Genomic DNA, 90,733 nt, shown 5'->3' with positions numbered 1-90,733 from the left:
CCCGCAACTAGCATAACGCCCCATTGGTCATTGGTCATTGGTCATTGCCTCATTTCTCAAGGAGAGTCCACGTGGCTCGTTTGATTGAAAGTCCCGCTCGCATTGAAGCGGCCGGGAACAAGCCGAAGATCATCCTTGAACACATTGGCCGCCTGAACACCGGCACGGATGTGGTCAGCATTGCCCACATGCGCAGCCCGGTCGGCTGGATCGAACCGGGGCAGACGCCGGAATTTGATGAGTACACGCTCGTTTTGAAGGGCATGTTGCGGGTGACCACCAAGACGGGCGTGTTGGAGGTGCGGGCCGGGCAGTCTGTGCATGTGGCTCCCGGCGAATGGGTCCGCTATGACAGCCCGGAGGAAGACGGCGCCGAGTATGTGGCTGTTTGCCTGCCCGCCTTCTCCCCGGCCACCGTTCACCGGGATGAGTGAGCCGGGAGACGCCGATTACTCCTTCGGCGTCCGCAATCCCACCAGGAGCAGGAGCAACATCAATCCCCCGAAGATTAAAAGACTTGGCCACTCTTTTTGTGGTTTGGTCAACTCTGCCTCCGGCGGCAGGGTTTTGGGCAATTCCAACACCGTCTCATTTGTCTTGAACAGTTGCGGGGCCATGCGCTCCCGGCCGAGCAATTGGCCGGCCAACACGGGCAGGGGGGTGTCGGTTTCGACTTTATGCCTCTTCGGAATTTTGATTTCCGTGTCCGCCGGGATGGCAATGGTTAGCGGATCGGTTCCTTCTTTCACGCCGAGTTTCAGGGTGTTCAATTCGGCGATTTGCTTTGCCGTGTCCGGTTTGTCGTCGTTGTAAAGATCCTTTGTGATTGCCCCGATGGTGCTCGGGGCATCGACCGCCAGCGGATCGACTCCCAAAATCTTCAACACCGTGCCCGCTTTGACGATTACCCAACGATAAGGCTCGTTTTCACTGAGTTTCGCCACTTCATCCCGGAGTTTGTTCAACTCCGCCAGTTTTTTCTCCGGCGCCGAGAGTTCTGGTTTCTTCTCGACGGTCTTCGGCAATGGCTTCCCTTCTTTGTCCTTGGCCTCCGGTTTCGGAGCCTCCTTCGGTTTCGGCGGCAGCGAGGCGATTTCCTTCTCCAGAGCCGCCCGGTCATACCCGAGTTTTTGCTGGGCGAACTCATCGGCCGCCTGTTCCAAGGTGGCCGTCTTGGCGAACGGCGCCTTGCCGTACTGGAATGCCGTCAAGTCATCCGGCCAATTGTCTTTGAAGGCGACGAAAGCGATCAACATGCCCGCGATGGAACCCCCGGCGATATAGCCGGAGGCCAACAACACACCGGAGCTTGTCTCCGTTTTTCGCATCGCTTCGATCTCGGCCAGCGCCCGTTTCTCCGGGTCGTTGCCGGCGGCCTTGATGGCGGCTTCTCCTTCCTTTGCAAATTTTCGATCCACGAAAAAGCGAAGAATGCCGCCCATGAAGATCGGCGTGGAGAATTGGATCGGCACATACAACCCCACGGCGAACGCAAGGGCCGACACGCCGCACAACTCCAGCATCAGGGCGATCATTGCTCCAAGGCCGACCATGCTCCAGTTTAATTCCTGCTTCAACACTCCGTTGATGATGATGGACATCACTTGTGTTTTCGGGGCGTCGAATTCGCGGGTCACCGGGGTGCCGTCGTCCCGTGTGTCCAGCTTGCCCATGATGGTGCTGTCCTTGAGGAAGCGAATCCGGCCGGTTTCCCGGTCCACCAGATAGCGGCCTTCGCGGGTGTCCGCGACTTCAGGCCGGGGGACATATTCATCGGCCGGTTTCGTCAACTCTTCGTTTCGCGTGTCGAAGATCGCGTATTCCTGCCCCTCATGTTTCTCAGATTGTTTCAATCGTCCCACCTCGGCTTGCGTCAGCACGACGCCCGGCAACAAATCGGGGCGCTGGCTGTAAATCACCTTGGATTCGTTGAACAAGATCAGCGTTCCGCCAATGACCAGCGCCGAGACCAATGCCCCGACGAGGATGGCGTATTGTCCGGCCTTTGGCGTGCCGCCGACGAGAAAGCCGGTTTTGAGAGATTGAGCCGTCGTTCCGCCGTTGGATGACGCAACGCACACCACCGCCGCGATACAGAGAGCCAAGACACGTTCTTCCACGCTGGTCATGCCAAGGGCCACGAAGATCAGGCAGGTTAGCATCAGTGTGGCGACAGTCATCCCGGAGATGGGGTTGGAGGACGAGCCGATTTCTCCGGTGAGGCGGCTGGACACCGTCACAAACAGAAACCCAAACATCACCACCAATCCCGCCCCGAGAACCGCCTTCACCGGGTTCACCTGTTGCGCAAGGAAAATCGTCAGCAGGCCGACCAGTCCGAGACTGCCGAACAACACCACCTTCAACGACATGTCATTGTCTGTCCGTTTCACCGGCCCTTCGGCGGTTGCTTTTCCGCTTCTACCGCCAATGCTGGCCAGCAACCCGCGAACGATCATTGGCAGGGTCTTCAACATGCTGATGATGCCCGCCGTCGCCACGCAACCGGCTCCGACGAACAACAGATAGCCGTCCCGGATTTCTTTCACGTTCATGTCCCGAATCAACTTCTTGCCGGGGGGCAGGATTGTGTCGGAATGTTCACCGATGAAGTAGATCAGCGGGATGATGACGAGATAGCCCAGAACGGCCCCGCCCATCATCATGGCGCTGGTTCGCAGTCCGATGATGTAGCCGACGCCGAGCAGTTCCGAGGCCATTTCTTGGGCAAAAACCGCTGATTTGTTGATGAATGTCAGAGGGAATTTGAACGTCCCCGCCAGGAGTGCCATTCCCTCGACGATGAACTTGTGGAGGAAGGCGATGCCGAAGCCGAAGAACACCGTCTGACCGGTGGCCCCGCCTTTTTCGCCGGAGATCAGCACTTGGGCGCAGGCCGTCCCTTCGGGGAATAGCAATGTGCCCGGTTGGCCGGGTTTGCCGTGCATGTGAACAATGAAGGCCCGGCGCAACGGAATCATTGCCAAAATACCCAACAAGCCGCCGAGGACGGAAACAACCATTACCCGGCCGAGGTCCATCCCGAAACCGAGCATCATCAGGGCCGGCATGGTGACGCCGACGCCGAAGGCGATGGATTCCCCGGCCGAACCGGCGGTCTGCGTGATGTTGTTTTCGAGGATGGTCGCCTGTCGCAATCCGAATGCTTTGGAGAACGCCTTGAACAGTGTGATCGCCAGCACCGCCACGGGGATGGAGGCCGAGACCGTCATGCCGATCTTCAGCACCAAGTAAAGCGACGAGGCGGCGAAAACCAACCCGAGGGCCGCCCCGGTAATCAAGGCCGGAAAGGTGAATTCCGGCATCGAGGTTTCGGGAGGGACAAACGGTTTGAACGCAGTTGGTTGATCGGGTTGGCTCATGGTGTCCGAAAGTAACGGTGAACAGGGATCTGAGAGGCCCCGTCTAGTTTCCCGTTTCCGTCGGCCGGATCAATTGGCAAATCGAAAAAACTTGGCGGGGATTGATGCACTTGCAGCCGAAGGGAGAGTTCCGGCGGACCAAATTGGGGGCGTTTTCAGGCGGAGAACAGCCTCGCCCTCACCCGATTCGGCGACGATCATACAATCAGGGCATCCAATCGCTTCCGATCCCACCGGTGTCCGCATGTCCTCCGATTTGAATTTGCTCTTTGGGGCCTTGGCCGTTCAGATGAACTTGGTCCCCCAAGACGCCCTTGATCGGGCGACGAATGTCTGGATGCAAAACAAACACCGCTTGATCGCGGACATTCTGATGGAGCAACGGCAACTCACTCCGCAACAAGTCGGACAAATCAATGCCTTGGTTCGGGAAAAGCTCCGGGAGAATGACAACGACTCGCAGGAATCGATGGCGTTGATGACCGCCACCGGCGCGGTCCCGCACGCGAGGGGCGATGGCGGGGGGGGAGCGTCGCAGACAAAGGAAGACGCCACCGGCTCATTCCCTCATGCACAGAGCGACGCCACCAGTTCCACCCCTCAGACAATGGGGGACGCCGGGGGAGTGGCTCCGCACACAATGGGCGAGGCCGGGCACGATGATTTCCAGCACACCATGACACAGGCGGGCGGCTCTCCTCCGGCAACCGGGTGGAAGCCGCAATCCGGCACCGTCGGGGAGGGGGGCACTGGCAGCATCCCGACGCCTTATCACGCATCGGGCCATGCCACGATGCACGCAGGCGGTTCGAGAAAATCAGCCGTTCAGCATGAGGGGACGCGATTCCGCGTGCTGCGCCCCCACGCCCGAGGGGGGCTTGGCGAGGTGTTCGTCGCCCAAGATCAGGAAATCAACCGCGAGGTGGCCCTCAAGGAAATCTTGTCCAAGCATGCCGTGGACGCCGACAGTCGTGGCCGGTTTCTCATGGAGGCCGAGATCACCGGCGGGTTGGAACATCCCGGCATCGTCCCGGTTTACGGGCTGGGAACCTATTCCGATGGCCGGCCCTATTACGCGATGCGCTTCATCCACGGCGACTCGCTGAAAGAGGCCATCAACCACTTTTATGAAAAGCCCATCAGCGACGAGAGTGAACGAAATGTGGCTTTCCGCAATTTGCTGAAGCGGTTCGTCGATGTGTGCAATGCCATCGGGTATGCCCATAGCCGGGGCGTGCTGCACCGGGATTTGAAGCCGGGCAACATCATGATCGGCAAGTACGGCGAAACGCTGGTTGTGGACTGGGGACTGGCGAAGACCATCGGCGACACGTCGCCGGAACAGGGAGGGACGTTAACCGGGGCCGAGAAATCCATCCAGCCATCCAATGCCGCCAGTGTTGAGGCGACCGTGGCGGGAACGGCCATCGGCACCCCCGCGTTCATGAGTCCCGAGCAAGCCGAGGGGCGGCTCGACATTCTTGGAAAGTCGACGGACATTTACAGTCTGGGGGCGACCCTGTATTCCTTGGTCACGGGGCAAGTTCCCTTCAACGGCAAAAAGATCGACGAATTGCTGTCGCGGGTCAAACGAGGGGAATACACACCGCCGATCAAGGCGAAGCCCGGAGTTCCGTCGGCGCTCAACGCCATTGTGGTGAAGGCGATGGCCCTCAAACCCGAGGATCGTTACGTGACGGCGATGGCCTTGGGCGAGGACATCGAACACTTTCTGGCGGACGAGCCTGTTCAAGCTTATCCCGAACCGCTGATTGATCGCCTCCGGCGCTGGGGCCGCAAACATCGCTCGTTCATGACGGCGGCGACGGTGATGCTCGTCACCTCCGTGCTGGCCCTTGGCGTGGGATTGCTTTTCGTGAACGCGGAGAAAAACCGCACGATCCGTGAGCGGAACGAGAAAGAGGCCGCCCGCGCCGCCGAGCAAGAACAACGGGAAAAAGCGGAGACCGCCCGCAATTCAGCGCTCGATGCCCTCGACGCGATGACCTCGAATTTTACCCGCGACTCTCTCATCGCCCAACAGGAGATCACCCCGGAACAGAAGAAGTTCTTGGAGGAAGCCCACAATCACTATCTCGGTTTGATGAAAGAGGCCGGAAACGGCGAGAACGAGCGAAAACGCCGGGCGCAAGCGGCGTTCCGTGTCGGAACCATCGAACGCCGGCTGGGCCGCAATGCCGAGGCCGAAACCTCTTTTGAAACGGCCGCCGGGTTGTTCAAAGAACTGGCGGCCGACTACCCGGCGCAACCGGAGTATCGATTTGAACAAGCGAGGTCCTTCACCAACACCGGGCTTGTCCGGCATCAGGCGGCCCGTTATCGGGAAGCGACCGTCTCATACACCAACGCCGTCAACATTCAGGAAGCTCTGGCGGGCGAGTTCCCGCAGAAACCGGAATATGCCCAGCAATGGGCGCGCACTCTCACCAACCTTGGCGACACCTGGCGGGTGCAGGGCGAGACGGAGGAAGCCAACCGGGTTCTGAAACAGGCCATCGCCATCCAGACAAAACTGGCGGCCGATCATCCCAAGGTTCCCGATTACCGCAACCAACTGGCGGGGAGCCTGAGCAATCTGGCGATCACCATGCTTGAGCGAGGCCGGGCTGCCGATGCGGAGCCGTTGTTGCAGCGCACGCTGGAAATTCGCGAAAAACTCCGCACGGAATCCCCGGCCGAGGCGACGTATCAGGAAGACCTGGCGAAGACCCGCATCAATCTGGCGAACACCGCGAACGCCTTGGGCAACACGGCCGATGCTGTCGGGGAATTGCGCAAGGCGGTCGAGATTTACGAAACGCTGCAACAAACTTATCCGAGCATGCCGCAGTATCAGCAATATTTGTCGTCCGCGAATTACCTTCTCGCCGAAACACTGAACCGACTCAAAACGGTCCCGCCGCAAGAGCCGCTTGACACTCTGCGAAAGGCCCTCGATTCCCAAAAGCAACTCGCCGGTCGCTTCCCCAAAAATCCGGTGTATCGGTCCCTGCTGGCTCGCAGTCATAATTTCTTGGGGAACATGCTGCTGGCTCGCAAGCAACAAGCCGAGGCCGGGAATGAATACGCGGAGGCCATCAACATCCAGGCCAAACTCGTCTCGGATTTTCCCAAAAACCGGGAATACCAAGCCGAACTGGCGTTGAGCCACAACAACCGGGGTGTTTTCCACCGCGACGGCAACCAAGCGATCGACGCCGAAAAGGATTTCCAAGCCGCTTATGCGATTCAACAAAAACTCATTGAAGAATTCCCCGCTCAAGTGGCGTACCAACTCAATCAGGCGATGACGTGCCGGAATTTGGGCGAGTTGAAACGAGGTGACACACAATTGGCCGAGGCGCTGCCGTGGTACGACAAGGCGGTCGCCTTCTCGGATGCCGTGTATGCGAAAACCCCGGATGACATTGAGACGTTGAAGCAATTGAAAGCGTCGTTGACGGCCCGGCAAAAGATCCTCGAACAGCAAAAGGAAGCTCCCAAAGCGGCTGCCGACGCCACGCGGATCGTCGAGTTGGACACCTCAATTCGGCTGAAGAACGCCGTCAATCTGATCGTGGGCGGGCGCGTGGCCGACGTGATGCCCGCCGTTGAGGCGCTGGCCAAACGGCCGGATCTAAAAGTTCGGCACCATGTCGAACTCGCCCGGATTTACGCGCTGGCGGCTGTGCGCGACAAAGCCAACGACCGGAAACTGGCGGACGAGGCCATCGGGTGGTTGAAGAAAGCCGTCGCAGGTGGTTTCACCAATGTTCAGCTTCTTGACAAAGATCCGGACTTTGCCATGCTCCGGGAGCGGGACGAGTTCAAACAAGTGTTTGCGGGGAAAAATTAAACACTTCGGGCGGCCATCGCTCATCGCCCGTACTGCAACGCACTTGGGTTCGCGGCGGTCGCTCCGAAGAACCAGCTTACCCGGAAGCCCAATTGATAATCGAAGAACTTGTCCGGGCCGCTCTTCAATGGCACCACCAAGGAAGTGGACACCAACAGGTTGTTTTCCAGATACATCGCCAGACCGGTTGAGAGATTCAACTCGTCGTATCGGTTGTCCGACGACGCAATACCGAAACCGCCGGACTGGACCACCGGGCTGTTCGTCACCGTCGAGTTGTAATGCAATTCCAAGAACGGCGTCAGCCCTCTGACGAAGCCCTCGCCCGTGCCAGGGACAATCAGCCAATAGCCAATCTGCGTGTCGAGGGCCATCACCGATTGATCCCGGAGGCGGCCGATTGGCCGCAATCCGTTCCCGTCGAGATTGGCCAGCACCGGGCTTCCCGTGGTGTCGAAAGACATCGACAGCCAGTTTTGCCAGAAGAACCGTGAATTGGGCGTGTAGATGCCCGCCAGAAACGGCACCACATCCAGGGATTCGTTCTTGATCCGCAAGAGATCACCGCCGCCGCCGGGCAACTTCAACACCGTGTCCGGGGATGTCGGAAGCGCCAGCCCCAAGCCGGTGGCCGCATGAAATGTTTGAGAGGAATAAAACAGTCCTTTGAGCGTCACAAACATGTTGCCAAACACCGTGTCGCGGTTGGAGACACCGCCATCCGTCGCACTGACCGGGTTTAACGTCGCGGCAAACGGCAGTTGCACCTGAATCGACGCTTGCTGGTCAAGGAAGGTGGTTTCAAAGCCCGGCGAAAATCGCTGGACATTGAAGCCATCCGTGGTCAGCCGGGTGTTGTTAAAAAAATCGTACCCGAAGATAATCCGGTCCCGCGGCAGGGGGTTGTTTTCCTCGGAGATCTTGGTCCGGCCCACCACCCCGCCGGAAGCGGGTGTCGCCACATCGATCTGCGAATAGGCGTCATACTTGTAAAAGATGTCCGCCACGCCCGGAGAAAAGGACGCTCCCTCATTCAAAACGGGCGTCGTGTAAACGACTTTTGAGCCTTGGGAGACAAAAGCCGTCGAGCCTGGGCCGTAAAGCTTGTTAAAAATCCCATCGGCCGCGCTATGATAAGCGGCGTTGTCAGTGATCGCGAAGGTGGCTTTTCCTCCTCCATTCTGCACTTGCTGAGCCAAAATCCTCGTTTGAATTGCCTTATAGTTTTCCACGCTGGTGAATTGCGGGGAAGCGTTTGGGTAGGAGGCCAGTTGGTATGTCTTGACTCCCGGAGTTGTTGACAATCCCAGCATTTTGGCTTGGGTGGCGTTTCCCACCACCACGATTCCGTTACCGGCGCCGGGGCCATAATTGACCGACAAGGGGCGGTTTGGGCTGCTGGGCACGTCGGAAAGTGTGTTGTCAATCACCCGCGATTGCGCCTGCAAACTGCCAAGAAACACATTAAATCGGGTGCGACCGCCGCCAAACGCATCCCCGTACATGTTCGGGGCATACGTGATGCTTTGCCCGGTGCGTGACGGGTCGGCCGTCGTTCCGTTGCCCCCTTCGGCCAGCAGATCGACGATGGGCGGATTGGTGGTTGGTGGAGGAGTTTTCGGATCGACTTTCGGAGTCTTGGGATCAACCTTCGGCGTCTTCGGATCGACGAGAGGCTGTTTTGGATCAACGATTTCCTTCTTCGGTTCTTGGGCGGCGCTCAGCAAATTCGTAACCGGCAACTGAGTGATCGGTTCTTGGGCGTGCGACAATGCCGCTAACACGGCTGAGAGGCCGATTACGGGAACGAATCTGTTAAACATCTCCGCCATCTTGGGCCGTCCCGGTTAAACCCCGTGGAACGAATCAGACGGTTATATCGTCCTTGCGGCCGCCCCGGTCTCGCCGAAACCCGGAAACGTCGGCAAACAATCTGGTAGTTTGGAGAAACAAAACGCCTTGGGGAATGGGAAGACAACGCGAGTTGGGAAATCGCAAGACGCTTGATTATTGCGGAAGCAGGCCTTGCAAACTGCTTGACCCCTGTTTGCGGCGGCGTTAGACTGCAACAAGTTGATGCCACATTCTCTGGATTCCTCATCCGGAACAGACCGGCTTTGGCTCTCCCACAACATTGATGAGCCGCCATTCGGGAGCGTTGCCAATGAAGCCGTGTTTCGCCAGATTGGTTGTTTTGTGTGTCTCTACCATCCTCCCGCTAATCTTTGCTTTCCCTGCCATTGCTTCCGAAACCGAGGGACTTGCGTTCTTTGAATCGAAAATACGTCCCATTCTTGTTGAGCATTGTCAGCAATGCCACAGCAAGGACAAGCAAAAGGGAAGCCTTCGGCTTGACTCTCGGCCCGCTCTGCTCAAGGGGGGCGATTCCGGCCCGGCCGTTGTTGTCGGCAAACCGGAGGAGAGCATTCTTGTGCGGGCGGTTCGGCATCTCAAAGACGATCTGAAGATGCCGCCGGACAAGAAACTGAAGCCCGAACAAATCGCGGCGTTGGAACAGTGGGTCAAGATGGGTCTGCCGGACCCGCGAACGACCGTCCCCGCCGGTGAAGCGGCGGCTCCCGATTGGGAGACTGTTTTCCGCGAACGCAAGACATGGTGGAGTCTTCAACCCGTTGGCCGGCATGTGCCCCCGAACATTGCCGACGCGGAATGGGCGGCCAACCCGGTTGACCGCTTCATCCGGTCGAAACTCGATTCGGCCGGGCTGACTCCCGCTCCGGTTGCGGATCGCACCACATTGGCAAGGCGTTTGAGTTTCCTGCTCACTGGATTGCCGCCGACGCCCGAGGATGTGCGGGCCTTTGAGGCGGATTCGATGCCGGGCGCCGAGGCACGCTATGTGGACCGATTGCTCGGTTCGCCGCATTACGGGGAAAAGTGGGCAAGGCACTGGATGGATGTGGTTCGCTACGGCGACACCTACGGTTACGAATGGGATGTCCCCGCCAAAGGGGCGTGGCGATACCGCGATTATCTCATCCGGGCATTCAACTCGGATGTGCCGTTCGACCAACTCACGCGCGAACATCTCGCGGGGGATTTGTTGCCGAATCCGCGCATCAAGGCCGACGAAGGCTTGAATGAATCGTTGTTTGGCCCGATGTTTTTTCAACTCGGCGAAAAGCGACACGGCGACAGCGCCATGTTCAACGGCATCCACCAAGAGATGCTGCACAACAAGATTGATGCGTTCTCGAAGGCATTCCAAGCGATGACTGTTGGATGCGCCCAATGCCACGACCATAAGCTCGATGCCGTCTCGCAAAAGGATTATTACGCCCTCGCCGGGATGTTCATGAGTCCCCGCTGGGTGAGCGTCACCACCGACACCCCGGATCGCAACCGGGAGGCAATCGCCAAACTCCGGGCCATGAAACCGCGACTCCGGGCCGAGATCGGCCAATGGTGGCTGGAGTCGGCCAATAAGTTTGCCGAGGAAATGCGGAAGACGGCGGAACCGAAAACGCCGTTGCCGTTGGAGCATCTGTTGCGACCGTGGTTTTTGTTGATGAAGGCCGAAAGCGACAAGAAACCAATCGCTGACGTTTGGTCGGCGATGGAGAAGGAGTATGCCACGGCCGCCCGTGATCGGACAGTTGCCAACGCCCGTGATTTTCGCGTGGTCGCGGATTGTCGGGAGAAGTTACCGCCCGGATGGTCCGTGGACGGCGTCGGCCTACGGGATGGTCCGGTGCGTTCTGGTGATTTCACCTTGAGCCTGACCGGCAAACAAGTGATCGGCCGGGTGTTGCCGGGCGGGTTGTTCTCTGATGCGATTTCCCCGCGACTCAACGGAGCGGTGCGGACGCCGTTCTTGAAGGGATACGACCAACCGAGCATCAGTCTGGCGGTGGCCGGGGGCGACTTCGCCGCCGAGCGGACCATTGTGGACAACGCCTTTCTCGCCGAACGGCAATCGTATCTCGCCAACGCCGATCCGGCGTTTCGGCATTACTCGACCTTCCCGGAAATGAAGGATCGCCGGGTCTTTGTCGAATTCGCCACCAAGACGAGCAACCCGTATTTCCCCCCGCGTGTCGGTTTGGGCGGTGCGTGTTCGGAAGCCCAAGCCGCCGATCCGAAGAGTTGGTTGGGAGTCACTCGAGCCGTCACCCACAGCGTCCCCGGTTCTCCGGCCGATGAACTGGGGCGGTTCACCGGGTTGTTTCAAGGCGGGCCGCCCAAAACAATGGCCGAGGTTTCCGAACGATACGCTGTCTGGCTTCGCAAGGCGGTTGATTCATGGGCGCATGACAAAGCAACAGACGAGGACGTGGTTCTCCTGAACTGGCTGCTTCAGAACAAGTTTCTCCCCAACGGGGAACAGGCGGTTCCAAAGAGTGTCACCGACTTGCTGGACGAATACCGCAAACTGGAACTGGAATTGAAAGAGCCGCAGACCGTGAATGGGATGGCCGAGGCCGACCCGGCCGAGGATTATCGGCTCAACATTCGTGGCGACTACGACCGGCCGACGACGGCTGTTCCCCGCGGCTACCTCAGTGTGTTCCCGAAAACCGCCCCGGCAGGGCCGGGAAGCGGCCGCCGGGAATTGGCCGAGTTTGTGGCCAGTGATCGCAATCCGCTCACTGCCCGCGTCTATGTCAATCGCGTCTGGCATTGGGTGTTCGGCGCCGGGTTGGTGGCCTCGCCGGACGACTTCGGGCATCTGGGGGAAAAACCCTCCCATCCGGAATTGCTTGATTGGCTGGCCGGATGGTTCGTTGAAAACGGCTGGTCCACGAAGAAACTGGTTCGACTGCTTGTCACCAGCCGGACGTTTCGACAATCCGGTCAGACCGACGCGAAGGCCGTGCAAAACGATCCCCGCAATCGTCTGTTGCATCATCTTTCATTGCGGCGGCTCGAAGCGGAGGAAGTCCGCGATGCGATGCTGGCGGCATCCGGCCGGTTGGATCGCACGGTGTTCGGCCCGCCGGTGAATCCCTTCCGCACCCACGAAGACCCCGAGAAGCGACTCTTCTCGGGCCCGCTCGACGGCAATGGCCGACGGTCGATTTATACCAAGGTCACGCTGATGGAACCGCCGGCGTTTTTAGCCGTGTTCAACCAACCGCCGCCGAAAATCCCCACCGGAAGACGGGACGTGACCAACGGCCCCGCCCAAGCCCTCGCCATGCTGAACGATCCGTTCGTGCTGGGGCAGGCCGAATATTGGGGGGCGATGGTCGCCAAGGCTTCGCACAAGACGATGGAAGAACGGCTGGAGGCGATGTTCCGCGTCGCCCTCGGCCGACCAGCGACAACCGGAGAACTGGAGCGATGGAAAGTGGCCGTGCGGGACTTCGCCAGTGCCCACGGCATCGCCGACGGGCAGGTGATGGCTTCGCCGGTCGTCTGGAAGGACATCGCCCACGCGATGTTCAACGTCAAAGAATTCATCTACGTCCGCTAGGAGAATCATCTTGTTCCGCACCCCGTTCTCCTCCCGCCGCGACTGGCTCCGCAATACCTCGACCGGGTTCGGCCTGCTCGCCCTCAAGGGTCTTCTTACCGACCCCGCTTACGCCGCCGGTCCCGGCATGCACCATCCGGCGAAGGCCAAATGCGTGATCTTCTGTTTCATGGACGGCGGGCCGAGCCATGTGGACACCTTCGACCCGAAACCGGCCCTCGCCAAATTTGCCGGCAAACCCATCGGTGAATCGGCCGTTTCCAAGCGGTCCCAGAGCAGCGCCGGGCGGGTATGGATGCCAAGCCCCTGGGAGTTCAAACAACGTGGCAAAAGCGGCTTGTGGGTAAGTGATCTTCTGCCGCACATCGCCGGGGTCGCGGATGAATTGTGCGTGGTGCGCTCGGTCGTCGGCGAACAACCGTTGCACGGCCAACAAAACCTGCTGACGCACACGGGGCGCGTCACCGGCGGCGCGCCAAGCTTCGGTTCGTGGGTGTCCTACGGCCTCGGCAGCGGTTCCAAGGAATTGCCGGGATATGTCGTGCTGAACAACGACTGGGTTCCCAACGGCGGCATGGAAAACTTCGCCAGTGCTTATCTCCCGGCCGAGCATCAGGCCACCGTATTGCGTGCGAAGGGCACGCCGCTTGACAACATCAAGCCGACCGACCGCGAGGCCGTCCAACGGCGAAAGCTCGATCTCTTGCGGGATCAAGACGCCGGGTTCGCGGCCGGTTCCTCCGAACGGGATGCCGTCGAATCGGCGGTGCGAAATTACGAGACCGCCTTCCGCATGCAGACGGCCATTCCCAACGTCGCCGATGTGAGCAAAGAGACGGCTGAAACCCGCACCCTCTATGGCGTGGACACGGGAACCGATTTCCAGAAATACTACTCGCTACAATGCCTGCGCGCCCGGCGATTGGTCGAGGCCGGCGTGCGCTTCATCGAGATCACCTGTCCGTTGACGCATGCCAACAACTCACCTTGGGACCAGCACGGCGAGTTGAAAAAGTATCATGAGGAAAATGCCAAAATCACCGACCGGCCCGTCGCGGCTCTCATCACAGACTTGAAGCGTCGCGGCTTGTTGGATTCCACGGTTGTGTTGTGGGCCGGTGAAATGGGCCGGACGCCGCACACCCCCGGTCTCTCGCCAAATGCCGGGCGGGATCACCATGTCAACGGCTATTCGCTGTTCATGGCGGGCGGCGGTTTCAAGGGCGGGACGACTTTCGGCACCACGGACGAGTTCGGCAACGCGGTGGCCGAGCGTCCGGTGGCCATCCACGATATCCACGCGACGATCCTGCATCAACTCGGGATCGAACACACCAAACTCACTTTCCGTTACGGCGGTCGCGACCAACGCCTTACTGACGTTCACGGCAACCCGCTGCGGGATTTGATTGGCTGACACCAGTTCGCCCGGTTGACTCTCCGAATCGGAAGGAACGATTTTCATGCTGCGATCATTGGGATTGTTGGCCCTATTGTTAATCTCCGACGGATGGTCGTCGGCTGCGGATGTGCCGCCGGAGAAATCGCTTTACGATTTCGAGAACGAAGCCGATCTGAAGACTTGGGCCAACCTTGAGCTTCCGGACGCCAAGGACAAGGAACCGCCGGTCAAGTTCGAGCTTTCCGGCGACCATGCCACCTCGGGCAAACATTCCCTGAAACTCACTTTTGCGGGCGGCCTCTGGCCGACGATCACCACCACCCAAGTGACCCAGGATTGGCTGGCCTACAAGACCTTCAAAGCCGACGTGTTCGCCGACCGTCACTGCGTGATCGGTTTCACGCTCCATCAGGAAAAGAGCATCCGGGGCGAAGGCTGGGACCCGGTCATCAGCCGATGGACAAAAACGGTGTTTCTGAAACCCGGCAAGAATGAAATCATCGCCACCCTTGCGGGGGCCAATGATTACGCCGTCCACGCCAAATGGGGCAAGGCGGTTCGCTTTGAAATCTTCATGTACAGCCCCCGCGAAGGGGAATCGGTGCATGTGGACAATATCCGCTTGGGCAACGACAAACCGGCGCCGGAAACGCCGACCAAGATTACGATTGCCGGAACCGACTGGACCGTCTCCGCTGTCCGCTCCTCCTCGGACGGTTGCCGGGAGTTGGGCAGGAACGTCGCCCACTTCTGGAACAAACCGCCGGTGGTAACCGTCGAGCAAATCGAAGAGTCGTTTCAAACCAAACTGGCCGAGGTGAAAAAGCGATTCCCCAAGGCAGTCTTGGCCGTTCTCCGCGATGGTGAAAAAGGCTTTGACCCAACGAAACCCGAACAAGCCTACGCCGGTTGGAAGGATGCCTATTGGAACAGCCACGGCCCCGATACGGCGTTTGCCGAACGGGCAAGAAATCGGGGCAAAAGCGCTTCGCAGGAGATCTTCATGCGGCATCGCAGCCCGCTCATGCGAGTGGATTTCTCCAGCATCCCGGCGGGATCAAATATTCTGGCCGCCCAACTGATTGTCACCCGAGTGAGCGAGCGAACGGGCGACGAGAACAACCCCGAGAAGCGGGCAAACATGTGGGTGGTCGAACCGTGCAACCGTCCGTGGGAAGAGTATGAAGTGAATGCTTTTGAATACGCCAAGGACAAATTCTGGAAGGACATCGGCGGGTTTCAAATGGGCGAAGACCCTGATTTTCTGCCGATCTTCCTCGCCTGGGGACCGGGCCGGCCGGGGAAGGTGAACGCTTGGGACTTCACGCAAGCCGTGAAATACTGGACCGACGGCAAGCACGCCAACCACGGCTTCATGCTCCACGGCGACTCCGGCGATTACATGACCGCCCACACGCGGGAAGCCGCCGAGATCAAAAACCGCCCGGCGGTGCTTGTGATTTATGTGCCGAAGTGAGTGAGCGGAAATGAGGTCACCAAGTCCCGTCAAAGGATGTCCGCAATGAGGTTTCCCGTTTTGAACCGCCGGACGTTTCTTCGGTCTTCAGGCGTCTGCATCGGATTGCCGTTGCTGGATGCCATGCTCCCCGTCGGTCTTGGGGCCGAGAAGAAAGCCGAGGCGATGCGGGCAAAGCGCATGCTCCTTATCAGTCGGCCGCTTGGGTATCACGCCCCGTATTTCTTCCCCGAGAAAGCCGGGATGGATTACGAGGCAACCCGATATCTGAAGCCGCTTCAGGATCACCGCAAGGATTTCACCGTCTTCTCCGGCATGTCCCACCGGGGTTATCCGGGGGGACATCATGCCGAGGTGGCGCTGTTCACGGGAGTGGCGGCCGAGGGCGTGCGGGACATGGGGGACATTCGGAACACCATCTCGCTCGATCAGGAGGCCGCTCAACATCTCGGCGGCGAAACACGCTTCCCGTATCTCTCGTTGGGGGGCGGGGGAACCGGGGCGTTGTCGTGGAATCGCAAAGGGGTCAAGGTCCCGGCCGAGGGGCAGGCCACGCAGGTCTTTCGGCAACTCTTCATCGACGGAACCCCGGCCGAAATCGCCCGCGAGGTCCAACGAATCCAGACGGGCCGAAGCATTCTCGATGGTGTCCGCGATCAGGCGAATTCGCTGGCGAAAACCCTTGGCCCCGGCGACCGGCAACGCCTCGACATGATGCTCAATGCCATCCGGGAGGCCGAGCAACGATTGCAACAGGATCATGAGTGGGTGCGGAAACCGAAGCCGAAGGTGGCCGTCAAACCATTCATGGATGATTATCTCGCGGATCAGCGAAAGCTGGACCGCGACCAGCAATGGCTTGATCTGGCGCATCTTGCCCTGCAAACAGATTCGACCCGCGTGATAGCGCTCTGGCTGTGGTCTTATGGTCCGGTGAATCTGCAAGGCGTGGCCATCGGCCACCACGACGCAACCCACCACGGACAGGACGAAGCGAAGATCCGGCAACTGGCGGCCATTGAGGAAGCCGAGATGAAGTTGTTCGGCGACTTCCTCGGGAAGATGAAAGCCACCGACGACGGCGGCCGCCCGCTGCTCGACCGGACGGCGATTTTCTACGGCAGCAACATGGGCAACGCCTCGGCCCACTCCTGTGACAACCTTCCGGTGATTCTGGCCGGCGGCGGCTTCAAACATGCCGGACATGTGGCTTTCGACCGCAGGAACAACAAGCCGCTTTCCAATTTGTTCGTCCGGATGCTGCAACAATCCGGCGTCGATATGGATCGTTTCGGCAGCAGCACCGGTGTGTTGTCGGAGGTGTGAAACGGCCGGTTGATGAGTGATTGATGAGCGTCAAGTTGATTCTTCATGATTGCCTCGTCCTTCACATACGGACTCGCTGTCGGAACGAACGTCCGGTCAAATCATCAATTCAGAGAGAGTCATGAACTCAATTCGTTGGGCGATGGTACTCGCGGCCGGAGCTTGGGGATTGGCGGCGAAAGCAGAAGACAAGCCGGCCAAGAAGGCGGGCGCCGACTTTTTTGACACCGCCAAGGTTTGGGAGGCCCGGCTTGTCCTCACCCAAGCCGAATATCAGAAGATGCAGCCTCCCGCCCCTGTTGGCGGGTTCCAGTTCAACCCCGTGCCGGTGAATCCCCCCAAGGCCGATCCGAAGCGGGACAGCGACCGGAGTGTGTTCGGCACCGAGTTCCCGTGGGTGAAAGCATCTTTCTCCATTGGCGATGAAACAGTCGAAGGGGTGGGATTGCGTTATAAGGGAAACTCTACTTATCTAGCCGCCGCTCGGGGCTTGAAGCGATCATTCAAGGTTGAGTTTGACCATTACGATGACGCCCTTCGGTTCCGGGGATTGAAAACGCTCAACCTGCATTGCGGCGTTCATGACACGAGCAAATTGCGGGAAGCCTTCGCCTACAAGATCTTCCGGGAATGCGGGGTTCCCGCCCCGCGAACGGCTTTTGCCGAGGTTTCGTTGACGGTGACCGGCCGGCACGACCGCGAACTATTGGGGCTGTACACGGTGACAGAGCAAGTGAACAAGCCGTTTCTGAAGGCGCACTATGGAACGGACAAAGGTTTGCTGATGAAGCCCGAGCGTGTCGGCGGGTTGGATTACTTGGGAGACGACTGGGCGAAGTATCAAACCACCTATCAACCAAAACGAGATGCGACCAACGAGGAACAAACTCGGGTGATCGCGTTCACCAAATTGGTCAACCGGGGCGAAGACGCCGACTTCGTCAAACAGATCGGCTCATTCTTGGACGTGGATGCTTTCTTGCGCTTCCAGGCGGCGACGGCCTTGGTGGCGAACCTCGACAGCTTTTTCACCAATGGGCACAACTATTACCTCTATCTCCACCCGGAGACCCGCCAATTTCATTTCATCCCGTGGGACACGGACCTCGCCTTGGGGAATTTCGCGTTTTTCGGGACGGCCGATCAGCAAATGGATCTCAGTTTGAACAAGCCATACCCCCGCAACCGGCTGGCCGACCGACTGATGGCTGTCGAGGGGATGAAGGAGAAATATCGGGTCATCCTGAAAGAACTGACGGCCGCTGTCTTCACCAAGGAACGCTTGCTGAAAGAACTGGAGGTTCTGGAGGCGGCCACCAAGGAGGCATTGGTGAAGGAATCCAAGGCAGCGACCGCCCGCAAAGAACCGGGGGCTTTCCCCGGCCCGTTTGGAGGGGCCAAGCCGCCGGAGTTGCGAACCTTTGTTGAAAAGCGAACGGCCTCCGTAACCGCCCAACTCGCGGACAAATCAACCGGGTATGCCCCGCAAATGGCCGGATTCGGCCCGCCCGGCGGCGGGTTTGGCGGGTTCGGCCAACGACCGCCCCGGCCGGGTGAACTGTTGGCCGCTCCGGTTCAGGGAGTGTTGCGACTGACGGATGAGCAGAAGAAAAAACTGGCCGATTTGCAAAAAGAAACGGACGCGAAAGTCGACGAGTTGCTCACGCCGGAACAGCGAAAACAATTGAAGCAGATGCGGGAAGGCGGCCCGCCACGATGAGGCGGCGACGGCGCGGGGCTTGATGTTTCAAGTGGTTGCGGGACTTCGTCACGACTAGAATGTCAGTTGAATATGCTCCCCACTGTTTCCGGGGGCGCATTCTTGGCCTCGCAAGCCGTGACAAAGAACGTCCGCACATGATGATCCCGACCGAGTCGATCAGCAGCCTCCCCAGATCCCTCCGGCTGCTCGAAGCAATCACGAAGAGCAACGTTAAGGATCCGGCGCCGGATCCTCTTTGCGTTGACATGATCCGTGAAAAATCGACCTGCGGCACCGGAGTCGAACGTAATGGCGCTGCTTCTGGCCGGAGGATTTTCATCAGTGCCTTGGCGTCCCGTGTGTCTGGTCCCGCAATGGCGGTGAAGATTCTGGGAGGCCGGTGATGGGCAAGGATGCGCCGCAGGAAGATTTGCCGAGGCCGGTTGTCCCGCCAAATGCACGGAGCATCATTGTCGATGATCCGGGGGCCAATCAGGATGCCCTCGATGCTCGGGAGGAGTTGCGAAGGCAATCGGAACTGCTGCGGATTACTCTCTCCAGCATCGGCGATGCCGTCATCGCCACCGACGCCAATGGCGGCGTGACGTTCATGAACCCCGTGGCCGAAGCTCTGACCGGCTGGACGCTGGCCGAGGCGAGCGGGCACCCGTTGCCCGAAATATTCCACATCGTGAATGAATATTCACGCGCCGAGGTTGAAAATCCCGCCCTGCGTGCCTTGCGGGAAGGGAACATCGTGGGGTTGGCGAATCACACAATCCTGATCGCCAAAGACGGAAGCGAGAGGCCAATTGACGATAGTGCCTCTCCCATCCGGGCCGATTCCGGTGATCTGGCGGGAGCGGTGCTTGTTTTCCGGGATGTCTCGGAACAAAAGCAGGCGGAGAAGGACCGGGCACGGCTGGCGGCCATCGTGGAATCGTCCGAAGATGCCATTCTCAGCAAGTCGCTTAACGGCATCGTTCTGTCTTGGAATACAGGAGCCGAACGTCTCTTCGGTTATCGGTCTGACGAAGCCGTGGGGCGGCACATCACCCTGATTATCCCGCCGGAGCGGTTGGACGAGGAGGCGGATATCATCCGGCGAATCTGCCGGGGAGAGCGGGTCGAGCATTTCGAGACCGTGCGGGTGACCAAGGACGGCCGCCGCCGTGACATTTCCCTGACAATCTCTCCGCTCCGCGACGCCGAGGGACACGTCGTCGGGGCGTCGAAAGTCGCTCGCGATGTCACGGAACGCAAGTTAGCCGAGGCTGAGAACCACCGCCTCAATCAAGAGGTGGAGGCGGAGCGTCGGCGTCTTGCGGATGTGTTCCAAAGCGCCCCGTCGTTTATGTGTGTTCTGAACGGGCCGGAACACGTTTTTGAGCGGGCGAACGATCGTTATTATGAGCTGTTGGGCCGAGGGGGCATCATCGGCCGGCCGATTCGAGAGGCCATTCCGGAGATCGCCGGCCAGGGCTTTTACGAGATTCTCGACCGTGTCTACCAGACGGGAGAGCCGTTCACGGGCCGGGACATGCGGGTCACGTTACGGCGAGACGGCCGCTTGGAGGAAAGGATTCTTGAGTTTGTCTACCAGCCGATCTTCTCGCCGGACGGAACCGTGTCGGGCATTCTTGTCCAAGGCATTGACCTGACCGACCGTTATCGCGCGGAGGAGACTCTTGTCCGGGTGACCGCCGAGTCCGAGCGTCGCCGACGTCTTTACGAAACGATTCTGTCGGCCACTCCCGACTTTGTCTACGTTTTCAGTCTCGACCATCGCGTTCTGTATGCCAACGATTCTTTGATTGCCATGTGGGGATGCGGTCCCGATGGCCACCTTGGCAAAACCTTCCTGGAGATCGGCTACGAACCCTGGCACGCGGAAATGCACGACCGGGAGATTGACCAAGTCCGGGAGACGAAGCAGCCCATCCGGGGCGAAGTGCCTTTCACCGGCACGAACGGCCGACGGATTTATGACTATATCTTCGTGCCGGTGTTCGGGACGGAGGGCGAAGTGGAGGCGGTTGCGGGCACCACAAGAGATGTCACCGAACGCCGGGAAATGGAGGATTCGCTGCGCGAGGCCGACCGCAAGAAGGACGACTTCATCGCCTTGCTGGCCCACGAACTGCGAAACCCCCTGGCCCCGGTTCGCAACGGTCTTCAAGTGATGCGGCTCGCGGGGGACAACCCGGCCCTCGTCGAACAAACCCGTTCGATGATGGACAGACAACTCTCTCACATGGTGCGGTTGGTCGACGACCTGCTTGATGTGTCCCGCATTAGCCGCAACAAGATGGAACTACGGCGGTCGCGTGTGTTGCTGGCAGATGTGGTGAACACCGCCGTGGAGGCGACCCGGCCGATCATTGACGCCAGAGGGCATCAACTGACGATCTCGCTTCCTCCGGACCCGGTCAGCCTTGACGCTGACCTGACCCGGCTGGCCCAGGTGTTCGGCAACTTGCTGTCCAACAGCGCCAAATACACCGAACATGGCGGCCACATCTGGCTGTCCGCGGAACGGATCGCCGGGGTGGTGGTGGTGGTGAGAGTGCGGGACACCGGGATTGGCATCCCCCGTGATTCGCTTGCCAAAATCTTTGACATGTTTTCCCAAGTGGACCGCGAGACCGAACGAAACACGGGAGGGCTTGGCATCGGGCTGGCGCTTGTCCGTGGTTTGGCGGAGATGCACGGAGGAACAGTGACGGCCGAGAGCGAAGGGCCGGGGCGGGGCAGCACGTTCATCATCCGGCTGCCGGAGTTGATCCTCTCTCCGGACTCCACCGACAAGCCGACGCCAAACGACGAACCGGCCGCCTCGGGATTGAAGAGACGCATTCTCGTCGTGGACGACAGCCGGGATGGCGCCGACAGCCTTTCCATGATGTTGGGACTGATGGGCAACGAAGTCCGGACGGCCTACAACGGCGAAGAGGCGTTGGAAGCCGCCGGACAATTCCGGCCGGAGGTCGTGCTGATGGACGTGGGGATGCCACGAATGAACGGGCTTGACGCGACCCGGCGAATTCGGGATCAGTCTTGGGGCCGTGACATGACGATCATCGCGTTAACCGGTTGGGGACAGGACGGCGACCGGGAACGGTCGCGCGAGGCGGGCTGCGATGGTCACTTGGTCAAGCCGGTCAGCCTGCCGGACTTGGAGAGGTTGCTGGACGATTTACAGGGCGATGGCCGTTGATCGTCAAGGATCTTCGACTGTTGGAACCAACCCCGACAGGCATTTGGATGAGTGACCGAGCGCCCGGTAAAGCCGGAATTGGGATCGGTTATAATCGGCGACGGCCGCGAAGTAATCCGAGTTCGACTGGCCAAGGGCCTGCACGGCGGCCACCACTTCCTGCGGCCGGACGACGAGTGTGATGATGTTGCCCACCCGGCGGGTTTGGGTCATCGCTTCCATGCTTTTCTTCACGAGGTCGGTCGCGTCCTTGAAGGCGGGTTCGGCCTCCTTCATTCGCTCCGCCGCGGCGTTCACCTCGGCAAACGCCTTCGCCACCTCGGCGGCCACGCGATCTTGGGTGCGGAACTGTTCCAGAATCGCAATCTCATGCTCGGCTTTTCGCTCGGCCGATCTCGCCCGGTTTCCCAGACCGAGGTTTTGAAACTCCCATACCAGTTGAATGTCGTAATCCAACCGCGAACTGGCGCTTCCCACGCGGTTGCCCGAACCCCCGGCGAAAACTCCGTAGCCAAGCGTGCCGCTCGGGTTGGTGGAAATACTGCGGATCAGCACACTGGGAACCAACGGGCGAAGGCGTTCCTGTTCCAATCGTCTCAATGTTGCCAGCACGAAAGCCTGATTGGCGGCGAGTTCCGGCCGCGTGGTCAGGGCGACGGGGATCAAGTCGTCGATGGTGTAGGTTTTGTCGATCAATGTCACCGGCATGTTCGCCGGTTCGATGGGTTCGATGACCACTCCGGCATCGAGTCGCAGCAACCGGGCGAGTTCGGCGCTGGCGGTCATCAATCGTTCACGCGAAGCGGCGACCGCCTGTTTTCGCCGGGCCAGTTCGACGCGGGCGCGGGTCGCTTCCAACGGCGGCGCCAGTCCCTCGGCCAGTTGCTCGGTCCGGCGAACCAGTTCGATGGCGTCGGTCACGATTTGGAGGGCCACGGTAAGTTCGCCGCGAGCCTGTTGCACGCTGAAATAAGCCTCGGCCACGCTCAGGGAGATATCATTGGCGACGGCGAGTTGCATGGTCTCGCGGGCCTTGAGATCCTGCCGGGCGGCCAGCGGCGCGAAGATCCCGTCGGAGACGCTGAAAACAGCATTGGCCCCGAAGCCGCCCATCAGGCTGTTGCGGTTCGCATTGAGAATCTGGCCCTGAAAGTTCTGCACCGCGCCGTCGTGTCGCAAATAATCCGCGCCGACGTAGACACTTGGCAGCCAGGAATATTTGGCGCGGTCAAAAACGGCGGCGGCGGCTTCCGCCTGCCGGGCGGCCACTTGCACGTCGATGGGGCGGGCATGGGCGAGTTGCAACGCCGTGGCCAGATTGATCGGATGGACGCGAGGTTCCCCATCCACAGGCGGCTTGGGTTCCGGTGTCTGGGCGTCAGCAGAGATGGCAATCAGCCAGCAAACGAACGCCAGCACTGGTGATCGCATGACAACCCCTGAACGATTCCGAGCGAGAATCCGTCTTCCTATCGTCTCGTGGAGGCATGTAAGATTAGGAAAACCGGATCGGTTGCCGTGGTTGTGTGGCCTGCGCCGGTTGTATCGGCCGCTCAAAATGATTGATGAACTCGCCTTTCTGGAAGTGATCCGGCAAAGCCCGGCCGACGACGGCCCAAGGCTGATCTACGCCGATTTCCTTGAGGAAAAGGGAGACCCCGCGAGTGTGGCCCGCGCGGAATTCATCCGTTTGCAATGCCTGCTGGCGCGCGGGGCCGACCGGCCTGACGACTTTTTGCCCGCCCTCGAACGCGAGCGGGAACTGCAAAATCTCCATTGGCGAATCTGGATGCGACCCGTCTGTCAGGCTCTCGGCGAACCGGTGCCGATGGGGCCAATCGCGCCGGAGGGCAAGAAACTCGAACGGCTGGGGAGAGACAGCCACGAAGAAATTTCGCGGCGAGAACGCTATTTTTTGAAGCGGGTGATGGAACAGGGGCCGTGTTCACATGTGGTGGAACAGCATTGGGGGCGCGGTCGTGATATCCCTTACCTGCACTCGGCCCAGTTCCGCCGGGGATTCGTGTCGCATGTCACGCTCGCCGCCAAAAGCTACCGCACGGCGATGCACGTGGTCCGGTTGTTGGAACGCACCCCCGTGGAAGGCCTGGCCTTCGTCGGTTGCACTCCGGAACTGTTTGCGGAAGTTCTCAACACCAACGACCTCACGCAATTGCGAACACTGGAGCTGATTTTCACGGACCCAGAGGTTATTCGGATGGCGGCCCGGTGCCCCGGCCTTGCCCGACTGGAACGACTCATCATCCGGCATACACACGGCAATGATGACATCGGCCGGGTGTTGGCTGCCGGTCAGGAACTGGTTGGGCTGAGACATCTGCAAGTTCGGGCCTGCGCGGTTTCCCGAGTCGGCATGGAGGAGTTTTTGGGGCTGCCGTATCTTCCGAATTTGGAAACCCTCGGCTTCCCGGACTGCGCCAACCTGAACGATCACTCTCTGATGGTCATCACCGAGGCGGGCGATTGGCCCAAATTGCGAAACTTCGACGTGAGCGGAGCGAGAGCCTCTCTGGTGATGCGGGAAATTCTGGGAAGCATGTTCGCCGGTCGGCTGACCACGGACAATGATGAGACGGAGTGGCCGGAACTCTACCGCTTTTAGTGAGAGGGTTCATCATTCATTTTTGACAAACACGATGGCTGCCGCGTCTTCGTAAGCCACTTGCCATGTCTTGCGGAGTTCCGTCACCAAAGGGAGTTCCTTTCCGTTGGTCATGACGGGGAGGATCACCAAACGGGAGTTTTGGAACACGGAATCGGTTTGCCAGCCATCGGGGGTCGTCAATGTGCGGACATGCTGTGATAGCTGCTCGTCCCCGTAAAGATTGGAGCGGCCGTCCATGCTGACGGGGTATTCGGGAAGTTCCCAAATCAGATAACCGCCCCAATCAAATGTGTTAAACAGCGGCCCCGGCGGCCGGTTTGCCTTCACCCAAGTGACCGCTTCCACCGGGTATTCTCGTCGCACGATGTCGTCGATTGGTTGATGGGCCGCCAAGCCGGACGCCCACAGCAATCGCACCAACACAAAGCCAAGGGCTGGCCAGACAATCGGCGTCCACGGTTGCGGGATGGCCCCGCCGGGGCGCAACAACGTCCGAGCGGCGAGGAGGGTGCCGAACCAAGCGTCCCGTTGCATTCGCAGGGCGAAGAAAAGCCCGATTGCCAACAGGGTCGTTTCCCACAACGGAAACCCGTCCCGCAGCAGTTTCAACGCAGCCAGAAACCCGAGGAAGATGAGAGGCCAAGTCCACCAATCACGGAGGCGGGGGGGCGCCAATTCGTCGATCAGGCTCAACGCGCCGGTTTGCGTCGCGTATTCCCATACCACTCGATAAAGATTCACATGGTATGGGTTGGCCAGCGTGGCCAGCGCGCACAACGGCCAAAGGATCAACAGCGTGCCGACCGACGACACCGCCGGTTGGCGACGATGACGAACCAGCGCCACCCCAAGGCCCGCGCCGAGCAATCCCAAGCCCAGCACGAATTGAATGTGGATGTTCGCCCACAAGGCATACACCGGGACCAGCCAGATGACCCGGCGAAGCGATGTCGGCCGGGTGAGAAGTTGATCTAACACTCTAAGGGTCGCCACCACGCCGATAATCGTCATGTGCCAGGGGCGTTCGGTGAACAACGGCCAGAATGCCGGCATCACAATGGCCGCGAGAACCGGGCCGGTCCAAAATCCGCGAGTCCGGTTTCCCAGATACGCACACACGGAAACGGCGCTGGCGGCGCTCAACAAGAATCGGAGCATCAGCGCCCCATCAAGGCCGAACCGTTGGAAGACCTGAAACAGCAATGTTTCAAATAGCCAGCTATAGGCCCGCCAAGGGATGTTTTCGGTCTGGCCCCTCAACGAGAATGGATCTGTTTCCGGAATCGTTCCGTGATCGGCGATCCAACGGCCCACGGCAAGATGCCACCAGGTGTCCTCGGCAATCCGGGGTTGGACGGCCACGCCCGCCGCGAGCAGGCCGACGCCAAGCCAGACGACCTTCCTCCACATGTTGCGGGAATCAGAATTCATGTGAGTGATGTACGACTTAATTTTGCGGACGGGCCGCTTGCCTCTTTACCCGGCCCGTTCCTGTCTGGTACACTTGAGTAAGTTGAATCGTACCCGCCATGAGGTTGCCGATCCCTTTCCGGCAGCCATCCGATGCCTCATACCTTTCCCGTTTGTGGGTGTTTGCATGAAATATTTCGTTCTGTTGCTTGGGATCGCGTTCGTTGCCGTCGGATCGGCGACGGCCCAAGAACAACTCCCGGCCGGTCGCACGATCACCAAGCTGGAGGCCCGCCCGGCGAGCATCACGCTTAAGAATCCTTTTGATTACACCCAACTGCTCCTCTCGGCCACGCTGGACAACGGGGACGTGATTGATGTCACCCGGCTGGCGAAGGCCGAACTTCCCGCCATTGCGAAGATGTCCCCGGCCGGCTTGGTGCGTCCCGTCGCGGACGGCTCGGCCAGCATCAAAGCCGCCGTTGGTGGCAAGACGCTCGATGTGCCGGTGACCGTGAGCGGGCAGAAAACGGCTTATGCCGTCAATTTCATCCGGGATGTGAACCCGGTGTTCGGCAAATTGGGCTGCAATCAGGGAACCTGTCACGGATCGGCCGAGGGGAAGAACGGTTTCAAACTTTCCCTACGCGGCTACGACCCGATCTACGATCACCGCTCGCTGACGGACGATCTGGAAGGCCGGCGGTTTAACCGGGCCGCCCCGGATCGCAGCCTGATGGTCATGAAGCCGGGCGGGGCGGTCGCCCATTCCGGCGGGGTGCTGTGGTCGCCCGGCGACCCGAATTATGAACTCACGAAACTCTGGATCGCCCAGGGGGCCAAGCTCGATTTGACCACCCCGAAGGTGGCCTCCATTGAAGTATTGCCGAAAGACCCGGTGATCGCCGCTCTTGGCTCGAAACAACAATTCGCCATCGTGGCCACCTACACCGACGGGGCCAAACGGGATGTGACCGCCGAGGCGTTTATCGACAGCAGCAATGCCGAAGTGGCGACCGTGGACAAAACCGGCATTGTGACGACCGTTCGCCGGGGTGAGGCCACCATGCTCGCCCGCTACGAAGGGGCTTATTCGGCCAGCACCATCGTTTCGATGGGAGACCGTTCCGGCTTCGCGTGGAGCAACCCGGAGGTCTTCAACAAGATCGACGAGCTTGTTTACGACAAGCTGAAGCGGGTGAAGATCCTGCCGAGCGACCTCTGCACCGACGCCGACTTTATGCGTCGCGTTTACATCGACGTGACCGGCATCCCCCCGGAACCGGAAGTCGTGCGGGCGTTCCTGCTGGACAGCCGGCCGACCAAGATCAAGCGGGACGAGTTGATTGACAAACTCGTCGGTTCGCCGGAATACGTCGAATACTGGACCAATCGATGGGCCGACTTGTTGCAGGTGAACCGCAAGTTCCTCGGCGACGCCGGAGCCAAGGCCCTGCGGGATTACATCCGCAAGGCGGTGAATGACAATACACCCTACAACGAATTCGCTTATCAAATTCTCACGGGAAGCGGTTCCAATGTGGAACACCCGGAGGCCGCTTATTACAAGGTGCTTCGCACCCCGGATGCGGCGATGGAGAACACGACCCACCTGTTCCTGGCGATCCGCTTCAACTGCAACAAATGCCACGACCACCCGTTTGAGAAATGGACGCAAGATCAATACTACGCCCTCACTTCTTACTTTGCCCAAGTGCAACGTGGCGAAGACCCGAAGTACAAAGGCCAAAAGATCGGTGGCTCGGCCGTTGACGGGGCCGTGCCGCTGGTGGAAGTGATTTCCGATGCGGGCGGCGGCGAAGTGAAGCACGAGCGCACCGGCGAAACTGCCAAGCCGAAGTTCCCGTTTGACCACAAGGATCTCGCGGCCGCCAATCTCCCCCGCCGGACGCAACTGGCGAAGTGGATCACCTCCACCGAGAACCCGTACTTTGCGAAGAGCTATGCCAACCGCGTGTGGAGTTATCTCACGGGCGTCGGCATCATCGAACCCGTGGACGACATCCGGGCCGGGAACCCGGCGTCCAATCCGGCCTTGCTTGATTATCTCACTCAAGAATTTGTGAGCCACAAGCATGATGCCCGGCACCTCATCAAGCTGATTTGCAAAAGCCGGACGTATCAACTGTCCGTCTCGACCAACCAATGGAATGCCGGGGATGACCTTAACTATTCACACGCGATGGCCCGCCGACTGTCGGCCGAATCGCTGTATGACGCGATTCACCGAGTGACCGGTTCCACGACCAAGTTGCCGGGCCTGCCGCCGGGATCGCGGGCCGCCCAAGTGCTGGATGGTTCGGTTGATCTGCCGAGCGGCTTTCTTGACCTGTTCGGCAAGCCTGTGCGGGAAAGCGCTTGCGAGTGTGAACGATCCAGCAGCATGATGCTGGGGCCGATTCTGAATCTGGTCAACGGCCCCATCGTTGGCGATGCCTTGAAAGATCCGGGCAACCGACTGGCGAAACTGTCGGCGACGGTCAAAGACGACAAGCAGTTCGTGGAAGAATTGTATCTGGCGGTGTTGAATCGATTCCCGACGCCGAAAGAGATGGAAACGGGGTTGAAGGCTCTCAAGGCGGGCGAGGCCGATCATGCCACCCAGATGGCCGAGTATCAGGCGAAAGTGAAGACGTTCAAGGATTACGAAACCTCCTTGGACGGAAAGCAGGAGGGTTGGGAAAAATCGCTTGGTTCGTCCCCTGTTTGGGAACCGCTGGCGGCTTCCAAAGCGGTCAGCGAACAGAAGGCCAAATTGGATATCAACAAGGCCGATCAGTCGATCACTGTCAGCGGTCCCAACCCGGTGACCGAGACTTATACGGTGACCTTCACCACCAAGATGAAGAACATCACCGCTTTGCGGTTGGAAGCATTGGCCGATGATAAGTTGCCCGCGAAAGGCCCCGGCCGTGCCCAGAATGGTAACTTTGTGCTGAACCAAATCTTGGTGAAGGCCGCCCCGGCTGACAAGCCGATGGAAGCCAAGCCGGTGACTTTGCACACACCGCTGGCGACGTTCTCCCAAGATCAGTTCCCGATTGGCAATGCCTTGCTCGGCACCCCCACCACCGGGTGGGCCGTTTCGCCGCAGTTTGGGAAGAACCAGTCGGCTTTGTTCCGGGTGAAGGATTTGGCGGCTTACGAAAAGGGTACGACGTTCACAGTCACCCTCGTGATGAAATTTGGCACGTCGCACACCATCGGCAAGTTCCGCGTCTCCACGACGACGGACTCGGAACCCCGATTGGCCGATGGGGTTCCCGAGAATGTTCGCCTCTTGCTGGCAGTTCCCGCCGCCCAGCGAACTCCCGCCCAAAAAGACGAACTGACTCGCTTGCACCGCTCGCGGGACGGCGAATACCTTCGGCTTGCCGGAACGGTTGGCAGTCCGCCTGCCGCTGACAAGCGAGTGACCGGCGCGCAAGACCTCGTCTGGGCGCTCATCAACAGCCCGGCGTTTTTGTTTAATCACTGACGAACGGATAACCCCGGCAACCATGTTGCCGGGGTTTGGAGTCTGGCGTTGCCGCCAGACTCCAAACCTGAAACGAAGAAAGCCGACTCATTTGAGTCGGCTTTCTTCGTTGATCGGCATGTCAGTGCCGAATTAACGGGTCTTCTTCCCCAAATCCTTTATTACCTTGAGGTTCGCGGTCGAGTTATCCAGGCTGGAATTTGTCCGGGGCTGGCCGTCGGCGGCTTGGTGTGAGACCAACCAGCACCCCCCGAGGAGCAACGCCACCGAAGCGGCCAACGCCAGCCGGCTGGTGGAGAGATTGTCCGTCGCCGGTTCTGTTAGTCGTTTGGCGGGCCGGATGGCCCCGGTTTTCGGGGCGGCCGGCCAATGTTTAGGCATCTGAGCCTTGAAATAGTCCCCCAAGAGATGGTCGAGACCATCTTGTGGGAGATTCGGAACGGGGTTTTGATTCATCATTGGTTTATCTGCCCTTGGGCGGTCAGGCGATCAGCGAGGCGTTGTCTGGCCCGGCTGAGTCGCATATGTACGGCGGTTGTGTTAATCCCCAACATCTCGGCAATCTCGGCCGCGTCGTGATCGAGCGCGTACCGGAGTGTCAGAATATGTCGGTCATCCGGGGGAAGCTCCTCCAGTGTCGCCCGGATTTGGGCGAAAGCTTCCTGCCGTTCCATCATCTCCAACGGTTGCGGATCGCGTGACCGGACTCCCCCCATTTGTTGGGGAGCCATTGTCCCGTTGCGGCGGAACGCGCTTTTGGCGTAATCCTCCGCGAGATTGCGGGCCACCCGGAGCAGCCACGCCCGGATGTTCTGAATCTCCTCGTCGCCCGCCTCCCAGTGTTTCCAAAGCCTCATGAAGGCTTCTTGGGCGATATCCATCGCCAAGTCCGCGTCCAGCCAGCGGGCGTAGGCCATGGCCCAAACTTCCCGGCCGTGCCGGTCATAAAGGGCCTCGAACTCCGCCCGGCGATCATCCGCCGAGGGTGGCTTGGACTTCATGCCGGCTATTATACCATGCCGCCTCGTGGCTGGCCGTATCTGTCAGTACATATGAAGACGATACACGGGTGTTACACTAACACCGAAAGCAAGACCCGTCAAACAGGGCGCCCGCATCCCCTCGTTCGCCCGTCCGACTCTGGTTTCTTGGGTCAAATTCCCGAGGCATGTCCCCGAATACCCCTAGAATATCGCCCATCCAATCCCAATAACCGGGAGCATTCGTGTCCGTGATTGAAACACGCGACCTGCGCAAGGACTATCGCGGGGTGGCGGCTCTGCGGGGCGTGTCCCTGAAGGTCGAAAAGGGTGAGATTTTCGGGTTGCTCGGCCAGAACGGCGCCGGAAAAACCACCCTCATCAAAATTCTTCTTGGAATCGTCAAACATGGCGAGGGGGAAGCCTCCCTGTTTGGCCAGCCCGCCGGGACGGCCGAGGTTCGCAAGCGGGTCGGTTACCTGCCCGAAGATCACCGCTTTCCGGAATATCACTCGGCCTTCAGCCTGATGGACTATTACGGCGCCCTTTACGGGATGTCGAAAGACGCCCGCCGCAAACGCATCCCCGAACTGCTCGAACAAGTCGGCCTCGGGACCAGGATGCACTCCAAGATCCGCACTTATTCCAAGGGGATGAAGCAGCGGGTCGGCATTGCCCAAGCGATCTTTCATGATCCCGAACTGATTTTTCTCGACGAGCCGACGGATGGCGTGGACCCTGTGGGTCGGCGGGAAATCCGGCAGATTCTTGAAGATTTGAAGAGAGACGGCGCGACCATCTTCGTGAACTCGCACCTGTTGGGTGAAATCGAGTTGATGTGCGACCGCGTGGCCGTGATGCAAAAGGGGGAACTGATCCGCGAAGGGCGGGTTCAGGACATCACCTCGCAACGCGGCACCTACATCGTCTCCGTGGCCGAGTCGAATTTCCCGGCCGACGAACTGACCGCGATGGGCTACAAAGTCCGGCCGGTGGGCGAGCGTTGGGAACTGACGCTGCCCGAGGGAAAGGACATCGACACGGTGCTCGACTTCCTGCGGGAGAAGGGCTTCCGCATCCGGGACTTGGTGGAAAAGCGACAGACCTTGGAAGAAGCCTTCGTGTCCATGGTGGACGCGGCCGAGCCGGGCGTGGACCGTCCGAGCCGGAAAAAAAACCGAGACTCCGAAGACCGACGCCCGAGCCGGCCCCGCCGGGAGGATGACCGATGAAACCCCTGGCGATTCTCAAGGATTCCATCCGCGAGGCATGGGACAGCAAAATTCTGCTGGTGATGATTATTTTCGCGATCTTGTTGCTCGGCCTGATCGGCAGTTTCAGTTACATCCCGGCCCCGCCGGACGAGGCAATTCGCCGAAATATCGGGCAATTTCTTGCGGTCCGGGCCGACCACGGCCGGGCCGAAATGCCCATCCCGCCGCTGCCGATCGATTACACGTTGGAGAATTTCACCGTCCTGAAAGAGGCCTCCAACCCGGCCCAGGGGGAGTATCGGTTCACCCTCAAAGCATCCGGCTATAGCCTCTCCGAACTTGAGGATGCAAACGCCAACGCAAACCGGCGCCCCGGCGCCCGGAACAAAAACGCCCCCGCCAAGGTCAACAAGGACAAGGAAGAACCCAAGGATGATCTCGTTCCGAAGGAACGCGACCCCAAGGACGACACACTGGTGCTTGTGGCGGCTGTGTGGAACACCGACTCTCAGGATGCCGCCGCGCTGACGCGGGTGATTTTCAAACTTGACGATCCGAAGAAATTGGAAACCATCGCGACGCAAATGAGCGACCGGGTGCTGGAGGATTTCATTCGTGAGAAGATCGAGTTTCACATGAACATGAAGGTGGCCGTGTGCGCCCGCAAGCCCGGACCGTTGACGGGCCCGCAGGAGTTCGAGGTCATCACCGCCCCCAGCGACCCGCGAAGCTGGCCGCACGATGTCCAGCCATTCTTCGGTTCGTTCTCCCTGAAAGCGGTGATCGGTTACAACCCGCTGGGTGTCATCGTCTGGTGGATCGAGGACAAACTAATCAACGGATACGGGGCGGCGGTCGCCATCCTGTTCGGGATCATCGTCACGTCGTTCTTCATTCCCAACATGCTCCGCAAGGGCAATGTGGACCTGCTTCTCGCCAAGCCGATCAGCCGGACATCGCTGTTGCTTTACAAGTACCTTGGCGGCCTGAGTTTCATGCTCATCCTGTCGGCCGTGACCGTGATCGGGGCTTGGTTGATTATCGGTGTGCGCACGGGCATCTGGAACCCCAAGTTCCTGCTTGTGATCCCGGCGCTGACGTTTAGTTTTGCCATCTTCTATGCCCTGTCCACCATGATCGGTGTGTGGACCCGGAGCATCATCGCGTGCATCCTGCTGACATGCTTTGCCTCCGTGGCGCTCTATGTGATCGCCTTCGGATATAGCATTTACGAACACGTGAAGAAGTTCCCCGGCATGAAGGATGAAATGCCGGCGTGGCTGGAATTCACCGCCGAGGCTTCGCACACCGTCCTTCCCCGGACGGACGATCTGGACCGCATCACCACGAAGCTGATCTCCGAGACAATGACGCAGCAGGACCAGACCCGAAACGGCCTGCATGTGAAGACTTACCCCTCTTGGGCCGGGACAATTGGCGTGTCGCTGGCGTGGATCGCGGCGATGCTGGGACTATCGTGCTGGCGGTTCACGAAGAAGGATTACTGACGCTTGGAAGAGTGAGCAAAGCCGGGGAAAGCCCCGGCTGATGTGATTTCAGACCATGCCGGTTGGGAGATGCGGGGTTTCGGGGGTGGCGTCCGGCGGGGTGATGACATACTCTTGGCGTCGGTGTCCGCGGGCCATTTCTTCCCATTTCGGCCAATTTTCCTGCCGTTGCCACCATGTTCGTCGTTTGAGCCAGGTGATGATCCGGGCGACGGCCACCCCGATTCCGGCTCCCGTCAGACTGCCGTACAGAAAGCCCAAACCGCTTGTCGGCCATCGAATCAACAAATGGCAGCAACCAAAGAACATTAATCCAAGCATATATCCGAAGAAGGCGATGAAAAACGCCCAGAGCAGGCAGATGCAGAGGGAAATCAAGGGTTGCTGGCGATCCCGCTCACTGATCCCCGCCAGCAAGCCAAACAGGCCCCCGATCATCGCAATATAAATGCTCCAGTGAGCCATCGCCCTCACGGCATCGTGCAAGGTAATCGCAGGTTCGTTGCCGTAATACATCCCGCAGAGCAGACCCGATATTCCGAAAAAGATGGCCAATCCCCGGCCGCACGGCGGGTGCGTGCGGTCATGGAGCCTTGCCCAATAGGGATGGCTGGCGGGAGGTCGTTTTCGGCGAACATACTCGGCCATCGCTTTGCCCGTTCGGTCAATGCGCTTAAACTAATTCTAACTGCCCTGGCTCGAATCCCCAAATCAAGTTGGGCCGTCCATGCGCGTCGTTATCGTGTTTCTAGCCGGATTGACGGCCTTTTCCACCGGATGCGCCAACAAGGCTCCGGGTTCGGCCTCGCCGGGTGAAAACGGCCCCGTCATAGTCACTGTGGCTCCTCCCAAGCAACAATCGCTGAAATGGATGGTGGAGCAACCGGGCACGCTTCAGGCGTTCGAGACGACGCCCCTGATGGCCAAACTCCCCGGCTACGTGACCCGCGTTCTCGTTGATATCGACGATCCACTGGACGGACCTTCACCGGATGGGCAAAAACCGGGCACATTATTGGCGGAAATTTCCATGCCCGAGGTTCGGGAGGAGGCAAAGCAGAAGGAAGCCGAGGCCGCCCATGCCCGCTCTGGCGTGGAACTGGCCCGCAAGAACCAAGCGGCCTCCGAGGCCGCCGTCAACTCGGCACGGGCGACGGTGTTGGAATCGAAGGCTCGCGAAAAGACAGCCGTTTCCAATTACGAACGGTGGAAGTCCGAATCGGCCCGTGTGGATGACTTGGTGGCCCGCAAGGTGATCGACAAGCAAACGGCCGACGAAACACTGAACCAATTTCGCTCGGCCGAGGGCGCTTGGGATGAGGCCAAAGCCCGCACCACGTCGGCAGACGCCTTATTGAAGGAAAGCGAGGCAAAGCGGGACAGCATGGCCGCCCAAGTGACATCGTCACTCGCCAAGGCGGCCGCCACCGAGGCCGAGGCCCGCCGGTTGGTGGCGCTGTTGCAGTATGCCGAGATCCGGGCGCCCTATCCGGGCGTGGTGACGGGGCGGTTTGTCCACACCGGGCACTTTCTGCAACCGAGCGCCGGCCGGAGCGAGCCGATTTTCACCGTCGCCCGGACGGACAAAGTTCGCATTGCCGTGGAGGTCCCCGAGGCGGCCGCCGGGTTTGTGACGAAGGGGACAAAGGCGAAAATCCGCTTTCCCGGTTTGGGCAACTCCGAAATCGAATGTGCCGTTTCCCGCACTTCATGGGCGCTGAACACCGACTCCCGGACCCTTCGGGCGGAATTCGACCTGGACAACCCGAACCGCAAATACCGCCCCGGCTTGTATGCCTTCGCCACCATCGGCATCATCCAACCGGACACATGGGTCGTCCCCCGGTCAGCCATTCAATATCTGGACGATCAAGCTTATATATTCCTGATGGTTGACGGCAAAGCCGTGCGGTACCAGACGCAAACGGGCCATGCCGAGGGGGACATGCTGGAAGTGATTCGCCGAAAGAAAGCAGGCAGCCGGGATGCCTCGGAACCTTGGAATGGCACGGAACAAGTGATCGTGACCCATCAAGGCCCGCTGACGGACGGCGGCCCGGTGTCGGTCAAGTGACACGCCTTGTCGGTTGGTCATTGGTCATTGGTCATTGGTCATTGGTCATTATGATGGATCACATTGAACTCGTAAAAATGGTGTCTCACATCAAGGGTGGCGTGATGCGTGCGATTTGTGTTTGTCTTCTGATGTTTGCGGGGTTCGCCCAAGCCGAGGAAAAAACTCCGGAGGATGATCTGTATCCGCTGGAAATTGGCAACACATGGACTTACAAGGTCAGCGGACAGGAAGATCGCTTCATCATCCGGGTGGCGGCGATGGAGAAGGTCGGCGATTACGATTGCTATCGGCTGGAAGCAATGCTTCGGGACAAACCCGTCGGCACGGAGCATCTGCTGGTGGCCAAGAACGGAATCTTCCGCGCCCGCACGGACAAGGACGACGTGACCCCGCCAGTGTGCATCCTTCAGTTCCCCACGAAGAAGGGGACCACTTGGAAGGGGGAATATAAACTGGGCGGCAAAGCCGCCAACGCGAGTTTCGTCGGCGACACCGAAACCGTGACGGTGCCGGCCGGGAAGTTTGCCACGGTCAGCGTGCAGGCCGATTTGGCGGAAATGGGAGGAAAGGTCCGCACGACGTTATGGTTTGCCCCGAACGTTGGCGTGGTGAAGCAGACCTTGGAAGAGGGGAAACGAACCCTTACTTTGGAACTCGAAAAATTCCAAAAAGCCGAGAAGAAGTAAAACACCATCAAGATCGACAAGGCCCGCCGGTATCACCGGCGGGCCTTGTCGATTGACACTTTTACGGCTTACTCGTCCTTCGCCGGCGGTCCCTTCTTGTCGAAATCTCTCTTTCCTTCCGGGCCGAAATCTTTCTTCGACGGCGGGCCGACCGATTCGGCCTTCTTGATCTGCTCCGGCGTGAGAATCTTTTCCAAGGCGGCCCGCACTTTGGCCTCCAATTCTTCGATCTGCTTCACTTGGGCATCGGTGAGATTCAGTTCGTCCTTGACATGCGGCGGCATCACTTTGCCGATGGCAAATCGCGGCGGCGGGCCATCCTTTTTCCCTTCCTTTTTGCCGTCCGGCCCGAAATCCTTCTTTCCTTCGGGGGGTTGGGAGGTGGCGGTCATCGCGAACATGGCTGACGCGAGAAACGCGAAAGCGCCGATCCAAAGGCGTCCCATGAAAAATACTCCTGTTTGCGGGGGATTTGTATGTTCTGATGGCATCTTACACTGGCTTGCTGAAGCCAGCATGAAGCCATTGGATATGATGTTAATCTTCCCGCCCGCACAATTTCGAGAACGGTGAAATGAGAATCCTCTCCCTGTTATTGCTGGCGGTCACCTTCAATCCCCTTTGGGCCGAAGAGGGACCGGACAAGCGGTTTGCGTTGTTCGCCGCGTTGACGGACAAAACCCCGCCGCGACTGGTGACCTTTGCCCCTTCGCAACTCGATCCCCGGTCGGATGCCAATCAGCGACGATTGAAGACCAGTTCCATCCGCGACGACCTGACCGCCCTCCGGGGGGCGTTCGATGGCTTGGTGCTGTACGGGTATCACGAGGCTGTCTCGCCGCGTCTGCTGGCCGTCGCCAAAGAATTGAAGTTCCGTGTCGTGTTGCTGGCCGTCTGGGACATCAAGTCAGCGGTGGAACTGGACGGCGTTGCCGATTTGGCCAACGCCCATCAAAACGATTTTGCCCTCGGGGTGCTGGTCGGCAACGAGGGAATCACTTTTAACCGCTACGAGGCGGCTGATCTCGCCTTCGCGGAAGCCCGCCTACGGCGAAAATTGCCGAAAGGCATTCCTTTGGGCACCAGCGAACCACTGGTGGGATACAAACACGAGTTCATCCGGAATTTCGGCGACTTTCTCGCCCCGAACATCCACCCGTTCTTCGACCGTCCGAAACTGACTGCCGAACCCGCCGCCGCTTGGGCGCGCGAAGAGGCCGCGAATCTGGCGAAACTGACCCAAAAGCCGGTGATCCTCAAGGAGACGGGTTTCCCGCATGATGGCAAACCGGGCTATACCCCCGAGACGCAAAAGGAATTCTGGGCTGCCTACGTGAAACCCGGCTTGCTCGCCCGGCCGACCGACTCGGCCAATGCCTGGGTGTTTCACGGCGTCGCCTTCGAGGCTTATGATCTGCCGTGGAAGAGCGAGGAATCCAAGCTCCCCGTCGAGAAATCATGGGGCATGCTCAACCCGGCCCGCAAACCTTATCCGGCGTTCGCGGTATGGGAGGGAATCGGGAAGTAATTTTGGAATAGCATTAAGAGGGACCTGTGAAGCCGCGACGCGGAGTCTTCGCAGCGGAGCGAGGGCTTCCCGCATTATGTGATTGCCGTCGTGGTCGGCGATTGCGTGGCCGGAATTCTCGCTCCGCTGCGAAGACTCCGCGTCGCGGCTTCACAGATCCTTTTGTGTGTATCCAGAATTTGAATAGTTCAAAACAGTGACAGAACAATCCGGAGTCTCAACTCGATGTGTCAGTTTTCATCCGTTCGAGTCTTTGCCCTACTGGCTGGTTTCGGGGGCGTTGCCATCGCCGCGCCGCCGGAGAAATCGGTGGTGGCCTCCGTCGAATCGACGCTGGCCACCGGGGGCGGCAACATTCGGCAGTTCGCCTTTGACGGCAATCCGGACACCGTCTTCCAGTCGGAGAAGAATGCGACGGCGAAAGACCACCTCACGCTGATCCTTGATCCGGCGGTGACGGTCAAATCAATCCGCGTCTCGACCGGCCGGGGGAAGGAAGACAAGAACCTTCTCGGGGCCGGCATGCTGGAGATTTCCGAGGACGGCAAGACTTTTGAAAAGGCCGCGACCTTTGAAAAAGGGGCGGCGGTTGCAAAACCGGAAGGAAAAAAAGTTCGGGCCATCCGTGTGAAGCCAACGGAAGACCTCGATTATCCGCTGGTCGTCCGGGAGTTCGCCATCGAAGGAGAACCGGCGGTGAAGCCGTTCAAGTTCCCCGTCGAGGTGGCGGTGAATGTTGACGATGCGCCGGAGATGAAAGAGTGGACCGAACGGGTCGCCCGCGTGTGCGAGCGGCAATATCCGATGCTTTGCGAAGAACTTTGGAGCGACGGCTTTAAACCGCGAACCGTGCTTCGGTTGAAAATGGACAAGAACTACCGGGGGGTCGCCGAGGCAGGCGGCGGGAACATGCGGGGATCGGTGACTTATTTCAAAGATCACCCGGACGACATCGGGGCGTTTGTCCATGAGACCGCCCATTGCGTGCAAGGTTATCCCGGCGCCCGCAATCCGGGCTGGCTGGTCGAGGGGGTGGCGGATTACGTGCGGTTCTTCAAATATGAGGCGAACAAGCCGCGAAAACTGAAGCCGGAACAGGCCAAGTACAATGGCAGCTACCGAACCACGGCGGCGTTTCTGGCATACGTCGCCGAGAAGCATGACAAGGATGTGGTGAAGAAGCTGAACGCCAAAATGCGGGCCGGCGAATATGGGGAGCAGGTTTGGAAAGACATCACCGGCAAGACCGTCGCGGAACTCGGGGATGACTGGAAAGAGTCCCTGACAGAGTCCCCGAAAACAGCTCCGAAAGAGACCCCGAAGGCAGCCCCGAAATAAGCCCGTCACGGGACTCGTCGCTTAAACGTCCATGTGTTCAGGGTGGCAGTTGCGCTGCCGCCCTGATGTTCGACCAACTCCCAGCCTTCGCCGCCAATGAAGTTCAACACGTGAATCTTCTGCGACGTCGCACTGGCGTCTTTCTTCATGGCCGGTGCCTTCAGTTTCTCGGCCATTTCCTGCCAGTTTTTTGCCTCGATTTCCCCGTCGCTGGTAGTCCAGCGAACGGCGGTCGGCGTTGTTGCCGGAGCGGGAGGTTGCTCGGCTCCGTCCTCTCCCTTTGCGGGAATGCGACCCGGAAAACCGCCCGCGCGGGGGTTGCGGAATTGTAGCTCGGCATACTCCCAGCGGGCCGGCTTGTCCGGCAACGTCGGGGCGGCGGGACAATTGATGGCGGCCAGTCCCAAGATGACGAGCGCGCCGAATGAAACAGGGGACCTCATGCGAAACTCCGGAGAGGGGAAAGAAACAACGGCCGTCATTCTAACCGATTCACCGGGCCACGCATGAGAACCCGGTGAGAGATGGAAATCTCACTGCGACAACGTGGTGCCGCCCTCGACTTCGAACGTCTTGGTGCGGGTGTAGTATTTGATCCGTTCGCCTTGAATCGTTTCGTCGCGGATGCCCTGGCCCTTTTGCTTGTTAATCACGGCCGGGCTGTCCTTGGTGCCGTAGAAGATCAGCACGCCCTTGAGTTCGCTATAGCTCACCCAGTCCGCGTCGCCAAAGAATTCGCCTTGCTTGCGGACCCGCACATTCCCGCGCGCGATCATCTCCTGATAGGAAACATCCGCTTCTTTGCCGGCGGCGTTTTTCTCCCGCTGGACGGTCGTGAACACTTCCAGTTGATCGCGGGCCTCCAAATAAACGGCCCCCTTCGGGATGCTTCCCTGACGGAGATCCACCGGAAGAGTCGGCGTGTCGGCCGGAAGGTTGACCACCTTGACATTGGTGAAGAACACCGCCCGCTTGCGAAGGTCGTTGGCCTGCATCTTGCCGCCGAACTGCACGACGGTGAGTTTCATCTCCTCGTCCTCCCCGAGTTCCCCCTTCTTGCGGGGCGGCCCCTTGGGCGCCGGTTTGGGTTCGGACTTGTCGCTCAGGCCGCCGTCCTTCGATCCCGGCTGCCACATGCGCACGAGGCCGGGCATCGTTTCCGAAGAGGTGACGGTGATTTGATGGGACGTCTTGTCCGGTCCGACCGGTGTGTTGACGCTCATCACATCGGGGCCGTGGATGCTCTGATAACGGATCACCTTGCCGTCAAGTTTCGTTTCCTCGATCACAACCACGGGTTGCTGGGTCTTCGGTTTGGGGATGTCCTCGTCCTTCGGGGCGTGGTAACACATCACGGTGTCGATCTTCGGGGCGTCGCTTTCCTCATTCCCCTTCTTCTTGGGAACCTTTAGTTTGTCCCGAGCCTCCTGGCTCAGCAGCACGGGCTTGTCAAGGATGACTTGCATCCACTCGCACTTGAGCTTGGATGGATCTTGATAAGCCTGAACGGCTCCGTGGAAAAACACAAGTTTGTCCGCCCCGAAGAAGTCCATCCGCTGCTTCCAATAGATCGTCACCAGCGAGGGTTTTTCGAGTTTTTTCCCCTCCATGTCGGTGGCGGTCAGCATTTCCATGCTGCCGTCCCCCTTGATGAGGGCCGTGTGCGTCCGCTGGTCGATGGCGATGTCAAAGCCAAACATTGTCAACTTGTCGAACCGCACCACTCCCCACTTGGGTTTGGTCTTGTCGGCGGGGTCGCCGGTCACCAGAAGGTGGTTTCCTTCGAGATAGGCCTTCATGTCCACGGTTTTGCCGTTGATGTCCACCCCTTGGTCGTTCTCGTTGGACGGGTCTTGGTGGATGTCCACATCACCTTCGGCAAACACATGGTCAAGTTCCGTCTGCCCTTGCGGATCGCGGTTCACCCACGTTTTGATGTCCTTGGCCACGACGATCAACGGTTGCTTCTTTTCGGGGGGCGCATCTTTCTTTGCGGGCGGCGGGGCATCCTTCTTCACCGGGGGAACCACCGGCGGGATTTCGCCCGGCAGCGGCGGCACGTCGATTTTTACCATCGGAGCCGTCTTCGGGGCTTCTTTTTTCGGCTCCGGCTTTTTGGGCGGCTTGATGAGGGCCGGCACGTCCTTGAACCAGACGTTCAGATAATCCGCATGCTTGACAACCACGTCCGGCGAAGTGCTGCGGACTTCGCCGGTGGCCTCCATCCGGTGCGGCTTCATCCCCTTGGCGAGATCCTGTTTCGGTTCGGGTTTGCCGGGTTCCTTCTTGGCTACTTCCTTTTTGACCGGTTCCTTCTTTGGGGGATCTTTGGGATCAACCTTGGGGGCGGGAATCAGCCATACTTTCAATTGATTGGCTTGAATGAGCTGGGTTTGCCCCTCGGCATTCTTGTCGCTGAACACGGCCGGACCGCCGGGGTTCTTGCCGATGAATGTCAGCACATCGTAGGGTTTGCCGTTCTCGATGGTCTTGGAATAGACAAGCCGGTCGCCCCATGTCGCCAGTTTCAGGTATTCCCCGGTTTTCGGGTCCACGTCCCCCATCCCGGCGGAACCGGGGCCGAAGACATGGGCTTGGGTCAGTTCCTTGCCGTCGGAGAAAATGTGCAATTCGCTCCCCTGCAACAGATTGCCGTCTTTCACGGCCTGCACCCGTTGTGTGGCGTTGCCCTTGAGAATGGTCATCTTGGCGTTGGCGTCGTGGATCATCTCGGTGCCGGTGGCGTTCAGGTTTTCGGCATCCGAGGTGATGACCACCGTTTCGCCCCACGCGCGGATGAGCTTTATCTCCATGCTCCCTTCGGAGGAATTGTCCTCCGTCGTTTTCTTCGGCGGAGGCAGAGGTTTGCCGTCCTTGCCGACCGGGGGTGTCGGGGCTTTTCGTTGGAAGAAGATGTCCAGAAACTCACAGACGAGCAGATCTTGCCCCGTGGTGCGGCTTGACCGGATGACGGTCACGTTTTCGACGATGCCGGGCTTCTGGATGGCGGGCTTCTCAAAGTGGGCCAATTCCTTCTTCATGTCGTAACTGAACGGCCCGTTTGTCTTGATTTGAAGCAGTTTCTTCTCGACTGGCGGAGGTGTTGGCCCCTTCTTGTCTCCCTCTTTCGATTTCGGGGGAGTATCTTTCTTGTCTCCGTCTTTCGGTTTCGGCGGGCCATCTTTTTTCTCACCGGGCTGGCCGCCGAGTTCGTTGCTGTCGTCTGTCCAGAGATTCATTTCCACGTTGGTTTCGATGGTCACCAACTCCACCCCGGAGACTGGCGGCTTGGGTTCTTTCTTGGCGGGCGTCTTCGGATCGACCTTCTTCGGCGGCGGCGTTGGCCCCTTGGACGGCGGCGGATCGTTCGCCAAGAAGAGTTTCAAGCCGAGGCCGGTGGCCGTCGGGACACGGGGGGTCTTGCGGTCGGGTTTTGGCAGGCTGGTGTTCTGGTGATCCGTGAGTTGCACGGCGTTATGCGTCATAATGTGCGGCAAGCCGGGCTTCGGATCTTCCACGTAGTACACCGGCCCGAGCGTCTGGAATTCAAGGTCGTCGTTTTCGTCCAGCGTTTTCCGGTTGTTGTTGATCGTGATCCGCCCTTTGCGGGGATCGTTGGATTTGGCCTCGGGGTCCGCGTGGAGTTCGGCGGTCACGACCTTGCGCCCCTCCATTTCGGAAATGGATTTCACGGGGCGGTCGAACTGCACATAGGCCACGTCGCTGTAGAGGGTGTTGATTTCGGGGATGCCGTCCGGCCCGCGATTCTTGCCAAAGATGGCCACGCTAACGGGCGTCACCTCGGCCCAACCAGTGCGAGGGCCGGAGCGAATGATTTCAAATTTGTCGCCCGCGAACACAATCCCCTTGGGTTTGATTTCAACCTTGAGGGCAAACTTGATTTCCCGACAGCCGACTCCAAACGCCATCTCCAATTTCCGGTCCAGCCCGGTTACCGGGAGCGCGCGGCTGGGGACACTGGTGGTCTCGCCGCCGGGGGCCACTCGATAACTGTCGGGCAACGGGGGCAACCCGTCAAATCCGCCCAGAATGGCCACATAGCCGAAATGGATGGCTAGGAAGGCGACGAGACCCACGAAACCGAGCATCATCCGACGGGGAGTCCACATCTCAGCACCTCTGGCGAGTCGTTCGCGCGCATTAACCGGCTGCCAGCCGGGAGAGCAACGTCTGCCAGCTCCCCTGATGGCCCATCAGCCATTCTATCGTCTCCCGGACCGCTCCGCATCCTCCGGGAGCACTTGTGACATATCGGGCGACAGATTTTAGTTCCCGGCACGCATCCGCGACGGCCACGCCGATTCCGCAGGTTTGCAGCACCGGATAATCGGCCAAATCGTCGCCAATGGCGCAAGCCTGCCCGGGATCGAGTTGAAAGTGTTTCAAAACATCCCGGAGGGCGGGCATTTTATTGCGCGCCCCTTGCACCACAACGGTGATGCCCAGTTCACGCGCCCGCCGTTCCACCGCCGGGGAGGAACGGCCCGAAATGATGGCGACCTGTTTGCCGCTTTCCATCCAGAATTTGAGGGCGGAGCCGTCCCGCACATGAAAAGATTTGATCTCATGCCCGGCGTCTGTGTAGACGATTTTGCCGTCCGTCAGCACGCCATCGACGTCCAAGACCAGAAGTTGGACGGCCCGGATGGCCTCAATGGTTTCCGGGTCGGGCTTGGCGGCGATCACGCGGCGGGCTTGTTCCACGAGGGGACCTGACTGTCGGAGGAAACGTCCTTGGGGTCGGCCTCGGCCCCGATGATGTCCGTGATGTCCAGCAGGCCGACGGGTCGGCCCCCGGCGTCGATCACGGGAAGTTCGCTGATCTTGCGATCCTTCATCAATTGAATGGCGTCCTGCATCTTCCGCCGGGGGGAGATTGTCAAGGGCATTTTGGTCATCACGCCATCAATGGGCTCGTCGAAGCAAGTGTCGGCCCGGCGCTCAAAGAGCTTGGCCAGGTCGCTGTCCGTGAACAAACCGACCAGTTTGCCGTCCTCGTCCACCAGCATGACCGCCCCGGTGCGACGGCCGGTGTGGGAGGCTTGGGAAAACACCTCCCGCACGCTGGCGGTTGCCCTCGCCAAGCGAAGATCGCCCCCCCGGCGCATGTGTTTTTCCACAAGGGAGAGCTTGAACCCCAAGCTTCCGGCGGGGTGGTAGCGGGCGAACTCGTCGTCCGTGAATTCCCGCTGATCGCACAGGGCAAAGGCCAGCGAATGCCCGATGGCCATCGCCACCGTGGCGCTCGTGCTGGGCGCCAGTCCGAACGGGCTCGACTCGACGATGGGACCGTAGATGATGGCCGCGTCCGCCGAGAGGGCAAGCGTGCCGGCTTTGTTTCCGGTGATGGCGATCACCGAATCCCCCATTTCCCGCAGGGGTTTGAGGAGCCGGACGATCTCCTCGCTTTCCCCGGAATTGGACAGGACGATCATGACATCGTTTGAGTGAATCATCCCAAGGTCGCCGTGCAAGGCACGGGTTGCGTCAAGCAAGTAAGCCCGTGTGCCGGTGGAGTTGAGGGTGCCGACGATCTTCTGAGCCACATCGGCGGACTTGCCGACGCCGGTGACGCCGACCCGGCCGTCAGCCTGACAGCAACGCCACAGGATTTCAGTTGCTTGGTTGAAGGATTCTCCGAGCCGGTCAGCCACTTCCAGAAGGGCCTCCGCCTCGTCACGCAAGACTTGTCGGGCTCGGTCGAGGGGGGTGATTTCGGAGATGTTTTCGGTTTCCGATGATAGTGTCATGGGACCACATCCTTGCGGCATCTGGGGAAGTAACTGCCCAGTATATCGACATGATATGATGGCGGGGTTCGGTAAAAAGAACAATGTCAGGGATACGCCTGACAGACTTGGTCTCTGGGCGGTCTGGCAAAACTGGGCAAACCAAGGAAAATACAGATGGCTGTTTCACTGGAATCGCTCGGGATCGACCGGATGAGTCTTGATGATAAAATCGAGTTGGTTCATGCCATTTGGGACCAGATCTCCTTGGAAGCAGAACACGTTCCCATCACTGACTCGCAGCGATTTGACTTGGAACGCCGACTGAGGGAACATAGGCAAAATCCGACAGTTGGTTCGTCGTGGGAAGAAGTCAAAATTCGGCTCGTTTGAACATATTCTGATTGGGTGAATCATCAAAAGCGGTCGAGGGATGCCAAGATTGGCATCCCTCGACCGCTTTTGATGATTTTGTCAAAACGAAAGTGCTGAGCGAAGTTGTCAGTGCGGCAACGCGGCCGTGCTTGTCTCGCCTGCTCCATGTTTCGGCGGATGGAAAAACAACAACAGCAACATCGCCCCGCCGAGGGCCACGAGGGACGGATACTTGAAGTAACCGTTCCAATCGACGATGGTGCTGCCGTCGGCCATCTTGGTTGTGAACGTCGCCAAGAGCTTCGGCCAGACGTAATTGGCCACCACCACGCCGAACCCGAGGATCAGGAAGTTGAACAATCCTTGGGCACTGGCGCTGATTTCCTTGGGGAAGTAAGCATCGATGAAGATGTACACCGTAGCGAAGAAGAAGGCGTAACAGATGCCGTGTAATGTGTTCACCAGAATGGCCGGGGCGGGTTCCGGAAAATAGGCGAACACGGCAAACCGGGCGGCATGTCCAAGAATGCCGATAATCATGGTGGTCCGCCAACCCAATTTCTTGAGCACCCAGCCGAGACAGGCCATTGTGACAATCTCAGCCACTTGCCCGATGCTGGTGACCGCCTGAATCAACCCCGCCGGCAAACCGACGCCGTTCGCTTCCTTCGGGGAACCCAAAAAGCTTCCGATCACCAAAAAGTATCCCTGATGGATCATCGCATCAATGAACGTGACAATGAACAGCACCAGAATGAACGGGTTCTTCAACAGCGAGATGGCTTGAATGGTGGCATTCGAGGAATTGCCGGGCCGGGCCGGTTTCGGCGGCGTATGCGGCAGCATGAGGCTGATAGCCGAGAGCAACAGTGAGGCTATTCCGGCGGCGACGTACACATAAACCACGCTTCCCAGCCAGGCATCGCCAGATTTGCCATTATTCGCGTCAAAGATCGCATTGAGTTTGGCCCCGAGACCGAGATCGCCGAGGGCGTTGACTTTCGTCCAGTCCGTGAGCAGGTAAATGAACGGCAACCCGGCGGCGATCCAGCCGATTGTCCCCCAAAGCCGGACGCGGCCGAACTGTGCCCCGTCGGTCATGTGGGTGAAGGCGATGGAGTTCGCCACGGAAATCGTCGGCACATAGGCCAGACAGTGAAGGTACATCAACGCCGCGAAGACCGGGAACAGCAGGTTCGCCGGCACGAATTCGCGGGCAAATCCGAGGCCGATCATCGCCAGCCCGCCGATGAAGTGGGCGAAGGCCAAGTATTTCTCGGCCGAGAATTTGCGGTCCACCAAGGCCGTCAGGCCAAACAGGGCCGCCAGGGCCGCGAAGGGGAAGCCGCTGTTGATGATGAATTGCTGGTCCTCGTCAAAGCCGATCTTGCCGAGATAACTGAAGTTCTGGACAAACCACGATCCCCAGATGTAGATCTCCAGAAACATCATGAGCGACAACAACCAGAAGACGCCCTTGGAGGAGGACGGACGGCTCGGCGAAGATTCGGACGCCATATGGCGAAGCTCCCTTGAATACGAACGGCGGGTGAGGCGGGATGCTCCGAAGTCTAAACCCCGGACCGACAAGCGGCAATGGAATTCCGGCGGGGAGAGGTGTGTTTGTCCGATTCAGGCCGGCCGGATCATCGCCCCTTCGATGGCTCGCAGAAGATTGTCCGGCGAGAAGGGCTTTTGCAGGAAACCATCGAAGCCGCATTCCGCGTAATGGTCCCGCATCTCGGTTTCGCCGTGGCTGCTCATCAGGATCACGCGAACATCGGCTTTCATGGCTCTCAGGGCGGTCAGCGTCTCCAATCCGCTCAGTTTCGGCATCGTGAGATCAGTCAGCACGACCGGGAATTTCCCCCCGGCCTCCCGGAAGGCCACCACCCCGGCATTGCCATCTCCGGTCACCATGACCGCCATACCTGCTTTTTCCAAGGTCATTCGGGCGAGGTTTCGCACCGATTCCACATCGGCGATCACCAACACCGGCCCGATCCCCGGCCGCGGCAAACGTTGACCGGCCGGAGGCGTTTCCAATCCTGACGCCGCGGCGACGACGGGCAGCACGATTCGGAAGGTCGATCCCCGCCCCGGTTCGCTCGTCACGCGCACCGCCCCGCGATGGCTCCGCACGATGCCGATCAGGGCCGACAGCCCAAGGCCGCGACCGCTGAATTTGGTGGTGAAGAACGGCTCAAAAATCCGGCTCTGCGTTTCCGCCGTCATGCCGTGGCCGGTGTCCGTGACCTCCAGATAGGCGTATGTCCCCGTGGGGAGGTCTTCCCGCATGATGGTCGAGCGGAAGAATCCCGAGTCTGCTTTCATCAATCCCGTCCGAACAATGATGAGGCCCGGTTTCTCCTCCAGCGACTCCGAGGCGTTGGTAACCAGATTCATCACCACCTGACGGAGTTGTGTGGCGTCTCCCTCAACCGGCGGAAGTTCTTCGTCCAGGTTCAGTTGCAATTCGCTCTTTCGGGAAATGGCCGCCCGCAGCAATCGGGTCATGTCCCGCACCAGGGCGGTCAAATCCGTTGGTTCCCGCGTCAGGCGGCTTTTCCCGGCATAGGCGAGCATCTGCTTGCACAATTCCGCCGCTCGCCGTGCGGCCGTGCCGATTTCCGTCAGATATTCATGCGTCGGATGGTCCGTCGGGGTCTCGGCGGCCGCCAGCTCCGAGAAGCCAAGCACTCCGGTGAGGAGGTTGTTGAAGTCGTGGGCGATCCCGCCCGCCAACACGCTGACGCTCTGGAATTTTTGGGCCTGCCGCATTTGGGTTTCCAGTTTGCGACGGTCGGTCACGTCCAAAATCACGCCATCCCAGACAATCGAATTGTCCGGCCGACGTCGGATGGCCGAGCGGATATGCCAGATCCGCTCCCGGCCGGACGGCAGCCGGGCGCTCACTTCCGTGTCGGAGATGGTGGATTGATCGGTCGCCTGTTCGCCGGCCCGGAGGATTCGCTCGTGGTCTTCCGGCGCCGGGATCAGATCGCGCAGCCGGACACGTCCCGCCAGCAGATCCTCCGCTTTCAATTCGCTGATTTGCTCGACTCCGGCGCTCACGTGGGTGTACCGGCCCTTGCCGTCCGGTTCGCTGATGTACTGGTAAATCGCCCCGGCCGGGAGGTTGTCTCCGAGAGCCTCCAGCATCGTGGTCCGCTCTTGGAGAGCGCGCTCGGCCAGTATCCGGTCGGTCACGTCAAACGAAAGGACCAGTCTCGCCGGTCGGTTTCCAAATTGGATCGGGGTGGCGAACACCTCGGCCACAAAGTTCGAGCCATCCTTGCACTGGTGAATCCAGCGAGTGGCGGGATAGGGGACGGACGTGATATCGGTCATGGCCGAGAGAAGTTTGGGGATTTCCTCCGGCGGCCGAATGTCCTTGGTGGTTAGTTGAAGGAATTCTTCCCGCGTATGCCCGTATCGGTTCAAGCAGGCCCGGTTCACGTTCAGAAATCGCAGGCTCTCGATGTCGAAGACCCACATGGGAATCGGGCTTTTGTCAAACAGAGCCTGGGCCACGTCCAACGAAGGTTCCGAAACGGGTTTGGGATTGATGACACCGACGGCCTGGCCGAACACCATAACGGCCGTCAGATTTCCCCCGTCGTCCCGAATCGGGGCAATCCGGTAACGTATTCGCTGATGGGCGGCCGAGGGGGGCGGCAGGCGGACTTCCACCCCGGCCGTGTCACACTCACGGGCCGCCAGTCGTCGCAGTTCCTCCTGAAGAGCCGCTTGATCCTCCGAATCAATGATCCCAAAAATCGTCTGGCCGATCAGTTGGCCGGCCGGTTGTTCGTGCAGAGCCAAAAACGCGGGATTGACATAAGTGATTTCCCCGGTCGGCCATATGAGCGAGGTCGGGGCGGGTGACTGATCCGCCAAGACCCGGAAAAGGGCGGGATCGGCGACGGTACTCAGTCGAGACTCGGACACGCCCGCTCCGGCGCAGGGGATAAAAAAATTGGCAACAGACACCGGCAATCGCAAAATGCGCTCACCACTTTCAATTATTCATCATGGGCCAAAAATCAGTCGTTTTCTTAATGGCTTTTCGGCTGCCCCAGAAATTCCATTGAGGCGATGGCTCAAAATGTATCCATAACTGAAAAAATGAAGTGCCACTTCAGCCAAAAGCAGTTGTTGAGAGACATGCCCGCCTGAAAATCGAAAACCAATTCTGGCGAAGTAAGTTCCGTCCGTCCGGAATCAATCTTCGGCCATTGAAGAATCTCCGGGGGAGTGTCAGGATTTGCCGGTTGTGATGATTGGGCGGTCGCTTGCCACCTATAATCCGCTTACAGATCTTTCGTCTCGTCAAAGGAATTTTCCATGCGTCCCACAGGTTTGAAGGCCGTTTTCTGGCTCCTGATGATCGGCACGATCACGCAGGCGGCCCCCGGCGCCAAAGACACGCCGACGCCCGTGGATGAGAGTTTCAATCTCATCCCGGCCGGTTCCTCCGTCGTCTTGCAGTTGAACGGCGTCGAGCGGCTCAAGCAGCGCGTCAACAAGATGGTTGAAAACGCCCTGCCGGATCAATCGAAGAAGATCGCCGCCCAACTCGACACGCTCATCGCCGACGCCCTTGATGGCCGCGATCTCAAAGCCATCCGGGGGGATGCCCGGATCTATCTCGCCGTCACCGATCTGCCGAAAATTTTGGAGGCTCCCAATGTCATCGTGTTGCTTCCGATCAAGGATTATGACGACTTCAAGAAAACCTTCCTCCGCGACGACGAACGCAAGACCCTTCAAAAAGAAAAGGGCTTAGATGCCGTCTCCATCGAGAACATGACCTTTTTCTTGGCCCCGCTGAAGGGCTATGTCGCCCTCTCCACCGACCCGGAGAATGTCAAAAAGATTGTGGACGGCAAGGCGGGCGGCCTGTCGGCCGTGATGTCCAAGGACACGCTGCAAGCCTTCATGAATTCGGATGTGTCTTTGTTTGTGAATCTCAAGGACATCAATGAAAAATTCGGCGAACAGATCAAAAACTACAAGATGCTCGCCGGAACGATCTTCAACAATGGCGGCGGTCTCGGGGTTCAGGGAATCAGCAAGTCCCAGATGGACATGATGAAGGCCATGATCGAAACCGTCTTCCAGATGGTTGAGGACGGCGTGGGTTTCGTGCTGGCCATCGAAGCCCGGCCCGAGGGGGTCAACCTGCGGTTGTTGGAACAATTTGGCGAAAAGACCCCGACAAACGAAGTTCTCAAGACCTCGAAGCCGGACAAGTTGCCGGAACTCGCCACCCTCCCCGGCGGGCAGATGGGCTATTCGGCCTCCCGATTGAACCTGAAGGGATCGTCGGCCGCCTCCATGTTGGCCAGCTTGGTCACCGCTGATGATGAAGACGAAAAAGTGAAGGAAGCCCTTGGCAAGATCACCAAGGAAATCGCGGGTTACGACCAATCCCTGAGCCTGTCGGCCAACACGGCCCTGACCAGCGGCACGTTTGCGATTGTTGAATCCAAGGATGATGCCAAGATGCTCGCCGCTCAAGTGAAACTGATGAACACACTGAAGGCTGGTTCGAGTTTTGCGAATGTGAGCCTCAAGGACAAGCCGAAGGTGGAAGAAAAAGCCCTCAAGGCCGGACCGTTTGAACTCACCAAAGTGGTGACCAAGTACGACATCGACAAATCAGTGGCCGGCTTGCCCGAGGAGGCCCGCGAGACGGCCAAGGCCTCGATGAAGCGGGCCTTGGGGGGCGAAGAACTGACCACTTGGATGGGGGCGGCCGACGGCAAGTTCATCACCCTGAATGCGAAGGAACCGGCCGACGCGAAGGCATTGGTGGAGAAATACCTTGACTCCGGCAAGAGCGTCGGCAAGGATGAAGCCTTCCAAACCACGCGCAATCAGATGCCGGCCGAGGCCTCTTGGTTGATGCTTCTGGACGGCGCCCAAACAGCCTTTGGCGTGTTTGGAATGTTGAAGGACACGGCCGGGGCCGTCCCCGGTTTCCCGCTGGCCATGCCGGAACTCAAAGCCCCGACCGGCAAGCCCGCCTACGTGGGAATCGCCCTCACGTTGAAACCGGAACACGGCAGCATTGACGTGTTCATCCCGGTGAAGGCCGTCAACGAGATCCGAAAGTTCCTCGGACCGATCTTCAACATGGATAATTGAAGAGAAGAAAGAGAAGACGAACCACAAAGACACAAAGATCACACAAAGTTTCACAGAGGGAATGCAAGAAGAGATTTTGTTGATTTCTTGGTGAGTCTTTGTGTGATCTTTGTGCCTTTGTGGTTAATCTTCTCTTTGCTTTGCATGTCTTCTCTTCCTTTCAGTTTGAAACACATCAACACGGGGCATTCGGATTGTGCGTCCGGTGCCATACCGGCTGGCTGAGGCCAGTCGGCATCACAAATGCACTCCTTTCTGCGGAGTATTCACATCTGACACATTTCTGAAGGAACATGCCATGAGACCGTCGTTTTACGGGCAAGACAAAATTCGGTATGCTGTCGTGGGCGCGGGTTGGTTTGGGCAGGTTGCGGTCCTTCCGGCGTTCGAGAATGCCGAGAACAGTGAGTTGGTCGCCATCGTTTCCGGCGATGTGGAAAAGCGGGCCATCCTTTCGCAGGAATATGATGTTCCCGCCTATCCCTACGAGGAACTTGAAGACCTGATGGAGTCCGGAACCATCGACGCGGTGTATCTGGTGACGCCGAACAGCAAACACCGGGAACACACCTTGATGGCCGCCCGGCACGGCATCCATGTGCTGTGCGAAAAGCCTCTCGCGGACACGGTTCACGCCGCCCGCGAAATGAAGATGGCTTGCGAAGACGCAGACGTGAAACTGATGACCGCCTATCGGCTCCACTTCGAGCCGATGAACCTGCTGGCCATCGAACTGACCAACGACGGAACCATCGGCGAACCCCGGCTGTTCTCCTCAATCAACACCCAAGTCATCGACGAAGGAAATGCCCGGTTGATCCGTTCCCTTGGCGGCCATCCCCTTCTGGACATCGGCATCTACTGTGTGAATGCCGCGCGGTATCTCTTCCGTGATGAACCGGAGGAAGTCTCGGCTTATGCCGCCACCAGCGCCGACCCGAGGTTCCGGCAGGTTCCCGAGATGGTGTCGGCGGTCATGCGCTTCCCCGGCGAACGGCTGGCGATGATCTCCTGTGGTTTTGGCGAATCGAAGGTGTCCCATGCCCAACTGATCGGCACCAAGGGGGACATTCGCATGAATCCGGCTTTCAGCTTTGCCGCCAAACGCCGACTGACCCTGACGGTGGGAAAAGACACAAAGAAGCAGGACTTCCCGGCCCAGGACCAAGTCGCTCCGCAGATCGTCTATTTTTCCGAGTGCATCCTGAACGACCGCCAGCCGGAACCGGATGCGGACGAGGCCATCGCCGATTTGCTGGTGATCGAGGCGATGATCCTGTCAATTGAGCGGGGCATCGCCATCCCGCTGCAACCGACCATCGGCATGACCCGGCCAAACTTCCGGCAGTTGATTACCCGCCCGGCCGTGCGGGAACCAGAACTGGTGAATGCCGCCGCCCCGTCGGATGATTGATTTTGTCTTGGGACGGCGGGCGAACCTGTCAGCCGGGAAAAGAGTCGTTGGCGGTGACCACTCACCATCGCCGAGACCCTTTGATGGCTGAAACCACCCGCCGTCCGAAACGGGATGTGCCGTTCGCATCCGATGCGGAAGTTGCCGACATGGTCGGGCAGTTTGAGCAATGTCGCTGGCCCTATGAACGCTGGACCCACCGGGCGCATCTGGCGGTTGCCCTCATCTATCTGCAACGCTTCCCCGCCATCGAAGCGGAGGAACGGACCCGTCATCACATCCAGTTGTACAACCGCACCGTCGGCGATGCCTCGGGCTATCACGAAACCATCACCCTGTTGTTCCTGCGAAAGGTGGCGAGCTATCGGCTCACACATGACAAGCAAGCGACAGTGGCAGAGGCTGTCGAGGAACTGGCTCGCGAATGCCACATGCAATGGCCGCTCCGGTATTACTCTCCCGAGCGGTTATGGTCCGATGAAGCGAGGGCCAAATGGGTGGAGCCGGACTTGCAACCTCTCGATTTTTAACGAAACAACCCCGCACATGATAACCGTTACATCATGAGCGGGGTTGTTTCGTTAAAAATCCACCGAATCAATTACCGCATAAACGGCGGGCGGGTCAGCGGGATGACGGGCTTCGAGGTCTTGTCCACTTCGACTTCCACGCGGACCTCGCCCCGGCTGCCGGCTCCGGCATCGGGCTTGGCCGAGGCCACCCGGTAAAGGCCGGGCAACAAGTGTTCAAAGGTGAACTCGCCTTTGGCGTTCGTCTTCGTCGCTCCTTTTTCCTCGCCCTTGGCATCACGAAGCAGAACAGACACATCGGGTTGCGGGCGTCCGCCGCGTTCCACCCGGCCGACGATCTTGCCGTGAATCTTCTTTTCTTTCTCGTACAACTCGATCCGCACCGTCTTCATTGTTTCCAAGCCGACTGCGTTTTGGACAACGGCCGTCACATCCATCGTTTCGGGCTTCTTCTCAGGCGGGGGAAGTTCCGTCGGCTTCTTCTCGGCGGCCACGGGCAACGGCAGTTGGGCGACCCATTTGTCGTCCTTCAACGTGCCTTCCACCCGCACGGCTTCCGGGGGCAGCTTGCCATCCGGACCGGGCTTGGCGAGGACGAATTCCACCCGAGTGATTGGCGTCGTTTCCACGTCGCTGGCCACCAGACTCACCGGCAGCGGTGTGCCTTTGAGGTGCTTCTTCTCGAACACGCCGAATTGCACATCGCCCACTTCGGGGGGCGTGTCGTCCACCACGATGATGGCGACAAATTCCCGCGGCGACTTCTCGCCGATGGAGGCCCGCATTTCGTAACGTCCGCGAATGCTGGAGGTGTCGAGGCTCACCACGCGATCCCGCACGGTGTCCGCGATTTCCAAGAGGCCCGGCGCTGGTCCGGCGAGATTTAGCCACACCCGCACCTCACGCGGCATCCCGTAGCTGACGATTTCATCCGACTGTTGGAATTTGCCGGTCCGGCTGCGGTCGAGTTTCAAAATCAGGGAGTCTCTCGGAGATTCGTTTTCGACTTCCGCGAGGAACTTCGTGGCCTTCGACGGCCGGACATAGAACTCTGGCGTGAAAACCTTGGCCGACCCGAATTCGTGCGACCGGATTTCCCGAGTCAATTGCAGCGAATACTTGGAGCCATCGACCGGCAACAAGCGAACCGCCGAGGCATCGATGCGGGTGGCGGTGGCGGTCACCCCTTGGCGAACTTGCGGGGCGTAAGTGAAGGCCCGCGAGACACCGTCAACATCCAGGTGGAACCGGACGAAACCGTCGGCCAGCGGGGCGAGGTTGATTTCAGAAGCATACAGCGAAACATCGGTGGCGCCCGGCTTCAGTTCCCGTTCATAAGTGCCTGATCGCAGAGGATTGGCCGCGAGAGACAATTGTGGCGGGAACACCAGCGACACACGAACCGGATCGGCTTCCGTGACGAGCGAATTTTTCCTGGCATCCATCGTGATCTTCAAATCACGGATGCCCTTGGACCCGTTCAGTTCGATTTTGGGTTCGGTGATGAGATTGTTCGGCAGGGTGATTTCCACCTTGAAGGTCCGCGTGGCCAGTTCTTTGCCGTTCGTGTCGGTCACGCGGACGCGGAAGGCGAAGCCCGTCGTCTCACTGAGGATGACGGACTTCAACTCAACGCCGGGGGGCGGTTCCGGCGTTTCTTCCTTTTTGGCCTCGGCCTTGGGAGCCGGGATATCCTTCTTGGGTTCGACTTTCGGGGCCGGGGGCGGTTGGAACTCGACGGTCTTCGTCTCGTCGTTGTTCAAAGTGACAGTCGTTGTCGCCAGTTTGCCAAGTCCATCAGCCTCCAAGATGACGTTGAATGTCTTCTTGTCCCCGGAGGTGTTCTTCACCGCCACGGAAACGGCTTGTTTGTTGTTCGGCCGAACCGCGACACTATTGACGCTTTCATCGGCTCCCTGCCGAAGCATGATGACGGCGTCAGCGGCTTGAACGCCGAGCGTCGCGGCGAACAAACCGAACAAGGCCAAACGGTTCACGGGCATCGCGGTTCTCCTTCGGAATAGCCGTGACGAGTTGTCTCGTCACGGCGTGGTCGCAGTCGCCAGATTCGCCAACCGCCGCAGGGCCGTGGCGAATTCCTTCGCGGACGGATGCGGCAACAATTCCATCTTCCCGGCCCAGGCCATGTATCGGTCGCGGGCCAGACCATTGGCCCAACGTCGTTCGGCCTCCCGGCGGATCGTCACCGCCGGGTCGGCTGAAAGATCATCCCCCGGAATGTCGCGTGGATGCAAAGCCCACGCAAAAGTCACCCGGTCGGTGTCGGTCGCCTTCGCGTATTTGTCCCGCAGGGCGTTGTTAGCGTCGCGGATTCGGCCGGCCATTTCAATGTCGGTCCCGCCGGGTCTCACGGGTGAACCGGCGGTGTCCAGCAATGCCGTCAGGCGTTTCAAATATCCGGGGTCCAGTCGCCCGACGGTTGGCATCGCTGTCGCCGGAGCGTTGCCCGAGGGGGGCGGCCCGTCGGTCACCAAGGCCATCCCGCCGGGAATCCGCTCGTTGGCCAATCCCCGGACGGAGGTTTCCATCTGAATCCGGGTTTTCGCGTCCCACACCGGAGACCGCAACGCCGCCCGCCATTCCCGCAGGGAGGCATTCGGCGGGGGAATCACCAATCCCGTGTAAGTCTTCCGATGATCCCTCAACAACCCGGCCGTGCGGCTCAGTTCCCCGGCATCCGAGGAGCCAACGATTTTGGCCCGCACATCCCGGAAAACCGCGAGCAAATCGGACCACACCCGTTCGGCCTCCGGTTGCAGCACCGGGTTTAACGCCGGAGTGTCGGCCAACACTTGCAGGACGCTCGCCGTTTCATCCCACTCGCGCCGGGCAAAGGCGTCCGCGTCGGCGAGCAGGCGAATTTTTCGATAATCATCCGCGAGGCGTTTCAGTTCGCCCAACGCCGTTTCGCGATTCTTCTGTCCTGATTTGAACATCGTGACGAAGTGCGTTTGAAAATCAGCGTCAGCCGACCGGAGCAGGGGTTCGATTTTACCGCCCGACCGGGGATCCGCCACGATTGCTTCTTCCATTGCCATCGTTGCCCGCAGCATAATCGGCAAAGTCCCCGCATCCCACAAACTCCGGATCTCCGGATCGGCCTCGGACAAGAATCGCATGACGATCCACTCGGCGGGCAGAGGTTTTGGCGTCTCGGGGGCGACGCGAAACGACGAGATCAAGGCGACGGCATCCCGCAATTGGGTGGCGGTGTAATCTGTCTTCGGGTCTGGTTGCGTCAGCAGCACGTTGAACAAATGCAGGGCGGCCGCGTCCAGCCATGCTTGGGTGACTTCTTTTTCGGTGAGCGGTTTCGCCACGGCGTCAATTTCCTCTGATTTCGCGGCCGGAAACTGGCGAAGTTTGCGGACGACCGGCAGCAAGGCTTTCTCCGCCTCGGCGGCCAGTTTCGGGTCCGGCGACCGGGCGATTTGGGCCAGCGACCACACCGGCGGACCGGCGGCAGCGTCGGCCTTCATCCGGGTTTGCCAGTCGCGGATCTTGGGGGTGATATCCGGCTCGATCTGTTGGGAGGGCACGCCGCCGAGCAAGCGAAGTTCGGCCCTTGCCATCGTCCGGCGATAATCCGCGAAAGCTCGCGGCGAATCCCGGTGGGCGTTCCGGCTTCGCCACTGGTCGATGTCGGCCCATCCGGCGGTCAGCCACACCGGTTCCGGTCCCGATGATTCAAAGGCTGGGGGAGGGGCGGGTTTGCCAACGAGGGAGACGAGCCGAAATTCTTTGCCGTGGCCGTATTTCATCGGCGGGAAATGGGGAGTCCGCATGGCTTCGTCCCACTGACGGACACGGGCTTGCGTGAAGGCCGTCAGTTCGCCGGTGGTCACGTCGCCATCGGTTTGCCGGGCCGGGTTCCAGCCATCCGCGCGGCCCCGCAAGCCTTCTTCCACCACGAAGGCGAAAGCCCCCCGTTTCAATTCTGGACAGAAGTAAGGTGGCTCAGGCGGGGAACAGGAAACGAGCAAATCGAACGGCATCAACTCTTTGTTCGCGGCGATCCGGGTAAGCTGATCGTTTAGCTTCGCCCGGCATTCTTCGCCAAGAAACCCGTGCCTGGGATCGTCCACCGGCCGCACTTCCAAAATAAACAACAGTGGCGTGGTGATGCTCCTCGCGGTTTCGATCACCCGTTCCAACGGCAGCCAGGTGGCTGGGTCGCGCGGATCGGCCTTGGCCGGAATGAGGGCCACATCCACCCCAGTCGCCACGCCGAACATGGACAAATACAGCACGGCCACGCGGTTTTCCTTGCGTGCCCGCTCCCCGAGTCGTTTGATCTCCGAGAGAATCGTCTCGCCTTCCTGGCTTTGCAATGGCTGAACGCCATCGTCCGGGAAACGGCCGCGAAGGGCATCAGCATCTTGCAAGGCGAAGCCGTTGATCGGCCAGCCGCGAACTTCCTCGTAATCGGTGACAGCGATGGCCACGAACAGCGGCTTGGGATCATCCTTGCGCCACATGAGCAACCCGGCGATGGCTCCGGCCGAAAGAACGGCCAGCACGACGGCGATTTGCCCCCGGAACTTGCGGCTCGACGGCGGACGTTTGCCGGGCCGGTTGCCGGTGGCCGATGGCCGTCGCTGATGCCGCCAATCGTTCGTCGGACGCTCACCGGCCATGCGTTGCTCCAAGCGTCAGCCAGAAAAGAAAGGCATTAACCACAAAGGCACGAAGATCACACAAAGTTTCACAAAGAAAACCAGATTGGATCGAATGCCTTTGTGGTTAGTGCCTTTTCTTCTTGCTGTCAGTTAGTTTTTCGGCAGTTCCCGTTTCGGCGGGTAGATGTCCCGCGCGTTGAAGTCGGGTTCGTCTTTCGGCACTAATTCTTGTTTGCGGGCGGTTCGTTTGATCGCGTCGAGGGAATAGACATCGAGCGTCAGCGGGATGGCAAGATCTTCCGGCAGGGGGCCGAATCTGGACACGCACACACCGGCCGGCCCGTACCAGCGGTGTTCTTCTTCCAGTGTCCAGCGTTGCTCGACACCCAACAGGTTGTAGGCTCGCGGCACGACCGGTGAACCTTTGGGGTACTTGAGCCGAACTGTCAGATAACGCCCTTCGATGGCGATATCATCGAGCGTGATTTCGCCGACTCCTTGGATGCCGAACTTGCGGGAGGGCATTTTGGCCAGTTCGTCACCCAGCCGGTTCAGGCTTTTGAATTCCAGCGTGGCCTTTCCATCCTGTTCCGGCATCCGGTCCAGCCAGTAGCCTTCGACCTTGGGATGGGCCGGGGCGATGGCCACTTCGGTCTGCCCTTTGCGAGGAACCCAAGTGTGGGCGGTGACCACCCATGTCGGGGCGATCCGGTCGAAGATGTTTTCCACGCGAATGCCGGTCGGTTGCTTTTCACCGTCGTCGGGCGTCACTTCAAACCATGCGAACAACGGCAGTTCTCGTCGCAGATTGTCGGCCCGGTTGGTCAGCGGCTTTTCCAGGGTGACGAACATCTCGGCATCATCCCGCCCTTCCAATCTCACCCGGCGATTCAGCGGCACCGTCATTCGCAGCGGTTCGCTTTTGCTGTCGGTGGCCGGGAGCAAGTTGATCCGGCGGGCGTCCACATAGGAGGGAAGTGACAGCACGAGTTTTCCCGCCTCCCGCTTGAGAACGAGGGCCAGCCGATCCCCCGGTTGAACTTGAAGTTGGCGGGATTCATCGGCCGTGCGCAGGGTGTACAGGCCCGGAACCAGTGACCGCATCAGCCAGGCGTGGGTGTTTTCCTCGGCCAGCGAAACGGGCACTCGCTCGGCCCGCTTTTCCTCGCGGGACAACAGTTGCACGCGGGGCAGCATGGCGGCCCGCAACACGTCCCGGAGTTCGTCCTTGGAGCGAAGACGCTGGCTTGATCCCCCTTCGCGCGGCCAGATTTCGCCGGGTGTCTGGCTGTCGGTGAAATTCGATTCGTTGGTGATTGGCTTGAACTGGCTCCGGGCGGATTTTTCTTCCTCGTCGGTCGCCCCGAACAAGACGATGTGCATCGCCACATCGGTGTTTGCCTGAGCGGGGGACTTGATGAAATTCACCACCCGCTCGCCGGGATTGCCGGTTTCCACGTTGTCGTCGCCGTCCGTGATGACGATTAGATTTTTGAAACCGTCTTTGAAATATTTGGCCTGATTGGCCACATCGCGGGCATGGATCATCGCCTCGGCAATCGGCGTTTTGTAACCCTCTTGAAAGTTCACCGTGTTGACCAACTTCGCATGGAGAGCCTTGGAGAACCGCTCCGGCTCGTTCCAGAGTCGCGGTTCTTGCAAAGTGTTTAAGGTCAGGCCGCCGTCCTTGTTTTGTGCAAACGTTGTCACGCTCACATAAGCATCCTTCGGCAACCGGGCCAGCAACTCCCGAACGGCGTCGGCCGCGACGACATATTTGCGGCTGCCAAACACCGCCACATCCCGTTCTTTGTCCATGCTCGCGGAGGCATCGAACAGGATGGCGACCGAACCGCTCATCAACGATTCATCCCCGGAGACGGACACCATCCCCGGCCGTTCCTTCGGCGTGCGGTGAATCCAAGTGTACGTCGGCTGGCCGAAGGATTGGGACTTGAGGACGGCCACTTCGCGACGACCCCGGAAGAAGAGTTCCGCATCAACCTGTCCGACCGCCCCGCCGGACACCGTCTCCCGGTCCACGGTCAGTGGCACCGGGAGAGTGGTGTTTCCGGTGTCCGGTTTCTCGAAGCCACTAACGACCGCCCCTTGGCCCACGGGAAATTGATTCGAGGACAACGGCTTGGAAACCGCCAGCACTCGCATGACTGGAAAACCGGTCGCCCGTTGGGAAACGACGCGGATTTTTGGCTTTTCCTCCGGCCGGTCGGTCAAGTCGAGTGTTCCCTGTTCCCAAGTTAATGTGAACATCGGGGGGATCAGTTGCGTGCGGACCATCGCCGCGTCCGCCAGTCGTTTTTCCTTGGTGATCGTGTCGAGCGGTTCACCATTGATGATGATATCCTCGGCCGTCTGGCAATAAGCCTCGGCCGCCCGGCGGCAATAAGGCTTCGCGGCCCCGGCATCGACTTCGGCCCAACCATCGTTGATGCTGCGTTTCGCTTGCGCGAGCAAGAGAGCGTGCATCCATACCCGGCGTTCGGCGGCAAAGGGGTTCTCTGCCGGGATCAGCGTGCCGTCGCAGGCCGATACCAGGCGGCAGGCGCGGGCAAGTTCTTTCTTGGCGGTGTCGCCATCGCCACGAGAACCGGCCTCATGGGCCTGCGCGGTCAGGGCGGGGAGGCTCCGGTAAATGGCCGCGAGTTGTTCGCCCACATCGGTGAAGGTTTTCGCCCATTGGTCCGAGTCGGCGGTGGCAACGAGCGGTCCCAACTGTGCCCATGAATGGGAGGAGGGGGATTTCAATTCATCCGCCAGTCCCGCCCCGAGAACCGCGAGGGCCATGCGGCCATGCCGGATGGACAGCGTGCGTGCGGAGAACTCGCTCGGCGTCGCCTGTTGCGAAGTCGTTGACGTGTGCAATCGCACGGAGATGGCCCGTTCCCGACGATACAAGATGGCCCGTTGTGTTGGCGAGATAAACGGAACCCGCAGAGCGTTATCCAACCGGTGCCAGTCGGAGGCCAGTTGTGTCGTCGAGAGGGCAAGCTCATCAATTTCCTTTTGGAACCGTTTCACCAGCGTGGCGTAGGAACCAGCTTCACTGGCGGGGTCAAGCAACGCGGTGATCCGGTTGATCTCTTCCAACCGAGCGTCGCTCGGGTTGGCGAGCAATGCCGCGAGTTCATGGAACTTCCCGGCGATCCCTTCCACAGCCGTCAGCAAGGTCAGCGTGTCGGCGGCCGGAGTGCGTTGGTTGGCGACCCAGAAAGCGTAATACGGCAGCCGGGTTTGCAGTTCATCGCGCACGCGGAGGGCGGTTGCCAGTTTGGCGATCTCCGCTTGAAGGGCGTCGTATTGTGTCCCGGCGGTTGTCAGGCGTTCTCGTCCCTTGGCCCAATCTTTGGCATCTCCGGAGAAAAGCAGATCGATGCCCGTGCGGCGATTCTCATCGGCGGCGGCCAAGGGCTTCGAGAGCCAGCGGGCCACTTGTTCGGGATAGGTGAACTCATCGCTTGGCGTGGTGAACCATGCGCATCGTTCCCCGGCGAGATGGATTTTCAACGCGAGGGCGATCTCCGCTCCCCCGGCCATTTTGCGGGTTTTCTCCGCGTGCAGAATTCGGAGCAATTGAACTTCCGTCTGCCGGTCCCGGAGGGCATCGAGTTGCTTCAACAGGCCGATGGCCGCGTCGAGGTCGGCGGGGGAAACTGTCTCCTGTTTGGCGAGTTTCTCCAGCAATTCCCCGGCAAGGGCGTTTGAGGTCGCCTCGCGCGGGCCGGTTTGCTTGTCCCATTCCTTCGGCTGGTCGGCGGCCGGGAGGGCGAGCAGTTTGTCCAGTGTGCCCGGTGGCAGTTTGGTGACGGGCTGGCCCATCGCCCGCGACACGGGCAGCGCGTTGGCGAGGCATTCCGGTGTCCGGTTCCACGGAGATTGGGTCAGTTCCCGCTCCAAAGTTGTCAGCCGGGCCAAACCGGCGGCGGGAACAGTTCCGGTGTGTCGGGCCAATTTTTCGCACCGCATTGCCAGATCGAGATATTGCCGCCAGATGTTCGGGGAGGCGGCCTCCGGCCGGGGCTGGCGGGCGGCCAGTTCGGCCGTGCGATCCCATATCTTGCGAAGCTCGGCCGATGCTTCCGTGGAAACCCCCGGCGGCGGGCTGCCCGGCGGGAGTGGACCGGTGTTGGCCGGATGAACGCTGATGAGCCGGATTTGCTCGGCCCGGCGGGGACCGTCGCCGCTCGGAAGCAAGAACGGCTTTTGCGGGGCGTCCCGGTTGGCCTGCGCCCACCCGCCGACATGTTCGTCCAAATATTGCAGCAGAGCCGCGACCGTCACATGCTGATCCCGCTGTCCGGCCCCGCCGCGAAGACCCTCGACGAGGAAGTGGCCGAAGACGCTTTCCAGCCATTCCTCCGAGACCCACGCGGTTTGATCGGCATCGGCCGAGCAAATGACCACCAGACCGTCGATCTCCGCAATTTTTGCGTCGAGGCTTTTCAAGCCACGGGCGAACTCATTGGAAAATTCCCCTCGGGTCCAGTTCACCGATTCAAAAGCGGCATCGAAGATCAACACTTTGGGGCGACTGGCCGGGAGCGTTTTCAACATGTCCAAGATTTTGGCGACCGGCAGGCGATGACTCGGCTCGGCGACCGTGGCCTTTTCCGGGACCATCCACAGGAAGGGGCCATTCGGCCCCGAACCACCGGGGGCCGTGAAGTGAAGAACCAGCGGGCTTTTGCCGGAATCGTTCCGGTCGATGGCCGATTCCCAAGTTTCGACCGTCAGGCCCGGATCGAGTTTGGGTTTCGGGTTGGGAACATCGCGTTCGTTGACGGCCCATTCGGTCAGCAAGTTGGCCGACTGGAAGCCGGCGGCATTCAGCGGGGCGACAGTGTTGATCGGGATGTTTGGTGAAACGACGACAAACCGGGCCGCCTTGGTGGGCCGCCAGAGGATGATGGCCAACACGATCCCCGAGACAAGCAACGCTCCGACAAACGCGGCCGCCATCCGGACCCGGCGAGCCCGCCGATGCGGGTCGGCCACGCCAGACGCCTTGCCCTGCTGCCAAGACTTGCGGGAAGCCGCCGGTCTTTTTGCGGCCGAACCACGGGAATGCTTCCAAGAGGGATCGCCGGACATGAGAGTCTCCCGGTTGCGATTCGTTCGCGGTCACCGGGGAATTTTACGACGCTTGCCCGGCGGTCACAACCCGCCAGTGTTATGCGATTCGGGAAGGGGAAGCGGACAACTGATTTCGTCTGTTCCGGATTCAGGACAATTCCGAACTCGAACAGTAGCGGATGCCCTGCGCCATTCCCGAGGCTCGGGCCGTCGCCTGAAGCAATCCGGCGGCGGGGATGTCGATGCCGGCCGAGGCGTCTTCGATCATCAAGACTTCAAATCCCGCGTTGCGAAGATCGCGGGCTGTGAAGAAGCAGCAGATGTTGGTGGCGATGCCGCACACGGCCACCGTGGTAATTCCGCTGGCACGCAGGGTGTCCACCAAGGCCGGGTGTTGGGCCGTCACGGCGTAGGCTTCCATATCCCTGTTGAAGCCTTTGCGCCAGATCGCATGAAAGCGGTGGGTGGAGAGACCCGGCAGGAAATCGGCGCCCGGCGTGTTCATCACGCAATGCGGCGGGTACAGATTATCCCGCTGACCCAAGAACGAACAATGGTCAGCCGGATGCCAGTCTTGGGTGGCATCAATGCGGTCAAATGGCATCTCCAGCAATGCATTGATCGCGGGAACAATCTCCAATCCTCCCGGCACGGGAAGTTCCGCCGGGCAAAGACTGGTGAAACCCTTTTGGACATCCACCACAATCAGACTTGTGTGCGGCCATTTGAGATGCATATTGTTTTCTCTGGTTAGTCGGGCGGTCGTTCTTACACAAAGACCTCCGCTGTGACCTGTCACATGCTCAACAGCGGCTTTAAAAGTCCTCCTGCCAATTTCAAGCCAAGAAGCAGTCCGGCAGGTTAATAAAGTATTGCAAGAAAATTGCGACTATTAAGCATGCTTTTGACAAACCAATGATCTTGGCGCATTCTCCGGCAAAATCAGCACAAACTTGTATGTGTGAAGAATCCTTCTCGAATGCTTCATTGTCTCTTCACGCTCTAACCGTTGTTCCCTCATTTTTGTCCTCTAAATATAGAGTCTCACCAAGCGGTGAAACCGCAGTTGTCTCTCTTCCACGGGGTTTTCAATGTTGAAGGTTTTGACTCGAAATGGTCGGCGTGGGTTCACGTTGATCGAGCTTCTGGTGGTGATCGCGATCATCGCCATCCTGATCGGGCTTCTCCTGCCCGCCGTCCAGAAGATCCGTGAAGCCGCCAACCGCATGAGCTGCTCGAACAATCTCAAGCAACTCGGTCTGGCCGTCGCCAACTATGAAAGCACCTACGCCTATCTGCCCTCTCCCGGCGAAGGCATCGTCCCCGGCACGAACACCAAAGACTACGATATCCACTCGTTCTTTGGATACATCCTGCCGTACATGGAACAGGGCAACGCCTACGGGTTGTTGGATCTGACCCGGGTTTATAACGACAGCGCCGCCCCGAATAACCAAGTGGCCGCCAAGGTCCAGCCGAAGCCGTTCCTGTGCCCCAGCGCCGCCGGCGTTCAGCCTGACCCGAAGGGTTATGGCCAAACGTCGTACATGCCGATCGCATACACGGACATCGACCCCAACACGGGTCTTCGACAAGTCGCCCCCGCCCTGAAAGCCCCTGGTGCCTTGAAGCTTGCCAAGTACGGCAACGGCACCTTTGCCGGCATCACGGACGGAACGAGCAACACGATCATCCTCGGGGAAGACTCCGACTACCGTAACAACGAAGTCATTTTCCCGTTCCAATTGTCCAGCGCCTCCGATCCGGGCAATGTCGACAAAAACCCCAGCGGTTTCCGGGCCATCAATCGTTGGGCCGATCCCGAAAGCGGCAACGGCGTTTCCGGCCCGCCTCAATTGGACCCGGCTTCGTCCTATTCCACCGCTGGATTTGCTCAGAAGTACATCAACCAAAACAAGACCCCGATTGGCGGCGGCACCGGAACCGGCCAATGCCCCTGGTCGGCCAACAACTGCGGCCCGAACGATGAAATGTCCAGCTCCCACACCGGCGGCGTGAATGTGGTGTTCGCCGACGGACACGTTCAGTTCATTCGTGATTCGATCAGCGGCAAGTCCCTGCGATATCTGTGTGATCCGACCGACGGGCAAACCCCCGGCACGGATTACTAAGCGGAAACATGTGTGACTCGGGCGTTGACCTGTCAACGCCGAACCCGGCCTCATGGCCGGGTTTTTTATTTGGGGAGTTTGATTCGATGAAGCATTGTTTTCAGACGGTCGCCTTGTTGGCGATCGGAATGATGGCGGCCGGATGTGGTTCCGGCGGCGGCAAGTCCGTGTTTGGCAAGCCCGTTCCCGTGAAGGGCAAAGTGACTCTTTCGGGCCATCCGCTGGCCAGGGGAAATGTGGCGTTTGTTCCGGTCGTGGCCGGAAAAGGCCAGGAGAGTTTCGGAACCCTGGATTCGAGCGGAGAATTCCACACGATCATTTTCCCCGGCAAGTATCGCGTGGCTGTTGAGCCGACGTGGATTCGCGAGGAAAAGAAGCCCGGCCGAACGGAGATTCCCGCCAAGTATCAAAGAGCGGCCACCGCTGATCTTGAAGTGGACGTTCCCGATTCAGGCAAGGAAGACATCGTCATCACGTTGAAATGACGAGACCGGGGCTTTGTCAGAGATCCGGCTGTTGAACAATCGGGAACGAACCCGGCCAAGAGGCCGGGTTCGTTCGTTCCCCGGTTGGTCCCCCTGCCGACTCGCCATGCCGCCGGTTGCATATAAAAGCCAGTCATGATGACGTTCCGACCGGATCTCTCCCGAGTCCGGTGAAAGGAGTTTCGATGGCTTATCACATGCGGTTTTTCGACACCTCTCCCAAACCATTGACCATCACGGCTGTCGAAACCGCCCTCCGGGTGACCGATCCGACCTATCGGCTGGTCGATGTCGGGGAGAATCCCATTCCACAAGCAAGCCTGTTTTTGGGGGACGCGCCGCAGGGCGAACTTGAAATCAACACCCCCGGCGACGGTGTTTTTGACAATTTGGTGAAAGAGATGCTGGCCCGGCTGGCGAATTCAGGCCATGAGTTCCGCGAGGCGGTCGAGACGACATTGACGATGACCCAGCGCATCATCACCGTGCGAATCTCGGCGGAGGAGGCCAGCCTCGACGACACTCTCGCCGCCATCGATCCGCTCTGGGACTGGCTGTTTGATTCCCGGCAGGGGTTGCTCCACGCGGAGGGAGAAGGATATTACGAGGACGGTGAAATGGTCCTTGAAGAAGAGGAATGACATCCGGCGGAATATCAAAAAAAGAGGGCCGGCAACTAATGTCGCCGACCCTCTCCTTTTCGTCAATCGTTTGCCGACATCATGGCCGGTGCGAATTCACCAACTGCCGGCCCCGCCCTTGAACTCGTTCAAGGATCGCGTCAATGCTCTTGCCCGACGGGCGGCCTTGCGCTTCCAATTCGGCTCCCTTGGCGAAGGCTTCGTCCGCTTCCTTGGTCTTGCCCTGATTGAAAAGAGCCAGGCCGAGAAGGTAGTGATACCGGGCGTCGTCGTTGAAGAGGGCGATGGTCTTCACGAGGCTCGTCTCGGCCTCGGAATACCGGCTCGCATGGAACAACCGGATGCCGTTGGAGAAGAAGCGGTCGGCCATCGCGGCCGGGTCCGGCTTGGCGGCCGGTCCGCCCGCGTTCGCCTGGGCCTTGATGGCCAGCGACAATTCCCGCACCGCCCCGAGATCGCGTGTCAGGGTGTCGTTCTCGGTCTTCAACTTGGCGATCTGGCCGCCGAGTTGTTCCTTGGTGGCCGAGAGTTCGGCCATCGTCTTTGAAAGTTGTTTTTCCGCTTCGTTCGCCTTGCTCAGCGACACGGTGTTTTTGGCGGTCAGATCGCTGATCTCCTTGCTCAACTTGTCCCCGTTCGCCTTCATCGCGGCCATGTCGGATTCGGCCTTGGCGGTCAGGGTTTTCAAATCCTCGGCGGCCTTTTTGGCTTGCGCCTCGGCGGCGACGGCCAGCTTTTCCGTGTTTTGCTGTTTGAGGGTCACGGTTTCGAGGTCGGCCTTGCTCTTGGCGGCGTTGTCACGCATTTTCACCAGTTCGTCCCGCAGGGCGAGCGTGGCGTCCGATGTTCCGGCCTTGATCGCGTCGTCCAATCCCTTGAGAATCGCCGTCGAATCGGCGTTCGCCTGAACGAACTTGGCCTTTACTAATTTGTCACCGAGGGCCTTGAGCGTGCCGTCCGCGGCTTCCTTCGCCTTGGCGACCGCATCGGCCGCCAGTTTGGCTTCGGCGGCTGATTTCTTGGCCTCCTCGGCGGCCTTGGCGGCGTCCGTCAGTTGCTTGGTCGCCGTTTCGATCTTGGTTTCGTAATCCTTGGCCGCCTTTTCAGCTTTTGCCTCGGTCTCCTTGACCAGTTTCTCCGCATCGGTCTTTTTGGCCTGGAGTTCCTTCAAGGCCTCGCCCGGCTTGGCGGCATCCAACCCGGCATCTTTGAACGATTTGTTCACAGCGGCCAAGGCGGTGGTTGCCTCTTCGGAGGCTTTGGTCGCGTCGGTCAGTTTGGTTTCGCTGGCCGCGAGGGCATCCTGGGCAGTCTTGAGGTCTTTCTTCGCGGCCTCTTCAGCCTTTGCGGCAGCGTCCGCCTTCACTTGAAGACTTTGAGCTTCTTTGACGAGTTCACCCACTTTGGCGGTGGCTTTGTCCCGGTCTCCCACGATCATGGGAAGCGCCGTCAGTCCCTGTTCCGGATTGTCGATTTTGACTTCCGCGAATGCCTTGGCGACGGTCGATTGGTATTCTTTCAAGTCGGTTTTGGCGTTTTCCGCGTCCTCGCGCGCCCGGGTTAGTTCCGCCGGATCAACGGCGGCCACTTGCTGCACGGGAGCGGGCGACGAGGATGGGATCAAACCAGCCGTGAAAGCTCCGAACACGCCCCCGGCCCCGATGAGCAGACCGGCCGCCGTGCCGATCAAGGCTCCCTTGAGACTTCGGGCGCCGGATGATTCCTCCACCGGGCGAAGTTCCGGTTCGTTTTCTTCCGCTTGTTTGGGTTTCGCCCGTTGTTGCCGCCGGGTGTTGTATTCTTCCCGCAGATTGTCCGATTCCTCGTCGATATCCTTGGCCCGGATCAGCGAACTGTCACCGGGGTTGGAAGTCATCGGCAAATCGAGATCAATGGCATCCTCGTCCGCCGTGTGCGAACCGCTCAGGGGAGGGCTGTCCATGTCGAACTCGGACTCATGCATGCTCGGGCGGGAACTCAAGTCCACCGAGGACGATTCAAAGATCTTTTGCTTTCGGGCGGCTTCCTCAATGACCTCGTCGGAAATGGCCAGGCTTCCGGAATCGGTGATGCTCGGTTGCGGGACTTGATCCCCGTAAAGATCCACCGCGTCGTCCGAGTCGTTGAACTGTGTCGCGTCGATGCTCTCCAGGCCATACTTGGATTCCGATGTTCCCTCTTCCAAACCGGCCGGAAGAGCACCCTCGGCGACCTCGTCCGGGACATTGAAACTTGGCTGGGTCGGTTGGGTCGGCTTGGCGGCGCGGCTGGGATATCCCGCGGCGGGATCGGTCGGCCGGGTGGAGCGGAATGGCGTGTTGCCAATGTCTTCGCGGCGTGCCCGCGCCGACGAGGAGGAAAAGTCCGATTCATTCGGAATTTCCAAGTTCGACTCGGTCAGCAGCACGTCCAGGATGCTCGAACGATTTCCCTCCGGCCCCATCGCGGGCATGTCGCCCAGCATGGCGCTGGAAGCTCCCGCCTCCAGGGAAGCCACAAAGGGAATCGATTCGTCGTCGTCCGCCGGGGCGGGACGCTTGGGGGCGGTCGGCCAGACATTGGACGACGCATCCGGCGGCGGCCGGTGAACGCCGCCGGTATCCCCGGTGGGGGACATGACACCGAAGTGTACTTGGGAGCCGCCGGAGGGCGAATTAATCCCCGTCATTTCCGGGGAAAGGTCGTCAAACCCGTCATCAACCGCTTCGGCGGCCTCGGCGACCATGGGCAGATCAGCCTCGGGGATTTCCGCCGTGTCCGAAGCAGTGGCGGGAAGCGGACCGGCCAACGGAATTGCGGAGGAATTCCCTGTGGACGTCCTGGCGGCGTCGACTTCCAGCAAATGCGAGAGCAAATCCTTGTCCGACGGGGCGTCCACTCGCACCGACGATGGATTGGGAAGCGGCGTGGGGACGGCTTCGGCCTCGGCAACGGCCCGTTGGCGTCGGATCACTTCCGTCCAAGATGTCAGCGACTGCCCGCTGGGGGGATTCGGGAGTTCGTCGAGCGGGATCACCCCGGACGCTCCCTCATGGATCGGGGCCACGTTCCCGTAATCGACAAACGCCTCGCCCCCTTCCTCGCTGATGGCGAAGATATCGGCGGCCTCGGCCATCGGAGGGCGAGCCGGGTCGGATTCCGGAGTTTTCTTTGGATCGGTCGAGGCCATGGCGGGATTGCTCCGCAGTCGGCTAGGGTGTACAGAGGTGGGACTTTACAGTCTTTGTCATTTTCCACGAAACCAATTGGCCGACAAGACGATTCAGCCGGTTCTACCCGGATTAGTTTACCCAATCGACCCAAATTTTCGTCAACGCAGCATAGCATACGAACCGCGTCCAAATACTGTGGCAGAGTAAAAATATTCGTTCCGGTGTGAATTTCGCCGAGAACCGCCCGGTTGACGGAGCTATTTCGGAACCGGGGAATCTTTCTGCCTATCTGCTTGCAGTCCGATGGAGGGAAAGTTACATTGTGGGTCTCTCCAACCACATCTCGAAGACCCGGCGGGTGACAACGAACCGGCCACGAGCGTCTTTCAGGGAGTGATTTTGCATGCGGGTTGTGATCACCGATTTTACCTTCCCCTCCCTGGACATTGAGGAAGCCATTCTGCGACCCGCCGGCATGGAGGTTGCCAGCGGCCAGTGCAAAACACCGGAATCGTTGATTGCCTTGGTGGCCGACGCCGATGCGGTTATTACCCAATTCGCCCCGCTGACGGCACAAGTCATTTCGGCCATGCAAAAAGCCCGCGTGATTGTCCGTTACGGCATCGGCGTGGACAACGTGGACTTGGCGGCCGCCCGTGAGAAGGGGATCCCGGTCTGCAATGTTCCCGATTACTGCATTGATGAAGTGGCCGACCACACGCTGGCTTTCATCCTCGCGCTGACCCGCCAAGTCTTGCCGAACCTGCAACACATCCGCGATGGCAAATGGGGGCTGCCCGTTTCGTTGTCCGACATGAAGCCACTGCGGGATCTGACCGTCGGCGTCGTTGGCTTCGGGCGTATCGGCCGGGAAGTGGCCTCGCGGCTGCAACCATTCAAATGCCGAAGGTTGGTTCACGATCCGGTTGTCCCGGCGGCCGTCGTGAGCGAAGCCGGTTGTGAAACGGTCGGGTTGGAGGCGTTGTTGGCCGAATCGGATGTGGTCACGCTGCATTGCCCCTCGACGCCGCAAACCCGCCAACTGATCAACGCCAAATCTATTTTGACGATGAAACCCGGCGCCTTCATCGTGAACGTGGCTCGGGGCGACCTGATCGAGACGCCTGCCTTGATTGCCGCCCTCCAGTCCGGGAAGTTCGGCGGGGCGGCGCTGGATGTGTGCGATCCCGAGCCAATTCCCGCTGACAGTCCGCTCCGCTCGCTGCCGAACGTGATCTGTTCTTCCCATGTCGCCTCGTGCAGCGCCAACGCGGTGAGAACCCTCCGGGAAACGGTGGCCCGCACCGCCCTTCGCGCATTGAACAACGAACCGTTAGCTAACATCGTCAACGGGGTGAAACGAGCATGAGCCAGTCCAATGAACGCCGGGTGGCCGTCAACGACCTCATGGATTTCTGCCGACGGGCGTTGGCCACGACGGGCATGTCCATTGATGATGCCTACACCACGGCCGACGCTCTGGTGGCGACGGACACGATGGGCGTGTTCACCCACGGAACCAAGTTGCTGGCGGGCTATCTGAACCGGCTTCGCGGCGGCGGCTACGACCCGAAGGGCCGGCCCAAGATCGAACGTGAGGGACCGTCGTGGGCCGTCATCGACGGTGAGACGGCCTTGGGGCAGGTCGGCAGCGTGTTTGCGATGCAAACCGCCATCGACAAGGCCAGCAAAACCGGCGTCGCCTATGTCGGATTGCGAAACACCGGCCACATCGGCGCGGCTGGGTATCACGCCTGGCTGGCGGCCCAAAAAGGGATGATTGGGATGGTCGTCGGCAACGACATCCCGAGCGTGGCCGCCCCCGGTTCGCGCGGGCCGGTGCTGGGGAGCAACCCGCTGGCGTATGCCGTGCCGGTGGAAGACGGCGACCCGATTCTGCTTGATGTCGCCACGGCCGCTGTCGCCGGGGGGAAGGTTTATGCCGCCCATCAGCGGGGAGAAACCATCCCCCCCACTTGGTTGATCGGCCCGGACGGCCACCCCACGACCGATGGCAGCTTGTACCCGAAACAAGCTTCGCTGGCCCCGATGGCCGGACACAAAGGTTATGGCCTCGGCTTGTGGTGCGAAATCCTCTCGGCCGTTCTGCCGGGCGGGGCGATGACCTGGCAGGTGGGTAGCTGGATGTTTGACCCGGCCGACCAACCCTCGAAGCACAACGCCGGGTTTCTGGCGATTGATGTCGCCACCATCGCCCCGCCGACCGATTTCACCGCCCGCATCCGGTCGCTCATTAACGAGATTCACGCCTCGCCCAAGGCCGATGGCGTGGATCACCTGCTGATGCCCGGCGAACGGGAATGGAGCAACCGGCGCCAGGCGATGACCAAGGGCATTCCCCTCCCGGCCGATGTTATCGAAAAACTCCGGCTGGCCGCCGAGATGACGGGATATCACCCCGACTGGCTGGCGAACTAATCATGACGGCCCCTCTCCCGGCCTCTCCTCCGAACTTCGTGAATGAAGACGACGACGAACTTCGCCGTCGGGTGATGCGTCGCGTGGCGTGGCGGCTGATTCCCTTTCTTGGCCTGCTGTATGTGTTCAACATCATCGACCGGGCCAACCTCGGATTTGTCAAAGATGCGCTGCAGGCCGATCTCGGAATGAGCCCCGATGTGTTCAGCCTTGGCTATGGCTTGTTCTACTTCGGTTATCTGCTCTTTGAGGTGCCCAGCAATCTCTTGCTGCGCAACGTCGGCGCCCGACGTTGGATCGCCCGGATCATGATCAGTTGGGGAATCGTCTCGGCCGGAACATTGCTGGTGACGGGAACCACCAGTTTCTATCTCGTGCGGATACTATTGGGCGTCGCGGAGGCCGGTTTCTTTCCGGGCATCATCCTCTATCTCACGTATTGGTTCCCGGCGCGTGAGCGGGCGAAAGTCGTCTCGTTGTTCATGATGGCCATTGCCGTCGCCAATATTTTCGGCAATCCGCTGTCCGGGGCCATCATGCACCTGATGGGCGGCGTTTCCGATTTGAAAGGCTGGCAGTGGTTGTTTTTGCTGGAAGGGCTTCCCTCTGTCTTGTTGGGATTTGCCGTGCTGTTCTGCCTGACGGATCGCCCGAGCGAAGCTCGCTGGCTGACGCCGGAAGAACGCGATTGGCTGGTAAATCGAATGCAAAAAGAAGAACAACGCCGTCGTGAGATTCACGGAGCCGACCGGCTGGCGGCGATGTTCAATGGACGTGTTTGGTTGTTGATCTGCCTTTATTTCACGGTGGCCGTTGGAACAAACGCCGGTTCCGCGCATTTTCCGAGTCTGCTTCAGAAGCAGTACCAAGATTTGAACAAGCTTGAGCTTGGCTTCTTGCTGGCTCTCCCGCATATTGCTGCGTTGATCGGAATGACTCTCCTGAGCATTCATTCTGATCGCACTGGCGAACGACGCGGCCATGTCGCTTTTGCCGCGTTGGTCGCGGCCGCCGGGTGGGCACTGGCGGCAACGGCCTCGTCGCCGTTGCTCACGCTGGTCGGGTTTTGTCTCGCCCAAATGGGCATGATGAGCATGTTGCCTGTGTTCTGGGCCATTCCCACGGCGTTCCTCAGCGGGGTGGCGGCCGCCGGGGGTGTGGCACTGATTAATTCGGTGGCCAACATCGGCGGCATCTTGGGGGCGTCGATTCTCAATCAATTTGGGTTATGGTCGATGGCCGGCATCCTGCTTTTGGGGGCCGGGCTGGCGATGTTCGTCCGGCCGGAAACACGGGCGATGAAACAACAAGCTGAGGAAGTTGATCGTGAGTGAACCTCTCTTTGACCTGTCAGGCCGGGTGGCTCTCGTCTCCGGGGCCGCGAGCGGGTTGGGCCGGAATATGTCGCTGGCATTGGCCGAGCATGGGGCCGATGTGGTGTTGGCTGACTTGAACGAAGCCGGTTTGCAAACAACGGCCGCAGCCATCCGTCAACTCGGTCGCCGGGCCTTGCCGGTGACGTGCAATGTTTCCCAACCCGAAGCGATTCGGGAAATGTTCGCCCGATTGGACAAGGAGTTCTCGCGGATTGATTTCCTCGGCAACGTCGCCGGAGAGGGCTTGCTTGGCGATCCCGAAACCATCACCATTGAAACAGTTCAACAAGTCTTTCAAAATCTGGTGATTGGCCGTTTTGCCATGTGTCAGGAAGCCGGGCGGCGAATGTTGAAAGCCGGGCGGGGCAGCATCGTCAACATCGGCTCGCTGGCCAGCATCACTGCCCTCGGCCGGGGACACATCGCCTATAGCATGGCGATGGGGGCCGTCGTTCAAATGACCCGCGAACTCAGCACCGAATGGGCCGGTCGCGGCGTGCGGGTAAACGCCATCCTCCCGGCCCAAGTGGTCAATCCCAGCCTGGAAAAGCGGATGGCCGCCGACGACAAACTCGAAGGCCAATGGCTCAAGGGGATTCCCCGAGGACGGCTGGGACAGCCGGAAGACATCAAAGGTCTGGCGGTGTTTCTCGCCTCCGATTCCTCATCGTGGATCACCGGAGCGTTGATCCCGATGGACGGCGGCAACCTCGCCATGAACTCCGGCGGCACCATCGGCAAAAACTAAAAGTTCCAAGTTTCAGGTTCCATGTTCCAAGTTCCAAGTTGAAATGCAAACTCGGAAAAGCTTTTGCCAACGTCTTGGCGTGCTTGGAACTTGGAACTCGAAACTTGGAACTTGGAACTAAAAAAACTCTCATCGGGTCATTATGTCCAATGAATTATTGATCTCCCTCTACCGGGAGATGCTCAACATCCGGTTATGCGAGGAGCAACTCGCCCGTTGCCATCAGGGGGGCCTCGTTCACGGGGCCTGTCACACCTATGTCGGGCAGGAGGCGATTGCCGTTGGCGTTTGCGCGCATCTTCGCACGGAAGACGTGGTCTTCAGCACACACCGCGGACACGGGCATGCGCTGGCCAAAGGGGTGCCGCCGCGACAGGTGTTTGCCGAGTTGTTCGGCCGGGCGACGGGCTGTTCCCAAGGCCGGGGCGGCAGCATGCACCTGTTCTCGCCGGAAGTCGGCATGATGGGGACAAGCGGCATCGTCGGCCCGTGCATCCTTCAGGCGGCGGGGGCGGGCTACAGTTTCAAATTGATGAAGACCGATCAAGTGGCCGTCGCTTTCTTCGGCGACGGGGCCTCCAACAACGGGGCCTTCCACGAAGGTCTCAACATGGCGAGCATATGGAAATTGCCGGTGCTGTTCGTCTGCGAGAACAATCAATTCGCCACCGAAGTGCCGTTCTCGTATTCATGTGCCAATCCCGATGTGGCCAGTCGCGGGGCTTCCTACGGAATGCCGGGCGTGCTGGTGAACGGCAACGATGTTCTCGCCGTCCGCGAAGCCGCCGGGGAGGCGGTTCGGCGGGCGAAAGCCGGAAACGGGCCAACGCTTTTGGAATGCCGGACGTATCGCACACGCCCCCATGCCGAAGGAATGGGCGACTTTACTTACCGCACCAAGGAAGATGTCGAGGCTTGGAAAACCCGCTGTCCGATCAAAGCATTCCGACAATACTTGCTGACGGAGAAGATCGTCTCGGAAGGTTTGCTAACGGACATCGAAGCAGAAATCAAAGCGGTTGCCGCCGATGCTCAACGATTTGCGGAAGCCAGCGCGTGGCCCGATCCCGCGACGGCCGCCACCCATGTGTTCGCGGAACCGACGCCTGTGAAGCCAAGCTCGGCCCCGGCGACCAGCGACGATCCGGCCCGGCAGATCACGTTCATGCAGGCCACGTTGGAAGCCCTGCGGGATGAGATGGAGATCAACCCGCGCATCTTTGTGATGGGCGAAGGCATCGGCGTTCGCGGCGGCAATTTCAAGACGACCGCCGGACTCTTTGAAAAACATGGCCCGGTGCGGTTGTGTGACACGCCGATTTGCGAACGCGGCTTCGTCGGCATGGCGGGGGGCGCGGCCATGACCGGCACCCGGCCGGTGATTGATTTCATGTTCGCCGATTTCGTTCTCGACGGGTTGGGCGAGATCATCAACCAAATCGCCAAGATGCAATACATGTCTAGCGGCCGGTTGAAAATGCCGGTGTTGCTGCGGGGCTGCATCGGCATCGGCCACTCGGCCGCGACGCACCATTCGGGGAGTTATCACACCCTCTTCGCTCACTGTCCGGGGCTTCGAGTGGTGGTGCCTTCCAATCCGCGTGATGCCAAGGGATTGTTGAAACACGCCTTGCGCTGCGACGACCCCGTGGTCTTCCTCGAACACCGGGAAATTTTGAACGTGAAGGGATATGTCCCGGAAGACGAAGAAATCCCCTTCGGCAAAGCCGCCATCGTGCGGGAAGGCCGGGATGTCACGGTGGTGGCTGTTGCCCACATGGTTCAGCATTCGATCAAAGTGTGCGAAAAGCTGTCCAAAGAAGGCGTGTCCGTGGAGTTGGTTGATCCACGAACGATTGCCCCGCTGGATGTGGGGACGATTCTGGCCTCGGTTCACAAAACAGGTCGATTGTTGATTATTGACGGGGCTTTTGGCCCGTTTGGGTTGGGCGCGGAGATCGCCGCGTGCGTCGCGGATCACGGGTTTGACGACCTCGACGCCCCGATTCGCCGGTTGCACGGGAAGCACACGCCGACGCCATATAGCCCGCCATTGGAGGCCGCCGTGGTGCCGGGGATGTCGGACATTGAAAAGGCCATCCGTGATTTGCTGGCCGAATAAGGGGAAGAATCATGGCGGTCGAAATCAAACTCCCGCGTCTCGATTGGAACATGGAACAAGGCACGTTCATCGGCTGGCTGAAAAAGCCCGGCGATCAGGTGAACGTCGGCGAACCATTGTTCACCCTTGAAGGTGATAAAGCGGTCCAGGAAATTGAAGCCACCGAGGCCGGGATTCTGCGGTTGCCGCCAAACCCGCCTAAGGAGGGGGACCGGATTCCTGTGGGCACCATCCTCGGCTATCTGCTTGCAATTGGCGAGCAACTGCCTTCGGAAGCTCCGGTCCCTGCTCCGCAAGCCGCCTCACAACTGCCGGCCGCCGCTAGTCCCTCGGTGCGACGACTGGCCCGCGAAATGGGTGTCGATCTCGAACAGGTTCGCGGAACCGGCACCACCGGCCGTATCACGGTCGAAGACATCCGGGCGCATCAACAGCCAGTCGTCGCCCGCCAAGCTGACCGCGCAACCCAATCGGTGGTGATGACGCCGCGTGCCCGGAGAACCGCGAAAAGTTTGGGCGTGGATGGCAGCAGCATCAAGGGAACCGGACGCAACGGCCGCATCCGCGAACGGGATATTCTGGCGATCAAACCCGCCGCCGTTACGGTGCCCCTTGCAAAGACAACAGATGATTCCAAGATTCGCCAAGTGATTGCCGAACGGATGCGGCACAGTTTGCAAACGACGGCTCCGGTCACGCTGCACACCACCGTCGATGCGACCAATCTGGTCAACGTGCGGAATCAGTTCAAAGCCGCCGCCTCCTCGGGGGCACGGGTGCCGACGATCACCGACCTTTTCGTCAAACTGGTCAGCCGGGCGTTGCGGCAACATCCGCGCATCAACGCGCGGTGGGAAGACACCGGCGTCGTGACTTCGGAGGCCGTCAACATCGGCCTCGCCGTGGACACGGAAGCCGGTTTGCTGGTTCCGGTGATTCGTGATGTTCCCGGATTATCCCTGCGACAGTTGACCGTGCGTTCCAAAGAATTGATCGAAAAAGCCCGTTCGCGCACGCTGCCTGCCGAGGCCATGCGAGGCGGGACATTCACCATCACGAATCTGGGATCATTCGGGATTGATGCGTTCACGCCCATCATTAACTGGCCGGAATGCGCCATTTTGGGGCTTGGCCGCATCCTCAAACAACCGGCAGTCGTGGACGACCAGATCGTGCCGCGAGAGATGATGACGCTAAGTCTTACCTTCGATCACCGCATTGTGGACGGCGCTCCGGCCGCCCGCTTTCTTCAAGCGTTGTGTCAGGAAATTCTGAACCCGGTCCCTTGGTTGGTTGAGTAGAGAGAAGCAGAAAATAAAAGAATAACCACAAAGACGCGAAGGTCACACAACGTTGAATGCCAGAAGCTGGTGCGGGAACAGATCGGGGAATTGAAACGCCAGAAGGACGAGCCGCCGGACGCGGTGTTGTGGCAGGCGCTGGTTCATCACCTGTGGCAACTCATCCGGTTGCTGTAGGCCTGAAAGCCGGGCTGGACATGGAAGGAGACATTGCGCGCCGAGGCGGCCCAAGGCGGCGCCTGATCGACGAATGATCGGCCGACGGTTAAAAAGACCGCCTCGACGAAATCAAAGCCCCCTCACGATCTTGGAAAAAATTCACAAGCTCAACAGGGCGAAAACCGGCCAAAGGGGCGTGCAGAAAGATTTGCCAGCCCCTTCAACAATAACTTGAGAAGAAAGAGCAAACAAGATGCGCCGACCAACAATCGTCTCGATGATCGGTGTCTGCCTGCTCGCCGCGACCTCGGCATTCGCCCAAGCCCCGCCGGAGCGCACGCGGCCGAACATCGTCTTTATCATCGCCGACGGTCTTGGATACGGCGACCTTGGCTGTTACGGGCAAAAGAAGATTCGCACGCCGAACATCGACCGGATTTCGGCCGATGGAATGCGTTTCACGGCCCATTATGCCGGAAGCAATGTGTGCGCCCCCTCGCGGTGCGTGCTGATGACCGGCAAACATCCGGGGCATGGTTACATCCGCGAAAACCGGCAGGCCAAAGGTTTCACCGAAGGCCAGGAACCGGTCCCGGCCGATTCGTTGAAACTGCCGCTGTTGCTCAAGAAACAAGGTTACACGCTCGGCGGCTTCGGCAAATGGGGGCTGGGGCCATTCGGTAGCACGGGCGATCCGCTCAAACAGGGCTTCGACCGCTGGTACGGTTACAACTGCCAAGCCGTCGCCCACAACTACTACCCGACCCATCTTTGGGATGACGACAAGCAAGTCAAACTCGACAATCCAAAGTTCGCCGCCCACCAGAAACTACCCGCCGAGGCTGATCCAAACGACCCGAAAAGTTACGCGGCCTACAAGGGCAACGATTACGCCCCCGACCTCATCGGGGCCAAAGCGCTGGACTTCGTCCGGGCCAACAAGGATCGGCCGTTCTTCCTGTTTTACCCGACGACGGTGCCTCATCTGTCCCTGCAAGTCCCAGAGGATTCACTCAAAGAGTACGCCGGGAAATTCCCCGAGACGCCGTACACCGGCGACCGGAGTTATCTGCCGCACCGACAACCGCGAGCCGCGTATGCCGCGATGGTGACTCGCATGGACCGCGATGTTGGCAATCTGCTCACACTGGTCAAAGACCTTGGCTTGGATGAGCGGACGATTGTGGTCTTCACCAGCGACAACGGGCCGCTCTATGATCTGTTGGGTGGCACCGACTCCGACTTCTTCAACAGCAACGCCGGCCTGAGCGGCCGCAAAGGCTCTTTCGGGGAGGGCGGTTTCCGGGAACCGTGTCTGGTTCGCTGGAAGGGTCATATCACGCCCGGCGGCGCCAGCGACCGAGTCACCGGGTTTGAAGACTGGTTGCCCACACTGCTGGAATTAATCGGGAGCGGCGACCAGACGCCCGGCGGCATTGATGGCATCAGTTTCGCCCCGACTCTTTTCGGCAAAAAACAAGAGCCGCGACCGTTCCTCTACCGCGAGTCGCCGGGATATGGCGGCCAGCAGTGTGTTCGGGAGGTGGACTGGAAAGCGATCCGGCGAAATCTCAATCCCGGCCCGAAGGCGAAGGACCAGAAACCCGGCGAGATCGAGCTTTACGATCTCGCCACTGATCCCGGCGAGAAAGCCAATCTCGCTGACAAGAAGCCGGAAGTGGTGGCGAGGCTTCTCGCCCTCATGGAGAAACAACACGTAAAATCCGATCTGTTTCCGATGAGGGCATTGGACGGCAAAAAATAATCTCGAACCGGAAGCTGCCTCTCCCCATGCAACCCACCCCCCGCACGGCCTGGCTGGTCGTCGCGCTGCTCATGCCGGTCGCCCTGTTGAACTATCTTGACCGGCAAATGCTGGCCTCCATGCAGGCATCGGTAATGTCGGACATCCCGAGCATCGGCACGCAAGCCAATTGGGGATTGATGCTCGGCCAGTTCAAATGGGTGTATGCGTTTCTCAGCCCCGTCGGCGGATACGTCGCGGATCGCTTCAGTCGCCGGTTGACCATCGGCGGCAGTTTGTTCGTCTGGTCGGCGGTGACATGGGGGACTGGGCAAGTCACCACTTTTGATGAATTGCTCTGGGCCAGATCGCTCATGGGCATCAGCGAGGCGTTCTACATCCCGGCGGCGCTAGCCCTGATCGCCGACCACCACACCGGCCGCACCCGTTCGCGAGCGGTCGGGTTGCATCAGGTTGCCATCTATCTCGGCGTGATCACTGGCGGATTCGGCGGGTATGCGGCCGCCGATCCAAATTTGGGATGGCGGTTCGCGTTCACCATCTGCGGCGGCCTCGGGATGCTGTACGCCGTGCCGCTGTTGATTCTTCTCCGTAATCCGCCCAAGTCGGAGGAGCGATCACCCGCCCCGACTGCTTCGCCGCTTGGCGCATTGCGGGAATTGTTCGCCAATCGTTCGTTCATTCTGTTGGTTCTGTATTTCACCTTGCCCGCGATGGCCGGGTGGGTGGTGCGGGACTGGATGCCCTCGATCCTGCGAAAGCAGTTCGACATCGGGCAGGGACGGGCGGGAGTCGCCGCCACGCTTTACTGGCAGGTCGCGGCCATCATCGGAGCGGTCGGCGGCGGGTGGCTCGCGGATGGCTGGATGAGAAAAAATCCACGCGGAAGGATCTATGCGAGCGCCATCGGCATGAGTCTGATCGTCCCCGCGATCTTCGGCGTGGGCAATGCGGGTTCGCTGGTGGTCGCCGTGGCGTTCCTCATCTTGTTTGGCCTCGGCTGGGGCATTTTCGACGGCAACAACATGCCCATCCTGTCCCAGATTGTCCGGCCGGAGTTGCGTGCCACCGGTTATGGCCTCATGAACTTCGTCAGCATCAGTTGCGGCGGGCTGGCCGATTGGGGTTTTGGCCTCATGCGCGACCGGCAAATCTCGCTCAATGTCTCGTTCGGGGCCTTCGCCAGTCTGGCGGTTTTCTCAGTCGTGTTGGTCTTGCTCATCAAGCCGCGAAACGACCTCACAAGTGAGTCAGACATTTTAATCCGATGACGATCTTTTCAGCCTGCCGATTGTATTTGCCGATAACTCTTGACCTGTTGGTTTGTGATCCTAAACTCTCGGTTTGACGGTCGGATCGTCATCCGAATCTCTCCATCAACAAAAGGTGAGTCCATGCAGTCCGGTCAGGCGAATGAGATCGATTTTATCGAAGAGTTGAAGCTCCGCCGTTGGGCGAGGGAGAATTACGTTCCCCACACTCAACGGAACGAAACCTGGCATCCGATCATTCACGATGAGATGGGTCGGAAGGATCACGAACACCGACCGGAAAGCCGTCGGGCCACGCCTTGAGGCGGCCGACGGGCACGGACTTTTCCGCCAACATCACGACACCCATCGCCCCCCGGTGATGGGTGTTTTGCTTTCAACCGGGTGAGCACGGAGGCGACACGCATGGGATTTTTCACCGGCCGGGCCAGCTTTTTGCGATTTCGAGTGGACGGCCCCGCCCCGCGGTTTTTCAGCGAGGAACATCTGGCCATGCTCGCGGAAAACGCGGCCGGCCGGCAACGCATGGTCGCCAGTGACGGTGTCGAAGTCGGCTGGACGGGCGGCGAACATATCCTTGATGTCCAGTTTGAGATGGCCAAGAATATCATCAACGACATGCTGTTCTTCAGCATTCGCACCGATGTGATGAAGCTCCCCGGCGACCTTCTGCGGGCCTATTACGCCATCGACTTGGCCGCGCTGGCCAAGAACAACCCGAGCGGTCACGCCAGTGCTTTGAACAAGCGAGAAGCCAAGGAATCCGCCCGCGACCGGCTCGAACTGGAGGCGAAGGACGGCCGTTACACCAAGAAGAAAACTGTCGAAGTGGTGTGGGATCTCAAGACGAACGAATTATTGTTCGGAACCACCTCCGTCGCCATGATCGACCGCCTGTTGGTCCTTTTCAAGAACACCTTCGGCTTTAGCTTCGAGTCAATCACCGCCGGAAAACGGGCCTATTCGCTGGCCGAGGCCCACCAACGGACGCGAAACGTGGATGATGCCTCGCCGTCGCCGTTTGTGCCGGGGCTGTCGCCGAAAGATGTGGCGTGGATTCCCGACGAGGCCTCCCGCGATTTTCTGGGGAACGAATTCCTCATGTGGCTGTGGTTCCAATGTGAGGACGAATCGGCGACGATCAAGCTGCTCGACGATTCTGAAGTCACGGTGTTCATGGCCCGCACGCTGACCTTGGAATGCCCCCGAGGCGTCTCCGGCCACGAAACGATCAGTCACGAAGGCCCCACCCGGCTCCCGGAGGCGTTGCGGGCGATCCAGTCCGGCAAACTGCCCCGCAAGGCGGGCCTGACCATCGTCCGGCACGATGTGCAGTACGAGTTCGCCATCAGCGCCGAGTCGCTGGGCATCACCGGCGCCAAAATCCCGGCCCCGGAAGACGAGGACGCCCGCGCCCGGCTGGAAGCGCGAGCCGACCAAGTCCGGCATCTCATCGAAACCATCGATCTGCTTTACGATGCCTTCGGCGAAGTTCGCTTTTCCGCAGAATGGCAGAATCAACTGAGCCGGATGCAACGCTGGCTGAGCCGCGAGGAACGCCGGGCCGCGTGACCTGAAATTGACGACCAAACAACTGGCATCATGCCAGTCTTTCTTGCATGTCTTGCATGAGTTTTATCACCCGTCTGGCAAAACGGCCGACAACCCGTTCAACAAACGAAAACACCATAAACCCCTTGTTTCATGGTGTTTGCGTCTTCCCATTCCGACCCGTCTGACTTCCGCCGCCGATCCGGCACATTGATTGCTTACATAATCTTCATCCTGCCTGTAAATGAGACTCCTCTCCCTCTCACCGCTGCATCGGCAATTGTTCCTTCCCATTTTCCAGACGGGGAATATTGTGCCCAGTTTAAGTCGCTCCCGCCTCACGGCCATCCGACGGGTCCAATCTCGCACGGCCTTCACGCTGATTGAACTGTTGGTGGTGATCGCGATTATCGCCATCCTCATCGGTTTGTTATTGCCGGCGGTGCAAAAGATCCGGGAGGCCGCCAACCGGATGAAGTGTTCCAACAACCTCAAGCAAATCGCCCTCGCCTGCCACAATTACGAGTCGGCCTACGGCGCGCTTCCTCCCGCCGGCAAAGGTTATTCGTGGTGCGCCTCCTCGGCGGCCAACTTGGGCGACACCCAAATCCTGAATCAAAACGGGCTGGTTCTATTGCTGCCCTACTTGGAACAGGACCCGATGTACAAGAAATTCAACTTGAACGAATCGGTGGCCGACGCCCCCAGCGCCGCCTCCGGCCGAAACACCAACGGCACGCTGGTCGGGAATCCCGCGACCAATGGAAATGCGGCGAACGCCCCGGCAATTTTGAGTGTGTTCACCTGCCCCAGCGACAACAATGCCTCGATCGGAAGGCTGTCCGGCAGTTACTACGGTCCCGCCAGCGGCGTCTCGGCGGCGGCGACGAATTACGACTTCATCACCTCGCAACTCGATTTTTCGTACTGCAATTACTGGAAGACAGCCCCCTCCGCCACAAAACGCATGTTCGGCGAAAACAGCGCCACCACCATGGCGGCCGTCACCGACGGGTTGAGCAATACGCTGGCGATCGGCGAAACAACAAAGTGGCACCAGAACGGCGCGGCGTTCGCTTGGTCTTACCGCACTTGGGTGATGACGGGAATCGATCCGGCCGGCGCATCGAACCCCGGCATCAATCTCTGGCATTTGCCAAGCGTGGACCCCACCTGGCAAAATCCTCCTTACACCCCGGTTGTCGGCCACATTCGAACTTGGTGGTCCGCCGCCGGAAGCCTTCACACAAACGGCTGCAATTTTGCGATGGGCGACGGATCGGTGCGATTCATTTCCCAAACCATTGACACCACCACCCTGAGCCGGTTGAGCACCATGAGCGGGGGAGAAGTCGTCACTCTTCCCTGATCGTTCGATTTGCCGCCGAAATCTCAATGGAGCCAGCCATGAAAATTTTCCAACTGTTGTTGGGATTGTGTTTGTTCGCAATCGCCGGTTGCGGAAGCAACGAGCCTTCACTGGTGCCCGTGGAAGGCAAACTCACGATGGGGGGAAAGCCGGTCCCCCACAAGAGTGTTCGCTTCACCCCCGAACCCGGAACCCCGGGATTGGGGGCGGGGGGCAACACCAATGCCGAGGGGGATTTCAAACTGCTGACCGTCCGGCCCGGAGCGACCACGGACCACTATGGCTTGTATCCGGGGAAGTATAAGGTGACGGTGACCGAGCCATTCATCCCGGTGAGCGTCGAATCCGCTCCCCCGTCAACTGGAGACGGCCCCGCGGCTGCCGTGGGTTTGCCAGGCTCTCGCCCCGTGAAAAAGTTGGAGGCGGTTCCGGCGCGATACTCCCAAGTGGAAACCACTCCGTTGACCATTGAAATTACTCAGGCCACCACGAAAATCGATCTGGATTTGATCAAAAACTAGCCATTCCGTCGGTCCAAGACATGGCTTTGCCCAAGTCATTTATCCGATCCAAACCGGCATTTCGGCGGAGGCAATCCGAATTGAAGTTTGTTTGAAATGATCGCCAATTTTGAATCACGCCGGTGTGTCAGCCGTCAACATTTCAACGGTGCCATTCTTTTAAGCATTTTTCTCTTGCATTTTTATCAAACCTGCGGGAAGATTGATTTCTCTCTCTCCCAGTTGGCGTGTGACTTTAAAACTTCCGGTTAACACCGGCACCGAATCTAACAAAAGTCACAATTTTCTGTGGGACTCAAAAACCAACATTTTTCAATGTTGGTTTATCCATTTGTTATTTCATTTTTCGGGAGGATCGGATGTCAACTCAACGTCGGGGCTTCACGCTCATTGAGCTATTGGTGGTGATTGCAATCATCGCCATCTTGATCGGCCTCCTTCTGCCGGCGGTTCAAAAGATCCGCGAGGCCGCCAACCGGATGAAATGCTCGAACAACCTCAAGCAACTCGCCTTGGCCCTCCATAACTACGAAAGCACCTTCCAAGCGTTCCCCCCCTCCGGGAAGGCGTATGGCTGGTGCACCAGCGCTTCCGGCGGGACGGGGGACGCGGTGATCCAAAACATGAGCGGTTGGGTGCTTGTGCTGGGAAATCTCGAACAAACCGCCCTCGACAGCAAACTCGACAAGACCGGTTGGTTCAGCAACATGACGACCGGTGGTTGCTGCGGCCTCACGGGCAATCAAAACGGCTCCTTGGCCGCCAACAGCAACGCCGCGTGGCTGGCCACCGAAATCCCCATGTTCATCTGCCCCTCCGACCCCGGCACCCGTGATATTTCTGTCGGGGTTTACTCCCCCGGCACCACGGCCGGCACCAGCGTCAACTACGACTTTGTGGTTCAACAAGTTTACACTTCCTGCAATTACTGGAAGGGCCAGACGAACAGTGGCCGTTACATGTTCGGCGAGGGCAGCAACTGCAAAACGAGCAATGTGATCGACGGCTTGAGCAACACCTTCATGATCGGCGAGACAACCGTCCAAGTCTCCAACGGCCATGCTCCCTCGTGGGGCTATCGCGGTTGGGTGATGACCGGGGTTAATCCGGGGGCGGGGATCAATGTGTTCACGGCGGGGCCGAAGGGCACGCTCACAAGTTGGGGTCAGGCGGGCAGCCTGCACACCGGGGGCTGCAACATGGCGATGGCCGATGGCTCCGTGCGTTTCGTGAAGGAAACGGTCGCGTCAAGCGTGCTCGGTCAGGTGTCCTTCATCGGCGATGGGTCGGTCACCACTCTGGATTGATCTGGCCGAAGGGTGACCGGCCGGGCATCATTTTTTGCCCGCCGATCATCGGCCGCCAATTTGTTTCTTTAAACGGCAGACCGGCTGGCGCCGGTCTGCCCTATCTCTTTCACCCACATGAGCGGAATCTTTTCGATGCGAACGATGTTGATGGCTGGCTTGTTGCTGTCCGGAATGATTTCTTTGAGCGGTTGCGGCGGCGGCGACAGCAAACACGCCGCCAGCGGCGAGATGGTTCCGGTGGCCGGGAATATCACCGTGAACGATCAACCCGCCCCCAACTCCTTGGTGACCTACACGCCGGTGGGAGGGGACGTGAAGGCTGATGCCGGAACCGGGATGAGCGATTCCACCGGCCGCTACGAAATCACCAGCGTTCGCGGAAAGAAGGGACTTGTCCCCGCCAAATACAAGGTGACGGTCAGCCGACGGCTCAACAAGGACGGCTCCCCGGCCGACCCGAACACTCCCCCGATCGAATCCCAAGCCATCGAGACCCTCCCGCCCAAATACACCGAGCTGGCGCAAACGGAACTTTCCATCACCATCGCCTCCGGCGACAAACGCTCCTTCGACTTCTCCCTAAAAACGGGTCCCGCCGCAAAGACTGCTCCAAAGACGCCCCCGAAGAAGTGAGCGTCCTGAAGAAACTTGGCCATCTGAAGATTCATGTCCTTTGCCTCCCCTTGGATGAAGACGATGAATCCGGTCGTCGGGATCGGTTTCGGGACAAGCGATTGTGTGCAGTGGCCATCCTCGTTGACCGGGGGTGGCCACGAGATTTTTGCATCAACTGATCGAGTTGTGTGTGATCGCAATTGCCAGTCAGGGAAACAACGAGTGTTCGATGATATGTGTAAGATGACAAAATTAGCATGGTTTCATTAAAAACTTCGCACCGCCTCCAACATCCGGAACCTTGGAATTGAGCGATGGGGCAACGCGAATGCTTGGATTGGCGGCTGCAATCGATGAAGAAAATGGCGTTTTCAAACTGGCTTTAATGTGCTTGCACGGTGTAAATCATGCCCTTTTTGGTGACTTCACCACTTGTAATACTGCCTGCTTTTCGAGCATTCTCCTCTTGCCTGTTTCCCATTTTTCGGGAAGATTAACTGTTCTATTACTGTTGGCGAGTGATTTTGTGGTTTCGGAAACGGCTCAACCACAAAAAAGAGGGCACAATTTTTCCATGTGACCCAACGTCGGCATCTCTGTCTGCGTATGATCTTCTACATTTTCTACATTTTTTCGGGAGGACCGAATGTCAACTCAACGCCGAGGCTTCACGCTGATTGAACTACTGGTGGTGATTGCAATCATCGCCATCTTGATCGGCCTGCTCTTGCCGGCCGTGCAGAAGATCCGCGAGGCCGCCAACCGGATGAAATGCTCGAACAACCTCAAGCAACTCTCCCTGTCCCTCCACAACTACGAAAGCACCAACCAAGCCTTCCCGCCTTCTGGAAAAGGATACGGTTGGTGTACCAGTGCCTCCGGCGGGACGGGGGACACGGTGATTCAAAACATGAGCGGTTGGGTGCTTGTGTTGGGATACCTTGAGCAAACGGCTTTGGACAGCAAACTCGACAAAAATGGCTGGTTCAGCAGTTACGGCACGCAAAATGCCAACGGCACCTTGGCGGCCACAAACAGTGCCTCGTGGATGGCCACGGAAATCCCCATGTTCGAATGCCCCTCCGACCCCGGCACCCGCGATATCAGCGGGGCGACTTATGGCCCCAGCGGGACGTCGCCTGGCATCTCCATCAACTATGATTTTGTCGTCAATCGGAACTATTACTCGAGTTGTAACTCATGGAAGGGCCTGTCGAATGCCTCACGTTACATGTTCGACCAGAACAGCAAATGCAAAACCAGCAATGTGATCGACGGCTTGAGCAATACCTTCATGGTCGGAGAGACGACCGTCCAAGTTACCAACGGCCACGCGCCGTCGTGGGGTTATCGCAGTTGGGTGATGACGGGGGTTGACCCCGGATTCGGACTGAATGTGTTCACGGCGGGTCCGAAGGGCACGTTGCAGCAATGGGGCACGGGTGGCAGCCTCCACACGGGAGGATGCAACATCGCAATGGCCGACGGGTCGGTTCGCTTCGTCAAGGAAACGGTCGCCTCCAGCGTGCTTACCCAAGTGTCCTTGATCGGTGACGGATCGGTCGCCACCTTGGATTAATTTGGTTCGACTTCTCCCTCAAGACGGGAACGGGAACCGTGGCGCCCCCGGAGAAGTGAGATTTTCCCGGCGTCCCGAAACTTTGCTAGACTGAAGATTCACGTCCGTCGCCACTCCTTGGATGAAGACGATGAATCCGGTCGTCGGGATCGATCTGGGAACAACCTATTGTGCGGTGGCCACCCTCGATGACCGGGGGCAGCCCGTCACCCTCCCCAACCGGGACGGGGACATGCTCACTCCCTCGGCCGTGCTGCTCCTCGACGACGGCACGGCCGTCGTCGGTCAGGCGGCCCTTGATGTCGCCCAAGAACAACCCCATCGGGTGGCGACGCTCGTCAAACGACGGATGGGGTTGGAGAGTTTCGGCAAGCCAGTCTCCGGCCGGGACTTTCGCCCAGAGACTCTTTCGGCCGTGATCCTGCGGAAACTGGTGCAGGATGCCGAGCTACGGCTCGGGCCAATTTCCAAAGCCGTCATCACTGTTCCCGCGTATTTCGACGACACCCGCCGCAAGGCCACGCACGACGCCGGCCGCATCGCCGGACTGGACGTGCTGGACATCCTCGACGAGCCAACGGCGGCCGCCCTCGCCTATTCCTTCCAACGCGGCAACGCTCTCCCCAGCCCGCAAGCCACGCTCACGGACAAGCCGCAGACCATCCTCGTTTACGATCTCGGTGGCGGCACATTCGACGTGACCGTGGTGAAACTGATGCCCAAGCGGTTTCAGGTGCTGGCCATCGAGGGGGATGTTCGCCTCGGCGGCAAAGACTGGGACGACCGCATCGTGAACCATGTGGCCGAGGCGTTTTTGTCCCAATACGGGGACGACCCGCGACAAGACATCCAAAGCCTGACGGTGCTGCATTCCCTCGCCGAGCGGGCCAAGCGGACCCTGAGCAAACTAGATCAGGCCAGCGTGACTTGCAATCACGCCGGGCGAAAACTGGCTGTCACGCTCACCCGGAGGGAGTTTGAGAACATCTCCCGCGACCTGCTGACCCGCACCCGCCTCACCACTCTGCAAGTGTTGCGGCAGGCGGGCGTCACTTGGGAACAGGTGGACCGTATCCTCCTCGTCGGCGGCTCCACGCACATGCCGATGACCGGGCAGATGCTGAAGGACATCAGCGGCAAACAGCCTGACAATTCGCTGGCCGTGAGCGAGGTGGTCGCCCGAGGGGCGGCGATCCACGCGGGAATTCTGCTCGCCCGGCAATTAGACGCCATGCCGACGAAATTGTCGAATGTTCCGGCGGCTCTCTCGGATGTGGTCGAGATCAACGTGAACGCCCACAGTCTCGGTGTGGAGGTCCGCAAAGAGGCAGAGCGGGTCAACGACATCCTGATCGCCAAAAATACGCAACTCCCGGCGGCCAGCAGTCGGGTGTATTACACCCTCCAAGAAAACCAGCAACGGGTCCGGGTGCGGGTGTTACAAGGCGAGGCGACACAGGCCGACGCTTGCATCCCCGTGGGCGAGTGCTGGATCGAGGGGCTTCCCCCGGATTTGCCCAAGGGGTCGCCGATTCAGGTTCGTTGCGGGGTGAGCGCCAACGGTCTCGTGGACGTGATGGCCCTGGATATGATCTCCGGCCGCATGGCCCGCACCGAGATCCACCGGAGCAGCGGATTATCGGATGACGAAATTGCGCAAGAAGCAGGGTGGGTAAACGGGCTTCGGATTCAGTAAAAAGACTTCCCTCTCCGAATCACCATCCTTGGGAGTTTGCGCATGATGAAGCGTCTGTCTCTGATCGCCTTGCTGGCCGTGTTGCCGTTGGTCTCGGCCGAAGAACCGGCCGCCCCGAAACCGCCGGAAGGTTTCACCGCATTGTTCAACGGCAAGGACACCACCGGTTGGAAAACAACCGGCAATGAAAAGGTGTGGGGCGCCGAGAAGGGCGTGATCTACGTCGAAAAAGGCGGCGGCGGTTATCTGATGACCGAAGCCGAGTACGGCGACTTTGAATTCACGGCCGACTACAAACTCTCCAAGGGCGCCAACAGCGGCATCGCCCTCCGGGCGCCGATGAAAGGCGACCCGGCTTACGTCGGCATGGAAATCCAGCTCATCGACGACGAAGGCTGGCCGGGCAAGCTGGCCGAATGGCAGCACACTGGCTCGATTTACAACGTCGTCTCCGCGAAGAAGCAAGCCAACAAGCCGATCGGCGAATGGAACACGATCAAGATCACCTGCAAAGGCCCGAAAGTGACCGTGATCCTCAACGGCGAAACCTTGGTGGACGCCAACCTTGACGAATTCAAGGACAAGGTGGACATCATGAAAAAGCACCCCGGCCTCGCCAACACCAAGGGGCACCTCGGCTTCCAGAGCTACAACACACGGGTGGAATTCAAGAATGTGTTTTTGAAGGGCCTGTAAAGCGATTCGATCAGTAAAAACAGAAGAGCCGCACCGCCAAAACGGTGTGGCTCTTCTGTTTCAAAAATCAGTCGGGTTCGGACTCGCCTTGTCACGGAGCGGGCGCAGGCAACGGGAACTTCTGATCGAGTTCGATGTTCAACTCCAACACATTCACCAACGGCTCTCCGATCAATCCCGAGAGCGGGGTGAATGATTTCGCGACCACCAAATCCGCGATTCCCTTCTTTACCTTCTCAAACTCCGCCGGTGATGCCGCCCGCTTTCGGGCCACCCGGTCAAGCTGGTAGACGGACAAAGCGTTGCGACGGGTGATGTCCGGGTCCAGGCCGGACCCGGAGGTGGTCACCATGTCCACCGGCACGGTTTCCAAGTCAGCGGCTTTGTCTTTGTTCGCCGGGTCGCTCAGCCAGAGATCGAAGAAATTGGCGTGGATCGCCGAATCGGACGACACCGGCTCGATTTTCTTCTCGGTCTTTCCATCCGGCAGTTTCACCTCCACGACACCGGGCCATTTCTTCGGGTGAACCTTGGCAAAGCTGGCAAAGAACTGGCTCACCATGTCCTCGGGCTTCGGGTCGTCGGTCTTGTCTGCGTTCGCATTTTTCCATTCTTGGATGATTTCCGGGTGATCCTTGGCCCACTGGAGAATGTACTCGCCCTGAAGGCCGTACTTGTCGTTGGCCAAGTCTGCCTTCGCCCAGTTCGCCGGGCCAACAGACATATCCGAAGCCCAGGAAGCCGCCCGGTCCGGGACGGCCGCGAACCATTCCTCAATGTCCTGTTGCGGGGTTCGCGGCTCGGAGGCATTTCCCGCTGAGCGACTTCCCTTCTTGTACATCAACATCGGCCCGAGTTGTTGGGCGACCCGGTCCCGCAGTTTCGGGTTGTTCGAGCCCAAATTGCTGCCGCCGGAGGCAGTCGCGTTGTACGAAGCCGCCGACGGCCGAGGCCAGAAGTATTCGTCGTTCGTGAACGGCTGGGCGATTAGCCGCGATCCACGGGCGCTCTCTTTCGTATCCTCGCCCTTCTCGTTCACCAGTCCGCCGGACGTGGCGGTCGGGAACAATCCTCGGCCGATCACGTACAGCGTCAGCGGGTATAGCACGCAACAGATTCCAACGGTAAACAGAAGCAGGAACAGGTTCCCGCGCAAATGATTCTTCATGTGTAATCTCCGATATCA

The 90,733-nt window shown here is 59.5% G+C and carries 60 protein-coding genes; 40 read left to right on the top strand and 20 right to left on the bottom strand.

The window, feature by feature from the left end; genetic code table 11:
* Positions 1–71 precede the first annotated feature (71 nt).
* A complete protein-coding gene (locus BGIM_RS0117490) occupies positions 72–434 on the top strand; it encodes a cupin domain-containing protein (protein ID WP_020471032.1) in 363 nt (120 codons plus the stop codon).
* A 15-nt stretch (positions 435–449) separates the two neighbouring features.
* Here the strand turns inward: BGIM_RS0117490 and BGIM_RS50990 are convergent, their stop codons facing one another.
* Entirely contained in the window at positions 450–3,326 is a 2,877-nt protein-coding gene (locus BGIM_RS50990) for an OPT family oligopeptide transporter (protein ID WP_020471031.1), read from the bottom strand.
* A gap of 301 nt (positions 3,327–3,627) precedes the next feature.
* On the opposite strand from BGIM_RS50990, the gene BGIM_RS57720 reads away from it, so the two are divergent.
* Entirely contained in the window at positions 3,628–7,239 is a 3,612-nt protein-coding gene (locus BGIM_RS57720; protein WP_020471030.1) for a serine/threonine-protein kinase, read from the top strand.
* 20 nt (positions 7,240–7,259) lie between these two features.
* Here the strand turns inward: BGIM_RS57720 and BGIM_RS0117475 are convergent, their stop codons facing one another.
* On the bottom strand, positions 7,260–9,062 hold the full coding sequence (locus BGIM_RS0117475; RefSeq protein WP_157369180.1) for a hypothetical protein: 1,803 nt from the start codon (positions 9,060–9,062) through the stop codon (positions 7,260–7,262).
* A 341-nt stretch (positions 9,063–9,403) separates the two neighbouring features.
* Here BGIM_RS0117475 and BGIM_RS57710 point away from each other — a divergent pair, with 341 nt between their 5' ends.
* The 6 genes from BGIM_RS57710 (at position 9,404) to BGIM_RS57705 (ending at position 21,800) form a co-directional block, all read left to right on the top strand.
* A complete protein-coding gene (locus BGIM_RS57710) occupies positions 9,404–12,676 on the top strand; it encodes a PSD1 and planctomycete cytochrome C domain-containing protein (RefSeq protein ID WP_072022268.1) in 3,273 nt (1,090 codons plus the stop codon).
* Positions 12,677–12,686: 10 nt separating this feature from the next.
* Positions 12,687–14,093 carry a DUF1501 domain-containing protein gene (locus BGIM_RS0117460; RefSeq protein ID WP_020471026.1) on the top strand — a complete coding sequence of 469 codons (1,407 nt, stop codon included), beginning with the start codon at positions 12,687–12,689 and terminating at the stop codon, positions 14,091–14,093.
* A 46-nt stretch (positions 14,094–14,139) separates the two neighbouring features.
* Positions 14,140–15,555 carry a DNRLRE domain-containing protein gene (locus BGIM_RS0117455; RefSeq protein WP_020471025.1) on the top strand — a complete coding sequence of 472 codons (1,416 nt, stop codon included), beginning with the start codon at positions 14,140–14,142 and terminating at the stop codon, positions 15,553–15,555.
* 45 nt (positions 15,556–15,600) lie between these two features.
* Positions 15,601–16,881, top strand: a complete 1,281-nt coding sequence (locus BGIM_RS0117450) for a DUF1552 domain-containing protein (RefSeq protein ID WP_020471024.1) — start codon at positions 15,601–15,603, stop codon at positions 16,879–16,881.
* Between the two features lie 121 nt (positions 16,882–17,002).
* Positions 17,003–18,601 (top strand): CotH kinase family protein, encoded by a 1,599-nt coding sequence (locus BGIM_RS0117445; protein ID WP_020471023.1) that lies wholly within the window; start codon positions 17,003–17,005, stop codon positions 18,599–18,601.
* A gap of 385 nt (positions 18,602–18,986) precedes the next feature.
* A complete protein-coding gene (locus BGIM_RS57705) occupies positions 18,987–21,800 on the top strand; it encodes a PAS domain-containing hybrid sensor histidine kinase/response regulator (protein WP_020471021.1) in 2,814 nt (937 codons plus the stop codon).
* A gap of 3 nt (positions 21,801–21,803) precedes the next feature.
* Here the strand turns inward: BGIM_RS57705 and BGIM_RS0117430 are convergent, their stop codons facing one another.
* Positions 21,804–23,231: a TolC family protein gene (locus BGIM_RS0117430; protein WP_029630138.1), complete on the bottom strand. Its 1,428-nt coding sequence runs from the start codon at positions 23,229–23,231 to the stop codon at positions 21,804–21,806.
* 82 nt (positions 23,232–23,313) lie between these two features.
* Here BGIM_RS0117430 and BGIM_RS0117425 point away from each other — a divergent pair, with 82 nt between their 5' ends.
* A complete protein-coding gene (locus BGIM_RS0117425; RefSeq protein ID WP_020471019.1) occupies positions 23,314–24,423 on the top strand; it encodes a TIGR02996 domain-containing protein in 1,110 nt (369 codons plus the stop codon).
* Between the two features lie 12 nt (positions 24,424–24,435).
* Here the strand turns inward: BGIM_RS0117425 and BGIM_RS0117420 are convergent, their stop codons facing one another.
* Positions 24,436–25,857, bottom strand: a complete 1,422-nt coding sequence (locus BGIM_RS0117420) for a hypothetical protein (RefSeq protein ID WP_020471018.1) — start codon at positions 25,855–25,857, stop codon at positions 24,436–24,438.
* A 166-nt stretch (positions 25,858–26,023) separates the two neighbouring features.
* Between BGIM_RS0117420 and BGIM_RS0117415 the strand changes: the two genes are divergently transcribed.
* Positions 26,024–29,335: a DUF1549 domain-containing protein gene (locus tag BGIM_RS0117415; protein ID WP_020471017.1), complete on the top strand. Its 3,312-nt coding sequence runs from the start codon at positions 26,024–26,026 to the stop codon at positions 29,333–29,335.
* A gap of 132 nt (positions 29,336–29,467) precedes the next feature.
* Here the strand turns inward: BGIM_RS0117415 and BGIM_RS0117410 are convergent, their stop codons facing one another.
* The gene (locus BGIM_RS0117410) at positions 29,468–29,716 is read right to left on the bottom strand and encodes a hypothetical protein (RefSeq protein ID WP_157369178.1); all 249 of its coding nucleotides are present in this window, start codon (positions 29,714–29,716) and stop codon (positions 29,468–29,470) included.
* A gap of 74 nt (positions 29,717–29,790) precedes the next feature.
* On the bottom strand, positions 29,791–30,336 hold the full coding sequence (locus BGIM_RS0117405) for an RNA polymerase sigma factor (protein ID WP_020471015.1): 546 nt from the start codon (positions 30,334–30,336) through the stop codon (positions 29,791–29,793).
* A gap of 224 nt (positions 30,337–30,560) precedes the next feature.
* Between BGIM_RS0117405 and BGIM_RS0117400 the strand changes: the two genes are divergently transcribed.
* Complete coding sequence (locus BGIM_RS0117400) at positions 30,561–31,547, top strand: ABC transporter ATP-binding protein (protein ID WP_020471014.1); 987 nt, start codon at positions 30,561–30,563, stop codon at positions 31,545–31,547.
* Positions 31,544–33,037 (top strand): ABC transporter permease, encoded by a 1,494-nt coding sequence (locus tag BGIM_RS0117395; protein WP_020471013.1) that lies wholly within the window; start codon positions 31,544–31,546, stop codon positions 33,035–33,037. The genes BGIM_RS0117400 and BGIM_RS0117395 overlap by 4 nt, the downstream gene beginning before the upstream one ends.
* A gap of 48 nt (positions 33,038–33,085) precedes the next feature.
* On the opposite strand, the gene BGIM_RS50965 is transcribed toward BGIM_RS0117395, so the two are convergent.
* Positions 33,086–33,685, bottom strand: a complete 600-nt coding sequence (locus BGIM_RS50965) for a hypothetical protein (protein ID WP_029630136.1) — start codon at positions 33,683–33,685, stop codon at positions 33,086–33,088.
* A gap of 79 nt (positions 33,686–33,764) precedes the next feature.
* On the opposite strand from BGIM_RS50965, the gene BGIM_RS0117385 reads away from it, so the two are divergent.
* Together BGIM_RS0117385 and BGIM_RS0117380 are read left to right on the top strand one after the other, a co-directional pair.
* Positions 33,765–35,111 carry an efflux RND transporter periplasmic adaptor subunit gene (locus BGIM_RS0117385; protein WP_020471011.1) on the top strand — a complete coding sequence of 449 codons (1,347 nt, stop codon included), beginning with the start codon at positions 33,765–33,767 and terminating at the stop codon, positions 35,109–35,111.
* A 104-nt stretch (positions 35,112–35,215) separates the two neighbouring features.
* Positions 35,216–35,800, top strand: coding sequence for a TapB family protein (locus tag BGIM_RS0117380; protein WP_157369176.1), 585 nt, complete (start codon positions 35,216–35,218; stop codon positions 35,798–35,800).
* Between the two features lie 68 nt (positions 35,801–35,868).
* Here BGIM_RS0117380 and BGIM_RS0117375 read toward each other — a convergent pair whose 3' ends face one another.
* Complete coding sequence (locus BGIM_RS0117375) at positions 35,869–36,246, bottom strand: hypothetical protein (RefSeq protein WP_020471009.1); 378 nt, start codon at positions 36,244–36,246, stop codon at positions 35,869–35,871.
* 128 nt (positions 36,247–36,374) lie between these two features.
* Between BGIM_RS0117375 and BGIM_RS0117370 the strand changes: the two genes are divergently transcribed.
* Complete coding sequence (locus BGIM_RS0117370) at positions 36,375–37,328, top strand: glycoside hydrolase family 17 protein (RefSeq protein ID WP_020471008.1); 954 nt, start codon at positions 36,375–36,377, stop codon at positions 37,326–37,328.
* Positions 37,329–37,553: 225 nt separating this feature from the next.
* Positions 37,554–38,666, top strand: coding sequence for a basic secretory protein-like protein (locus tag BGIM_RS0117365; protein ID WP_020471007.1), 1,113 nt, complete (start codon positions 37,554–37,556; stop codon positions 38,664–38,666).
* A 5-nt stretch (positions 38,667–38,671) separates the two neighbouring features.
* Here the strand turns inward: BGIM_RS0117365 and BGIM_RS0117360 are convergent, their stop codons facing one another.
* From BGIM_RS0117360 to BGIM_RS0117345, 4 genes are all read right to left on the bottom strand, one after another.
* Positions 38,672–39,109: a hypothetical protein gene (locus BGIM_RS0117360; RefSeq protein WP_020471006.1), complete on the bottom strand. Its 438-nt coding sequence runs from the start codon at positions 39,107–39,109 to the stop codon at positions 38,672–38,674.
* 90 nt (positions 39,110–39,199) lie between these two features.
* Positions 39,200–42,796 (bottom strand): hypothetical protein, encoded by a 3,597-nt coding sequence (locus BGIM_RS0117355; RefSeq protein WP_157369174.1) that lies wholly within the window; start codon positions 42,794–42,796, stop codon positions 39,200–39,202.
* Between the two features lie 31 nt (positions 42,797–42,827).
* The gene (locus tag BGIM_RS0117350) at positions 42,828–43,391 is read right to left on the bottom strand and encodes a KdsC family phosphatase (RefSeq protein WP_020471004.1); all 564 of its coding nucleotides are present in this window, start codon (positions 43,389–43,391) and stop codon (positions 42,828–42,830) included.
* Positions 43,370–44,437, bottom strand: coding sequence for a KpsF/GutQ family sugar-phosphate isomerase (locus BGIM_RS0117345; RefSeq protein ID WP_020471003.1), 1,068 nt, complete (start codon positions 44,435–44,437; stop codon positions 43,370–43,372). Before BGIM_RS0117345 ends, BGIM_RS0117350 begins: the two co-directional genes overlap by 22 nt.
* 156 nt (positions 44,438–44,593) lie before the next feature.
* On the opposite strand from BGIM_RS0117345, the gene BGIM_RS60425 reads away from it, so the two are divergent.
* Entirely contained in the window at positions 44,594–44,809 is a 216-nt protein-coding gene (locus tag BGIM_RS60425; protein WP_020471002.1) for an addiction module protein, read from the top strand.
* Between the two features lie 108 nt (positions 44,810–44,917).
* Here BGIM_RS60425 and BGIM_RS50960 read toward each other — a convergent pair whose 3' ends face one another.
* Together BGIM_RS50960 and BGIM_RS57700 are read right to left on the bottom strand one after the other, a co-directional pair.
* Positions 44,918–46,309 carry an MFS transporter gene (locus BGIM_RS50960; protein WP_020471001.1) on the bottom strand — a complete coding sequence of 464 codons (1,392 nt, stop codon included), beginning with the start codon at positions 46,307–46,309 and terminating at the stop codon, positions 44,918–44,920.
* A 114-nt stretch (positions 46,310–46,423) separates the two neighbouring features.
* On the bottom strand, positions 46,424–48,742 hold the full coding sequence (locus BGIM_RS57700) for a PAS domain-containing hybrid sensor histidine kinase/response regulator (RefSeq protein WP_020471000.1): 2,319 nt from the start codon (positions 48,740–48,742) through the stop codon (positions 46,424–46,426).
* Positions 48,743–49,138: 396 nt separating this feature from the next.
* Between BGIM_RS57700 and BGIM_RS0117325 the strand changes: the two genes are divergently transcribed.
* The 3 genes from BGIM_RS0117325 to BGIM_RS0117310 all read left to right on the top strand — a co-directional run bounded on the left by BGIM_RS0117325 (position 49,139) and on the right by BGIM_RS0117310 (position 52,888).
* Complete coding sequence (locus tag BGIM_RS0117325; protein WP_020470999.1) at positions 49,139–50,944, top strand: hypothetical protein; 1,806 nt, start codon at positions 49,139–49,141, stop codon at positions 50,942–50,944.
* 298 nt (positions 50,945–51,242) lie between these two features.
* A complete protein-coding gene (locus BGIM_RS0117315) occupies positions 51,243–52,358 on the top strand; it encodes a Gfo/Idh/MocA family protein (RefSeq protein ID WP_020470997.1) in 1,116 nt (371 codons plus the stop codon).
* Between the two features lie 83 nt (positions 52,359–52,441).
* Complete coding sequence (locus BGIM_RS0117310; protein WP_020470996.1) at positions 52,442–52,888, top strand: hypothetical protein; 447 nt, start codon at positions 52,442–52,444, stop codon at positions 52,886–52,888.
* A 71-nt stretch (positions 52,889–52,959) separates the two neighbouring features.
* On the opposite strand, the gene BGIM_RS0117305 is transcribed toward BGIM_RS0117310, so the two are convergent.
* The 4 genes from BGIM_RS0117305 to BGIM_RS0117290 all read right to left on the bottom strand — a co-directional run bounded on the left by BGIM_RS0117305 (position 52,960) and on the right by BGIM_RS0117290 (position 63,355).
* The gene (locus BGIM_RS0117305) at positions 52,960–54,891 is read right to left on the bottom strand and encodes a carboxypeptidase-like regulatory domain-containing protein (protein ID WP_020470995.1); all 1,932 of its coding nucleotides are present in this window, start codon (positions 54,889–54,891) and stop codon (positions 52,960–52,962) included.
* Positions 54,892–54,930: 39 nt separating this feature from the next.
* Entirely contained in the window at positions 54,931–57,546 is a 2,616-nt protein-coding gene (locus BGIM_RS0117300; RefSeq protein WP_020470994.1) for a hypothetical protein, read from the bottom strand.
* Positions 57,547–57,678: 132 nt separating this feature from the next.
* The gene (locus BGIM_RS0117295) at positions 57,679–62,637 is read right to left on the bottom strand and encodes a vWA domain-containing protein (protein WP_020470993.1); all 4,959 of its coding nucleotides are present in this window, start codon (positions 62,635–62,637) and stop codon (positions 57,679–57,681) included.
* A 130-nt stretch (positions 62,638–62,767) separates the two neighbouring features.
* Entirely contained in the window at positions 62,768–63,355 is a 588-nt protein-coding gene (locus BGIM_RS0117290; protein WP_020470992.1) for an isochorismatase family protein, read from the bottom strand.
* Between the two features lie 355 nt (positions 63,356–63,710).
* On the opposite strand from BGIM_RS0117290, the gene BGIM_RS50950 reads away from it, so the two are divergent.
* From BGIM_RS50950 to BGIM_RS0117275, 3 genes are all read left to right on the top strand, one after another.
* The gene (locus BGIM_RS50950; protein ID WP_020470991.1) at positions 63,711–64,751 is read left to right on the top strand and encodes a DUF1559 domain-containing protein; all 1,041 of its coding nucleotides are present in this window, start codon (positions 63,711–63,713) and stop codon (positions 64,749–64,751) included.
* 86 nt (positions 64,752–64,837) lie between these two features.
* The gene (locus BGIM_RS0117280; protein WP_157369172.1) at positions 64,838–65,236 is read left to right on the top strand and encodes a hypothetical protein; all 399 of its coding nucleotides are present in this window, start codon (positions 64,838–64,840) and stop codon (positions 65,234–65,236) included.
* Between the two features lie 185 nt (positions 65,237–65,421).
* Positions 65,422–65,877, top strand: coding sequence for a hypothetical protein (locus BGIM_RS0117275; RefSeq protein WP_020470989.1), 456 nt, complete (start codon positions 65,422–65,424; stop codon positions 65,875–65,877).
* A gap of 79 nt (positions 65,878–65,956) precedes the next feature.
* On the opposite strand, the gene BGIM_RS0117270 is transcribed toward BGIM_RS0117275, so the two are convergent.
* Positions 65,957–69,046, bottom strand: a complete 3,090-nt coding sequence (locus BGIM_RS0117270; RefSeq protein ID WP_020470988.1) for a tetratricopeptide repeat protein — start codon at positions 69,044–69,046, stop codon at positions 65,957–65,959.
* 386 nt (positions 69,047–69,432) lie between these two features.
* Between BGIM_RS0117270 and BGIM_RS0117265 the strand changes: the two genes are divergently transcribed.
* The 17 genes from BGIM_RS0117265 to BGIM_RS0117165 all read left to right on the top strand — a co-directional run bounded on the left by BGIM_RS0117265 (position 69,433) and on the right by BGIM_RS0117165 (position 89,547).
* Entirely contained in the window at positions 69,433–70,398 is a 966-nt protein-coding gene (locus BGIM_RS0117265) for a C-terminal binding protein (RefSeq protein WP_020470987.1), read from the top strand.
* Positions 70,395–71,468: an Ldh family oxidoreductase gene (locus BGIM_RS0117260; RefSeq protein ID WP_020470986.1), complete on the top strand. Its 1,074-nt coding sequence runs from the start codon at positions 70,395–70,397 to the stop codon at positions 71,466–71,468. Before BGIM_RS0117265 ends, BGIM_RS0117260 begins: the two co-directional genes overlap by 4 nt.
* 2 nt (positions 71,469–71,470) lie before the next feature.
* Positions 71,471–72,802, top strand: a complete 1,332-nt coding sequence (locus tag BGIM_RS50945; RefSeq protein WP_020470985.1) for an MFS transporter — start codon at positions 71,471–71,473, stop codon at positions 72,800–72,802.
* Positions 72,795–73,592, top strand: coding sequence for an SDR family NAD(P)-dependent oxidoreductase (locus BGIM_RS0117250; RefSeq protein WP_020470984.1), 798 nt, complete (start codon positions 72,795–72,797; stop codon positions 73,590–73,592). The genes BGIM_RS50945 and BGIM_RS0117250 overlap by 8 nt, the downstream gene beginning before the upstream one ends.
* A gap of 142 nt (positions 73,593–73,734) precedes the next feature.
* Positions 73,735–75,714, top strand: coding sequence for an alpha-ketoacid dehydrogenase subunit alpha/beta (locus tag BGIM_RS0117245; protein ID WP_020470983.1), 1,980 nt, complete (start codon positions 73,735–73,737; stop codon positions 75,712–75,714).
* Positions 75,715–75,725: 11 nt separating this feature from the next.
* Entirely contained in the window at positions 75,726–77,015 is a 1,290-nt protein-coding gene (locus tag BGIM_RS0117240) for a dihydrolipoamide acetyltransferase family protein (RefSeq protein ID WP_020470982.1), read from the top strand.
* 412 nt (positions 77,016–77,427) lie between these two features.
* Entirely contained in the window at positions 77,428–78,939 is a 1,512-nt protein-coding gene (locus BGIM_RS0117230) for an arylsulfatase (protein WP_020470980.1), read from the top strand.
* 26 nt (positions 78,940–78,965) lie between these two features.
* The gene (locus BGIM_RS0117225) at positions 78,966–80,210 is read left to right on the top strand and encodes an MFS transporter (RefSeq protein WP_020470979.1); all 1,245 of its coding nucleotides are present in this window, start codon (positions 78,966–78,968) and stop codon (positions 80,208–80,210) included.
* A 405-nt stretch (positions 80,211–80,615) separates the two neighbouring features.
* Positions 80,616–81,782, top strand: coding sequence for a hypothetical protein (locus tag BGIM_RS0117215; protein ID WP_020470977.1), 1,167 nt, complete (start codon positions 80,616–80,618; stop codon positions 81,780–81,782).
* Between the two features lie 292 nt (positions 81,783–82,074).
* Entirely contained in the window at positions 82,075–83,130 is a 1,056-nt protein-coding gene (locus tag BGIM_RS0117205) for a DUF1559 domain-containing protein (RefSeq protein ID WP_020470975.1), read from the top strand.
* Between the two features lie 38 nt (positions 83,131–83,168).
* Positions 83,169–83,651 (top strand): hypothetical protein, encoded by a 483-nt coding sequence (locus BGIM_RS57695; protein WP_029630130.1) that lies wholly within the window; start codon positions 83,169–83,171, stop codon positions 83,649–83,651.
* Between the two features lie 359 nt (positions 83,652–84,010).
* Positions 84,011–84,958: a DUF1559 domain-containing protein gene (locus BGIM_RS50935; RefSeq protein WP_020470972.1), complete on the top strand. Its 948-nt coding sequence runs from the start codon at positions 84,011–84,013 to the stop codon at positions 84,956–84,958.
* Positions 84,959–85,093: 135 nt separating this feature from the next.
* Positions 85,094–85,594 (top strand): hypothetical protein, encoded by a 501-nt coding sequence (locus BGIM_RS0117185; RefSeq protein ID WP_020470971.1) that lies wholly within the window; start codon positions 85,094–85,096, stop codon positions 85,592–85,594.
* Positions 85,595–85,904: 310 nt separating this feature from the next.
* Positions 85,905–86,156, top strand: a complete 252-nt coding sequence (locus BGIM_RS63040) for a hypothetical protein (protein WP_157369168.1) — start codon at positions 85,905–85,907, stop codon at positions 86,154–86,156.
* 66 nt (positions 86,157–86,222) lie between these two features.
* Entirely contained in the window at positions 86,223–87,155 is a 933-nt protein-coding gene (locus tag BGIM_RS0117175; protein ID WP_020470969.1) for a DUF1559 domain-containing protein, read from the top strand.
* A 130-nt stretch (positions 87,156–87,285) separates the two neighbouring features.
* Positions 87,286–88,851, top strand: coding sequence for an Hsp70 family protein (locus BGIM_RS0117170; RefSeq protein ID WP_040889597.1), 1,566 nt, complete (start codon positions 87,286–87,288; stop codon positions 88,849–88,851).
* 42 nt (positions 88,852–88,893) lie between these two features.
* A complete protein-coding gene (locus tag BGIM_RS0117165) occupies positions 88,894–89,547 on the top strand; it encodes a 3-keto-disaccharide hydrolase (protein ID WP_020470967.1) in 654 nt (217 codons plus the stop codon).
* Positions 89,548–89,638: 91 nt separating this feature from the next.
* Here BGIM_RS0117165 and BGIM_RS0117160 read toward each other — a convergent pair whose 3' ends face one another.
* Positions 89,639–90,715: a potassium-transporting ATPase subunit C gene (locus BGIM_RS0117160; RefSeq protein WP_020470966.1), complete on the bottom strand. Its 1,077-nt coding sequence runs from the start codon at positions 90,713–90,715 to the stop codon at positions 89,639–89,641.
* Positions 90,716–90,733: the final 18 nt, after the last annotated feature.

The sequence above is a fragment of the Zavarzinella formosa DSM 19928 genome (assembly GCF_000255705.1).
GTDB lineage: Bacteria > Planctomycetota > Planctomycetia > Gemmatales > Gemmataceae > Zavarzinella > Zavarzinella formosa.
Note: the sequence above shows the minus strand (reverse complement) of the source record. Positions and strands in the feature narration are given on the sequence as shown.

Excerpts from the sequence above, each read along its gene's own strand:
- BGIM_RS0117385 (WP_020471011.1), top strand. The coding sequence starts at position 33,765 with ATGCGCGTCGTTATCGTGTTTCTAGCCGGATTGACGGCCTTTTCCACC.
- BGIM_RS0117355 (WP_157369174.1), bottom strand. The coding sequence starts at position 42,796 with ATGTGGACTCCCCGTCGGATGATGCTCGGTTTCGTGGGTCTCGTCGCC.
- BGIM_RS0117245 (WP_020470983.1), top strand. The coding sequence starts at position 73,735 with ATGTCCAATGAATTATTGATCTCCCTCTACCGGGAGATGCTCAACATC.
- BGIM_RS50965 (WP_029630136.1), bottom strand. The coding sequence starts at position 33,685 with ATGGCCGAGTATGTTCGCCGAAAACGACCTCCCGCCAGCCATCCCTAT.
- BGIM_RS0117375 (WP_020471009.1), bottom strand. The coding sequence starts at position 36,246 with ATGGGACGCCTTTGGATCGGCGCTTTCGCGTTTCTCGCGTCAGCCATG.
- BGIM_RS0117455 (WP_020471025.1), top strand. The coding sequence starts at position 14,140 with ATGCTGCGATCATTGGGATTGTTGGCCCTATTGTTAATCTCCGACGGA.
- BGIM_RS0117325 (WP_020470999.1), top strand. The coding sequence starts at position 49,139 with ATGCGTCCCACAGGTTTGAAGGCCGTTTTCTGGCTCCTGATGATCGGC.
- BGIM_RS0117270 (WP_020470988.1), bottom strand. The coding sequence starts at position 69,046 with ATGGCCTCGACCGATCCAAAGAAAACTCCGGAATCCGACCCGGCTCGC.
- BGIM_RS0117305 (WP_020470995.1), bottom strand. The coding sequence starts at position 54,891 with ATGCCCGTGAACCGTTTGGCCTTGTTCGGTTTGTTCGCCGCGACGCTC.
- BGIM_RS57705 (WP_020471021.1), top strand. The coding sequence starts at position 18,987 with ATGGGCAAGGATGCGCCGCAGGAAGATTTGCCGAGGCCGGTTGTCCCG.
- BGIM_RS0117290 (WP_020470992.1), bottom strand. The coding sequence starts at position 63,355 with ATGCATCTCAAATGGCCGCACACAAGTCTGATTGTGGTGGATGTCCAA.
- BGIM_RS0117215 (WP_020470977.1), top strand. The coding sequence starts at position 80,616 with ATGGGATTTTTCACCGGCCGGGCCAGCTTTTTGCGATTTCGAGTGGAC.
- BGIM_RS0117430 (WP_029630138.1), bottom strand. The coding sequence starts at position 23,231 with ATGCGATCACCAGTGCTGGCGTTCGTTTGCTGGCTGATTGCCATCTCT.
- BGIM_RS0117225 (WP_020470979.1), top strand. The coding sequence starts at position 78,966 with ATGCAACCCACCCCCCGCACGGCCTGGCTGGTCGTCGCGCTGCTCATG.
- BGIM_RS0117345 (WP_020471003.1), bottom strand. The coding sequence starts at position 44,437 with ATGACACTATCATCGGAAACCGAAAACATCTCCGAAATCACCCCCCTC.
- BGIM_RS0117300 (WP_020470994.1), bottom strand. The coding sequence starts at position 57,546 with ATGGCCGGTGAGCGTCCGACGAACGATTGGCGGCATCAGCGACGGCCA.
- BGIM_RS0117185 (WP_020470971.1), top strand. The coding sequence starts at position 85,094 with ATGCGAACGATGTTGATGGCTGGCTTGTTGCTGTCCGGAATGATTTCT.
- BGIM_RS0117310 (WP_020470996.1), top strand. The coding sequence starts at position 52,442 with ATGGCTGAAACCACCCGCCGTCCGAAACGGGATGTGCCGTTCGCATCC.
- BGIM_RS0117370 (WP_020471008.1), top strand. The coding sequence starts at position 36,375 with ATGAGAATCCTCTCCCTGTTATTGCTGGCGGTCACCTTCAATCCCCTT.
- BGIM_RS0117265 (WP_020470987.1), top strand. The coding sequence starts at position 69,433 with ATGCGGGTTGTGATCACCGATTTTACCTTCCCCTCCCTGGACATTGAG.
- BGIM_RS0117475 (WP_157369180.1), bottom strand. The coding sequence starts at position 9,062 with ATGTTTAACAGATTCGTTCCCGTAATCGGCCTCTCAGCCGTGTTAGCG.
- BGIM_RS0117240 (WP_020470982.1), top strand. The coding sequence starts at position 75,726 with ATGGCGGTCGAAATCAAACTCCCGCGTCTCGATTGGAACATGGAACAA.
- BGIM_RS0117405 (WP_020471015.1), bottom strand. The coding sequence starts at position 30,336 with ATGAAGTCCAAGCCACCCTCGGCGGATGATCGCCGGGCGGAGTTCGAG.
- BGIM_RS0117280 (WP_157369172.1), top strand. The coding sequence starts at position 64,838 with ATGAAGCATTGTTTTCAGACGGTCGCCTTGTTGGCGATCGGAATGATG.
- BGIM_RS0117175 (WP_020470969.1), top strand. The coding sequence starts at position 86,223 with ATGTCAACTCAACGCCGAGGCTTCACGCTGATTGAACTACTGGTGGTG.
- BGIM_RS63040 (WP_157369168.1), top strand. The coding sequence starts at position 85,905 with ATGCTTGGATTGGCGGCTGCAATCGATGAAGAAAATGGCGTTTTCAAA.
- BGIM_RS0117395 (WP_020471013.1), top strand. The coding sequence starts at position 31,544 with ATGAAACCCCTGGCGATTCTCAAGGATTCCATCCGCGAGGCATGGGAC.
- BGIM_RS0117420 (WP_020471018.1), bottom strand. The coding sequence starts at position 25,857 with ATGAATTCTGATTCCCGCAACATGTGGAGGAAGGTCGTCTGGCTTGGC.
- BGIM_RS0117295 (WP_020470993.1), bottom strand. The coding sequence starts at position 62,637 with ATGTCCGGCGATCCCTCTTGGAAGCATTCCCGTGGTTCGGCCGCAAAA.
- BGIM_RS0117360 (WP_020471006.1), bottom strand. The coding sequence starts at position 39,109 with ATGAGGTCCCCTGTTTCATTCGGCGCGCTCGTCATCTTGGGACTGGCC.
- BGIM_RS50935 (WP_020470972.1), top strand. The coding sequence starts at position 84,011 with ATGTCAACTCAACGTCGGGGCTTCACGCTCATTGAGCTATTGGTGGTG.
- BGIM_RS0117445 (WP_020471023.1), top strand. The coding sequence starts at position 17,003 with ATGAACTCAATTCGTTGGGCGATGGTACTCGCGGCCGGAGCTTGGGGA.
- BGIM_RS50960 (WP_020471001.1), bottom strand. The coding sequence starts at position 46,309 with ATGGCGTCCGAATCTTCGCCGAGCCGTCCGTCCTCCTCCAAGGGCGTC.
- BGIM_RS57720 (WP_020471030.1), top strand. The coding sequence starts at position 3,628 with ATGTCCTCCGATTTGAATTTGCTCTTTGGGGCCTTGGCCGTTCAGATG.
- BGIM_RS57710 (WP_072022268.1), top strand. The coding sequence starts at position 9,404 with ATGAAGCCGTGTTTCGCCAGATTGGTTGTTTTGTGTGTCTCTACCATC.
- BGIM_RS0117410 (WP_157369178.1), bottom strand. The coding sequence starts at position 29,716 with ATGCCTAAACATTGGCCGGCCGCCCCGAAAACCGGGGCCATCCGGCCC.
- BGIM_RS50950 (WP_020470991.1), top strand. The coding sequence starts at position 63,711 with ATGTTGAAGGTTTTGACTCGAAATGGTCGGCGTGGGTTCACGTTGATC.
- BGIM_RS0117315 (WP_020470997.1), top strand. The coding sequence starts at position 51,243 with ATGAGACCGTCGTTTTACGGGCAAGACAAAATTCGGTATGCTGTCGTG.
- BGIM_RS0117365 (WP_020471007.1), top strand. The coding sequence starts at position 37,554 with ATGTGTCAGTTTTCATCCGTTCGAGTCTTTGCCCTACTGGCTGGTTTC.
- BGIM_RS0117275 (WP_020470989.1), top strand. The coding sequence starts at position 65,422 with ATGGCTTATCACATGCGGTTTTTCGACACCTCTCCCAAACCATTGACC.
- BGIM_RS57695 (WP_029630130.1), top strand. The coding sequence starts at position 83,169 with ATGAAAATTTTCCAACTGTTGTTGGGATTGTGTTTGTTCGCAATCGCC.
- BGIM_RS0117260 (WP_020470986.1), top strand. The coding sequence starts at position 70,395 with ATGAGCCAGTCCAATGAACGCCGGGTGGCCGTCAACGACCTCATGGAT.
- BGIM_RS0117380 (WP_157369176.1), top strand. The coding sequence starts at position 35,216 with ATGCGTGCGATTTGTGTTTGTCTTCTGATGTTTGCGGGGTTCGCCCAA.
- BGIM_RS0117165 (WP_020470967.1), top strand. The coding sequence starts at position 88,894 with ATGATGAAGCGTCTGTCTCTGATCGCCTTGCTGGCCGTGTTGCCGTTG.
- BGIM_RS0117230 (WP_020470980.1), top strand. The coding sequence starts at position 77,428 with ATGCGCCGACCAACAATCGTCTCGATGATCGGTGTCTGCCTGCTCGCC.
- BGIM_RS50945 (WP_020470985.1), top strand. The coding sequence starts at position 71,471 with ATGACGGCCCCTCTCCCGGCCTCTCCTCCGAACTTCGTGAATGAAGAC.
- BGIM_RS0117415 (WP_020471017.1), top strand. The coding sequence starts at position 26,024 with ATGAAATATTTCGTTCTGTTGCTTGGGATCGCGTTCGTTGCCGTCGGA.
- BGIM_RS50990 (WP_020471031.1), bottom strand. The coding sequence starts at position 3,326 with ATGCCGGAATTCACCTTTCCGGCCTTGATTACCGGGGCGGCCCTCGGG.
- BGIM_RS0117160 (WP_020470966.1), bottom strand. The coding sequence starts at position 90,715 with ATGAAGAATCATTTGCGCGGGAACCTGTTCCTGCTTCTGTTTACCGTT.
- BGIM_RS60425 (WP_020471002.1), top strand. The coding sequence starts at position 44,594 with ATGGCTGTTTCACTGGAATCGCTCGGGATCGACCGGATGAGTCTTGAT.
- BGIM_RS0117450 (WP_020471024.1), top strand. The coding sequence starts at position 15,601 with ATGAGGTTTCCCGTTTTGAACCGCCGGACGTTTCTTCGGTCTTCAGGC.
- BGIM_RS0117170 (WP_040889597.1), top strand. The coding sequence starts at position 87,286 with ATGAATCCGGTCGTCGGGATCGATCTGGGAACAACCTATTGTGCGGTG.